This window comes from Rossellomorea sp. GCM10028870, from assembly GCF_042666755.1.
Classification (GTDB): Bacteria; Bacillota; Bacilli; order Bacillales; family Bacillaceae_B; genus Rossellomorea.
Genome location: NZ_JBHTGN010000004.1, coordinates 1 through 115,343 on the forward strand (window position 1 = coordinate 1; position 115,343 = coordinate 115,343).

The following is a 115,343-nucleotide window of genomic DNA, read 5'->3' on the forward strand; positions in this document are numbered from 1 at the left end:
GTCTGGTGACAATGGCGAAGAGGTCACACCCGTTCCCATGCCGAACACGGAAGTTAAGCTCTTCAGCGCCGATGGTAGTTGGGGGATCTCCCCCTGTGAGAGTAGGACGTCGCCAGGCAAATGTGAAGAAAGAGTAGCTCTTATGGGTTACTCTTTTTTTGTTGTGTGTGAATCGATAAGTGATTTGAATTTTCCTCTCCACCTCTGTGTGGGATTGGGAGATGATTGGAAAAAGACGCATAAAATGAAAATTAGACGCAAAAACTGTCGGAAATGACGCATAAATTTAAAAAACGACGCAATAACTATCACTTCAGACGCAATCACTTAAGGTCAGAACCAAAGAACCAATGAAATAAAGGTCTCTGTCCCCAAGTCGGAAGCAAAAATTACTAAATTTTCATAGAGTCTATCCATAATTCACTCATTCTCTACTAAAACGTGTAAAAAAATCAATTCTACCATTCTGTTAACTACCAATATCACATCCTTCTTTCAAAACTTTCCAATTAAACCCCAAATTCAAAACCAACTAAAAAACCTAAGTCATGAACATCCCCCCATCCCAATCGACCAACATACCCAGCCAAGCACATCGCTTTTCTTTCTAATGGATCCCTCTTATACTATATACAAGTTCTAAAGGAGGTAATTCACATGACAACTACTAACATGCGTGAACAATACAATGAATACATCTCAAAATTCAAAGAGAAAACTCCTCAGGAAATCCAGGATAAGATGGGAAAAGCGATTGAAGAGCTGGCGAAGTCTGATGATGGTAAAGGTCTCCGTGCAGGGGAGAAAGCACCAAATTTCACATTACCTGACGCGACAGGCAAAGAGATTCAACTGGAAGATATGCTTAAGAAGGGTCCAGTTATCCTTACATTCTACCGTGGCGGATGGTGCCCATATTGCAATATGGAGCTGCGTGCATACCAACAGCTGATGGAAGACATTAAAGAAGCGGGTGCTGAACTGATTGCTGTTAGTCCACAAACACCGGATGCATCCCTTTCTACAAAAGAAAAGAATGAGCTTGATTACGTTGTTTTAAGCGATGAAGGAAATAAAGTGGCAGATGAATATAAGCTTGTTTATAAGCTTCCTCCTTACTTAGTAGAGATATACAAAGGCAAAGGTCTGGATCTGGAGAAAGCGAATGACAGTGATTCATGGACGCTTCCTGTTTCAGCAACGTATATTATTAAGCAGGACGGAACGATTGCTTACGAATACACAAAAGCCGATTATAAAGATCGTGTGGAACCTTCTGAGGTTGTTGAGAAGTTAAAATCGTTATAATCCAAAGCAAGACGGCTTTATGGCTGCGATGACACGCTGCCATAAAGCCGTTTTTTGTTTTAATCAGGTCAAAATAGGAAAGACACAAAGTAGGAGATCAGATTTTCTAGAAATTGTCATCGGGAAATCATTCGTAATTTTTCTTGAAGTGGTTCATATTATGGAATTTTTCTAGTAAAATAGGAACTTAATTTGAGCATACTACAAATAGTAGTGGAGAGAGGAGCATCTTGGTGTTAGACAATAGTTTTGTGATGGTAGCGATTATTTTGATCATCAATGTTGTATACGTATCCTTTTTTACGATCAGAATGATTTTGACGTTAAAGGGTTATCGATATATTGCTGCTTTTGTTAGTACATTTGAAGTAGTGATTTATGTTGTGGGTCTAGGGCTGGTTCTGGACAATTTGAATGAGATTCAGAATCTGATTGCGTATGCGGTCGGTTATGGCCTCGGGGTGATTGTAGGGATGAAAATCGAAGAGAAGCTTGCGCTTGGCTATATTACGGTCAATGTGATTACGAAAGAATATGATAAGGCCCTTCCGAATGAACTCCGTGCAAGGGGCTACGGGGTCACGAACTGGGAAGCCAATGGACTGGAAGGAAACCGGATGGCCCTGCAGATCCTGACTCCGCGAAAGTATGAGATGAAGCTGTATAATACAATTAAAGAGCTTGACCCAAAGGCATTTATCATTGCGTATGAACCGAAAGCGATTCACGGAGGGTTCTGGGTGAAGACAGTCCGAAATATTCGTAAAGGAAAAATAAAAGAATGAGTAAAAAGAAATTATTATTTGAAGTACAAGAAAACGAGAAGATTGCGGATTGTTTAGACCGTATGAAAGAAATGGGTTATATACCGGTAAGACGGATGGAAAAACCTGTGTTTGAAGAACAAAAAGATGGAAAGAAAACAGAGTATGTCCCTATTAAACAGACAATTGTCTTCGAGGGGAAGAAGATTGAAGAGTAAACGCTTCAAATCCGAACATTAATTTTCAGACTTTTATTATCGTTCGATTATTCGTTGACAGAGCCTCTATATCACGTTATGATGGAGACAAATAAACCGAATACCCTCATATAATAATGGGAATATGGCCCATGAGTTTCTACCTGACTACCTTAAATGGTCGGACTATGAGGGAAAGTAGCTGTCTGGATACGAGCTCGTTTGTGGACCCTATCGGATAAAACGGGACCATTCTCTGTAAAATACCCAGATCAATTGCTTTCTCTCAAAAAGTAGAGAACAATTGATCTGGGTATTTTTTGTTAAGAGGGATTAAACTAGGGGAGGTGCCTGTCACCATTATGATATCAGTAATCATGGGAAGTACATCGGACTGGGAGACAATGAAGCATGCGTGTGAGGTATTGGAAGAGTTAGAGATTCCGTTTGAGAAACGAGTTGTATCGGCTCACAGGACACCCGATTATATGTTTGAGTTTGCGGAAGGTGCAAGAGCTCGCGGAGTGAAGGTCATTATTGCAGGTGCAGGCGGGGCTGCTCATCTGCCGGGAATGGTGGCTGCGAAGACCACATTGCCTGTGATCGGGGTACCGGTTCAGTCTAAGGCCTTGAACGGAATGGATTCACTGTTGTCGATCGTGCAGATGCCGGGCGGCGTTCCGGTGGCGACGGTGGCGATCGGGAAGGCAGGAGCTACCAACGCAGGACTCCTTGCCGCACAGATTCTTTCGATAGAAAATACAGAGTTGGCTGCAACTTTGGAAAATAGAAGAGATGCACTACGGGAAAAAGTGATGGAAAGCAGTGATGACCTTGAATAAAAAAACGATTTTACCAGGACAGATGATCGGGATCATCGGCGGAGGACAGCTTGGACGAATGATGGCCCTTGCTGCGAAACAAAATGGCTTTCGTGTGGCCGTTTTAGATCCGGCACCACAATCACCATGTGCCCAAGTGGCAGATCTTGTGATCACGGCCGGTTTTGACCAATATGATGCCCTTTATAGATTGGCAGAAGAGTGTGACGTAATCACATATGAATTTGAAAACATCGATTATGAAGCACTTAAATGGTTGTCGGAGCGTGCCTTTTTACCTCAAGGGGCAGAGCTCATCCGCATTACACAGGATCGCATCATGGAAAAGGAAGCCCTTACACTTGCAGGGGTGAAAGTAGCTCCTTATGCTGTGATTAAACAACAAGAGGATATCTATGATAATATAGAAAAGCTTGGCTATCCAGTGGTTCTGAAAACATCAAGAGGTGGTTATGACGGGAAAGGACAGTATGTGATCCGTGAAGAGAGCGGGATAGAAGAAGCCGCTGCTTTATTGGAGAACGGTCCATGTGTGTTAGAGAAATGGATACCTTTTGAAAAAGAATTATCCGTCATCGTGACACGAAATCCCGATGGACAACAAACCAACTTCCCGGTAGTGGAAAATATTCATGTGGATAATATCTTACATGAAACGATTGCGCCGGCAAGGGTGAGTGAAGAAGTAGCAGATATTGCGATCGAGATGGCGAAGAGAATCAGTGAGACTCTTGATCTAGTCGGAACTCTGGCCATTGAAATGTTCCTGACGGAGGGTGGAGACATCTATATCAATGAGCTGGCTCCAAGACCTCATAATTCCGGTCACTACTCAATTGAAGCATGCGACTTCTCACAATTCGCCCAACATATCAAAGCTGTTTGTAACTGGCCGCTTGTTCAACCAACCTTATTAAAGGACGCTGTGATGGTTAACCTATTAGGAGAGCATATCGAGCCTATTATGAAGGCTGTTCCAAAGCATCCAGACTGGTTTATTCATCTTTACGGCAAGGATGTACCAAAGCCGAAACGTAAGATGGGGCATGTCACTCTTTTAACAAATGATATTGAAGAGACCTTGATGAACATAAACGAAGCTGGAATTTGGAAGGTTCAAGAGAAGATCGGAGGACGACTGGTATGATAGAACGTTATACACGCCCTGAAATGGGAGCAATTTGGACAGAGGAAAATCGTTTTCAAGCATGGCTTGAAGTAGAAATTTTGGCTTGTGAAGCGTGGGCTGAAATCGGGGACATTCCGAAAGAGGATGTTGCGAAGATTCGTGAGAACGCGGGATTCAATGTAGATCGCATTAAGGAAATAGAAGAAGAAACGCGACACGATGTTGTAGCTTTCACCAGAGCGGTTTCTGAAACCCTCGGAGAAGAAAGAAAATGGGTTCATTACGGATTGACTTCTACTGACGTAGTGGATACGGCACTTTCTTATCAATTAAAGCAGGCCAATGACATCATTCTAAAAGACTTAGAGCGATTCGTAGAAATTTTAAAGAACAAAGCGATCGAGCACAAACATACGGTCATGATGGGCCGTACGCACGGAGTTCATGCTGAGCCGACTACTTTCGGTTTGAAGCTCGCCCTTTGGTATGAAGAAATGAAGCGTAATGTTGAACGTTTCAAAGCAGCGGCAGATGGAGTGGAATTCGGTAAGATTTCCGGTGCAGTTGGAACGTATGCGAATATCGATCCATTTGTAGAATCGTATGTGTGTGAAAAACTTGGCATTAAGCCGGCACCAGTTTCAACACAAACACTTCAGCGTGATCGTCATGCTCATTACATGGGGATACTTGCCCTGATCGCGACTTCGATCGAAAAATTTGCCGTTGAGGTCCGTGGTCTTCAAAAGAGTGAAACCCGTGAGGTGGAAGAGTTCTTCGCAAAAGGTCAAAAAGGATCATCGGCCATGCCTCATAAACGTAACCCGATCGGTTCAGAGAATATGACGGGAATGGCTCGTGTAATCAGAGGCTACATGCTGACAGCTTATGAAAACGTGCCTCTATGGCATGAGCGTGATATCTCTCACTCATCAGCGGAGCGTGTAATCCTGCCGGATGCGACGATTGCTCTTAATTACATGCTGAACCGTTTTGGGAATATCATCAAGAACTTGACGGTCTTCCCGGAGAATATGCAGCGCAATATGGATCGTACGCTTGGCTTGATCTACTCTCAACGTGTTCTTTTGGCCCTTATCGATAAAGGGATGACACGTGAAGAAGCGTATGATACGGTTCAGCCGAAAGCGATGGAGGCATGGGAGAAGCAAGTGGCATTCCGTTCCTTGATTGAAGAAGACGACACGATTACGTCAAAGCTTTCTCCAGCGGACATTGATGATTGTTTCGATTACAATTATCATTTGAAGCATGTGGATACGATTTTTGAACGTTGCGGCTTGGTAGAATAAGTCCTTCTGATAATTGAATAGGGCAGGGGTTTTAGCAGAATCCCTCCCTTTTTTTATGGAAATATAGACTGAAGATTGGAAATATTACGTTAACGGGGGGATTTCATATGGAAAAAGGGACACTTTTATATGAAGGCAAAGCGAAACAAATCTTTGCAACACAGGATGAAGATGTTGTTTGGATTCAATATAAGAATTCCGCCACTGCTTTTAATGGGGAGAAAAAAGCGGACATCGACGGCAAAGGGGTTTTAAATAATAAGATTTCGAGCTTGCTATTTTCAAAGCTTGCTGAAAAAGGGATACAGAGTCACTTTATTAAACAGTTATCGGATTATGAGCAGCTGGTCAAACGTGTACGTATCATCCCGCTTGAAGTCGTGGTTCGCAATGTGATTGCGGGAAGCCTTTCGAAGCGACTCGGTAAAGAAGAGGGAACCCCACTTCAGAAGCCGATCATCGAATTTTACTATAAGGATGATGATCTGGGTGACCCACTCATAACGGATGATCACATTGATTTCCTGGAGATTGTTTCACGGGAAGAACGCGCTGAGATAAGAGAAATGGCTCTTGGAGTAAATGAGGTCCTTCAAGGGATTTTCAAAGAAGTGGGAGTCACACTTGTCGATTTCAAATTAGAGTTTGGGAAAGATCGTAACGGTTCAATTTTATTAGGGGATGAAATATCGCCTGACACATGCCGTTTATGGGATGCAGAGACCAACCAAAAGCTGGATAAAGATGTTTTCAGAAGAGATTTAGGCAGTTTAACAGAAGTATATTCAATTATTTTAGAACGCTTAGGAGGAAACAAGCTATGTACAAAGTAAAAGTTTATATCACATTAAGAGAAAGTGTATTGGACCCTCAAGGAAGTGCTGTTAAACATGCGTTACATTCAATGGAATTCAAGGCTGTTGAAGATGTGCGCGTCGGTAAGTATATGGAGCTTACTCTTCCATCTTCTGTGGAAAACGTGGAGGCTGCGGTTGAAGAAATGTGTCACCGACTACTCGCAAACCCTGTCATTGAGGATTATCGATATGAAATCGAGGAGAGTGTGGCTCAATGAAGTTTGCAGTGATTGTATTCCCAGGTTCTAACTGTGACATCGATATGTACCATGCGATTAAAGACGAAATCGGCGAAGAAGTCGAATACGTTTGGCACGATGCTGATAATCTGGAAAACTATGATGCTATTCTATTACCAGGCGGATTCTCTTACGGGGATTACCTTCGTTCAGGTGCGATTGCCCGCTTCTCAAACGTCATGAAAGAGGTCGTGAAAGCGGCGGAGCAAGGAAAGCCGGTTTTAGGTGTATGTAACGGATTTCAGATTTTACTAGAAACAGGCTTACTTCCGGGAGCTATGCGCAGAAATGATAGCTTGAAGTTCATTTGTAAAACCGTTCCGTTAACGGTAGAGAACAATGAAACGATGTTTACGAATGGTTATGAAAAGAATGAAGTAATCCAAATTCCGATAGCACACGGAGAAGGAAATTACTTCTGTGATGAAGATACGATGAACACTCTTAAGGAAAACAACCAAATTGTTTTCACGTATAGTGATGAAAATCCCAACGGTAGTGTGGAGAACATTGCGGGGATTACAAATGAGGCTGGAAATGTCCTCGGTATGATGCCTCATCCGGAACGGGCCATGGACACTTTATTAGGTAGTGAAGACGGGAAGAAACTATTTCAATCGATTGTGAAACACTGGAGGGAAAAACATGTCGTTAATGCTTGAACCAACTTCAACAAAAGTGAAAGAAGAACAGCTTTATCGTGAGATGGGTTTAACAGACGAAGAATTTTCAATGGTGGAAAACATCCTGGGAAGAACACCGAACTACACAGAGACCGGGCTTTTCTCTGTTATGTGGTCAGAGCATTGCAGCTATAAAAATTCGAAACCTGTACTTATGAAATTTCCAACGACAGGTGAAAGGGTTCTTCAAGGACCTGGAGAAGGAGCTGGAATTGTTGATATTGGCGATGATCAAGCAGTGGTGTTCAAAATCGAGAGTCACAATCATCCGTCAGCCATCGAGCCTTTCCAAGGAGCGGCAACGGGTGTCGGGGGTATTATACGAGACGTATTCTCGATGGGGGCAAGACCTATCGCACTCCTCAACTCTTTACGCTTTGGAGAGCTGGATTCTCCTCGTGTTCAGTATCTATTTAAAGAAGTCGTAGCAGGTATTGCCGGGTATGGAAACTGTATCGGGATCCCAACGGTAGGAGGGGAAGTTCAATTTGATGCCTCTTACGAAGGAAATCCACTTGTAAACGCCATGTGTGTCGGTTTGATTGATCATAAAGATATTAAAAAAGGTCAGGCCCATGGTGTTGGTAACACGGTGATGTATGTCGGGGCGAAAACAGGGCGTGATGGAATTCACGGAGCCACCTTCGCATCCGAGGAATTAAATGAAGGGTCAGAAGAGAAGCGCCCGGCGGTTCAAGTGGGAGATCCATTCATGGAAAAATTACTTCTTGAAGCGTGTCTTGAACTCGTTCAGAACGATGCCCTTGTTGGTATACAAGATATGGGAGCGGCTGGTCTTACAAGTTCATCAGCTGAAATGGCAAGTAAAGCGGGATCCGGGATCGAAATGAATCTTGACCTTGTCCCGCAGCGCGAAAGAGGCATGACGGCATATGAAATGATGCTTTCAGAATCCCAGGAGCGTATGCTGATCGTCGTTGAAAAAGGACGTGAGCAAGAAATCGTTGATCTTTTTTCAAAATATGACTTAGAGGCAGTTTCGATCGGTAAAGTAACGGATGATAAGCGTCTACGTCTTCTTCATAAAGGGGAAGTCGTGGCGGATGTGCCGGTAGATGCACTTGCTGAGGAAGCACCGGTTTATCATAAGCCATCTCAAGAAGCGGCTTACTACAAAGAGTTTCAAGCAATGGAAACAGTATCTCCAAAAGTAGACGATTATAAAGAAACCCTTAAGGCGCTCTTGCAGCAGCCGACGATTGCGAGTAAAGAATGGGTTTACGATCAATATGATCATCAAGTAAGAACAAGTACGGTTGTAAGTCCGGGTTCTGATGCAGCGGTCGTACGGGTACGCGGCACTAGAAAAGCCCTTGCTATGACAACGGATTGTAATTCCCGTTACCTTTACCTGGATCCGGAGGTCGGAGGAAAGATTGCGGTAGCTGAAGCGGCACGTAATATCGTTTGTTCAGGAGCGATTCCACTGGCGATTACGGACTGCTTAAACTTCGGGAATCCAGAGAAACCGGAAATCTTCTGGCAGATTGAAAAATCAGTTGACGGAATGAGTGAGGCGTGCCGTGAGCTATCGACTCCTGTCATCGGTGGAAATGTATCCCTTTATAACGAATCAATGGGTACTGCCGTTTATCCAACTCCGGTAGTTGGAATGGTTGGATTGATTGAAGACGTCGACCATATTACTACACAAAGCTTTAAGGAAGCTGGAGATTATATCTTTGTCATTGGTGAAACCCATGAAGAGTTTGGCGGAAGTGAGCTTCAAAAGCTGACTGAAGGAAAAATCTTCGGTAAGGCACCGAAAATTGACTTGAAAACGGAGCTTCGTCGTCAAATGCAGCTTTTAGAAGCGATTCAAAAAGGTCTTGTGGCATCGGCCCATGATATCGCTGAAGGTGGTTTCGCCGTCGCTCTTGCAGAATCCACGTTTGGAACAAATGGATTAGGAGCAAAAGTAGAGCTTTCGGGAGAAAACAATATAGCGGACCTTTTCAGTGAAACACAATCACGTTTCATCGTTTCAGTTAAACCTGAAAACAAAGACGAGTTCGAGAAGCTTGTTCCGGATGCCAAGGCAGTAGGAAACGTAGCAGATCATGAATCAATTACGGTGTCATCAGGAAATGGAGAAATCATCTTACAAGCTTCAGTTGAGGAATTAGAGTCAGCTTGGAAAGGAGCCATCCCATGCCTGCTGAAATCAAAGGCTTAAACGAAGAATGTGGAGTGTTTGGCATTTGGGGACATCCTAATGCCGCACAAATTACGTATTATGGACTTCATAGTTTACAGCATAGGGGACAAGAGGGAACAGGGATCGTCGTTTCTGACGGTGACAAGTTACGTTGCTTAAAAGGGGAAGGCCTCGTAACGGAAGTGTTCCAGGAGGGTACCATCGAGAAGCTTGATGGGGATGCAGCCATCGGTCATGTACGATATGCGACTGCTGGGGGCGGAGGCTATGAAAATGTTCAGCCTCTTCTTTTCAACTCCCAGAATGGCAGCCTTGCTCTTGCCCATAATGGAAATCTAGTCAATGCGAACGCCTTGAAGCATCAGCTTGAAGGACAGGGGAGTATTTTTCAAACAAGCTCGGATACAGAAGTGTTAGCTCACTTGATTAAAAGAAGCGGCTATTTCAACTTGAAGGACCGCGTGAAAAATGCGCTGACCATGTTGAAGGGCGCCTATGCATTTGTGGTGATGACGGAAACAGAAATGATGGTGGCCCTGGATCCGCACGGTCTACGCCCACTATCACTTGGTAAGCTTGGGGATGCTTACTGTGTTGCGTCAGAAACATGTGCCTTTGATATCGTGGGGGCTGAATTTGTACGGGATATCGAGCCCGGGGAACTTGTGATCATCAATGATGAGGGAATGACCTCAGAACGGTTCAGTTTTTCAGGTGGGAATGCGATGTGTACGATGGAATACGTATACTTCTCAAGACCTGACAGCAACATTCAAGGAATCAATGTCCATTCCGCCAGAAAAAGAATGGGAATGGAACTAGCGAAAGAAGCGCCGATTGAAGCGGATGTTGTAACGGGTGTACCTGACTCCAGCATCTCCAGTGCGATCGGCTATGCAGAAGCATCAGGAATTCCGTACGAATTAGGCCTTATTAAGAACCGTTATGTAGGTCGCACGTTTATCCAGCCTTCTCAATCTCTTCGTGAGCAGGGAGTGAAGATGAAGCTTTCGCCAGTCAGAGGAGTGGTAGAAGGGAAACGTGTGGTAATGGTAGATGATTCGATCGTACGCGGAACAACAAGTAGACGAATCGTCAGCATGCTGAAAGAAGCCGGAGCCAAGGAAGTTCATGTGTGCATCAGTTCGCCGCCCATCAAGAACCCTTGCTTCTACGGGATTGATACGTCGACTCATGAAGAGCTGATCGCTTCTTCCAATTCAGTGGAGGAAATGCGCCAGATCATCGGAGCCGACTCCCTGACCTTCTTGAGTACAGATGGTGTGTTAAAAGCGATTGACCGAAATGATTCGTCAGAGAATCGCGGTCAATGCTTGGCTTGCTTTACAGGGAAGTATCCAACCGAAATCTACCCGGATACACTTCATCCACATGAAAAAGAGTTAGTGAAATAGGGGGAATCATGATGGCAAACGCGTATCGTCAAGCAGGAGTAGATATAGAAGCGGGATACGAATCAGTCGACCGCATCAAAAAGCATGTGAAAAGAACAGCTCGAGAAGGGGTTCTTGGTCAATTAGGCAGCTTTGGCGGAATGTTCGATTTATCTCCTTTGAATTTAAAAGAGCCTGTTCTTGTATCAGGTACGGATGGAGTCGGAACGAAGCTGAAGCTTGCGTTCATGGCAGATAAGCACGATACGATCGGGATTGATTGTGTGGCCATGTGTGTGAATGACATTGTCGTTCAGGGGGCGGAACCCCTGTATTTCTTAGATTATATAGCTACTGGAAAAGCAATTCCAGAGAAGATAGAAGGTATTGTAAAGGGTATTGCGGACGGATGTGAAATGGCTGGCTGTGCGCTGATCGGTGGCGAAACTGCCGAGATGCCTGGTATGTATTCTGATGAAGAATATGATATCGCCGGCTTTGCGGTAGGGGCTTGTGAAAAAAAAGAGATTATCACAGGTGAAAAAATTTCTGATGGAAATGTGTTAGTCGGACTGGGTTCCAGTGGTATACACAGTAATGGGTACTCTTTAGTACGAAAAGTATTCTTCGAAGATCAGTCGTTCTCTTTGGAAGAAACATTACCAGAGCTTGGAACCACACTAAAAGAAGCGTTACTGACACCAACCAAGATTTACGTGAAACCAGTGTTAGCTGCACTGAAGCAATTCTCCATCAAGGGGATGTCCCATATTACAGGCGGAGGCTTCATTGAAAATATCCCACGGATGCTGCCGGATCATTTGCAAGCAGACATTACAGAAGGAAGCTGGGATATCCCAAGTATTTTCACGGCCATTGAGCACTATGGGGAAATTCCCCGCAGCGAAATGTACAACATATTTAATATGGGAATTGGATTTGTGTTAGCGGTTGAAGAAAAGGAAGCAGAAGACATTCTTCAATTCTTCAACGAACAGGGTGAAGAAGCCTTTATCATCGGACGTGTGACCAGTGGAACCGGGGTACGTTTCGTTCGTTGAAATGAAGGGTGAGAAAGTCAATATCGGGGGCGAGTCATGAGACAGATTGCCATTTTTGCATCAGGAAGCGGAAGTAATTTTCAAGCATTGGTAGATGCTGTTCAAGGTGGAACACTGAAAGCGAATATTAAACTTCTTGTATGTGATCAGCCGGGAGCGTTCGTTATTCAACGCGCCCAATCAGCAGGTATCCCTGTTTTCATTTTTCGGGCGAAAGATTATGAAAACAAGCAGGCGTTTGAACAGGAAATCCTAAATGAGCTGGCTCATTTGGGTGTTGATTTTATTGTATTAGCAGGGTATATGAGATTGATTGGCCCTACCTTATTGGAAAGCTTCGGAGGACGGATCGTGAATATCCACCCTTCCCTTCTTCCATCCTTTCCGGGAAAAGATGCCATCGGTCAAGCCATCGATGGGGGAGTGAAGATCACCGGCGTCACCATTCACTATGTAGACGCTGGAATGGATACAGGCGAAATCATCGCACAGGAAATCGTCCGGGTGACAACAGGCGAAACCAAACAATCACTCCAGGACAAAATCCAGCACGTCGAGCACCACCTATACCCAGCTACCCTCAACCACCTCTTCCTCACCACAGGCCACTAAAGGTGTAGAGTGAAAAGGGATTGCTTTATTGTGGTAGTGTGGAAAAGTATTGAGGGACGGACCTTGGGTTTGATTTCATTATAAGGAATGGGTGGAGCAGTGATAGCGTGGGCATACGGTCAGGGTTGGGTGCGTTATTTGCAATTTGGCACAACAAAAGCTGAAAGTGGCACAACAAACGCCAAAAGTGGCACAACATTCCCCAATCCGGGTGGAATGGAGTAAACAAAACAGCCCAGATAAACCGTTTCATAAACCCCGCCCTGCCTTTCCACCCTTTTATTTTATGAAAGCCCTCTAATCAATCTCCAATTTAAGAAAATAATGAAATAAAATCAGCATTACAGCAGGCAGAGGAGGATCAGACATTGAAAAAGAGAGCATTGATCAGTGTTTCAGATAAAAGCGGAGTCATCGAATTTGCTAAAGAATTAAAGTCACTCGGGTACGAGATCATTTCTACAGGTGGAACAAAAAAGCTTCTTCTGGAAAGTGACGTTGACGTTATGGGAGTTGAAGAAGTAACAGGTTTTCCTGAAATTTTAGAAGGCCGTGTGAAGACCCTTCATCCTAATATCCACGGTGGGCTACTTGCGAAACGCGGGGAAGAAAGCCATCGCCAGCAGCTTCAGGAGCAAGGAATCGAAGGAATCGACCTGGTATGTGTCAACCTTTATCCGTTTCAACAAACCATCGCTAAACCGAATGTCGGCGTAGAAGAAGCAATTGAGAATATCGATATCGGCGGTCCAACGATGCTGCGAGCGGCAGCAAAAAATCATCAATACGTAACGGTGGTAGTCGATGCGCTGGACTACGATGAAGTCATCAATGACTTGAAGCTGCAAGGGGAATTATCATTAGAAAAACGCCGCAAGCTGGCGGCTAAGGTGTTCCGTCATACGGCAGCTTATGATGCATTTATCGCTGAGTACATGACTGACATTTCAGGTGAAGAAAACCCGGAGCGCTTTACAAGAACGTACGAGTTAAAACAGACGTTGCGCTATGGGGAAAACCCTCATCAGCAGGCCTCTTTCTACCGTGCACCACTTGGCTCTGAATTCTCTGTAGCCATGGCAAGACAGCTTCACGGAAAAGAGCTCTCTTATAATAATATCAATGACGCGAATGCGGCTCTTCAAATTGTGAAAGAGTTTACGGAACCAGCGGCAGTCGCTGTAAAGCATATGAATCCATGTGGTGTTGGAGTAGGTACGACGATTTATGAAGCCTTCTCTAAAGCCTATGAAGCCGATTCTACTTCTATTTTTGGTGGAATCGTGGCACTGAACCGTATCGTGGATGAAGAAACGGCCAAGCAGCTTCATGAAATTTTCTTGGAGATTGTCATTGCTCCTGCTTTTAGCGATGAAGCATTTGAGATTCTTTCAAGCAAGAAGAATATCCGTTTATTAACGGTTCCATTTGAATCCACAAACAAAATGGAACGTAAATTGACAACCGTTGAAGGTGGATTGCTTGTTCAGGCGGATGACACATTTACCCTTGATGATGCTGATCTGAGAGTGGTAACAAAACGTCAGCCAACAGAAGCAGAGTGGGCAAGCATGAAATTAGGTTGGAAAGTTGTTAAGCACGTGAAATCCAACGCAATCGTTGTAACGGATGCTCACATGACAGTGGGAGTCGGGGCAGGTCAAATGAACCGCGTAGGAGCTGCAAATATTGCCTTGGAGCAAGCAGGCGAAAAAGCAAAAGGAGCAGCGATGGCATCTGACGCCTTCTTCCCAATGGACGACACCGTAGAAGCAGCAGCCAAAGCAGGCATAACAGCCATCATCCAGCCAGGAGGCTCCATCCGGGACGAAGACTCCATCAAAAAAGCCGACCAATACGGCATCACCATGGTCTTCACCGGAATCCGCCACTTCAAACATTAATTTGAGGGACGGACCTCCCTTATAGAAAGAAGCTTTTGTGAAATTACCGTATAAACCATGTGGGGGAACGATTTGTTGGGAACTGGGTGATTAGTCAGAGAGTGGGCAGAGGGACGGACCTCGGCCAAGCTCATACCCATTACCATATCTCTACCCCCGCCTAACCATAGATCCATTCCACATACAACCTCTCCTCATCTTCAACTCTGGTAGGAGAGGTTTTCTTAAAAAGGGGGCTTTTCAAGATGAAAGTACTTGTTATCGGTCGCGGTGGTCGTGAGCATGCCATATGTAAGAAGTTAGCGGAAAGTGAAAGTGTGACAGAGGTGTTTTGCGCACCTGGGAACGCAGGGATTGCCGGTGTTGCTACAAATCTTCCTTATAGTGAATCCAATGTGAGTGAATTAATCGCTTTTGCAAAAAGCGAGAACGTTGCTTATACCTTTGTTGGACCTGAAAATCCATTATTGGATGGAATCGTTAACAGCTTCCAAGCTGAAGGTCTGCAAATTTTTGGCCCGACCAAAGAAGCCGCCATCATAGAAGGAAGCAAATCTTTTTCTAAGGATTTAATGAAAAAATATAGCATTCCTACGGCAAAATATGAGGTATTCACAAGTGTTGAGAAAGCAATCGAATATGTAAAAGAAGTTGGCGCACCTATAGTCGTGAAGGCGGATGGGTTGGCAGCAGGCAAGGGTGTAGTAGTTGCTGAAACGGAAGAAGAAGCGATTGGTGCATTGGAAGAAATGCTTCTTGATGAAAAATTTGGAGATGCTTCTTCTAAAGTGGTAGTGGAAGAGTGTCTGTTTGGGGAAGAGTTTTCTTTAATGGCCTTTGTAAATGGTGAATCCGTTTATCCGATGGTGATTGCACAAGACCATAAGCGAGCCTTTGATGGTGATCAAGGACCGAATACAGGCGGAATGGGTGCGTATTCCCCGGTTCCTCATATTTCGGACGAAGTCGTGCAAGAAGCGATTTCAACTGTTCTTTATCCTACGGCTCAAGCGATGGTAAAGGAGAAACGTCCGTTTACCGGCATTCTGTATGCAGGTCTAATGTTCACAAATGAGGGCCCAAAGGTCATCGAATTCAATGCCCGATTTGGCGATCCGGAAACACAGGTGGTACTGCCGCGTTTAACTTCTGATTTCGGTCTCGTTGTAAAGAACATGATCGAAGGAAAGCCTGTGCAATTAGAATGGTCAGATGAAGCAGTTCTTGGAGTCGTTTTGGCGGCAGATGGTTATCCCGGTAAATATGAAAAAGGGATTGCCATCCCAAATCTTAATCAGTCATTAAAAGAAGGAACCCTTGTGTACCACGCTGGAACTGAGTTAGATGATAAAGGTGCCCTCGTTTCAAATGGTGGAAGAGTGTTACTTGTAGCTTCCTCTGCCGCTTCCGTTGAAGAAGCGCAGGCTAAAGTGTATAAAGAATTAAATAAGGTAGAATTCAATGGATTGTTCTATAGAAGTGACATCGGGAAGAAAGCTATCGAACACGTCTCTTCCTAGTTCTGCGAACATAAACAAAAGCAATGGCAATAATGCCGCCAATCAGGGAAAACAACACATACGACATATCCGTTAAATACTCCCAAAACATAAATAACAACTCCTTATTAATAAAAATATATTAAATCAAGAGTGCCAGGTCCTACCCCATTTAAGGGACGGACCTCGGCACTCTTGCCATTATTGGAATTCAAAGGCGGAATTCAGTTCAGGTAAACATGCCTTTGAATTGGGAAAGGGAGGGAGAGGTCCGTCCCTCAGCGGAGGTCCTTCCCTTCCATATTATCGCCATTTAGTGCTGCTTGGACTTCTTTGTTGGTGAGCTCTTCGGGATTGAAGTTGGATTCTTTTTTTGTATTGTCGAGCGGGTCTTGTTTGTGTTCGTTTGCTTGATGGTGATCTTGGTGACCTGTTGATTTGTCGGATTTCAGCATGTCTTTAAAGTTCATCATATCCTTGGCTTTGAATCCGGCAAATCCTCCGCTTCCGCCATTTCCCTCTGCGCCTTTTTCAAATAAGGCTGTAACAGGGCAGTAGCGCAGAATTCCTTCTCCTACTTTCATGGCGCCAATCACAGCCATCACGAGATAAGAGTCTCTCCAAGGACGTCTCGCAAGCTTTGATGTGCTCCAAGCCAGAATCGTGAAACCAACGGTGATGCGGATCAGGGCATTGATAATGCCGATGTTTGATGATACTTTCATTTATAAACTCCTCCTTAATAGAAAATTCACATAATTGTTGTAAACCGTTAATGCGTTAAATAGTAAAATATGTTAACATAAAATGAAACTTAAACTAATACCATTCCACTAGAGGAGTGTTCACATTGGAACAGCGCTACAGATGGAAGAACAAACAACTACGAGAACATGTACAAGTACTGAACGGAGAAATATCTCCGAGCCTTCTTTTAAAGAATGCAACGTACCTTCACTCGACTCTAAAGAAATGGGTGCAGGGACACATTTGGGTTTACCGTGATCGAATTGTCTATACAGGCGATCTGCTCCCGGAAAACCTTGAGAATTGCGAAATAGTGGACTGTGACTCACAGTACCTCGTTCCCGGATATATCGAACCGCATGTACATCCGTTTCAGCTTTATAATCCCCAATCTTTTTCCAAGTATGCATCCCAAACTGGTACAACGACATTCGTAAATGATAACCTGATGATGTTTTTACAATTGGAAAAAAAGAAAGCGTTTTCTTTATTGGGGGAATTCAATAAGCTACCTGTCACCATGTATTGGTGGACAAGGTTCGATTCTCAAACGGAGATGGCGAATGAAGAGGTAACCTTTTCAAATGGTGAAGTGAAATCATGGCTGGAACATGATTCCGTACTTCAAGGAGGAGAATTGACTGCTTGGCCGAGACTGCTTCAGGGAGATGACCTGATTCTCCACTGGATGCAGGAAGCGAAAAGAATGGGCAAGATCGTTGAAGGGCATCTGCCGGGGGCATCTGACAAAACCATTGCCAAGCTTGGCTTACTGGGGATTGATGGTGATCATGAAGCCATGACGGGTGAGGATGTATACAAGCGGCTTATTCAAGGGCTGACCGTCACATTGCGTCATTCCTCCATCAGGCCGGATTTGCCGGTCCTATTAGACGGCTTAAAAGAAAAGGGCATCGATTCGTATGATTCCTTATTGTTTACAACGGACGGATCGACACCAGGCTTTTATGAACAAGGTGTATTGGATTTCATGATAAAAATGGCGATTGATAAGGGCGTACCACCAATCGAAGCATATAATATGGCTAGCTACAACGTCGCCAATTACTATCACATCACTCATTTGCATGGGATGATCGCTACAGGCAGAGTGGCGAATATTAACTTCCTTTCGGCAATTGATGACCCGACTCCGATTTCTGTTCTCTCAAAGGGGATTTGGGTACGTAGAGATGGCGAGGAAATGGAGGATTCGACAGAAATAAACTGGGCATCAAACGGATTCAAGCCATTGTCCCTGAACTGGGAAGTGGGATATGATGACCTCCAGTTTTCCATGCCCTTTGGAATTGAAATGGTGAACGATGTCATCACCAAGCCTTACTCCATATCCATCAATCCATCTACTGATGAGCTGGATCTTGATCATGATCAATCGTTCCTCATGCTTCTTGATCGAAAGGGAGAATGGAGAATCAGTACAATGATCAAGGGATTCTCAACGGGTGTCATGGGATTTGCTTCTTCCTATTCGAATACAGGGGACATCATTTTAATTGGAAAAAACAAATCAGATATGATTGCTGCCTTTAAAAGAATGAAGGAAATCGGAGGCGGAATTGTTTTGACGGAGAAGGGGGAAGTCCTTCACGAAATTCCACTTCCATTAAGCGGCATGCTCTCTCATAAAGAGATGCCGGAGCTTATTGAGGAAGAAAAAGCACTTAAAGGTTTGTTAAAAGAAAGGGGCTATCGCTTTTCGGATCCCATTTATACATTGCTATTCCTTCAGTCTACTCATCTGCCTTATATACGGATGACACAAAAGGGAATCTATGATGTAATGAAGAAAACGGTACTCTTTCCAACGATAATGCGTTAAAATAGTAAAGTATAGGGAAAAGGATTTCTATAAAATAGGGGTGTCTAAAAACATGCTGAAAAGAGCTTTGATCATTGCTTTAAGCTCGTTTACACTTGTCGCATGTAGTTCAGATAAAGAGATAAAGAAAGAATCTGATAAAGAAGCTGCAACTCCGGTTGTGAAAGAGGAGACAGGAGTAGAAACGGAAGAGAAAAACCAATCACCTTTAACTGGTGAGGTACAAGAGAGAGAATCCACGGCGCGAGCGATTGCGGTCATGGTGAATAATCACCCAAAGGCCCGTCCACAATCAGGACTTTCAAAAGCAGACATTGTATATGAAGTCTTAGCAGAAGGTGATGTCACTCGGTTCCTGGCTATATATCAAAGCCAAAAGCCTAAAGAAATCGGTCCTGTACGAAGTGCCAGAGATTACTATGTGGAGCTTGCTAAAGGATATGATAGTCTATATGTAGCTCATGGATATAGTCCCGAAGCACAAGAAATGCTGACTAGCGGCTTCATCGACAATTTAAACGGCATGAAATATGATGGAACGCTGTTTAAGCGTGCAAGCTTCCGCAAAGCTCCTCATAATTCCTATATCTCCTTTGAGCATATCAAAGAGGGAGCGGAGCAGAACGGCTTTGATATGAAACGTCCACCGGAAGCATTGAACTTTAGTGACAAAGGGCCTGTAAGCGGAGAAGCATCCCAATCGGTCATGATTTCATATAACGATAATCCGCTGTTTAACGTAGTGTATGATTTCAACGAAGAAGAGGGCAAATACGAACGCTACTCAAATGGTGAACAGACCATCGATTACGATTCCAATGACCCTGTTTTAGTAGAAAATCTCTTTATAGTGGAAGCGTCGCATAAAATAGTCGACGATGCTGGCAGGAGAAACATTGATTTTGATTCCGGCGGGAATGCGTACTTGATTCAAGAAGGAAAACTCCGGGAAGTTCAGTGGCAGAACGTAGAAGGTAGAATTCTACCTTTTGAAAATAATAAACCTATCAGTTTGCGAAAAGGATCTACGTGGATCAATATCATTCCAAGTTCAAAAGGCTTGGCGGGGTCGGTATCATATCAAGAATAGATGGAAAAAGGAGTCTTTTTAATGCAAATAAATAAACTAAGAGGCAAGGAGTTGGATCAGTTATTCAATGCTGTTCTATCTCTACAAGATCTTGAAGAATGTTATCGTTTCTTCGATGACCTTTGCACAATCAATGAAATTCAATCTCTTGCTCAGCGCCTTGAAGTAGCTCGTATGCTGCAGGATGGGAAAACATATCATAAGATTGAAACAGAAACAGGTGCAAGTACTGCAACCATTTCCCGTGTGAAGCGTTGTTTAAACTACGGAAATGATGCCTATCAGCTGGTATTGGATCGTGTACATCAGGAAGAGAAATAATAGAAGAAGGACCGCTGTCGTCATGATGAGCGGTCTTTGTTTTTTTGTGTGATTTCATCGATTTCCCCCTTAGAATCATACAAAGTTTAACAATAGACGAGGTGATGCGGCCCCTTCCTACAAATGATATAATACGTTAGATGGATGTAAGAATGGAGGAACAAAGCATGTATGATGTCCAAAAATGGAGCCATGTATTTAAACTAGATCCGAATAAGACAATCGATGATGGAGATTTAGAAGCTGTATGTGAATCAGGGACAGACGCCATTATTGTAGGGGGAACGGACGGTGTAACCCTTGAAAAGGTTCTTGATTTGATGGCACGGGTGAGACGATATACTGTTCCTTGTATTCTGGAGGTATCAAATTTGGAGTCGATTACTCCGGGCTTTGATTTATATTTCATTCCGATGGTGATGAACAGCAGGGATATGAACTGGGTGACAGGATTGCATCACCGTGCTGTAAAGGAATATGGGGAGATCATGAATTGGGATGAAATCCTTGTAGAAGGATATTGTATATTAAACAAAGACTGTAAGGCGGCACAGGTTACGGAGGCCGATACAGATATTTCAAGTGAAGACGCGGCTGCATATGCCATGATGGCAGAAAGAATGTTCAATCTGCCGATCTTTTACCTGGAGTACAGTGGTACATATGGGGATGTTGAAACGGTGAAAGAGGTAAGAGATTCACTGGAAAACACAACATTATTCTACGGTGGTGGCATCAAAACCGTCGAGCAGGCGAATGAAATGGCTGCAGTATCAGATGTTGTCGTAGTAGGAAATGCTGTCTATGACAATTTGAAAGAAGCGTTAAAAACAGTAAAAGCAGTAAAAGGGTAAGGATTGAACTGGAGATCCGTCCCTAAATAGGATATAATGGAAACATAAATATAGAACGTACGTTCGTTATGGTGGTGTGAGAGTATGCAATTTTTGACTGATCGATTGTTGAATGGAATGAATCCCGAGCAGGCGGAAGCTGTGAAGGCGACAGAAGGGCCGTTACTGATCATGGCAGGGGCAGGCTCCGGGAAGACGAGAGTATTGACGCATCGAATTGCGTATTTAATGGTGGAAAAAGGGGTCAATCCTTATAATATTTTAGCGATTACCTTTACAAATAAAGCAGCGAGAGAAATGAAGGATCGTATTCATAACATACTGGGCGGGGCTTCTGAGAACATTTGGATCTCAACCTTCCACAGCATGTGTGTGCGAATCCTGCGACGGGATATTGATCGCATCGGGATGAACCGTAATTTTACGATCCTTGATTCTACCGATCAGCAGTCGGTTATCAAAGCGATTTTAAAAGAAAAAAATATAGACCCGAAAAAATTTGATCCCCGTTCGCTTTTGGGATCCATCAGCTCTGCAAAAAATGAGCTGACGACTCCTGAAGAATTGTCCAAGCAAGTAGGGGGTTATTACGATCAAGTGGTATCTGATGTGTATACAGAATATCAGAAGCGTTTACGGAAGAATCAGGCCCTCGATTTTGATGATTTGATCATGACGACGATCCAGTTGTTTCAGCGTGTACCGGAAGTATTGGAATTCTATCAAAGAAAGTTCCAATACATCCATGTCGATGAGTATCAAGATACGAACAGGGCTCAATATATGCTCGTTAAACTGCTGGCTTCCCGTTTTCAGAACTTGTGTGTCGTCGGGGATTCCGATCAATCGATATATCGCTGGCGAGGTGCGGACATTGCCAATATCCTTTCCTTTGAAAAGGATTATCCAAGAGCAACCGTTATTTTCCTTGAACAAAATTATCGTTCAACGAAGAGGATCCTGCAGGCAGCAAACGAAGTGATCCAGAAGAACTCGAATCGTAAACCGAAGAATCTATGGACGGAAAATCATGACGGTGAAAAGATCTCGTATTTCAGAGCGGATACCGAGCAGACCGAGGCTCAATTTGTTACCGGTAAAATCAAAGAGATGATGGAAAGCGGTAAGAGGAAGTACTCTGATTTCGCCATCCTTTATCGTACAAACGCTCAGTCCCGTGTGATGGAGGAAGTTTTACTCAAATCGAATATCGAGTACTCCATCGTCGGCGGCATCAAGTTCTATGACCGCAAAGAGATCAAGGACATATTGGCTTACCTGAGACTCATCTCGAATCCGGATGATGACATCAGCCTAATACGTGTCATTAATGTTCCGAAGCGGGGCGTAGGGGCAACCTCTGTGGATAAAATTGCCCGTTATGCACAGGATCATGATATTTCCATGTTCAGAGCGTTGGAAGAAGCGGACTTTATCGGGCTCAGTCCGAAAATAACGAAAGCTGTCATTGAATTCAAGGAAATGGTGAAAGGCTATACGGCCATGCAGGAATATCTGTCCGTAACCGAGCTTGTAGAAGAAATACTGGAGAAATCCGGCTACATCGAGATGTTAAAAGCAGAAAAGTCGATCGAGTCTCAAAGTCGCTTGGAGAACTTGGACGAGTTCCTGTCTGTGACGAAAAGCTTTGAGCAATCCAACGATGACAAGAGTCTGGTTGCATTTTTAACGGACCTGGCATTAGTGGCGGATATCGATAAGCTTGATGAAGACGATCAGCCAAAAGACTCGGTTATTTTGATGACCCTTCATGCTGCAAAAGGTCTTGAGTTCCCTGTCGTATTCTTAATGGGGATGGAGGAAGGGGTTTTCCCTCACAGCCGTTCCCTGATGGAAGAAGATGAGATGGAAGAAGAGCGCAGACTGGCTTATGTAGGAATTACCCGTGCTGAGGAACAGCTCTATTTAACAAATGCACAAATGAGAACTCTCTTCGGGCAAACGAAGATGAACCCTGTGTCCCGGTTCATTCAGGAGATCCCAGCTGAACTGTTGGATGATGTGATGGCAGAAAAGAAGAGTGCCTTCACACCTTTCGGGAAATCAGCAGCGAAAGCACCAGCGCGTCCTGCCCCGCGTAAGCCCGTTTCACGACCGGTTCAAACGACAACCGGTGGAGAATCTGTTGCATGGCAAGTAGGGGACAAAGCACAGCATAAGAAATGGGGGACAGGGACGGTCGTCAGTGTGAAAGGCTCTGGAGACAGTGTAGAGCTTGACATTGCGTTCCCGAGCCCAATGGGAATCAAGCGTCTTCTTGCCAAATTTGCTCCTATTGAAAAAGCGTAGCTTGTCGAGAGGGAATTCCCTCTCGGCTATCTTTAAATATCTGAACACTTTAGCAAGAAAGGGTTGTGGAAATGGATCGACAATCAGCCGAAAACCGTTTAAATGAATTACATGAACTGTTAAATCAATACAATTATGAGTACCATGTGCTCGACAAACCTTCTGTGCCAGATTCTGAATATGATCAACTACTGAGGGAACTTATCGAACTCGAAGATCAATTCCCTGATCTGAAAACATCCGATTCACCTTCTCAACGCGTTGGAGGAGCGATACTGGATGCCTTTGAAAAAGTGGAACACCGTACGCCCATGCTCAGCTTAGGGAATGCCTTCAATGAAGAGGATCTTCGTGACTTTGATCGTCGTGTCCGTCAAGCAGTCGGGGAGGACTTCTCCTATGTTTGTGAGCTCAAGATCGATGGGTTGGCAGTGTCCCTTCGTTACGAGGATGGTGTGTTTATCCAAGGAGCAACAAGGGGAGATGGCTCAATAGGTGAAGATATTACATCGAATCTGAAGACAATCCGTTCCATTCCATTGAAGATTTCTGAAAAGATTTCCTTTGAAGTTCGCGGTGAAGCATTTATGCCAAAAAGATCCTTCGAGGCGTTAAATAAAATCAAAGACGAAAAAGGAGAAGAGCCTTTTGCCAACCCCCGCAATGCAGCGGCAGGTTCACTTCGTCAATTGGACCCTAAAATTGCAGCTTCACGAAATCTCGATATCTTCTTATATGCGTTAGCGGATATTGGGGATACGGGAATTCATTCGCATAGTGAAGGATTAGATAAATTAGAAGGTTTGGGATTTAAAACAAATCCTGAACGAAAACAATGTGCCACGATTGAAGAAGTGATTGAATTTGTTGGAAAGTGGACCGATCAACGTCCTAATCTTTCCTATGATATTGACGGGATTGTGATTAAGGTCAATTCCTTAGAGCATCAGAAGCAGCTCGGAACGACAGCAAAAAGTCCACGATGGGCGATTGCCTTCAAGTTCCCTGCTGAAGAAGTGGTAACCGTGTTAAAAGAGATTGAATTAAGCGTAGGCCGTACCGGGGTGGTGACACCTACAGCGATTTTGGAACCGGTCCGTGTTGCGGGTACAACGGTTCAACGTGCGTCTCTTCATAATGAAGATCTTATTCGAGAAAAAGATATCAAAATCGGTGATCATGTCGTGATTAAAAAAGCCGGGGATATCATCCCTGAAGTGGTCAACGTATTAGAAGAAAAGAGAACAGGTGATGAACAGGAATTCCATATGCCTACTCATTGTCCTGAATGCGAAAGTGAGCTGGTCAGACTGGAAGGGGAAGTCGCCCTTCGCTGCATCAATCCCAAATGTCCTGCTCAGATTCGGGAAGGTCTGATTCACTTTGTGTCCCGAAACGCCATGAACATCGATGGTCTTGGAGAAAAAGTGATCAGCCAGTTATTCAGGGAGAAATTGATTGAAGATGTGGCTGATCTGTACCGTTTAGAGCGGGAGCAGCTTCTTCAACTGGAGCGCATGGGTGAAAAATCCGCAGATAACCTATTGGATGCCATTCAAGCATCAAAAGCCAATTCCCTGGAAAAATTGCTCTTTGGACTTGGAATCCGTCATGTTGGAGCAAAAGCGGCGAAAACATTGGCTCAAGAGTTCGGATCAATGGATAAGTTAATGACCTTGGGCAAAGAAGAGCTGACCAATGTAAACGAAATCGGTGATAAAATGGCAGATGCCATTGTGGCCTACTTTGAAAATGATGAAGCGAAAGAACTGATCCAGGAATTGAAGGATGCCGGTGTCAATCTTGAATACAAAGGACCAAAGCCGGTAGCTGCAAGTGAAGTCGACTCTTATTTTGCAGGAAAAACCATTGTGTTAACCGGAAAGATTGAACGATTAAGCAGAAATGAAGCAAAAGAAAAGATCGAAATGCTCGGTGGAAAAGTCACTGGCAGTGTCAGTAAGAAAACCGATCTTGTCATCGCAGGGGAAGAAGCAGGATCAAAGCTTACGAAAGCCAATGAACTGAACATTGAAGTATGGGATGAGGACAAGCTGATGGAAGAACTTAACCGATAAGAGGTGTAACGAGTAATGAAAAAAGGGATCTCGGTCGCTCTCTCCGCACTATTGTTATTAGGAGGCTGTGCTCCGACATTTGAAAAGCAGGATCAGGTCGTTCAGGAAAATCAAGATAGCGAAGCAAAAAAAGCGATCATTCCAAGCTTCCAGATATCCAAGGAATACTACAAGACGATGCTTCCATATGAAACGAGTAAAACCCGTGGAGTGGTCGTTAATGATTTAGGATCAAGATACGATATCAATGAAATCGAAACGGGCTTATTGAGGGTAGCCCAAAATCGTTTCTCAACGGATGAATACTTTTTCAAAGAAGGCCAATTCCTCACGAAGAAAACAGTTGATAGCTGGCTTCAACGAAAATATACAAGTGAACAGTTGAAAGAAAAGGGAATTCAAGAGTCTGAGAATGTAGGGCTTAACCCTGTCCAGGCAAACGGTGAGAGCGCACCCATCTACTTAGCACATGTGATTGAACATAATTACTTGATGAAAAAAGAAGACAACAAGGTCCACCTGGGTGGAGTGGCAATCGCTCTTTCGTTGAATTCTGTTCAGTACGAAACCAATCTCTCATCTGGAACAAGGACAGTAAAGAACATTAGCAATGATGTCTTAAAGGAACAAGGAGCGAGAATTGCCGACGAAGTCCTCAATCGTCTTCGTCAGAAAAAAGAACTTCAAAACGTTCCGATCATGATCTCACTTTATAAACAGGCTCCGAAAGAACAGGTCGTCCCGGGTCATTTCTTTGCCTACACAACCGTTGAAGCGAACGAAAGCAGTATCCAAAACTGGGAAGGAATCAATGAAGAATTTTACTTATTCCCTTCACCGGAAGCACAAGAAAATCATCCAAACGATTACAAAGTATTTAACGAGCTGAAAACGGATATCGAAAAATACTTTCCTGTTTACACGGGTCTGACGGGACAAGCACTTTACCAGAACCAAAAGCTGTCCAATATGAAATTCGAGGTTGCCCTGTCCTTCCAAGGAAAAGCTGAAACCATCGGATTTGCCCAGCATCTTTCCAGCATGATCAGCAAGCAGACGCCAGATACCTGGGATGTGGAACTCCTCGTGTCATCGTCCTATGGACCGGAAGCTCTGATCGTGAAGAAGCCTGGAAGTAAAGAAACGTATTTGCACATTTATGAATAAAAGAGGAAAAGGACTAATCTTATAGGTTAGTTCTTTTTTTTGTTGAGGGATAGAACTGTAGAAGTGTCACAGAAATTAGGCGGATCCTTTCGATAAATAAAAAAGGTTGGTATATTGAAAATACGGCCGATAAATCATTTTAAAGGTTGATGAAATTGAGTAAGGGTTGATAAATCTCAACAAGGGTCGATAAACCTGATCCTACCATTGTCATGTACTTCACGATATTTACAAAAAACGAAACCAAATGTGACGGATATACGTAATACATATATAGATTGAAGACAGGAAAGGGGAAAAGGCTGATGGAAATAATCGCATTTGTTTTAGCCGGAGGGGCTTTCTCGATTGTCATGATCCTTCTTGAACAAAACAAGAAATTAGAAAAGAGAGTGAAGAAATTGGAGGACAAAATGTAATCGGTAAAAAGCTTGGGGAATCTCAGGCTTTTTTGTTTGGCTTTTACAGAGAAATGACCTATCTGCATCAGCGACAATTAACCAGTTTCAAAAAGCCATCCAGGAAATTTCCTATTCCCCACCGTCTCACCATGTATATGGATGTATCATTTGTTGCAAAATAAAGATGCTAACGTTAGTGAAAAACTGTAATCGTAACAGAATGGTGAACAAAAAGTAACTTAATTTTATAAATTTTTATGAATAGATATAGCTAAAAAAGCGCTTTCATAAAAATATATGCATTTTACTTGAATAATTATTCATACGAATGAATGTATTTAGAAAATTCCGTCTGTTAATGTGGTAAATGTATGTTAGTATTAATAACGTTGTGAACTTGTTACGGAACGTCGCTTCGCAGAAAAAACTTTTTCAAACATTATTGAGTGAATAAGTTTACAACCCGTATGCATGGGGTAAAGAACTGTTGGATTTACAATTCGAGAGGTCTTTTAGCATGGTTCGAAAGTTAGATTAAGCACCTAACGAAAAGCAGTACAAATTTCTTGAAAGGAGAATGCTAACTACACAATGGATATAGCTACTTTAGTCACCTTTATCGTATATTTAGTTGGAATGCTCGCAATCGGTATTATCTCTTACAAATTAACAAGCAATTTATCGGATTACGTTCTTGGAGGACGTAGTTTAGGACCGGGGGTAGCAGCATTAAGTGCTGGTGCTTCAGATATGAGTTCATGGTTATTACTGGGACTGCCTGGCCTTGCTTATGCAATTGGTTTAGGTTCGATCTGGTTAAGTATTGGGTTAGTAATTGGTGCTTATTTAAACTGGAGATTCGTAGCTTCAAGACTACGTGCTTACACGGAGGTTGCAAACGATTCTATTACGGTTCCGGACTTCTTTGAAAATCGTTTTAGAGATGGTTCCCGTCTCCTTCGTGTTATTTCAGCAGTTATTATCTTGGTATTCTTTACCTTCTACACATCTTCAGGTCTTGTAGGCGGAGCGTTATTATTCCAGGAAACGTTCGGAATGTCTTACAATCAATCACTTTGGATTGGTGCTGCAGTAATCATTTCTTACACATTCCTTGGAGGATTCTTAGCAGTAAGCTGGACTGACTTCGTACAAGGTATTCTAATGTTCCTTGCGTTAATCATTACACCAATCGTTGCTATTACAGAGCTGGGTGGATGGAATGCTACAGTTGATGCTGTTCGTTCTGTTGACGCGGCAAATCTTGATACAATGAACACGATGACGGTTATGGGAGTCATTTCACTCCTCGCCTGGGGACTTGGTTACTTCGGTCAGCCGCATATCATCACCCGTTTTATGGCACTTAAATCCACCAAAGATGTACCAAAGGCACGCTGGATTGGTATGAGCTGGATGACATTATCAATGATTGGTGCTGTACTGGTTGGTTTCTCCGGTATCGCCTATTTTGCTGATATGCCATTGATTACAGGTGATGTTGATAATTCTGAGAAAGTATTTATCTTTTTTACAGATGTCTTATTTAACCCATGGGTATCTGGTATTCTGTTAGCAGCGATTCTATCTGCTATCATGAGTACAATCGATTCCCAATTACTTGTTTCTTCCAGTGCGTTAGCAGAGGATTTCTATAAAGCGATCATCCGTAAGAATGCTTCTGACAACGAACTTGTATGGGTGGGTCGTATCGGAGTGCTTCTAATTGCATTTATCGCGATTATGCTTGCTATTCAAGGTAACCCTGCGAATGGCGGCGGTACGAAGATCCTCGATCTGGTAAGTTACGCTTGGGGTGGATTTGGTGCCGCGTTCGGACCAATCGTCCTGTTGTCTCTATACTGGAAAGGTATGACACGAAACGGGGCATTGGCAGGTATGATCACTGGTGCTGTAACAGTCGTCGTTTGGAAACAGCTGACTGCAGCTGGAGTTATTCCATTCGAACTGTATGAAATTGTTCCAGGATTCTTCCTTGCTATTCTGGCAATCGTGATCTTCAGTAAGGTTGGACCACAGCCAAGTGCTGAAATCCAAGCTGAATTCGATGAAGCAGTTGCCAAAGACATCGTTAAATAATTAGAGTATCGATAAGAGGTCCGTCCTTCGTCACTAAAGAGTGGCTGAGGGACGGACCTCTTTTTTGTTGGCTAGTCTTGATATTTATGTTTCAGGGGAGAATTTGTGATACATGTCCTCCTTTGTAGGTGTTGCGAAATTTGTCGAAAGAAAATTACCAAAAAGTTGTTCCAAAACCAAATATACTGTTATATAATACAAACATGTTAAATAATCTGTATTATAACAATAAAGACTTGTTTAATACTGCTAAGGAGTGATGGTGTTCAATGTCTACAAAAATGGTTGGTATCAAGGTAACTGGGGAGCTTCAGCCAGGCTTTGATAAAATTTTATCTAAACAAGCATTGCAGTTTTTGGAACAACTGGAGCGCCGATTCGGAGCAAAACGGAGAGAACTGTTACACAACAGAGAGAAACAGCAGGAACGAATCAATGGAGGAGAGCTTCCTCACTTTTTGTCTGAAACAGAATCGATTCGACAAAGTGAATGGAAAGTAAGTCCGATTCCTCAAGCTTTACAAGATCGAAGGGTAGAGATCACTGGACCGGTTGATCGGAAAATGGTCATCAACGCATTGAACTCAGGCGCAAAATGTTTTATGGCATGTTTTGAAGATGCCACTTCACCTACATGGACGAACCTCATAGAAGGACAAATCAACCTCAAAGATGCAGTACATCAAACAATAGACTTCACGAATCCAAATGGTAAGCGTTATGAATTAAACAAAGAACATGCTGTATTAATTGTTCGACCCAGAGGATTACATCTGGAAGAGAAACATATCGAACTGGATGGGAAATCAATATCGGCAAGCCTTGTCGACTTTGGATTATTCTTTTTTCATAATGCGACTCATTTAACCTCAACGAACAAAGGCCCTTATTTTTACTTACCTAAATTAGAAAGTCACCTGGAAGCGCGCTTCTGGAATGACGTGTTTATATTTGCCCAGGAATATATCGGGATTCCTCAAGGAACGATTAAAGCAACTGTACTGATTGAAACCATCACGGCCGCGTTTGAAATGGATGAAATCCTTTATGAACTAAAGGAGCATTCAGCGGGTTTGAACTGTGGAAGATGGGATTATATTTTCAGTTATATTAAAAAACTTCGGGACCAAGAGGATGTTATCTTACCGGACCGTTCAACGGTCACAATGACAGCTCCTTTTATGAGATCGTATTCTTTGCTCACGATTAAAACTTGTCACAGAAGAGGAGCTCCTGCAATCGGAGGGATGGCGGCACAAATTCCTGTAAAGAACGATCCTGTGAAAAACGAAGAGGCGTTTAACAAGGTGAGAGCAGATAAAGAAAGAGAAGCGCAGGATGGTCATGATGGCACCTGGGTAGCTCATCCTGGGCTTGTGCCGGTTGCCATGGACGTTTTCAATCAGGAAATGAAAAATGATAATCAAATTGCAGAGAAAACTTTAGATGATCTCGAAGTGTCAGAGCAGGATCTTCTTGAAGTTCCTCAAGGGGAGATAACAGAAGAAGGTGTCCGCTTAAATATAAACGTCGGAATTCAATATATCTCTTCTTGGCTGAGCGGCCAAGGTGCAGCACCGATCCACAACTTAATGGAAGACGTGGCGACGGCTGAAATTTCCCGGGCTCAGCTATGGCAATGGATCCGCCATCCTAAAGGAGTTCTTGACGACGGCCGAAACATCACCATCGATCTCTACGAACGACTAAAGCAAGAAGAACTAACCAAACTCAAAAGCCAAATGGGAGAACAACTGTACAAAGAGCGCCGGTTCACAGAAGCCGTCCAACTATTCGACCAACTCATCCAGAACGACCAATTCACAGACTTCCTCACCATCCCGGGCTACCGTATCCTTTAAAGGGACGGACCTGCAAAAAGCATCATCAAAGCTAAAAAGGTTGAATACACAAGCCTAATTACTTTAATAAATTACCGCTGCAGTGAATGGAGGGACGGACCTCTCAAACTAACTGCACACCGGTTAAATAGAATTCAACAAAGAACTTCGCTTAATTCTTATAGAAATACAAAACCAATAAGCAAACAAAAGGGAGAGATTATCAATGGTAAAAGCAAATAACGAACGCGTAAAAGCACTACAAGAAAACTGGGAATTGGATCAAAGATGGAAGGGTGTATCCCGACCGTATTCGGCTGAAGATGTCATTCGTTTAAGAGGATCAATTGATATCGAGCATACTCTTGCTCGACGCGGATCTGAAAAGCTGTGGGATCTGCTTCACAAAGAGGACTATATCAATGCACTTGGTGCCTTGACCGGAAACCAGGCTGTCCAACAAGTCAGAGCCGGCCTGAAAGCGATTTACTTAAGTGGATGGCAGGTAGCGGCCGATGCCAACCTTGCCGGGCAAATGTATCCCGACCAAAGCTTATATCCTGCGAACTCAGTACCATCCGTGGTAAAGAGAATCAATCAAGCCCTGCAGCGTGCAGACCAGGTTCATTATGTAGAAGGGGATGAATCGATTGATTGGTTTGTGCCGATTGTAGCCGATGCAGAAGCGGGCTTCGGAGGACAGCTTAATGTATTCGAACTCATGAAGGGTATGATCGAATCAGGGGCTTCAGCCGTCCACTTTGAAGATCAGCTTTCTTCTGAAAAGAAATGCGGACACTTGGGAGGCAAAGTATTACTGCCGACACAAACGTCCGTGAAGAATTTAATTTCAGCACGTCTGGCAGCTGATGTAATGGGTGTACCAACATTAATCGTAGCCCGTACAGATGCGAATGCCGCAGATTTAATCACGAGTGATGTGGATCCGTACGATGCGCAGTTCATTACAGGGGAACGCACTCCTGAAGGGTTCTTCCGTACAAGAGCGGGACTTGATCAGGCGATTGCAAGAGGCTTGGCTTATGCTCCTTATGCAGATCTTGTGTGGTGTGAAACATCAGAACCGAGCCTTGAAGAAGCTCGCCAATTTGCTGAGGCGATTCACGCTGAGCATCCAGGGAAATTATTGGCGTATAACTGCTCACCATCCTTTAACTGGAAAAAGAAACTGGACGATGAAACGATCGCTAAGTTCCAAAAGGAGCTTGGGAAAATGGGCTATAAGTTCCAGTTCGTAACGCTTGCAGGATTCCATGCACTGAACCATAGCATGTTCGAGCTTGCGAGAGGATACAAAGAGCGCGGAATGGCTGCATATTCTCAGCTTCAAGAAGCGGAATTTGCCAGCGAGAAATATGGCTATTCAGCTACGAGACATCAGCGCGAAGTAGGAACAGGCTACTTTGATGAAGTATCGATGGTGATCTCAGGTGGAACATCCTCTACAACAGCCCTTAAAGGTTCAACAGAGGCTGCTCAATTCTAAAGAATTCAATTGCATAAAAATATAAATGAAGGTCCGTCCCTCGGGGGTTGCTATACCCTGAGGGACGGACCTTTCTTTTGGGCGCTTCTCCGGGTAGTACTATCGATGCAAATTTGTGAATAAATTAACTTTATAGAAAATATTTATAAATATACTATTGATTTTATTAATATACATACATATAATTAGAGCTAATTTAAATTTAATCTGCGTGGTGAATAGATATGGATGTTGGTATTGTTGGTAGTACGGGTTACGGTGGAGTGGAGCTTCATCGATTGTTGGTAAATCATCCGAATGTGGATAATTGTATTTTGTATTCATCTTCTTTGGAGGGGGCACTATATGCAGATCAATATCCACACCTCTTTAACCTGTCACATGAAGTAGTGAATCCTATTAAAATCGAGGAAATGAAGCAGCTTGATTTCGTCTTTTTGGCCGTTCCTTCCGGTGTATCGAAGGAATTATCTCAGAATCTACTCGGTGAAAAGGCGAAAGTGATCGATCTTTCAGGGGACTTGCGTTTGAAGAATCCTCAAGAATACGAAGAGTGGTACAAAGGAGAATCAGCATCTTCAGATGTTTTACAGAAAGCGGTGTATGGTCTCACAGAATGCAATCGACAATCCATTCAAGAGGCGGAACTGATCGCGAACCCAGGCTGCTTTCCGACAGCCACCCTTCTAGGATTGGCTCCGCTTTTTCACCATGAGCTTGTTGAGCCCCACTCCATCATTATCGATGCCAAAACGGGATTATCGGGAGCAGGGAGAAAAGCGACTCAATCCAGTCATTTTTCAGAGACTCAAGAAAATCTACGAATCTATAAGGTTCATCAACACCAGCACACTCCTGAAATTGAACAACAATTGAAGGAGTGGCACAGCGAAGCGGGACCCATTACCTTTACGACACACCTTATTCCCATGACCCGTGGGATTATGGCTACGATGTACACGGAATTAAAAAGCACATACACCACTGAGCAGTTACACAACATTTACCAAGCCTATTACGAGATTCACCCATTCATCAGGATTCGTCCTAAGGGCCAGTTCCCAAGTACAAAAGAAGTATTCGGCACGAATTTCTGCGATATTGCGATAAAAGTAGATTCACGGACGAATCGCGTGACGATTGTGTCTGTGATCGATAACTTACTTAAAGGAGCTGCCGGCCAGGCGGTTCAAAACATGAATGTAATGCTGGGGTTAGACGAAACGACAGGACTTCATCACTATCCAATTTATCCATAAGAGGGGGAGAATCAATGAAACTAGTAAAAGAAAAGGCTGTTCAGCACATTCCTGGAGGAACGATTCTTTCGCCTTTTGGATACAAGGCAGGGGGGATGCATACCGGTCTTCGATACGCAAAGAAAGACTTTGGAGTCATCTACAGTGAGAAACCTGCACGAGTCGGAGCTGTTTATACGCAAAGTCATTTTCAAGCTGCTCCCCTTAAAGTCACACAAGAAAGTATCTTGAAATCACGCACTCTACAAGCAATTGTTGTCAACAGTGCGATCGCAAATGCCTGTACGGGTAAACAAGGATTAAAAGATGCCTATCAAACGAGGGAGTGGGCGGCCAAGCGATTTCAAATTCCGGAAGAGTACGTAGCCGTCGCTTCGACAGGAGTCATTGGTGAGTGGCTTCCTATGGAGAAGATTGAAAAGGGCTGCAACGAAATCGAGGTTGATTCGACGGAACAGAGTGCAGAGTCTTTTCAACAGGCCATCCTAACGACGGATCTTATCGAAAAGACTTCATGCTATGGAGTAAAAATAGATGGGGAAACGGTCACAATCGGAGGATGTGCAAAGGGATCAGGTATGATTCATCCCAATATGGCGACGATGCTTGGCTTCATCACAACGGATGCTTCGATTTCATCCACCGACCTTCAAAAAGCTCTTAAAACAGCAATCGATCAATCTTTTAATCAGATCACTGTAGATGGAGAAACGTCTACGAATGATATGGTCATTGCGATGGCAAACGGGATGGTAGAGCACGACACTTTACATGAAAGCCATCCTGATTGGCATCACTTTCAAGAGGGGTTAATTCACGTATGTCAAGATCTGGCCAAACAAATTGCCCGGGATGGTGAAGGAGCGACCAAACTTGTGGAAGTGAACGTCACAGGAGCTCACTCCCATCAAGACGCAAACATTTTAGCAAAAAAAATCGTCGGTTCCAATTTAGTCAAAACGGCACTCTTTGGCGGTGACCCAAACTGGGGAAGGATTGTTGGTGCCATGGGACACAGTGAGGTGACGATCGAGCCCCATCAATGTGACATTTATATTGGAGAAACACTCGTGTTTTCAAATGGTACTCCTCAGCCATTCAATGAAGAGAGTGTAAGTCAGTATATGCAAGCTGAACATGTGAACATATCCATCGCGTTGCATGGTGGAGAAGGAAAAGGAAAAGCCTGGGGGTGTGATCTTACGTATGATTACGTCAAAATCAATGCAAGTTATCGAACCTAAGCCAGTGATTGCAATCAAACTGGGAGGAAGTGTCCTTTCTAAGCTCTCATCCCTTTTTTATGAAAGTATAAAAGACCTTCAGCAACACTACCATGTAGTACTTGTTCACGGGGGAGGTCCTGAGATCACGGCCATGCTGAATAAACTGGCCATCGAATCCACCTTCATTAATGGCCAGCGAAAAACCACAAAGAAGGTTTTTGGAGTCGTCGAACAGGTGTTAAAGGGCAAAGTGAATAGCGAGTTAACACATCAACTCAATCTGGCAGGGATAAAAGCAATCGGATTAAGCGGGTACGATGCCCATTTGTTAAAGGCCAGCATCATGGATGAAGGGTCACTAGGTTATGTTGGCAAAATTGAAAAGGTTAATCTTACCTTATTAAACAATCTGCTTTCGCTTAACTACGTGCCTGTTATCACTCCCCTTGCCACTACAAACAATGGGGAAAAGCTAAATGTGAATGCAGATCTGGCTGCATCTGCCATAGCAGAAGCCCTGGAGGTAGAGAAGCTGGTCTTTGTCACAGACGTTCCCGGAATTTTAAAAGAAGGGGAAATTGTTTCACGTGTAACAAAGGAAGAGATCCTTCAATATATAGAAACCGGAATCATCCACGGCGGAATGATTCCGAAGGTGCAGGCAGCCCTGTCGGTTCTTGGGTTTAACATTAAAGAAGTCATGATCGTCGGGTGTCAGGACACGATCTTTCAAGATGGCGAAATGCTAGGTACACGTATAACAGACGGAGGAGGAGTCGGGGCGGTATGAGTCACTTATTTCCTACTTATAATCGGTTGGATATTGAATTGGTTTCAGGAAACGGCACGGTTGTTCAAGATCAAAACGGGAAATCCTATTTGGATTTCATTTCAGGTATTGCGGTTTGTAATTTAGGTCACTCTCCTTATGTTGTTAAAGAGGCTCTTGAACAACAATTGGATAAACTTTGGCATGTATCCAACCTGTTTCCGATTACGCTGCAGGAAGATGCAGCTTCACTCCTTGCTTCCGCCAGCGGCTTAGATGCTGTTTTCTTCTGTAATAGTGGAGCTGAAGCGAACGAAGCAGCGATTAAGTTAGCCAAAAAGCATACGGGTAAAACGAAGATCCTGACTTTCAAGCAATCGTTTCATGGCCGGACCTTTGCGACCATGAGTGCAACGGGGCAGGAGAAGATTCATAGCGGATTCGGTCCATTGGTTCCAACCTTTGACTATCTTCCTTATAACGATGAACAGGCTCTTTCGAAAGTGGAAGGAAATGACGTTGCGGCCATCATGGTGGAAGTGATTCAAGGGGAAGGCGGGGTGAATCCTGGTATTCTTTCTTTTTTACAGGCAGTAGAAATGAAGTGCAAGGAGATGGATGCTTTATTCATTGTTGATGAAGTCCAAACAGGGATCGGTCGTACGGGAGTTCCATTTGCTTACCAGCATTATTCCCTGCAACCGGATATCGTCACGACGGCTAAAGGACTGGGAAGTGGTTTTCCAGTAGGTGCGATGATGGGTGAAAAAGATCTTGTTTCCTCCTTTTCGCCAGGAACTCACGGGTCGACATTCGGAGGTAATCCATTAGCGATGGCAGCAGTGAAAGCGACTCTTGAAACGATTTTTGATGAAGTGTTTCTAAAAGAAGTACAAAGTAAATCTGAGTACTTTATGCAAAAGCTGAAGAATCAACTACAAGAATTTCGTTGCGTAAAAGAGGTAAAAGGGATAGGCTTTATGATCGGCATCCAATTCGATATGGAAGTAAAAGAAATCATCGATGAGCTGCGGGAAAATGGATTATTGACGCTGCCGGCAGGTACGCATGTGATCCGTCTATTACCACCTTTAACGGTCAACTATGACGAGCTCGATCAGGCACTTCACATACTGGTCGATACGCTGAAACAGCATCAATCAGCTGGTGTATACTAATCTATTTTTTTTAGCAGCAAATGTATAAAAATTCTTTAATATAAATAAAAATTCAATTTAAGGGGCGATCTCATGACAGGTTACTTATGTTTAGAAAACGGAAAGACCTTTATAGGTGAAGTCACAATGGATGAAGAAGATCCCGTTCAGGGTGAGATTGTATTTTTTACGGGAATGACGGGGTATCAGGAAGTACTGACCGATCCTTCCTACAAAGATCAAATCGTTGTTTTCACGTATCCGCTCATCGGTCAATATGGCGTAAACGAAGATGACTTCGAGAGCTCACAGCCGCAGGTGAAGGGAGTCATCATGCTCCAATCACCTGCGCTGTACTCCCATTATCATGCGACTTCTTCCCTTAAAGACTATCTCAAAAAGTGGAAGATCCCATTCATGACAGGTGTGGATACGAGGCAGGTAGTGAAGGCGATCAGAGATGTTGGAACTCAAAACGCGTGTATATCTTATACAGAAGTACTTCCAGGAAAAGAGAAACTCACAGGCCAAGTTGAAAAGGTAGCCCTTACTCAGATCCGCAAGATGGGTAGTGGAAACAAGCATATAGCCGTCGTCGATTTCGGTGTGAAGAAATCGATTGTATCCAGTTTGATAAAGATGGATTGTCTTGTTACCGTCATTCCCTATCATCAGCTTGAGCTTCTGGATCAGATGAATGTTGACGGACTGGTTCTGTCGAACGGTCCTGGAGATCCGAAAGAAATGATGAGTCTTTTACCTAAGCTGAAGGAGAAAATCATGGAGCTTCCGACCCTCGGAATTTGTTTAGGACATCAATTAATCGCACTGGCACTCGGAGGGAATACCGAACGATTATTATACGGTCATAGAGGGGCGAATCATCCTGTCATTGATAACCAAACCGGAGAGGTGTTTATCACATCACAAAATCATAATTACGTCGTGAACGGGGCCAGTTTAACAGGAACCGGGTTAGAACCGCGTTTTATGAACGTCAATGACGGTTCCCTTGAAGGGCTTCAACATAATAGCAAGCCTATTCTTTCGGTTCAATTTCATCCTGAAGCGCGTCCGGGTCCTGAAGATGCTTCGTGGATATTCCAACAATTCTATCAAACGATTAAACAACCAGGGAGAGAGAAGATGTATGCCTAAAGATTCCAGTATTCAAAAAATCCTCATAATCGGATCAGGCCCTATCATCATCGGGCAAGCAGCAGAGTTTGATTACTCAGGTACACAAGGCTGCCTTGCCCTGAAGGATGAAGGGTATGAAGTGATTCTCGTGAATCATAATCCGGCGACGATCATGACAGATACGACCTACGCTGACAAAGTGTACTGCGAGCCCTTAACGGTCAAAACATTAACTGCGATTATCGCTGCTGAACGCCCAGACGGAATCGTCGCAAATCTTGGAGGTCAAACCGCTCTGAATCTCGCAGTGGAGCTGGATGAAAGAGGAGTTCTCGCGGAATATGGAGTGACACTGCTTGGGACCTCTGTGGATTCGATTCAAAAAGGGGAAGACAGAGAGAAATTTCGAACCTTGATGAACACATTGGGACATCCAACGGCAGAAAGTGCTATCGTACACGACCTTCAAGGGGCTATCCTTTTTTCTGAAAAGATTTCCTTCCCGATCATTGTGCGCCCGGCTTATACATTGGGGGGAAGAGGAGGCGGCATCGCTTCTACCAGGGAGGAATATAGTAAACTCGTTCAAACCGGATTAAAGGCTAGCCCGATTCATCAAGTACTGGTGGAAAAAAGCATTGCCGGGTTCAAAGAGATTGAGTATGAAGTCATGAGAGATTCGAAAGGAAATTGTATATCCGTCTGTAATATGGAAAATTTCGACCCTGTTGGTGTCCATACGGGTGATTCCATCGTCGTCGCTCCTTCTCAAACTCTGACAGATCAAGAGTTTCATATGCTTCGTACAGCAGCGTTTAATATTATCAGTGCGCTAGAAGTGGTGGGAGGATGCAATATACAATTTGCTTTAGACCCTAACAGTAACCAATACTATGTGATTGAAGTGAACCCAAGGGTGAGCAGGTCTTCTGCTTTGGCATCGAAGGCAACGGGCTATCCCATTGCCAAAATTGCGGTGAAGCTTGCTGTTGGCTATACATTGAACGAAATTATCAACCCACTGACGAGAACCACTTTTGCAAGCTTTGAACCTGCTCTTGATTACGTGGTCGTCAAGTTTCCAAGATGGCCATTCGATAAATTTCCTGAGGCGAATCGGGTGCTCGGAACGAAGATGAAAGCAACGGGAGAAGTGATGTCGATCGAGCGTTCGTTAGAGGCTGCCTTTCATAAAGCTCTTCAGTCGTTGGATCTGTCCTTAGAAAACATTTATAGCGAACTGGCCGGCTTATCTCAGGAAGAGCTTGAAGAGAGGATTGGAATACCAACGGATCTCCGCTTTTTTGAACTGTTGGAATTGTTGAGACGAGACCATTCGATTCACACTCTTCATGAAAAGACAGGAATCGATAAGCTGTTCTTGTCTATCTTGAGTAACTTAGTATTCATGGAAAATAAGCTGAGAACATCCGACTTCACTTCTGTTCTTTTGAAAGAAGCAAAGCAATTCCGGTTTGAGGATAAAACCATTGCCGGATTAATGGGGAAACCGGAAGCGTCCATTGAAAAAATGAGAGTGGACGAAGGAATCGTGCCCGCCTTTAAAATGGTGGATACATGTGCAGGTGAATTCGAAGCGATCACCAATTATGCCTACTCTACTTATTATGGAGACAATGAGATTCAACCGTTACAAGGAGGGAAAAAGGTCCTGATTGTTGGAGCGGGTCCGATTCGAATCGGTCAGGGTGTCGAGTTTGACTATAGTGCCGTTAAAGCGATTCACCGATTGAAAGAGCATGGATATACGACCATCATGGTGAACAATAACCCGGAAACCGTGAGTACGGATTATGAGACGGCAGATCGATTGTACTTTGAACCTATTACGAAAGAATCGGTCCTTTCCATTATCCAGCACGAGAAAGTCGATACCGTACTCGTTCAATTCGGCGGACAAACGGCCTTAAACCTGGCTTCTATTTTAGAGAAGAAGGGCATCCAATTATTTGGGACATCTTCAGACATCATTGACCGTGTAGAAGATCGCGAACGCTTTTATCAACTGCTGGACGAACTGGGGATTCCTCGTGTGAAGGGAGATATCTGCCACAGTAAAGAGGAAGCATTAAAAGTAGCACAGTATTTAACCTTTCCTCTTCTTTGCCGTCCATCCTATGTGATTGGAGGGAAAGGGATGGTGAAAGTAACGACACAAGCCGAAATCGAGAAGTTCATACAGGAAGCGGATGAAGAGTACTTCCCTATTTTAATTGATGAATTCAAAGAGGGTCAGGAAATCGAAGTTGACTTGGTGGGGGACGGAGACGGAGTGTATGTTCCCGGAGTCATGGAGCATATTGAACGGGCAGGCGTCCATTCAGGGGACAGCATGTCTATTTTTCCTTCTGAATCCCTGTCAATTGAAATCAAGAGAACGATTGAAGGCTATGCTCAAAAGATTGTGTCTTCCCTTCATTACAAAGGGATCATGAATATTCAATTTTTGCTGCAGGGTGAAGAGGTATTCGTGTTGGAAGTGAACCCGAGAGCAAGCCGGACGGTTCCGGTGGTCAGCAAGGTTCTTGGTTACTCATTAATCGATATGGCGACAGACCTTATGTGCGATGAGTCGTTGAAGATAGACGCCTTTAGCCCTCCTGCAGAAATAGACGTTGTAGGAGTGAAATATCCTGTATTTTCATCACATGCCCTGCCGGAGATCGATCAAACACTCGGGGCCAATATGAAGTCAACGGGAGAAGGATTATGTCTTGGTAAGACGGTTGAAGAAGCCCTGTATAAAGTATTTGAAGGGCTGCATGAAGCTATAGAAACTGGTGGGACGGTTTATATCGATAGTGACCAGAAAGAATTAAAACAGTATCAGACTTCTACGGAAACTTCGTTTAGTGACTGGGTTGAAACAAGCAATGCTTCTGTGTATTTCAGTCATGAAGAAACTGTTGAAATGAAGAAGAGAAGAATTGCAGCGTTAGAAGCAGGGGTCACCGTTTTAACGGAAGCAGAGACCTTATTGGCCTTTTTTCGAAGTATGAAAGTGAATAAAGTGAACCCCATTTCATTGGCACCATCAAAATCCGTACAGGGAGTGAGCAGAGTATGATGAATCCAAATGTTGCGACGTCGCCGGTTTCCTTGAAAGGGAGAGATCTTGTCACGTGGTTGGATTACTCAACGGAAGAGGTAGATGAGCTCTTAGCACTGGCTCAGTACTTGAAGAAAAATCCTTATTCAAAGGTGTTGGAAGGAAAGACACTTGGGATGATTTTTGAAAAGTCGTCCACAAGAACCCGTGTCTCTTTTGAAGCGGGAATGCTCCAGATGGGAGGTCATGCCATCTACCTCAATGCCCGTGATATACAACTGGGTAGAGGAGAGTCGATTGCAGATACGGCACGTGTCCTTTCCTCTTATGTGGATGGAATCATGATCCGTACGTTTGAAACTGAGAAGGTTATGGAACTTGCCCAGTACGCGAAGGTCCCAGTCATCAACGGACTTTGCGATACGTACCATCCTTGTCAGGCATTGGCGGATGTTCTCACGATTTTGGAGCTTAAGGGAACGCTAAAAGGATTGAAGGTTGTGTATATTGGGGACGGGAATAATGTGGCACACTCCTTTATGATTCTATGTGCGAAGCTTGGAATGGATGTCGTCATTTCTTGTCCTGAAGGATATGAACCCGTTAAAGAAATTATCGGTAAGACGGTTGAGCTTGCCGGAATGAACGGAGGAAGCTTTACTCTTTCTTACGATCCGGTAGAAGCAGTTAAGAATGCGGATATCGTATACACTGATGTATGGGCAAGCATGGGTCAGGAGGAAGAAGCGATTAAGCGTCTTAAAGACTTCAAACCTTATCAAGTGAATGAACAGCTGCTACAGCATGCTGCACCCCAAGTGAAATTTCTTCATTGTCTCCCGGCACACCGTGAAGAAGAGGTGACAGCGGCTGTCATTGACGGACCATGTTCTGCCGTATTTCAGCAAGCGGAAAATCGACTACATGTACAGAAGGCTATATTGCAATCACTGTTTGTATAAGATCATTATTTTTCTGAAAGATTGTCGTTTATATAAATGATTTTGTGAAAGTCGACCTAAGATAAGTTGATTGGACCGGAAAGTGTTCGACTCCTGAGGGAATAGAAGGACAGGTGAGGCACCGCAGGAGCGCAGCGTCGAGGAGGCCCGCCGCCCGCCCCGCGGAAAGTGAACCCCTGTAGAGGAAATCAACCACTACTCGCTATTGGTTATCTAGTTACATCCATATAAATCAAAAAGGTCCGCTTCTGGATGGAAGCGGACCTTTTAGTTGCCTGAAAGCATTTCCATAAGAGAAAATAAGACTGAACCAAACAAACACATGTAAACATATAGTGTAGGAGAAACTGTAATTAGACCGTTTTGGAGGTGCTTGTGGTTTTGAGTAAACCAACGATTGATGATTACCTGGATAATGGAATATATGGCCAGAAGCAAACAAAGCCTGATGAAAGAAGAAAGTTTCTCGGAAGCCTGCGGGAACGAATCGTCGTTGCCCTGACTCAGAGTCAGGTAAGGGAAAAGGGAGTATACAAGGAAGTTCAGGAGAGTCTGAAGAAGCATCCTGAGGCGAAGCTTTTATTAAATGGTAATATGAGCTACTCTTTCTTATCTAAATACATCAAGCTCGCTGATACGTATCATGTCTCTTTTTCAATGGTGACCAATAAGGAGATCGAAACCGATATAGGCCTCGTCCTCGCTTATGATCATGCCATTGATAAAGAGGAAATCTATGTGAAGAAAAAAAATGAAAAAGCCGCTGAAGAAAAACCAAAGGCAAAGCAGAAGCAAAAGAAAAGCCTATTTTCATCCATTAAAAACAAGCTTTTCTAATTTTGTCTGCCCTTTTGGAAAATAGAGAGTCTAAACAGTCCTTTCAAAGTCGCGGGGATGATGAAAAGAATGAACAGGATCCGAAATAAATGGTACCCGGTAATGATGGAAAGATCTGCGTTGACGGCTTGCCCTACCAGCGCCATCTCGGCCATGCCTCCGGGAGCCAGGCTGATAAAGGCAGTCAGGAATGAAATGTCATGCCAGCGACTTAATAAAAAGCTAAGGCCAGCACAGTATAGGAGCAGGCAGAGTGACGTGAATAAAGACCACATGATAAACTTGCCCATCGTTTTGGACGACGAGAAATTCATCATGAAGCTAAAGTAAATGCCGAGTGATAATTGAGCCAGGATGATGAACAGTCCGGGCATATGCGGGACCGGTGATTCAGCCACCATGAAGCCGCCGATGACCAGGATCGGGCCAAGCAAGGTCGCGGTGGGCAGGTGGATTTTTTTAGCCAGGAACCCTGCTGCGACGGCAATTGTGAAAAAGAGGACAAACTCCCAGTGTAAGGCAGGCATCTCAAACGAACGCGCGGCCGTCCCCGCGCCGCCTCCTTCTCCACTCAAAAGGGGACTGAAGACGAGGAACGGTACGACAAAGATGACAGACAGCAGCCGGATGACCTGAAGGATCGTCACGACCGTTAAGTCGATACTCTTCATCTCCTCCCCAAGTGCCACCATTTGCGAAAGTCCACCAGGGATACTCCCGGTTATCGTCGAAGGCAGGCCGATTCCCGTCATCTTAGACGTGATATAGGCAAGGACCATACTGAACACAATAATCGCAATCGTCATCGTCAGCATAGAAGGGAGCTGAGTGAAAATTTCGATCATGGTTTTCTGACTGAAAGATTGCCCGATGGTATAGCCTACGATAATCAATCCAAGATCTCTGAAATAGGATGGCCAGGCGAGCTCAAGGGTCGTGCATTTGTTGATGAGAAAGACAGAAACCATGGAACCGAGCAGCCAGGACAGGGGAAGATCAAGGAGCGTGAACACCAACCCGCCTATAGCTCCGGCTATAAAGGCTAATAGAATGGGGTGCATATTGAAAATCCTCTCCATTTCATTACTCTATTTAAAGGTAATCAAATGGAAGAGAGGAAGCAAATGGAATGCTTTAGTTGGTAGGGAGATATCGCTCGGGGTCGAGTCTGCTTCCTTCTGCAACAATTGCAGTCATTCCGCCATCAGATCCGGATTCATGCATTTCCCCTTCCTCCCAAAAGACGGCCATTCCTGGTTCCACTACGATCTTTTCTTCCCCTTCGACTCTCACCCATCCACTTCCCGATGTGATTATCAGAAGCTGATCGCACATGGCGGGATGCATTCCCAGTACGCTGTTTGCTTCTAAATAAAAGTAACCGATCTGAAATGGCTCATTAGGCTTTAATAATGGATGGATGCTCACGTTTCGGCTGTTGAATTTTTGAATGGATTTACCGGTATTTTGTTTGAAGCTATAAATTTTCATGGAATCACCTCTTTTATAGGTTCGGTTTTGGGGATGAGATATCCTTTAACGGGGAGGAGAGAATGAAGTTTTGGCCATTATATGGGAAATGACGCAATTATAAGGATATTGACGCAATTAAGTGTGAAATTGACGCAATTATCCGGAAAAAGACGCAATCGAAGCCTGAAATGACGCAATTATCCGGAAAAAGACGCAATCAAAGCCTGAAACGACGCGATTATCCGGAAAAAGACGCAATCCCCCGCGCACTGGTCCACGTTGACGGTCCTTCGTCCATCAGACCATACACAAATGGACCAGTTTTCCCCTTTGAAAATCCTCCCAAAATCGTGTCCAACTCATCGATTGCTACCATCTTCAATCCTCGATTCTTCTTGGGGACCATACAGAGAACCCCCACCCAAGGTCCGTCCCTCACAAAATGGCACATCCCCTTCCTGATTCGTGGTAGAATGAATGGAGGTATGGACAAGAATCAGCCATGCTCCTAACAATCGTTATCTCTTATCATAGTTGCTTTAATGAAGCGAATTTTGGTATTATCAATAGTATTGTGAGTGTTCGAACATATACGGAGGTGAAGAAGATGTCTAGAATTTCTGAAGAGCAGGTGAAGCACGTAGCGCACCTTGCGCGACTAGCCATCACAGAGGACGAAGCGAAAAAGTTTACAACTCAATTAGATGCGATCATCGGGTTTGCCGAGCAGCTGAATGAATTGGATACTTCAAATGTGGAAGCGACGAGTCATGTGTTGGATATGAAGAACGTTATGCGTGAAGATAAGCCTGTTGAAGGACTGCCACGTGAAGAAGTATTAAAGAACGCACCAGACAAACAAGATGGACAAGTACGCGTTCCATCGATCTTGGACTAAGGAGGGGACCTCATGTCATTATTTGACCATAAATTATCAGAGCTTCATGAGCTTTTACATAAGAAAGAAGTATCTGTTACAGATCTAGTAGACGAATCATACAAACGTATTGATGCCGTTGAAGATAAAGTAAAAGCATTTTTAACATTAGATGAAGAAAATGCCCGCAATAAAGCGAAAGAAATGGATGCAAAGCTTGGTACAGACGAAAGCAAAGGTCTTCTTTTCGGAATGCCGATCGGAATTAAGGATAATATCGTCACAAAAGGGCTCCGTACAACATGTGCCAGTAAAATCCTTGAAAACTTCAATCCTATTTATGATGCTACGGTTATCAATAAATTACATAGTGCCGATACGATTACGATCGGAAAACTGAATATGGATGAATTCGCGATGGGTTCATCTACTGAGAACTCCGGTTTCCAAAAGACGAGCAATCCATGGAATCTGGAAACGGTTCCCGGGGGATCTTCAGGTGGGTCAGCAGCATCCGTTGCAGCTGGAGAAGTACCTTTCTCACTTGGTTCAGATACAGGCGGATCGATTCGCCAGCCAGCAGCATTTACAGGTACTGTCGGTTTAAAACCTACGTACGGAAGGGTATCCCGTTTCGGTCTAGTGGCATTCGCTTCTTCACTGGATCAAATCGGACCGATCACTCGTAACGTAGAAGATAATGCATACCTACTGCAAGCGATCGCTGGTCTTGATCCGAATGATTCTACTTCAGCCAATGTTGAGGTTCCGAACTACGCGGCAGCTCTGACAGGTGATGTGAAAGGCTTAAAGATTGCTGTTCCAAAAGAATATTTAGGTGAAGGTGTCGGTGAGGAAGCCCGTCAAGCAGTGCTTGCTTCATTAAAAGTGTTGGAAGGCATGGGAGCTACATGGGAAGAAGTTTCTCTTCCTCATTCTAAATTTGGTGTGTCAACATACTACCTGTTAGCATCGTCTGAAGCATCTGCCAACCTTGCACGTTTCGATGGTGTCCGTTACGGTTACCGCACTGCGAACGCAGAGAATCTTCTTGATCTCTACAAGAAAACCCGTGCAGAAGGATTTGGGGACGAAGTGAAGCGTCGTATTATGCTTGGAACGTTTGCATTAAGTTCTGGATACTATGATGCCTACTACAAAAAAGCACAGCAGGCACGTACACTGATCAAGAAAGACTTTGAAGACGTATTTGCGAAATATGATGTCATCATCGGACCAACAACACCGACTCCGGCGTTTAAAATCGGGGAAAAAATCGATGATCCATTAACGATGTATGCCAATGATATTTTAACGATTCCAGTAAACCTTGCAGGAGTACCGGGAATTTCTGTTCCTTGTGGATTCTCTTCAACTGGACTGCCACTTGGACTGCAAATTATCGGGAAGCATTTTGACGAAAGCACGATTTATCGCGTAGCCCATGCATTCGAGCAAGCTACAGATTTCCATACAAAAAGACCACAACTGTAAGGGGTGAAATCAATGAACTTTGAACCAGTAATCGGACTAGAAGTCCACGTAGAATTAAAAACGGACAGTAAGATGTTCTCTCCGGCACCGAACCATTTCGGAGCAGAGCCAAACACTAACACAAACGTAATCGACCTTGGATATCCCGGTGTTCTTCCGGTCGTTAACAAACGTGCCATTGAGTTCGGGATGAAAGCAGCGATCGCATTGAACTGTGAAATCGCAACGGATACGAAGTTTGACCGTAAAAACTATTTCTATCCGGATAACCCGAAAGCCTACCAAATTTCTCAATTTGACAAGCCGATCGGTGAAAACGGCTGGATCGAAATTGAAGTGAACGGTGAGAAGAAACGCATCGGAATCACTCGTCTTCACCTGGAAGAGGATGCTGGAAAGCTGACACACTCAGGCGACGGTTATTCCCTTGTCGACTATAACCGCCAAGGTACTCCTCTTATTGAGATTGTATCTGAGCCAGACATCCGCACACCGGAAGAAGCGTATGCGTATCTTGAGAAACTTAAATCCATCATTCAATATACAGGGGTTTCCGACTGTAAGATGGAAGAAGGATCGCTTCGCTGTGACGCCAACATTTCCCTTCGTCCAATCGGACAAGAGAAATTCGGTACGAAGGCCGAGCTTAAAAACCTGAACTCCTTTAACTTTGTTAAAAAAGGATTGGAGTATGAAATCGTCCGTCAGGAAAAGGTTCTTTTATCCGGAGGAATGATTCAACAGGAAACGCTTCGTTTCGATGAATCAACAGGTAAAACGATCCTTATGCGTGTAAAAGAAGGATCGGATGATTACCGTTACTTCCCTGAACCTGATTTATTACACCTTCACATCGATCAAGAGTGGATGGACCGCATCCGTGCAGAGATCCCTGAGCTTCCGGATGAGCGTAAAAAGCGCTATGTAGAAGATTTAGGCTTACCTGCGTATGATGCCATGGTTCTGACATTAACGAAAGAAATGTCCGATTTCTTCCAGGAAACCGTTGAAGCGGGTGCAGACGCGAAGCTTGCGTCCAACTGGCTGATGGGTGAGGTTTCAGCTTACTTAAATGCACAGCAAAAAGAACTTGAAGATGTTAAGCTGACTCCTCAAGGACTGGCAGGCATGATCGAATTAATCGAAAAAGGAACGATTTCTTCCAAAATTGCGAAGAAAGTGTTCAAGGAACTAGTGGAAAACGGTGGAGATCCAGAACAAATCGTCAAAGATAAGGGTCTCGTTCAAATCTCTGACGAAGGTGCCTTGCTCAAGATCGTGACGGAGACGCTTGATGCCAATCCACAATCCATCGAAGATTATAAGAACGGGAAAGATCGCGCCATCGGCTTCTTGGTTGGTCAAATCATGAAAGCAACAAAAGGACAGGCCAACCCGCCGCTTGTTAACAAGCTGCTGCTTCAAGAAATTCAAAAACGCTAAAAATATAATCGCAGCCCGTGGAAACCTAATATTTCCAGGGGTGATTTTTTTGTGAAAGAGGGACGGACCTTGATTTAAATCAAGGTCCGTCCCTCTTTTTTAGTTCAAGTTTTCCTGAAAAACATGATTTTTCTGCGTTTTATGCAGGTATTTTAACCCGATGTTGAAAAAGGAAATATGTAGGTCTTTTTGCTCGTTCGAGGTGGATAGTGCTTGTACTATAGTATATTTAATGTTTTAAATAGTTAGAAAATTCTTATAAAGAGGTGTTGTAATTGAAGAAAAAAGTCGTAGCATTAGGTTTAACAGCAGGATTAATGATGAGCCCGGTATTTTCTCCGGAAGCATTGGGTGCATCAAATGTGAGTGAAAAGGTGAACTTCAATGCGAAGTTGGGGACTCCCCAATTTATATCCGGTAAATTAACAAAGGCATCTACCAATGCCCCGGAATCGATCGTATTTGATTATTTAATGGAAAAACAGCAGGCGTTCAAGTTCAAAGGAGATGCAAAGCTATCTTTTCAAGTGAAAGAAAAGCGTAAAGATGACTTAGGGTATACATATCTACGCATTCAACAAGTATATAAAGGAACGCCTGTATACGGCGCCGTCCTGACTGCTCATGTGAATAAAGATGGTGTCCTGACTGCATTATCCGGGGCTCCGATAGCTAATTTAGATGAAAAACAAAACTTAAAGCAAACCAAAAAATTATCTAAAAAAGAAGCCCTTTCTAAAGGGGAAACTGATTTAGTGAAACACGTAGGCAGCCAGCCAGACTATGAATATGCACCTAAATCTGAATCCGTGATTTATGTAAAAGATGGAGAAGCCCATTATGCGTATCTCGTAAACTATAATTTCCTTGCTCCGGAACCAGGGAACTGGAATTATTTCGTTGATGCTGTAACCGGCGACATTCTAGGCAAAGTAAATAATATCCATGAAGCGAACAACGGAGCTGGTAAACCAGGCGGCGGAGGTGGAGCCGTTGGAGGAACGGATACTGTCGGCTCAGGAAAGGGAGTATTGGGCGATACGAAATCGTTGAACACGTATCTTTCTTCTTCAACTTATTATTTACAGGACCGCACGAGAGGTAACGGAGTGTTCACGTATGACGCTTCGAACAGGACACGTCTGCCGGGATCACTGTGGGCGGATAGCGACAATCTTTTCAACGCAAGCTATGATGGAGCTGCTGTTGATGCTCATTATTATGCGGGGCAGACATACGATTACTATTTGAACACACATAATCGTAATAGCTATGATGGCAATGGGGCAGCACTGAAGTCGACTGTTCACTATGGAAGAAACTATAATAATGCATTCTGGAATGGGCAGCAAATGGTATATGGTGATGGGGATGGAACGACATTCGTTCCATTATCAGGAGGACTGGATGTCATTGCCCATGAGCTGACACATGCCGTAACGGATACAACAGCGGATCTAATTTATCAAAATGAGTCCGGGGCTATCAATGAATCTATGTCCGATATTTTTGGAACATTGGTAGAATACGATACGAATAATAATCCGGATTGGGAAATCGGGGAAGACATTTACACACCTAATAAGAGTGGCGATGCACTTCGCTCCATGTCAGATCCGGCAAAATACGGTGATCCTGACCACTATTCTGTAAGATACACAGGGACGCAGGACAACGGTGGGGTTCATATCAATAGTGGAATAGGAAATAAAGCAGCCTACTTGCTAAGTCAAGGTGGCACTCACTATGGTGTGAAGGTGACGGGAATCGGAACCGATAAAACAGGGGCAATCTATTACCGTGCGTTAACTCAATACTTAACACCATCTTCAAACTTCAGCCAGCTTCGTTCAGCAGCGGTTCAAGCTGCTACAGATTTATATGGTGCAGGAAGTGCTGAGGTGGCGAGTGTGAATGCCGCGTATAATGCGGTTGGCGTCAACTAAATATGCTGAATGAGGAGAAGGGCTGTAATGGCTCTTCTTTTCTTTGTTCTTCCTGGTACTATATGGTGCGGGTTTTATTTGAATCCTACATGTGGTCATGGTTATATTTGTTTCTTCTTTGCTTTTTCCAGAATCTTCTTGGCTAATCGATAATACGTATCCGCTTCGACTTTTGATTCAGCTCTCTTTAGCTGCATCATATAGTTTTGGAATCGAAGTTTGTCGACGGACGAGACTTTCATCACAATTTTTCTCATTTCGGCACTCCTTTAGTGGACAAAATTGCGTCCAATTATCTATTCTGAATTTTCTGTAAATAATGTATAATAATAGTAAATGATTCCAGAGGGTGGATAGAATGTCCTTATTCGAAGTGATCTTGTTGCCAATGTTAATGGGTGGTATTGGAGGCTTAGGACATATTCTGGTTTTCAAAAATGGTCATTTCACTTTTCCGCGAAAATTTATCGATGACCAAGGTGAGAGGCACTATCTTTTTGGTTCAACAAAGGATATTATCATAGGCATTCTAGCAGGGTATCTGTCAGTATTACCGGTTGTTGAAACGGTCCCGATCTGGTATGTCATCTATATTAGTTTATTATCAGGTATCGGGGGAAGTTCCGTCATCACACGAAAAATCGAACAAAATTTAGCAAGCACCAAAGCGTCTTATATTCAAGAGCTATCTCATTATCAGCTCGAACCGACCTCTAAGGGAGGGACTCCAAACCATAATGAGGTGAAACCTGTTGGCGAAGTGGAAGAAAAAGAGAATCAAGGTTGAGCTGCCACCAGAAGATTATGAAAAAGCAAATCATTATCTAAAAAGACTGAAGGAGGCAGATAGCCTAGTCGAGCTGAACTACTACTATAATAAAGTGGCAAAAATTATAGAAAAATCACAAAATGTTTAAGATGGTTCAATTCAAGAGTAGTCCTATACCTATCTACTTTAACCAAAAAATGTGAGGGTGAAACTGACAATTGAGTCAGCTTTTTTTCTGTTAAGAAAAGATGTATGAAAGATAGTTCTCTTCACATACTTACTTATTCCATCCCCCTCTGGAAAAAAATAGTCTGGGAGTAGCACTATGCTATTCCTTTTTTTAGATTGAAGGATTATAAGAAATAGAGTTCATAAGAACCTGTAAACCTGCCCGTTACGGTGCTTTTCTTATATTATATTCCTACAGGCATAATCGTACAATTGAAATTTTGAATAGAATGAAAATTATATTTTCCTTGTGAAATACGAGAAACATGAATATGCTATAAGGAGAATTTAAGAGAGAAAAGATGTTGGTGCTTCACTGGAATGAGTGTGGGGCTGGAGGAGGAAGAAACATGAACTTAGAGCAATGGTTCACTAAAGGGATGACACCTGAAGATTACTTGGAATATATGAGTGTACATAAAGAAAATACCGAAGCGATCAGGAAGAACTTTACGATTCCACAAGAAGACATAGAAGTTTTGGCTAAACTCGGAGAACACTCCTTACGGGTGATTGCCATCACGGAAGATTGGTGTGGAGATGCCATGCTGAATATCCCGATTCTGTTGAAACTGGCAAAATCCGCTGACATGGACGTACGGATGATTTTACGGGATGAAAACCTTGAACTGATGGATCAATACTTAACGAATGGCATCTCGAGAGCGATCCCCATTTTCATTTTCATCGATCGTGATGGAAATGAAAAGCTGGTATGGGGACCCAGAGCCCCTATGGTAAAGAAGATCGTGGATGATGAACGGGCGAAGCTGCCACCGAAGGATCATGAGCTTTTCCCAAAAAAGCAGAGGGAAATGATTCAACGCTTAACTTCTCAATATTCGAAAGATGAAGAAGTATGGCAGGAAGTGTATGAAAGCTTGAAAACAAGTCTTGTCCAGAATGTGCTGATGTAAAAAGGATCCGAATATAAGAAGACATCCGGTCGTTTCTGGAGTCTTCTTTTTTAAAAGGCATGATGTCTTCATACTCACTCAAAATAGAATGGTAAAAAGTACCCGTCGACATGGGATTTTTTGCCGGTTCACGAATGACGGAATTCGCGTTAATATGGTATAGGATGAGGAGTTGAAGCATCATGATTCACCAAAAGACAAATACAATTGTTATAGAAGCGCTAAATAAATTTCCCCATAAAATTCACATTAAATTGGGAGAAATCCTGCGTGAACGAGGATTGACACAAGGCGATCTTCATCGCTTAACAGGGCTAAGAGTGGCTACGATCAATGAGCTAGTGAATTTCAAGAAGAAATCCTTAACGGTGGCTCATCTTGTTTCCATTATGATCGCCCTTAGAATTACAGACATTCGTGATCTCATCGAAATAGAATTTGATCAAGAAGTTCGGAACTACTTCAATGAAGAAAATCAACGAATGAAAAACGGATTTACTCCTGACCTGACAAAAACCGCTGAACAAAATGTAAAGCGAATCGCAGCTGGAGCAAACAACTAAACATCATTGCATCTCAAACGGTCATTTCTGATGGCCGTTTTTTTTAGGTTGGGGACGGACCTCTATTTCTTATTCATATCCCCATGTCAAATGATAGAAATATAATATATTTCAAGGTTTACAACTAGTCAAAACAGGATAATTCCTTAAGGTAAGTAATAATTTAGCAGTTTTTTAACTATAACGATATAAAGACCATGGAGGTCCGTCCCTCTAACATTCAGACAGCAGGAGTTTTGGGACAGGATACAGAATGTAGTATGTATGGAATAGCCAGGTTTTTGTGTTGGAGTTGAAATGAAATCGTAACGTTCATTTTAGTGAAAATCAATTATGATAGGGGAAGAGAGTAAATGGAAGTTAATTTTGGTCATGTGACCTCTCGTTATGCTGCGTCTTGTGATGATATACCGCATCAATTTTTTGATACGTTAAAGGTCAGGGGAATTGTGTGGGAAGGCAGAAAAGTGGCTGAAATTGGTTCTGGTACCGGTGCTATGACTCGAAAGCTTCACAAGCGTGGAGCCGAAGTGATAGGGGTCGAGCCGTCTATTGAACTTAGGAAAGCTGCCAAGGCATTAGAGAGTAAGAAATACTTGGAAATCCCATATCTTACAGGTACAGCTGAATCTACGAATCTGCCGGATCAATACTATGATATTACCATGATCCACAGAAGCTGGCATTTATTCGACCGCCCGAAAGCGATTAGCGAAATGAAGCGGATACTTAAGGAAAAAGGAATGTTCATTGTGAGTGATTCAAGCTTCCTTCCACATCACGAAGTGGTAAAGGATACGATGACGTTTTTACATGAACATATAGAGATAACCCCACCAGGATCAAAAGTCGATTCAGTGAAACGGTTGAATGGATTTCCAGTGGAATGGCTGTTAGAATGGCAGGAAGCTGACTTTAACTTGAAAGATTTTTACACATTTTATTACCCAGTCGACTTTACGTTACAGTCTTGGTGTGAGCGAGTAGGCTCCTTATCCTGGCTCACTCATTTAGAGGATAGTGAGAGAGAGGGATTACTGCAATCATTACATACGTTCCTGTCCGAACGTTACGATGCTCTTCATGAGTTTACTCTTCAGCACCAGTTTACAGTCTGCCTGATGAAAAAGTAGAAAGAGTGATCGGATTGGAAGCAGTAAAAAAATATGTAAACTATTTAAATATGGATATAGAGCCCCCAACGTTAAACTATTTGCAACGACTAATCCAGCAGCACTTAGTCAGGATTCCATATGAAACCTTCAGTAAATTTTATTATTTCTCTCAAGGTGAATCCTTTGTGCCTTCTTTACACACCTTCGCAGAAAATCTCCACTCCAAAGGGTGGGGAGGCACCTGTTTTACATTAAATATTAATTTTGGGAGACTATTGAAGAAATTAGGATTTGATTGTCAATTTGTCAGAGTGCAGCCGGGTCACCTTGGATTGATGATTACCATTGATAACCGTAAGCTCTACGTGGATGTGGGATATGGGTCACCGATCATGAAGCCTGTCGAGCTTGAAGCGAGACAAAGACATCTTCTTCACGGCTTCGGGGAAGAAATTATTTTCACCCAGAAAGACATTCGTGAATTTGAAGTGGATCGCCGTTCAAATGGCAAATCCTTTGTGAAAAAAACCATTGAGTGGATCCCATTAGAGGAAGAAGAATTAGAAGCCGACATAGAAGCATCCTACTTGGATTCCGATGATAACATTACAATGAGAAGAATCACCGCCGTTCGCTTCCAGGGCAATCAGTGCTACTTCCTGCGTAATGAGACATTGAAAGTGATGACCTACCGGAACATCCGTGAATATCAGATGAAGGATCTTGATAAGTGGAAAGATATCGTCGGGGAAGTCTACCACTTTGATTCTTCGTCCCTACAGGAATCCATCCAGTTTTTACATCAGCGGAATATCAAACTGTTCCCATAAGCCGTCTGGAATATCGAACTGATATTCTGGATGGTTTTTTTGTTTATACTTAAGGTTTCATAATCATAAGAATGAATAGTAGAACCCCGAGAGTGGATGCCATATAAAAGTAACGGTCAACTTTCACTAAGTGACGCTGGATTTCTTCGGGTGGCGCCCCTGTAAGGTGCTCATTCTCCGGCAAGGATATCCATTCGCTTATTTTTTTGGAGAGGGGTGTGATGAAACCAATGACGATGATTTGAATGAGAATATAAAGTATAACAGACCCCAGAATCCACAACTGTGCAAAACTCCCATAATCCCCTTTATAAAAAAGGATAAATCCTGTTAACACGGCAATGCTTCCACCAATTTTAGGGAAATATTCTAATCGTCTATTCAATTCTGTCGTCACCTTCAATTGTTCAACGCTTTTGTCAGGACGGGTCAATACATGTGCGAAAAACGTTGGCCCAACCCCGATAATGGCAGACAGTACATGTAAAAGAATCAACCATTCCATCTGAGCACCTCCATGATGAGTAATCTATAAACATTACGAAAGAGAGTGCCGATTTATGTATTTTTTATAACAATGAGCGGGGGAGGCTGCTATACGACATAACAATTTTCATTTTTCATTAGATTTTTCCAGCGAAAAGAGTTATGATATTGACCGGTAGACGCTTTATAATAGATAGCCTATTGAATTAAAATTGCATGAAAAAAAATAATTAGTATATGATGTTAAAAGATGGAATATAACAGGACGAGTTTTTGGAATTAATACAGATTAGGATGATGGGGTATGAAACGAGCAAGAATTATTTATAATCCTACTTCTGGCCGAGAGCTATTTAAAAAGCACCTTGCAGAAGTATTAATTAAATTAGAACAAGCTGGATATGAAACCTCTGTTCACGCAACCATTTGCGAAGGAGATGCGACAGAAGCTGCGCGCATTGCTGTAGAACGCAAGTACGATATTGTTGTCGCTGCAGGAGGAGATGGCACTCTAAATGAAGTAGTCAACGGTTTAGCCGAACAGGATTACCGACCGAAACTTGGAATTGTTCCAATGGGGACAACGAATGACTTCGCACGGGCTCTTCACATTCCAAAGGATATTGGATCAGCCATTGATGTCATCACTAAGGGTGAATCCATTCCTGTCGATATCGGGCGCATGAATGAACGCTACTTCATTAACATAGCCGGTGGAGGAAGAATCACAGAATTGACCTATGAAGTGCCAAGTAAGCTTAAAACGATGATGGGGCAGCTGGCCTACTATTTAAAAGGAATTGAAATGCTTCCATCCATCAAGCCGACTGATGTTTCCATTGAGTATGATGGAAAGCTATTTGAAGGAGAAGCGATGCTATTCCTCATTGGTTTAACGAACTCTGTCGGGGGCTTTGAAAAGTTGGCACCGGATGCCTCGATCAATGATGGCTTATTTTCTCTCTTAATTTTAAAGAAAACAAATCTGGCTGAGTTTATCCGCATTGCGACATTAGCCGTTCGTGGCGAGCACGTAAATGATCCTAACGTGATTTACACCCAAGCCAATCGAATTAAAATCAAAGCAAAAGAAAAAGTACAGCTGAATGTAGATGGTGAGCTGGGAGGTGTCCTTCCAGCAGAATTCGAAAACCTTTACCGCCATTTGCAAGTATTTGTCCCTCTTGATAAGATTCGCCCTGAAGATAAAGCTGAATAATGATAAAAGGAATGCCATGGGGGTTATGGCATTCCTTTTTTGTATATTTGATTCTCTAGTTAACGAACAAAAACACACTAAAAGACAATGGGAAACCAATTAGAAAACCCCATCCAATCTGTTGTTTATGACGGAAAGGAACTTTTCTCACAATCCAAGACAGAATGTGGGCCACAATCACAAATGTAAAGACCCAAATGAGTTGTCCCACCACAAACACAAATAAATAAGCAAGGATGGATTCTTTATTTAGTAAGAGGGAAATCCCAAAACCAAAGGTCAAGGTTAAAAAAGTGACTGCAATCAGGGTGTAGGGTAGCCACCATCTTCTTGACTTGAGAGCGAATAATACTCCAAGAAAAACATTTCCTACGAGGATAAGGTTTACTAAGAAGTCTGGGTTCATATTTATCTACCTTCTCTTTCTAGAATTGTTGCACATACCATTTTACCCTTTGTTCATCGGATAAAACGAGGTAAGTTTTAACATCAAATCTAGTAAAATGAAGAATTACATGAACCTGTTAAAAGAATAGGTCTTATAGAATACTCTGGATGATGCCGCCTTCGACACGTTGAGCTGCACCGTTGATGGCGGAAGCTTTCTCGGAAGCCAGGAAAACAATTGTATCAGCCACTTCCTCCACTGTTGCATAGCGTTGTAAAAGGGAAGTTGGTTGATCGTTTTTAAAATATTCACTGATAAATATGTCCAGATCCTGACCGTTTTCATGATCGCTAAGTCTGTGATGAATGTGCCGAATCCTTCTGTCCATGTTGGTCCCGGCAGAACAGAGTTGACAGTTACATTTGTTCCTTTTGCCACCTCAGCAAGACCTCTGGATAACGTGATAAGAGCAGTCTTAGAAACACCATACGGAATAAGCTCAGGATACGGTTTAATTCCTGCTTCACTTGCAATCGTAATGATACGGCCTGCATTGCGGTCCATCATTTTTCCAAGGAATGCCCGTGAGAGGCGAACGGCACTCATGACGTTGATCTGATAATATTCAAGCCATTCTTCATCCGTGACTTCTTCAAAAGGTTTTACTGTGAAGACGCCGGTGTTGTTTACAAGTACATCCAGATCTCCTAGTTCGTTTACTCTCGAAATTAATTCGTCTGACTCATCTTTCTTCGAAACATCTGCACGGATGCCATAAACGGTCCCAAAGTAGGACAACTCTTTTACGGTAGCATCGACTGTAGAGTCCGAGCGCCCATTGATAATGACTTTAGCTCCTTCTTTTAAGAAACTGATGGCGGTTGCTTTTCCTATTCCTGATGTAGAACCTGTAACAAGCACTAATTTATCTTTTAAACTTAATTCATTTCAAACATCTCACTTTCAAAGCATTTTATTATTTGAGCTCTTTCCCGCTAGCAACATAAGTATGCAACACGCTGCCAGACTTGAAAAGTACGCACTTTCCAGTGATATTGATACTTACCGGTGATATAGGTACTAAGCGGTAACTTTTAATAAAATCCTTTATTTCATATTGAAAATTCATCTTAGGAGGTCCAAATGAAGAAGTATCATTTACCGATAGAAGCGACTTTGGATATTATTGGTGGAAAATGGAAGGTGGTCATTATGTACCACTTGATTCTTGGAACGAGAAGAACAAGCGAACTTAAGAAATTAATGAGTGGAATCTCACAGAAGATGCTTATACAGCAATTGAAGGAATTAGATGAAGATGGATTGATCCAGAGAAAGGTCTATCACCAGGTTCCACCGAAAGTGGAGTATTCCCTGACAGAGTACGGTTGGACTTTGAAGGATGCTTTGGACGCACTCTGTGTATGGGGAGAGAAGCATATCGAAAAAAATTATGAAAATAAATATGACGTCTTAGAAGAAAGTATTCTCAATCGATAACTCCTGTTAAATTTTGTATTCCCCACCACTCCACGACTATGTTACAGTGGATAAAAAGCATGTCGGACAACAGTGCCACTGGAAGGGTGAATTCAATGTATATTGTACATTCAACATTTGTAGTTCCTGATGAGAAGGCTGATGAGGTGATTTCAATCTACCATTCCCGTTCAGGAATAGTCGACAAGGCGGAAGGGTTTCAACGATTCCTGCTCTTGCAAAATGAGAAAAAACCGGGAGAAATCACGGTTCATATGGAATGGGATACGAAGGAACATTTTATGACGTGGGTGCAAAGTGAAGACTATAAACGGATTCACGAATTGGAGAAAAAGTACCCTGATCAGGAGCTTGCTTCGATTATCCCTTCCATTCATCGCTTTAAGGTGGTGGCGTACTAATGGAAAGTAAGTATAAGAGTGTCATAGAAGAAGCGGTGGCAAAGCTGTACGAACGATATCCTGAATTAGATGAAAAGTACGGCGAAGTCGGACGAAAGAAATGCTATGAAGATAATATTCACCATTTCAACTATCTGGAATCGGCATCTGATGTTGGTGAATCAAAGGTTTTTTCTGACTATGCCCTTTGGCTCAACAGCGTGCTGGTGATCAGAGGCATGAAATCTGATCATCTCATTGATAACTTCAATTGTATCAACGAATCGCTTAAAGAGTGCGATATTGAAAAAGGCGAAGAATTCAAGCTTTATCTGAACGAAGCAATAGAGTCCATTCAAGAGGCAGATCGCAGAAACATGCCATCATCCTAAACGATAAAAGCATCGAACCACCGCGTTCGTTGCTTTTTTACATAGAGAGGGACGGACCTTCATCCATTTCATTCTCCACCTCCATTTATGGTACAATCAGTAGAGTCTTAAAAAGGAATTCGTAAAGGAAGATATTCGTGAGTAAAAAAGCGCCAGTTCAAAAAAATGATTATATAGATGAAGCAGTATTTGAAGATCTGACCCATGACGGGAATGGGGTGACGAAGGTGGACGGATACCCATTATTCGTTCCCAATGCACTACCAGGTGAGGAAGGCAAGGTTAAAGTGGTGAAAACGAGTAAAGGCTATGGATTTGGGCGGCTGACAGAGCGCACCAAGGAAAGTCCGTTTCGCCAGGAGCCTCCATGTCCGATCTACAAAGAATGCGGCGGCTGCCAGATTCAGCACATGACCTATGAAGGACAGCTGCAAGCAAAAGAAAAAAATGTTCGTGATGTCATGCAGCGTATCGGAAAGCTTGGAGACATTCATGTCCATCCGGTAATGGGGATGGAAGAACCGTGGCGTTATCGTAACAAAGCCCAAGTGCCTGTAGGGGAAAAGGAAGGGCGCTTTGTAGCGGGCTTCTATCAAAAACGAAGCCATGAAATCATCGATATGGACAAATGTATCATCCAGTATGAAAAAAATGATGAAGTGATTCAGCATGTGAAGAATATATGCGAGAAACTGGAGGTCCGTCCCTATGATGAGAAGAATCATAAGGGGATATTGCGTCACATTATGACCCGGACGGCGTATACGACTGGAGAGGTGATGGTCGTATTGGTAACAAGGACGCCTGAGCTCCCTCATAAGAATCGGATTGTAGAGGAGCTTGTTGAGAATATTGAAGGATTGAAATCGGTTGTTCATAATGTGAATCCTAAGAAAACGAACGTGATTATGGGGGATACCACTCGGGTTCTATGGGGGGAAGAAGTGATCTATGATTACATCGGAGACGTGAAATTTGCGATTTCCGCCAGATCCTTCTATCAGGTGAACCCTGAGCAAACGAAGGTTCTCTATGATAAAGCATTGGAATACGCTGATTTACAAGGAGAAGAAACCGTCATCGATGCGTATTGCGGAATTGGAACGATCTCTCTATTCCTTGCCCAAAAAGCGAAGAAAGTGTACGGGGTTGAAATTGTCCCGCAGGCGATAGAAGATGCGAAGCAAAATGCCGAGTTAAATGAAATGACCAATGTAGAGTTTAAAGCAGGACCTGCCGAGGTGGTCATTCCTGATTGGTATAAAGAAGGGATCAGAGCTGACGTCCTTGTCGTGGACCCTCCACGTAAGGGGTGTGATGAAGCACTTCTAAATACGATCCTGGCCATGAAGCCGAAGAAGGTCGTCTATGTATCCTGTAACCCCGGTACACTTGCACGAGACCTTAGAATATTAGAAGATGGCGGGTATAAAACAAAAGAGGTCCAGCCTGTTGATATGTTTCCGCAAACGATGCACTGTGAAGCCGTTGCGAAGATTGAGTTAGTAGAATAAGCGAGGAAGAAAGCCGATGTATCTCACAATTAAAGAAACAGCCGAATATCTGTCACTGCCGGAAACGTATATTGAGAGCCTCATTCAGCAAAATAAAATTCGGGCGGTCCACGACGGAAATCAATATTTATTATACCGGGACCAATTCAATCAGCATCTGGAGCAGATGGAAAAAATGAAGCGTCAGCTTGCTGAATATCTAAGTGAACCGATTCCGGAAGATATCGATGTGAAGGATGAAGACTAGCCTTTTGGAAATTACCTAATGAAACGGGGAAATACAATGAGCGGACAACAGCGTTCCAATATCAAACAAGGTCTTGAAGTGGATATCGTCCTGAAAAAAGACCAAAGAACAAACAAACTGACACGTGGGGTTGTAAAAGATATTTTAACCAACTCACCGAATCATCCCCACGGTATTAAAGTCCGTTTAGAAGATGGACAAGTCGGGCGAGTGAAGAATATTATTCAGTAGTGTGAGCTGCTTTCTGTCAAGTAAACAGTGAATTAACAAATAATAAAATGAAGCGGTTTTAGCCCTGTATTACTAAGGTCTAAGGCCGCTTTTTAATTATCTAGGATCAGGCGCACTTCAGAGAGATATTTTTTTCATGAACACAACACAAAAGCGCCTATATCTAGGGTGTTTCAACAAGAGTTTAGCGTATGACACATCTCATCTTATTCTAAATATAATACTTGATGTTTTTTGAATAATGGAATTTATAGTGGGATGGAAAAGGTCATTTAATGGGATAACGGGAGGAATTAATACCATTAGAATACTGAATATTTTATATTTTTAAAAATATAAGAGTGGTGTAACACTTGAAACAATAAGAGATAGAGGGAGTTATACATAAATAAAGATAGTTGGCACGAAACTTGCAAATTAATGGAAGAAACAATTTTTATTAAGATGAGGGGGAAAAAGTATGAAAAGAAAACCAAATTTCTTACAAGCTGTTATTCCTATTATAGCGATGCTTCTATTATTAGGAATCGGGTATGGGGTGTTTCATTTAAAAGCTGAACCGCTTCTTATTATCGCTGCAATCATTGCGGCATTAATTGGGAAAAAATTAGGGGTAAGCTGGGATGAGATGCTGGATGGTATTGTTGAAAAGACAACAAAAGCGATGCCGGCCATTCTAATCTTAATTACAGTCGGGATTTTAATTGGAACATGGATGTCGGCAGGTACAATTCCTATGATGATCTACTATGGAATTAAACTAATCGATCCTAGTTACTTGATTATTACAGCGTTCATTGTTACAGCTATTATCTCAACGTTTACAGGTACATCTTGGGGTTCAGCCGGTACGATTGGTGTAGCAGTTATGGGTATTGCAATCGCCCAAGGGGTTTCACTACCTATAACAGCAGGGGCAGTCGTCGCAGGTGCTTATTTTGGAGATAAGTTATCACCACTATCAGATACAACAAATTTAGCCCCCGCAGCAGCGGGAAGTAATCTATATGAACATATTAGACATATGCTTTATACGTCCGTACCAGCTGCAGTGGTTGGGATCATTGTATACTTCTTTGCAGGAAACATGGCACAAGAAGGAACAGTTTCTAACCCTGAAAAGTTAGAGGTAATGATGTCGACATTAACGACTATGTTTGATTGGCATGTGTTACTCCTTATTCCGGTCGTCATTGTACTGGCTGGCTCTGTTTTAAAATATCCGACCATTCCGGTCATGCTACTTTCGTGTATAACGGCTATTTCACTAGCAGTATTTTTTCAAGGGATCTCTCTAGAGAACGCTTTTATCTCAACAGTCCAAGGATTTAATGTAACCATGGCAGCAGGAACAGGAATTGATCCAGGAACGATATCAGAAGATGTACAGCGATTATTAAATCGTGGGGGTATGAATGCGATGATGGGAACAACACTCATTGCCTTTTGTGCCTTTGCATTCGCTGGGATCATCAGTAAAATTGGATGCTTAGAGGTTGTACTAGAAAAAATTAATGAGAAAGCCAAAACAACTGGAAGTCTTGTTTTAGCAACAGTTTTATCTTGTATCACAATGGCGGTTACAACGGGAAGTTCATACTTATCCATTTTAATCCCAGGAGAACTCTTCAAAAAGGTTTATGAAGAGAGAGGGCTTCATGCGAAGAACTTATCAAGAACATTAGAGGATTCCGGTACAGTTGTTGTTCCAATTGTTCCTTGGTCCATGGCAGGGGTATATATGTCCAGTACACTTGGCGTACCTGTTCTTGAGTACTTACCGTGGGCAGTGATGTGTTACGTCGGTTTTATTTTTGCCATCATCTTTGGTTATACAGGTTTTTCAATTGAAAAAATCCATGGTTCATTAAGTAAAGTGAATAAAAAGGAAGAAATAGACGTCAAGTCTTAAAGAATAGGAGAATCATCATGTTTACACTTATAAAACAGACAGAACTATATACACCAACATACCTGGGAAAAAAAGATGTACTATTATCAGGAAATCGACTTGTGAAAATAGACGATGAAATAACAATAACAGGAATCGAAGTTCCAGTAATTGATGGAAGCGATACCTATTGCGTGCCGGGCCTTATTGATCGCCATGTTCATATTACAGGCGGTGGTGGAGAGGGTGGTTTTTCAACAAGTACGCCTGAAGTACAATTGAGTAGCCTTGTTCAGAATGGTATTACGACCGTTGTGGGGCTACTAGGAACAAACGACCTTGCAAGGAATTCGAAAAGTTTGTTAGCTAAAGCAAAATCTTTAAAAGAAGAAGGAATGAATGCATATATTTTAACGGGAGGGTATGGCTATCCTCCAACCACAATCACAGGCGAAGTAAGAGATGATATTTTATTTATTGACGAAGTATTAGGGTTGAAATTAGCCATTGAAGACCACCGATCTTCCTATGTAACAACTGAAGAGTTAAAAAGAATGGCGGCACATGTACGGGTAGCATCGATGCTTGCTAAAAAGCCAGGGTTTGTTCACTTGCATATGGGGGATGGAAAAGGATTGTACGAGTCAATCTATCAGATACTAAAAGAAACCGATTTACCAATTAGTTTGTTTAGTCCGACTCACATTAACCGAAACGAAAGGTTGTTAGATGCCTCTGATGAGTTTGCCAGGAGAGGAGGATTAATTGATGTTACATCCAATATCAATCTTGTGAAAGGAGATAAAGTGTATACACCTGCAAAAACAATCTCTTACTTGCGTGAGCATGGCGTGGACCTGAACCAGATTACAGTAAGTTCTGACGCAAATGGCAGTCTCCCTGTCTTTAATGAAGAGGGGCAACTAACGGGTCTAGGTGTAGCGGGCTTCGAGCCAAATCTGGAAACGTTAAAAGAACTTGTTCTTCACGAAGGAATATCTTTAGAAAAAGCGCTTTTACCTTTTACAGTTAACCCTGCCAAAGGACTGGGTTTGTATCCGGACAGAGGTCAGCTTGGCGAAAATGCCTATGCTGATGTTGTTCTTCTGGATAAACAATTGACAGTTCGCGATGTATTTATTAATGGAACCGCGTTTATGAGAAATGGTCAGCTACTTCGTAAAGGTACATTTGAACATTCAATAGGTATTCAATCTCGCATCTAGTAGAGTCATTGACACTTTTTTATGACCTCTCTCATAATAAGGAGATAAAATCGAATTTTCTGGAAGATGAAAGAGGGGATAAAGGTGAGAGAGTTAATCGTCATATCGCTAGGAGAGAATACGCTCCGAAGTGTGCTCGAACAAGTGAAGCGATACATTGGAAATCACGTACAAATTAAAGGCTATTCAATCGAAAAGGGATTAAATCAACAATTTGATAATCAAGTCGTTTTAATTACAGGTGATATTGTCTTTCAGTATAGTTCAAAATACGTTCAAGGTGCTAAAAAAGTGATCATTGCGAGAAGAGCGTTGAGCTATGAGAAAATTAATCAAGTCTTCTCTTTAAAGGAGCAAACAAATGTATTGCTAGTAAATGATACGGAAGAGAGTTGTTTTGAAGCGATTGAACAACTCAAAAGTCACGGCTTTCAATCGTTAAACTTTTTTCCTTACTATCCCGGCATCAATTCCTTCAAAGAATGTAATGTGGCAGTGACACCGGGGGAAGTACACTTAGTTCCAAATGGCATCAATCATATTATTGATATTGGAAATCGGCAAGTAGATATTACAACGATAACAGAGATTATGTTTGAGTTTGGTATACTGCGAGATTCGGGTGTTCTTGCGTCTTCTGAGTTTGTTAGGGATGTTATAGAGTTAACCAGACATTTGTGGCACTTAAATCAAAAGTTGGATGATTCGAATTTGTTACTTTCTACGATTTTTGATAAATTTCCAAAAGCGCTTTTATTTTGTGATAAAGATGGAAGTGTTACCTATACAAATGAAAAAATGAAATGGATTTTTGAAGGGCAGTCATTACTGGGAACTAATGTATTGAAATTACTGGGATCTGAGTTTGATTTACGTTTTGCACAAGAACATGAAGATACGGTATGTGTCTTAAATGATCATACATATATTGTCTCAGTGGATCCAGTGAAGAAAACAGGAGATGTTCTTTGCTATTTAATGGAGTTTGAAAATTACGACACATTGAAGAAGCTAGATAAAGTGGTTCGGACGAAGGTGAATCATAAAAAATTTGTAGCCCGCTATAGCTTTTCACACCTGTATTCACGTAATCATCAAATGATGCAACTGGTGGTGCTTGCTCAAAGGATGGCAAAACGTGACTCGACTATTCTTATCCAAGGTGAGAGTGGGACAGGTAAGGAACTATTGGCACAGGCAATACACAACGATTCGTTGCGTTACGACTTACCATTTGTTGCGGTTAACTTCGCAGCTTTATCTTCTTCTATTCTAGAAAGTGAATTATTCGGCTACGAAGAAGGAGCGTTTACTGGGGCAAAAAAAGGCGGAAAACGGGGCTTGTTTGAAGAAGCGCATCGAGGCACCATTTTTATGGATGAAATTGGCGATGCTCCATTAGATTTACAAGTTAAACTACTCAGAGTGCTGCAAGAAGGAGTAATTCGTCGTGTGGGTGGAAATGAACAAGTGCCAATCGATGTGCGAATCATTGCTGCAACAAACTTAAATTTGGAAGAAAAAGTGAAGGAAGGTATGTTTCGTGAAGATTTATACTATCGACTGAACGTTCTTCCACTAGATACTATACCACTTAGAAAGCGTCCAGAAGATATATTGCCACTTATGCAACATTATTTAACCCATCTTTCAGGGGAAGAGATTTATCACGTGCATGAGTATATGGAGGCTGAGGTGATTAATTTTTTCCTTTCTCATCCATGGCCGGGGAATGTTAGAGAATTAGTAAACATTGTCGAATACATGGTGAATGTGAAGTCATCCCGAAAAAAGATTTCACTGGATGACTTACCCTTCTATATTTTAAAGGAAGGAAATCTAATAGAAAAAGAATGCGTCAATCCAATTTTCACTAAAGAAGAAGAGGTCCTGCTTATCATTGACGAAACATCAGGAATTGGACGACGGAAAATTGTACAAGAGCTTTTAAATAGAGGGCTGAAAATCGGAGAGAGTAAAGTCAAGCGAATACTTGAACAGTTAAAGGAAAAACAATTGATAGAAGTAAATAGAGGAGTACGAGGATGCGTGATAACTGAAAAAGGAAAAGATGAATTAAAAAAGTTTTTCGTAACATAATTCGATATATTGCGGAAGGTGAGCAATCATGTATGAACTAATTAAAGATATGACGATGAACGATCAAATTGAAGCAGTTACGCGTAAATTGATCGAAATCAGCAGCATTAATGGAACAGAAGGGGAAGTTCACGTTGCTGATTTTATTAAACAGGTACTCCTTACATTTCCTTATTTTCAAAAGAATCCTTCACATGTGTGGGAACAGCCCATTCCAAATGATTCGGCTGGTAGAAAGAATGTGTTTGCGTTTGTTAAAGGCTATTCTACCTCTAACAAAACCGTTGTGTATCACGCTCATATGGATACAGTGGGAATTGAGGATTTTGGGAGCTTAAAGCCTTATGCATTTCATTCAGATGAGTTAGAAAAATACTTTAAGCAATATGAATTCGATCAAGATGTAAAAAAAGATGCACAATCCGGTGATTGGCTATTTGGCCGGGGGTCGGTCGATATGCAAAGCGGAATTGCTGTTCACTTAATGAACATTCTCCATTTTTCTCAAAATCCAGGCAAGCTTCCTGGCAACCTTTTATTCATGGCAAATCCCGATGAAGAAAGTCAACATAAAGGTGTGATTGCGTCACTTACGGAATTGAAGAGATTACAAGTGGAAAAACAACTGGATTATATTGTAGCCATAAATACAGATTTTATTACACCGCTCTATGACGGCGATACGAATCGGTATATTTATACAGGGGCAGCAGGTAAGTTGATGCCAAGCTTTTATATTTTTGGACGAGAAACGCATGTCGGGGATACGCTGTCGGGAATTGATCCGACGTACATTTCATCAGAAATTAATCGGAGGATAAATAACAACATCGAATTAGCAGAAAATATCCCCGGCGAGTTAATTTTGCCCCCATCTTGTCTTCATCAGAAAGATGAGAAAGACGTTTATAATGTACAAACAGCTAAAAGAAGCTTTTTATACTTTAACTATTTTATTTATGAGGCAACGGCCAAAGAAGTGATGGATAAACTAAGGACGGTTGCAGGAGAAGCATGTCGAGAAGTTGAAGCTAATTTATACTACAACTACCAAGAGTTTATAAAACGAACAGGTTTGCCTCCAAAGTACCATTCCTGGAAAGTGGAAGTGACCAGTTTAGCAGAGTTTATTGAAGAGTTGATGTTAAAAGGAATTGATGTAGACGAGGTGATGAAAGAAGCTCTTTTAGAAAATGAAGGGCTGGATGTAAGGCAACTATCATTTAAAATGGTAGAGGCACTTCAACAGCTAGATCCCGATAAAAAGCCAAGAGTCATTATTTTTTATGCACCTCCATATTTGCCGCACAATTATTTAGATGAGGAAAATGAACGTGATTGGAACTTAGCGAGAATTGTAAAAGAATCTATGGAAACCGTGTCCCGCCAAACAGGTGAGGAATTTGAGTTAAAACAATTCTTTCCATACTTAGCAGACGGAAGTTTCTTATCCATTCATGAAACGGATGAAGAAATTGCATCACTTGTAGAGAACTTTCCAGAAATGAGTAAGACATTCCCATTGCCAATCCAAGAAATAAGGGATTTAAACATTCCTTCCATAAATATGGGAGTATACGGAAAAGACGGACACAAATGGACAGAGCGCGTTTATAAACCATATACGTTTAACGTTCTCCCTCGCCTGATTCGTCACACATCCATTGCAATGTTAGTTGATATTGAAGGGCATACGATTGAGACGGGATGAGAGTAAAAGAGAAGAGTGCGAGTGGAAAGTTGTGACCCTCGACCTTTCTGTCATATTTATGAGTAAATCAATTTTGAAGAGTAGAGGGACGGTTTGTTTCTTGTATCATCTTTTTCGGTATGTATGTATTTGGGTTCCAAGTACCAAACTAGACTACTACATCATATCCCTAAACAAGACGGACCTCGATCCATTATGGAATTGAGGTCCGTCTTCTACATTTAACTAAACAATTGAGGAATGCCCTTGATTAACGAGTATACACCCATGTAAGACATGGCCACGACAATGAGGGCCCCGAAAATGGTCATCCAGATCGGGTGCTTGTAATCACCGACTATTTTGGTTTTATGAGCGGCGATAAGCATAACACCTAATGCTATGGGCAAAATCAATCCGTTAAGTGCACCAACAAGGATTAAAATCGCGACAGGCTTACCTACAAGGACGAATACTAGTGTTGAAACGGTAATGAATCCAACGATTAGCCACTTATGATATTTCTCGAGAAGCGGGCTGAACGTCCGAATGAAGGACACTGATGTATAGGCAGCGCCCACAACGGATGAAACAGCAGCGGACCACATGACGATCCCGAACATCTTGTAACCTATATCTCCTGCAGCCAGTTGGAATACGGAGGCTGGCGGGTTGGAAGGGTCCAATTGCAGACCTTGTGACACAATCCCTAAAGCAGCAAGGAAAAGGAAGATTCGCATGATGGACGCGATACCGATGGCAGATACTGAGCTTTTCGTGATCTCAGGAATTGCCTGTTTCCCTGTTATTCCGGCTTCTAATAACCGGTGACCACCGGCGAATGTGATATATCCACCAACGGTTCCGCCTACCAGCGTAATGATGGCCAGGAAATCAATGGTGTCTGGGGCGAATGTTTTCGTAACGGCTTCTCCTACAGGAGGATTTGCTGTAAACATCACGTATACCGTAAGGATAATCATGAGTAACCCGAGGATCTGGGCGAACTTGTCCATTAATCTACCGGCTTCTTTCACCAGGAAGATTCCTACAGCGACAATTCCACTGAATAATGCGCCCATTTCAGGGGAAATACCAAACAGGACATTCGTACCCAATCCAGCTCCCGCAATATTTCCAATGTTAAAGGCCAATCCGCCCAGCACAATTAGGATGGCAAGAAAGTAGCCTAATCCCGGCAAGACATCGTTGGCAATATCCTGAGCCCTTTTTTCAGAAATGGCTATGATGCGCCATATATTAAGCTGGGCACCAATATCAATGAGAATTGAAACAAGGATGACGAAACCAAAGCTTGCCGCCAAGGTTTGAGTAAATACGGTTGTTTGAGTCAGGAAGCCTGGTCCGATGGCGGATGTGGCCATTAAGAACGCAGCCCCTAACAATACGCTGAAATTTGATTTTTTCTTCAATAAGTTCGCTCCTTTGCTGTCATGTGAATAGCTGCTTAGTTGAATTTCAAGGAAATTCCTTGTTTTAAATGCCTAAGTTGTCGTTCGCGATCTATGTAGAGTTCCTGTGCTTTTTCATGAGAAATCATCGTAAAGGTCAACTCTTCTCCAGGCTTTGCCTGTGCAATCAGTGGAAGATCCACTGATGCGATTTGACCGATTCTTGGATAGCCTCCCGTCGTTTGCCGGTCCGCTAACAGAACAATAGGCTTCCCATTCGAAGGAACCTGAATGGTTCCAAAGGCAACCGCTTCTGAAATCATATCAAAATCCTTCTCGAGATGGAGGGACGGACCTTCCAGACGGTAGCCCATGCGATCTGATTGAGCAGACACTTTAAAGGGTTCATTGAAAAAGTGTTCCCGGCTTTCTGCTGAAAATAAATCGTACTCGGCCCCGGTCATCACTCGAATGATTTTCTTCTGTTGATAAGCCGAGATGAATTCAGAAGAAATCGACCAATCAATTTCCGTGAAATCATTGTCCTCTAAATAGGGAAGTAAATAGTCGATCATATTTTCAGATTCCTTCGAAAGCGTCCCGGCTTTCAGGTTGTCACCTTCTTTTAAGGAACGACCATTCAATCCTCCAATCCCGGCTCTTACGTAAGTTGATTTGCTGTTCATGACGGTTGCTACATTGAATCCACCTGCAATCGCAAGGTAACTGCGGCAGCCGCTTTTGCATGCCCCGAATTTAAGAACGCTTCCAGCTTTGATCAATAGTGATCTCCTTAAAGGAACCGGCTTCCCGTCTATGGTTGGAGATAAGTCTCCTCCACAAATCGAAATGAGGGAGGTTTCCTGGAACTCAAGCATTGGACCCATAAGTGTCATTTCAAGAGTGGCCTCGTTCTCATCATTCCCTACCAGCAGGTTAGAGATTTTATGGGCAAGTGGATCCATACTTCCACTCACGATGACGCCATATTTTTGATAGCCATACCTTCCAAGGTCCTGAATCGTTGAAAGGAGGCCCGATTTCATTACATTAATCATTGTTCCTCCTCCAATGCTTTATATTCTTCAAATGAAATGGGGGTGAAACGAATTCGATCACCTGCTTTTAGTAAGCTTGGTGAGTCGCCGTTATTTGGTTTGAATAATTTTAAGGGGGTTCGGCCAATCAGCTGCCACCCTCCAGGTGTTTCAATTGGGTAAACGCCTGTTTGTTTTCCGGCAATCCCAACTGAGCCAGCCGGGATCTTGAGGCGGGGGGATTCTCTTCTCGGTGTCGCAATATCCGGGGACATGCCTCCGATATAAGGGAATCCCGGGGCGAATCCAATCATGTATACGAGGTAGTCACCATTGGAATGTTTCGCGATGACTTCTTCGGTAGACATGTGATTGTGGTTCGCGACTTCTTCAAGGTCCGGTCCGAATTCTCTACCGTAGCAGACGGGAATGTCGATGATTCGGGAATCTGATTGTTCACTGATTGTAAGTTGGGAAAGCATATGTTCAATTTCTGAACAGACAATTGTGTACGGTAATGTACTCTGAAAAGGTTTTTGAGATTCTATGATTTTGATTGGGTCGTAATAAAGTGTGACGGTTGTAAATGCGGGTATGTATTCAACTAGCCAGTCGATTTTCCGGGTTTCAAAAAAGGCGGTGACGACTTTAACCTTTTCGTGTGTTTCTTGCTGAATTGAATCTCCTAATTGTATAACGACGGCATGATCGCCCAATGGTCGTAACGTAAAATTCAAAGAACTACCTCCATTCGTGATTGTATGATTATAAAAAATATAAAATAATTATGTATGAGTAGGCGTACAAATATGATTATTCAGAAATTTAAGCCATGTTGTTATTATAGTATAATTCTTTGTGTTTTCAATAAAAGGTTGGGAATTAGTTGGTTCTTCCAAGAATCATGGTATGTGGAGGGAGGGGTATTCTGCATTTGTTTTTTTGGCTCATTCGAGTGAAACGAACGTTTCACTCGCCTTTCAGCGTGCGCTGAAAGGCCGGGTAGAGAAGAAGAGCCGAGAGGAGCAAATGAATTTGCTCTATCGGCTCTTCTTCTCTACCCGGAATGAGCCAAAAAAACAGTTAGTACTACTATCCCTTTAAATACTTGAATTCAATCATAAAATCCTTCAATTTCCACTTCGCAATATTTGTAAAAAACTAGCATGTTTTCATCGATTATAAACGTATCGCAATTGTGTTTTATGTGCTATTATTTAGTAATCCGAAATATTATCCTCCTGAATGTATTGTGAGGATTATTGATAGATGGTGGAAGGAGGTTTTCTTATGGATAAGGTAAAGGATCCTTTATGGACGAGGTCTTTTATTATGTTAATGGTAGGAAACTTGTTTGTGTTTATGTCATTTCAGATGCTGATTCCGACACTTCCTCCTTATATAAAGTCGATAGGGGCTTCAGGTTTGGAAATTGGATTAGTAACGACGTTATTTTCCATAGGTGCTGTTTTAAGTCGGCCTTTTATTGGATTTATGTTGGAATATAGAGACAGGAAACCTCTCGTTTTAATAGGAGGGATCTCGTTATTATTGATAACGGTTATTTATCCATTGTCCAGTGTGGTCTTCATCTTTCTTTTATTCAGGTTTGTACACGGATTGGCGTGGGGATGGTCTACAACGGTTAATGGGACGGCAGCAGTGGATGTGGTACCGAAATCCCGTCTGGGTGAAGGGATGGGGTATTACGGATTGTCGATTACGATTGGAATGATCATAGCTCCGAGTCTCGGAATTTATTTATTCCAGGTAACGACGTTTACGAATCTGATCATAACTTCCAGTGCTCTGGGTGTCATCGCGATTATTTTGTTAGGAATCGTTCATTACCGAACACCTCAAGTCGTCAAAGAAACGAAAAAGGAAGACCTGAAGTTCTCATATCTTGGCTCTTTAGTTGAAAAATCCAGCTGGTTCCCTGCGTTTATTACAATTATGGTGACCTTTGGATACGGATCGATCGTAACGTTTATCGTCATCTTTGGAGAAGAGCGTGGAATACAGCATATCTTTTTATTCTATTTATGTAATGCGATCATGGCTTCCCTATCAAGACCGATCGCCGGGAAATGGTTCGATGAACGTGGACCTAAAGGTCTTGTGCTCTTTTGTATCGTGATTACCTTTATCGGCATGTGGGTATTATCCTATGCTCATTCAGATTTCCTAATCGTCGTATCAGGTATTTTGTTTGGAGTTGGGTTTGGTTCACTTATTCCAACACTCCAATCCTGGACACTGTCGTTAACCCCGGACAATAGAAGGGGAGTGGCAAATGGTATGTTTTTCTCCTCCATTGATCTTGGGATCGGCTTAAGCGGATTAGTATTCGGAGTGCTGGCTCAATATGTTGAGACGGGTGTCTTATTCCAGATATCAAGCCTATTCTTGCTCATTGCTTTAGTCGTAGCGATACTGGAAGGGCGCAAACAAAAAAAGTTTGTTCACCAGACATCAGCGTAGTTTGATGACTGAATATTGGTGGTAAGTAGAAAGGACTATCTGTTTTTGAAGGTGTTTGCCGCCTTTAGTAACGGATAGTCCTTTCTTCTGTAATGGATGTGATTCCTATGAATCACGGCAGAAAGTATCAATCGGAAATTGAAAAGGAAATGAAATTTTATCCCAATGAAATTCTGTTAGAATGATAGAAATAGACTAGTCTGTGAGGTTTCTTTAATAAGGAGATCCACATATAACGGAGGACATTATGACAGAAGAAAAATTACTAATGGAAAAGTCATTCTATGGAACTTTTTTAGTAGACTATGACACGAACCGTCATCCAATTGAAGTTCTTGGTCAAGCTTTTGTAGAAGAGCAGCAAAATGAACCGTATGATTTAACGTTCATTCGCTATGCTCAGGGTGAGGTCTATTTTCATAGCAAGGACTATGAAGCGGCTATATTCAAATGGGAAAGCATACAGAACGAATTAGAACCTTGGGCAAAGAAGAATATCGCGGATTCTTACTATGAGCTGGGGATGTTATCTTCAGCGGAGGATGTATATACAGCTATCCAATCGGAAAGCACGATTTTAACGTTGGAAGTTTCCCTTCAGCTATTCTCCCTTTATATCGAACGGAACAAGATCAAGTCAGCCTATCGTACGATTGAGAAAGCATTGACGATTGATCCGGACTATCCTAACGTAACTGAACTCGCCCGGACTTTTTATGAAGAACAAGAGGACTGGAATAAAGCCGTGGAACTGGCGGTTCAGGAATCGATCCGGACCCAGGATCCCGCTTGGTTCATGATTCTGAGGGAATATGGTGATCAAGGCTACACGACCTCCTTTGCGCCTACCTATTTCTACGATTTATTGATTGCGGTTTATGAAAAGGATCGTAAACAATTCAAAGGTCTCGTGACTTCTCTATGGACAAGCTACAGAAGCAATCCGGTCGCCCATATTGAATGGATGCTGACGGTAAATACAATCTTTGAATATGTGGAAATACTCCCCAACGAATCATGGGAGGACATCCTATCCCAATTCCAGGAAGCATACGTAGGATTCCTTGAAGGCAACTACTTAGTGAAAGACCTGGAAAATTTTATGCCAAGCATGCTGAGCAATTGGCTCAAAGTGAGCAGGGATCATCAACCACTTTTCCCGGCAGCTGCCGTTTTAGCCTGGAACGATGTATTCTCGTACAGCATTGAACCGATGGTGACGGAAGAGGCGGAAACGATCCTGCTGGAAGGGGACTCCTATCAAGCACGCTTTGAAGACATTATCCTTTTCTTAAATAAAATTATTGATTGGTCAGAACGAAATGAAGCTCCTGTAGGGTACAAAACTAAATGGATTGCGGAGCAGTTAATGGATCTGAGTGAACACCACTTATTAATCGCAGGGAGTGGCTCAAGCGGAAAGTCTTCCTTCGTTCAATCCGTTTTAGGTGAGAGCGTCGGTGAGGCTGAAGACTCCACCATCATTTATAGTTATCATGATCAGCAGGTAGAAGTAAAGGAGATTCACGATCATGGAGTTCACAAAGTAGAGAGCATCGCTGATTTTGAAGAACTGATGCAAAGAGAAGCATTTGTAGAATATAGGCTTCCGTCTGAGTTTCTTAAGAAAAATAGAAGTGCCATCATTGACGTTCAAACAGGCAAAAGGCATCTTGATGATCTGACAGCCTTTTATCCTGTAGCTGATGGATTACTGTATGTATTGAATGCTGATGCCCCGTTTAATGCAGAGGACAGACAAACCTTAAGAAAATTAACGGAAATCGGCCAGCCTGTGAACGTTCATTTCTTATTAAATAAGATGGACAAAGTATCTCATTCTGACCGTACAGAAGAGATCATCGAATCAGCCCGAAACAAAGCCCGGGAATGGTTCCCGGACGCAGAGGTATTACCGTATTCATCCCTGGAAGCCGTTCATCTGCAACGACAGGATGTTCAGGCATTTCTAAAGGAACAGTATAGGGTGAATGGAAATGCGCTCAAAGCGGAACGTGGGGCCAAACTATTTTATCTAGTCAGAAAAACATTAAGAGATCTTTACTCAAAGCGTAAGAATCGTGAAAATGAGTTGAAAGATACAATCGAGAAGAATGAAGATATCCTGTCGCGTTTGAATGGCTTTGAAAACTACCTGGGTGACATGCAAGGCGATAAAGTCTCCGTCATTAAGGATTCCTTCTATCAAAAGAAAGAAGCCATGAAAAAGGAAATCTCTGAGAAGATCCCTGGTATCCTTAGTGGCTGCTCTGATCTGATCAGTGAAGAAAGTGATTTCAGACAGATTCATACGGAATTGAATGAAGCCATGAATACCCGTATTCAAGCCTATATACAAGAAGATCTCATGCCTCGTTATGTCAAATCCCTTGAGGAGTGGCTTGCCTTCTCGAAAGAGGAGCTTCAAGACAGCCAGAATTATTTGAATGAAATGAGTGAAACCTTCAACGAGCTATTCGGTAAGGATAAAGTCGTTTTACAATGTGATTTTCAAGTAATAGACGACTGGCGTCGGGATGTAAGCCGAATGGGAACGAGAGCGCAGATTGATAAAGAGAATATCTTATTGCGATTTAAACCGGCACAGTTCTTATTAAAGAGTGCAGGGAAGCTGTTAGGTGTTTTACCTCAGAATAAGTCCTTACTCTACAACCAATATAAACGCTATTTAGAGAACGAAGATTATCAGGATATCACGGCATCTGTTGTTAATAAATTCTTCCTTCAGTTTGATTTGTTCGAAAAATCACTGCAGCAGGATGTTCACTCTTTCTTCGCTGAGCCATTTAATCAACTGGAAATCACGATTAAAGATACAGAAACAGATATTGCATCAGACGAAGAAACACTAAAGAAAATGAAAGCCGATCCGGAACGATATTTCGATCCGATCACTCTATTCGAAGTGAAACTGCTTCAGCAAGAGTACATGGTGAAAGCCAGCTATAAAGCTTCTCATCATTATTCATAAGAAAAAAGACTGATTCGAAGGGCATTCCCCTTTTAGAATCAGTCTTTTTATTTGGCTCTTTTCCCAAAAATTGTTTCTTTTTACCATGCGTTCTGCAAGGCTCTGTCAATTAGTGTGTGCTGGATGGTGAGGGGGAACTGCTCCGCTTGCAGCTAACGTTCGGCCAAGCCTCCTCAGCTTAGCCGAACGGGGTCTCTGCACGCCCAAAATCCGCCGGAGTCTGCGCAGTTCCCCTCACCATCTTTAACAGAATATTTGTGACAGAGCTTCAACTTGCGCAAGAAGACCATGTAACTAGAAAAAACAATTCTTCTTTCAGAAAAGGGAAAACAATCTCTACCCTTAAATAAGGTTGTTTTCTAAAGTTCTTACTTATATTGATTTTCATTAAGGATACATGCTCAGAAAGTTGATTGGAGCGGAAGGATGATCGACTCCTGCGGGAATAGCTGGACAGTCCGAAATGCGGAGGCGGCTTGCTCAGCCCCGACAAGCATAAGATGAATGGACCGGGAAGGCGTTCTTTGCCTTCTTGGACCATTTAGCTTATGACCTCGAGGGGCTAGCCGCTGGAGCTGGACAGGTGAGGACCCGGAGGCGCAGCCGAGGAGGCTCACCGCCAGCCCCCGCGGAAAGCGAGCATCCTGGAGCGGAAATCAACTATTACTTTCTTCTCTACAATAGCCACAAACTTTAAAGAAAGAGCGTTTTATTTATTACCTTTCTAAATTTGCAAGAATTCGCTATTTTCCTGAATCACTTCGGCAATAATCCGTTCAAGAGAATTTTTAGTGTGAATGGTAGAGAAATCTAATCCAAGATGAATGGCTGTCTGAGCTACCTCGGGACGGATGCCGGTGATGACGGATTTTACTCCAAGTAGATTTAAGGCGTCGATAAGGTGGAAGATTTGCTGAGCGACCATGGTATCAACCAATACCACACCTGATAAGTCAATGATCAACATGGATAAATGGGCATCGGCACTTTGTTGAAGGGTTGATTCTAATATCGTAAGGGCGCGCGTCGTATCAATATCTCCGATGATAGGCAGAAGTCCTACCTCTGAAGTTAAAGAAATGACCGGAGTACTTAATTCCTTAATCAGGGTAGACTGTGCTTGTAGTCGATCCATTAATATATTCAGGAACGTGGAAGTAAATGTTTCCAGCACATAATCCAATGCGAAGTTGATCTTTCGTTCCCACTCAAATACTTCTTTCAACTGGATGTTTACGTTCGATTCTTCTACAAACTTTTCGACATACGTCCAATACACTCTTCTGAACACACCTGAGTTACGAACAACCTCATCGAGAGTCGTACTGGATTTACTTCGATCTGCAGCTGTTTGTGAAGTCCAGTTAGAAATCAATTCCTTTGACTCTGTTTGAGAAAGTAACAGACACTTGGCGATGATCTTCACATAATTAGAGTTTTGTTCTTTTATTTTGTTGAGTACCTCTGGCGAAGAATCAGGCGAATAGTGAGATCCGGATTTAATATTCTGGAACTTCAACCAGTCTTCAGTGAAATCTAAAGCATGATCAACTAAGTATTCATATAAATCGGACGAATGTGTATCCATAAACTCTCCCTTTAAACTTGGCTTATACTCTTATTCTGAAACCTATAGAGGAGACTGTCAATGTTAAAGGTAAAACAAATAAATAAAATACTTCTTTAATTATGCAAATAAATATAAAAGAGGAGAAGGCACTTCTTTTGATATGCGAAAAAATATGCAAAAAAATCCATAATAGTAGATACGAATTAGTCTGAATACTAGTAATCTTATAATATTTATTGGATTTCTAGTAAAATATATGTATAATTATAATTATTAGAAAATACAAACTATTTCAGGGGGACTACGATGAAGAAGAAAGTAAGAGGATTATTTCTAGTATTGATGATAGGGATGGCAGGGATAATGACTGCCTGCGGAAGCGAAGAAGCGAGCTCAGGCGAAGATAAAAAAGAGAAGCTTGTAGTGGGTACCGATGCGGCCTTTGCTCCATTTGAGTATATGGATAAAGGGGAAATTGTCGGATTTGATATCGATTTTTTAGAGGCTGTCATGAAAGAAGCCGGATATGAGTATGAAGTGAAGAACATTGGATGGGATCCACTGTTTGCAGCAGTACAAGGCGGCAAGGAAGTAGATATGGGCATCTCCGGAATCACGATTAATGATGATCGTAAAGAAACGTTTGATTTTTCCAATCCTTACTTCGAATCCACACACATGATCATGTTTGGTGAAGGTGTGGATATCAAGAGTGCAGATGACCTAAAAGGGCTAAAGATCGGGGTTCAGAATGGAACGACCGGTCAGGCGGCAGCAGAGAAGATTGTTGGGCAAAACAGCTCTGATATTTCTAAATACGAAAACAATGTAGTAGCCATTACGGCATTAAAGCAAGGTCAAGTAGATGCTGTTGTAACCGATAATACGGTTGTAAATGAATATGTGAAAAACAATCCAGATGACAATTTCAACACAGTAGAAGATCCGGAAAACTTCGAATCTGAATTTTATGGCTTAATGTTTCCGAAAGACAGTGAGTTGAAATCTGAATTTGATAAAGCGGTAAAAGAAGTGATTGAAAATGGAACATATGCTGAGATTTATAAAGAATGGTTTGGTACAGAGCCGAACACTGACGCTTTATTAGAACAAGCAGAATAAGGGAACAAGGGGCGTAGTGAAAGGTATGGAAGATCTTCTTTATAGATTTTAAAGAAGATTTTTCCTTCTTCACCTGCCCCTTTTATATGAGTCTATTTACTACTATTGAAAAGGAAAGTGGCTAAAGCTGCTACCGAGACAAAAGGAGTTATTATATGCTGGATTTCAGATGGGACATAATTGGGGAATACCTGCCTTTTTTTCTAAAGGGAGCATTATTAACAATCGGTTTATCCGTGGGAGCTATCTTTTTAGGTTTAATCTTCGGACTGCTGATGGGGATATTCAGGATTTCTCCCTACCTGCTCGTTCGAACGCCTTTCATTTGGTACATAAACTTTTTTAGAGGTACTCCATTATTTGTACAGATTCTTCTCATTCATTTTGGTGTGATGCCAATGATCATGACGGAGATTAATCCGGCCGTGTCTGCGTTAGTGGCACTATCGTTGAATGCCACGGCATATATCGCCGAAATATTCCGCGGGGGTATTCAGTCCATTGACCGGGGGCAGATGGAAGCTGCCAGGTCATTGGGGATGACCAATATCCAGGCGATGAGGCATATCATTATCCCTCAAGCATTTAAGCGGATGATTCCTCCACTTGGAAATGAGTTTATCGTGTTACTGAAAGACTCTTCCCTGGCAGCGGTTATCGCAGCTCCTGAGCTTATGTACTGGGGGCGTGCCATGCAGGGGCAGTATTATCGTGTATGGGAACCGTATTTAGCAGTCGCTATTATCTATTTAATCCTTACTCTATCTCTTACGTATCTACTAAACTATATTGAGCGGAGGATGGCAACCGAATGATTAAAGCAGTGAACCTTAAGAAATCCTTTGGAGAATTGGAAGTATTGAAAGATATTAACGTCAATATCAAACCGCAAGAAGTGGTTGTAGTAATAGGGCCTTCAGGTTCAGGAAAATCAACGTTTCTGCGTTGTTTGAACCTTTTAGAATCGATTACCGATGGTCATGTTTATATTAAAGACCGGGATATAACGGCCAAACAAACAGATATCAATAAAGTACGTACGGATGTGGGAATGGTTTTTCAGCAATTTAATCTTTTCCCTCATAAAACCGTGATCCAGAACATTATGCTCTCACCGATGAAGGTAAGAAAGTGGCAAAAGGATAGGGCGGAGAAGAAGGCATTAGAGTTACTTGATAAGGTGGGACTCAGGGAAAAAGCGTATGTGTACCCGGACTCCTTATCAGGCGGGCAGAAGCAACGGGTGGCCATTGCACGGGCCTTGGCCATGGAGCCTGAGATCATGCTGTTCGATGAGCCTACTTCAGCTCTTGATCCAGAAATGGTAGGAGAGGTGCTGGAGGTAATGAAACAGCTTGCGAAAGAGGGCATGACCATGGTCGTGGTCACCCATGAAATGGGGTTTGCGAGAGAAGTCGGGGACCGTGTCATCTTTATGGACGGAGGGTACATCGTGGAAGAAAACAGACCGTCTGAACTCTTCGGGAACCCCAAACATGAAAGAACTCAAGCGTTTTTAAGTAAAGTGTTATAATTTGAGTCAAATGAAGGGGAAGCGTTCTAAATTTAGAGGTCATGTCCAAAGTTGAAAAACATTTATTTTCAACTTTAGATGATTTGTTTTCAAAATACTGGATTTATTTTCAATTTCAGTGTATTTGTTTTCAACTTTCAACATTTATTTTCAAATCCTGAATTCCACAACAAAAGGAGCCTTCTCAACAAGGCTCCTTTTTCTATGCGGTATGTTCTACATAAATGATCGAGTGCAGCTGCTTTCTTGCCCGGTGAAAACGGGTTTTGACGGTGGAAGGAGTGAGGTTCAGCTTTAAAGCAATCTCCCCATCACTAAGATCCTGTGTCACTTTCAATGACATGACTTCCTGCTGAGAAAGTGGCAGCCTCTTAATGTTTTCCTGGATGCTGTACTTAAGAAACTGTGCTTCAATTTCCATTTCCAGAGGGTTATAATCCTGTATTGATTGAACCTCTTCATCATTTTCCATATAGACTTCATTGCGTTTCGATTCTTTTCGGATGAAATCGATTGCTGTACACCTTGCGATAGAAGTGAGCCAGGACTTCGTTTTGGTCGAATCCAGTAAAGTATCGATTTTGATGTACGCTTTAAGAAATGTTTCCTGGACGATGTCCTGTGATAAGTAAGTGTTTTTCGTTAAGTTATAAGCAATATGATAAATCAGCTTGTGAAATTGTTCATACATCTCCTCAAATGAGGGGGGAGATGAGGGTAGCTGAAGTGTGTCCATAGGATTTAACCTCGACTTTCTATTCTAAATCATTCATTTCCTTTATTAAAAAAGGAGGAGCATCCTTTTCTTCCAATCCACGTATCTCCACATATCCATGGTTTTTATACTTAATGATGACCATATATTCGTTTGTTATGGAATGGTAGACGAACTCATTCATGATTCCTTCGATGTGTTTGGAATCCGTAATTTCAATCCCTTTACCTTCCTTCTTTAACTCAAGTGCCGCTTGTTGTTGGTCCATGACGTTATATAGACGATTTCTGTAATTCTTTTGATCGATCACATACATCCACTCAATATCCGATGAAGTGACTTTAATATCATCTAGATACCCGTTGTTCTGCAACCAAGTTTCAAAATTCTTATAGTTATTTTTCACTCCAACATTGATCCATCGATTCTCTGATAGGAGAAATTCGACGTTGTAGAGGTTTACTTTGTCCCGGTCTTCAAATGTACCATTATATGTTTCTTCTTTTAATAGATTGATGGCTTCCTTGATCTGTTTCGTATCGATAATAGATATCTGCTTTCGCCCGCCCATGTCAGCATAAATCGACAGCTTGTCTACACTGTTTGGATCTACGGAGAAGATTTCTTCTGTTGTTTCTTTAAAACTCTTCATTTTATATAAAGCAGTATAATGTGATTTAATCTCTTCTATATTTATCCGATAGTTTCTCACTAGCTTGCTTCCATCATGCATTTTGTAATAGAGGAAGACCTGTTCGCTATCCTCGTCTGTAACGGTACGATCCTGATTGTTGACGATTTCCTTATGAAGGTTCAGGACGGCTTTAATGGTTTGAGGGTCGTTTATAAAGTGATCCTTGATAAGGCTATCTGGATTGTCCCTCAGGGAATAATAGCTGTTGCTGATATGGACCTTTTCTATGCCCTTTAAATCAGGAATCTTCTTTTCATATTGAAATAAATCGAACTGAATGAATAAACCGATAAGAGAGATGGACACGGCAAACCCGGCAAAGCCCTTCCAATGACGGAACACTCTCCAATGTTTTTGTAAAACCATTTCTGCAAGATAATAGCCTATGAATGAACCGATGAAATAGCCGAATAAGGTCCATCCCGTCTCTTGATAGATTCCATTGAAGTACATACCGCCGACCAGCATGAAACAGAATGCGACTCCATATTTGAATAGGGGTCGGAGGACAGGGAATACAATAGCAAGTGACGCTGCTTCTACTTTTCTCGTTTTATACAATACATACGATAAAACATAGAGTAGGAGAGTGATAGCTATGAACAGTGTTACATCTAATCCGGAAAAGATTTTATTCTCAAGATATACGGCCTTGATGACAGGGGAATATTGTTCGATTTTGATATTGAAAAAATAATCCTCTGGAAATCCATATAAAAGATTTTTCAAGCTAAAGCATACGAGCATAAACATTCCAGCCGGTAATAGGAGCAGGATGTAAGTCATTACTCCCTGTACAGCTGTTAGTCCCGTTATCATGCCCACAAAGGTAGCGGCTGTGAACAGAAGGATGTTCATTAGGATCGTGATGCCGCACCAGACTAAAATGTCTTGAACATCAATGAATTGCTGAAGATCCGTAAATGAATAAAAGGAAAGTAAAATCGCTGTATTCAGTACAATTGGCATGATGAGGATGACGATTCCTGTAACGGTAAAATGATAAAATAATTTGCTGCGTGTCAGCGGAAGGCTATGCATGAAGTCTGCAGCCTGCTTTACATGTAAATAACGGAAAAGGAAAAGGGATAAGATGACCGGAACGAACAGCATCAAACCCATTTGAATCGGGTATTGCATTTTAAACAGGTTCTCGTAAATGGCAATCGGATAGGGTTGATTGTCGTTGGAAAGTTTACCGATAATGTCAACCGGCAACGAAAAGAGAAGTCCGATAAAATAAACGATCCCTACCCATCCAACATTCCTAAGGCTTTGAAGGATGACTTCCTTATTGATCCATGATGTTTTGGATGGCATATCCGACGTCCTCCATTTCATAAACAAAAATTTCTTCAAGGGTCAACGGTAACATATCGAAAATAACTGGATGATAAGGTTGGATCTTGCTTCTTACCTGTTGTTCATCCCCTCGAACGATGCAGAGGGATACGCTTCCCCTGGTCTCTTCGTGCAGAAGGTCAAGTTCGGTAAAGAGCTTCTGCGGCATTTCGCCTTTAAAGGCCAACTGAACTTTATGAATCCCGGATTTCAAATCATCAAGCTCTTTCTCCAATAGAAATCTTCCTTGATGCAAAATTCCGATATGATCACAAACATCCTCCACTTCACGAAGGTTGTGAGAGGAAATAAGGATCGTCATCTCCCGATTGGCAACTTCTGTGATCAGCACGCTTTTTACTTTCTTACGAACGACAGGATCCAATCCATCAAGGGGCTCATCCAGAATGAGCACATCCGGCTGAGTGGATAATCCTAGAATGAAGGCTGCTTGACGCTGGACGCCTTTCGAAAATTTATGAAGCTTTTTATGAGGGTTTACCTCAAATAGGCCGGTTAGAGATTGATACTGATGTTCATCCCAGCGACTATAGGTGTTTTGATAAAATTTTGCCATTTGATTCAAGGTATAGTGAGCGAAGAAAAAGGGTTGATCAGGAATGAAAAACAAGGTTTCTTTCGTTTTGATATTCTCAAAGATCGCTTGGTCTCTTAAGAGAACGTTCCCGCTATCCGGCTTTAACACTCCCGCAATGGTTTTGAGTAGTGTCGTTTTTCCCGCCCCATTCGATCCGAGCAGTCCATAAATCGATCCTTTTTGAACAGAGAACGAAACGTCATGAATAATTGTAGTACCTTCAAAGGATTTACTTAATGATTTAATCTCTATCATCAGATTGATTCCCTCCTGCCGATGCCTCGATGTCAGCAATCATCTGCTTTAAGTCTTCAGGCGTAATCCCTAAATAAAGAGCTTCAGACAAAAGTTTAGACAACTCTTCCTTTACTTTCATAATTTTCTCCGCATTTTGAATGTGACTTGAAGGATTAACAAAGCTACCCCGTCCTTTCACCGAATAAATAAACCTTTGAGTTTCTAGTTCCCTATAAGCTTTTTGGATTGTGTTTGGATTTATGGTCAGCTGTTGGGCCAATGCACGAACGGAAGGCAATTGTTCGTCAGGCTTCAACACCTCATTAATGATCAACTCTTTTAATTTCTCGACTAATTGTTCATATATGGGCTTTCGACTTCTTAAATCAAGCTCAAACATATCCACCCTCCCAACCGTATAAAGTGTACTATGTGTCTTAATACAGTTAAAGTATATAACAAGTTCTACCAGTTTGGGAAGAGGGGAAATGAAAATATTCTTGAAAAGCTGGTAAGTGTGGTATTCACTTTGACTTTTGTGAATAAGGACTCCAGGTTTGGGAGTAAAAAGAATGATACAAACACAAACTGAGATGAATAACATATATATAGAAAAGTGATAAAGCATGGTAAAGATGACATTTCCTTTGACAAAGAAAGTTTCCTTGATGCAAAATGGTGGTATTAAAATTTTTGATCGGAGGAGAGGGTCGGTTATGTTCTTAGATTGGTTAAGTGGATTCAACCCAGCCGTCCAGGCACTTTTTGGCGGTACATTGACATGGGGATTAACCGCACTGGGGGCCGCGACGGTTTTTTTCTTTACCAAAATAGAAAAGCATACTCTGAACATGATGCTTGGGTTTGCTGCAGGTGTCATGATAGCAGCATCGTTTTGGTCACTTCTTGCTCCATCAATAGAGTTCAGTGAACAAAACGGTCAGATTCCGTGGCTCGCTCCTGCAATCGGTTTTTTGCTTGGCGGCCTTTTCATTCGACTATTAGATTTTGTCGTACCTCATTTACACTTAGGGAACTCAGCAGAAAAAGCGGAGGGACCTCCGACTAAATTTAAAAAATCAACCTTACTATTTCTTGCGATTACCCTTCATAACATTCCCGAAGGTTTAGCCATCGGTGTGGCTTTTGGGGCAGCGTCAATGGGACTTGGTGACGCAACATTGGTAGGGGCGATCGGGCTCGCGATCGGAATTGGTATTCAGAATATGCCTGAAGGGGCGGCCCTTTCTATTCCATTGCGCGGAGAAGGGATGTCACGTCTGAGGTCCTTCAACTATGGTCAGCTTTCAGCTATCGTTGAGCCCATTGCTGCCGTAGTTGGTGCAGCTGCTGTCCTATTAGTGCAGCCATTGCTTCCTTACGCACTTGCTTTTGCTGCAGGGGCAATGATTTTCGTAGTAGTGGAAGAGCTGATCCCAGAGTCTCAATCCTCTGGAAGTACAGACTTGGCCACATTGGGACTCATGTTGGGATTTGTTGTAATGATGATTCTGGACGTATCGTTGGGTTAATAAAAGTATAATGGTAGTGAAGGGGGTGAAAATGTGAAGATTGGTCTCGTAAGGCATTTTAAAGTAAAAAGAGGATACCCTGAAAGATTTGTAACATCCGAAGAACTAATGAAGTGGGTAGAAGAGTACGATGAGTCTGATGTAGAAGAGAATGAGGTTGATCTTCATGATATTGAATGGAAGAAGTGCTACGCAAGTGACTTAACCAGGGCAGAAGTAACTGCTCGAAAAGTCTATGCCGGGGATATCGTATCGTTGAAGGAACTACGTGAAATCAGACTATCTCCCTTATTCAATTACAAGAGAAAGCTTCCTCTGTTTTTACATTTGTTTATGATCCGGGTAGCCTGGTGGTTTAATCATCGTTCTCAGCCTGAAAGTAAGAATGAAATCCTTAAAAGAATCAACAGGATTGTCGAAGCGATCATACATGAGGGTGAGGACGTTCTCATTGTTGGGCATGGCGGGATTATGATGTTTATGAGAAAAGAGCTGATTAAACGAGGGTTTAATGGCCCTAAGTTTAGAAGACCAGCAAACGGGAAGCTATATGTTTTTCAAGACAAAAAAGGATGATTCCGGGGAATCATCCTAAGTCATTGTTCAATAAGGTCAGTTCTTAACAATCAATAATATCTTTCCTTCATCGAGCTTTCCTTCGTACTGATCCGCTTCTGCGTGGGAAAATCCAACTTCCATCAGCTTGTTTCGGAGTTCGTCGCCTTTATTCAGAATCATGTTCCCTACTGCAGTCCCGATGCCTGTTTCCTTAACACCGATCTCATTGGCGTCAGCCCGATCAGCGACTCTGTCCGTCCGGTCATCATCATGGGATAATACATAAAGATTGTGTTTGTCGATACCTTGAGAAGAAAGCTTTTCAACTTCTGTAATTAATTCCTTATCGTCATAAAATTCCTTAACAGTCGGTTTCAATTCAATCTCCTCCATTTTTCAAATTATTTTGTCGTCGTTTATCTTTTCCCGCGGGTTCCTATTAGTAAACCTTTGAATATGTGGGTATACATATTACTAGTGTGTGTAATGAAAGAAGGGAGACGGTTAGATATGGAAGAAGTTCATTCTTTAGAAACTATCAATGCTACTCTGGCAGGAGAAAAGATGGTGTTACTATACATATCCAGACCCAATTGCTCTGTTTGTCACGCTCTACTGCCCCAAGTGAAAGGGGTGCTGGAAGAGTTTCAAGATGTAAAGTCCATTCATGCCGATGCAGGGGAAATACCGGAAATAGCTGGTGGGTTCTCTATCTTTACTGTGCCGGTGGTCATCGTATTTGTAGATGGAAAAGAAATGTTCAGGAAGGCCCGATTCGTTCCAATCGATGAGTTACATACCCAAATGTCCCGTCTGGTGAAGATGTTAGACAACTAAACAAACGTTTGATTAAGCGTGAAAGTTGTTGGTTTGTCAAAGTTTACAGTATTAAACGGTTGTTTAATACTGTGAAAATTAAAAATCGAGAGCTGTTTTAAGTTGGGGATTATAGACAATGAAAAAGAGCTGCTAAAAAAGTAGCTCTTTTGTCATGGTTCGGTGAATAGGTATATAATAGAGAGTATACGAGTATAGTAGTCATGAAGAAATAAAAGGGGGCTTGATGAATGATCAGATTGTCCAGGACAAAGAAAGTCATGTTACTTGGTTTAGCAATCATCCTCATAATAGTAGCCAACCGGATTTCCAGTGTACAACACTTGACAGCAAGAATTGCCACTAACCTGTATATCAGCCTGAAGTATCAAGATCTGGACCTCGAATACCAGAACGTCGAATTCTCACCCCAGTTTGGAGATTATTCTGTAGCGTATAAGGACAAGGACGGAAAAGTCTATGGATTCATGGTTACCCCTAAGTCAATGCCCGTCATCATACTTCACGATCCTCTTAATGAGTCACCTTAATCAATAGCGAAGTTAAAGAGTGAACCTATCTATCTTTTATCATTTCATTCTTCATGTATAATAAAACCAAACAACTTTATAAACGTTACCACAAGGGGAGCGAAAGCTGAGAGTGAACAATCTGTTCTGACCCTCTGAACCTGTTAGTTAGTACTAGCGTAGGGATGTGGATAGTAAGCAGCATGGCTTATTTTTCCTTTTACATTCAGCCCCCTTATGGTTTCGTTTCATCTTACAAGGGGGATTCTTTTATGAAAAACATGCGTCTTGTCGTTTTACTTGAAGCCTCATTGATGGCGGCATTCGCCGTTATCCTTGATATGCTTCCTTCTATTAAGCTATCACCCAGTATCTCCATTTCGATAGCAATGGTTCCTATTTTTCTATTGTCATATCGAAGAGGATGGAAGGCTGGTATACTGGCTGGATTTGTATGGGGCCTATTGCAGATTGCCTTGGGTGACGCTTGGATTGCGACTCCAGTGCAAATGGTAATTGAATATTTCATCGCCTTTGCCTTTATCGGTCTTGCCGGATTCTTTTCCGGTAAGATCCAATCCTCAGTAAGAAGTAACCGTCGAACTAGAGCGGTCATGTGGGTAGTGGCTGCTACGTTTTTAGGTAGTCTGGGTCGATATTTTTGGCACTTCATCGCAGGATATGTCTTCTTTGCAGAATATGCGCCAAAAGGCATGTCGCCGCTACTTTTTTCATTAGCAGCAAACGGAATCACCATGTTGGGCTCAGCTCTTCTTTGTTCAATCGCTCTGCTGATCGTACTCAACACAGTGCCAAGATTGATCAAAGTAAGGGTATCTCCTCAAGAAAGCAACCGAAAGGCATCCTAAGTTATTTGGACCGGTCACTATAAAGAGGCTGGTCTTTTTTCTATGAAAATACATCCCAGGTCTTAGAAGTATTTACTTCTACGGCTTCTGTTTGCATGTTGGTGATTTTTTTATACTTAAGTTATTCGTTCATATAGGAGTGACCTCGATGGAAGAAATCATGGCAAATTATTCGGCAGAGTGGGGGATATGGGGTGTATTGCTTTCTCTATTTATTGAAGGAAGTGCTTTCCCTTTTGTGGGCACTTTTTTCATCGTAACAATGGGATTTATTTTAGAATTAACGTGGATGGAGATAGGAGTGCTTTCTCTAATAGGAAGCTTTCTTTATACAGCGGGTAGCTATATTCCTTATTTTATCAGTTCAAAATTAGGTGCGAAGCTTGAGGCAAGGTTGAAACCTGAAAAACGGAAGAAGCTCAAAGAAGCTCAGGAAAAGTTCAACCGTTACGGAATCTGGAGCGTAGCAATTGCAAGTCCCCTTCATTTAGGAAATATCATCCCCTTCATGGCAGGCATGGCAAAAATGGATTTGAAAGTGTATTCTCTCCTTACTATGCTTGGGATAGCTCCGTCTACCTTTTTTTTCTTAAGTATAGGCAAGTTCTATGATGGTGATAGAGAAGTGATCTTGGGGTTGGTAGAAGAATATCAACTGTTGGTTCTAACAGGATTTGTGCTGGTAACTGTTTTGTACATTCTCTTTAAAAGGAAGAGAAAAGGGAATAGAAGGATGATTAGTAAAGATTCGGAGACTGAAAAATTTTCGTCAAGTTACAAAAAAACTCAATCCTAAAACCCTCTACGCAGATTAAATCTTCGTAAAATCATCCCCTTCCTCATTGCTTACACCCATTCTTTCCTATAAACTAGACCTATTCAAAAAATAGCACGTGTGGAGAGATCTATATTGGAAGCAAAAATGATAAGAAGATATGACATTATGGAGGTAAGTTTGCTGGCGGGTAAGATCATGCTGCAAAGTGGTGCAGAAACGTATCGCGTAGAGGATACGATGATGCGGATCGCCGCTTCTTATGGGATTTCAGAATCTCACAGCTATGTTACACCAACAGGGATCATCTTCTCGATTGAAACGTCTGAACCAACGAAAACGAAGCTTATTCGAATAAACGAACGGTCTACCGATCTTGAAAAAGTAACCCTAGTGAATAGTATTTCAAGGCAAATCAGTAAGGGTCATCTCACCCTTGAAGAAGCATACAATGCTTTGGAAAAGCTTGATCAATCTGATCTTTCTTATTCCTTTGTGATTCAGGTATTGGCCGCTTCGATTGCAAGCGGATGTTTTCTCATCATGTTCCAGGGAATGTGGAATGACTTCATTCCTGCGCTTTTCGCTGGTGGAGTCGGGTTTACGAGCCTGATCTATTTTCATCGACTCGTGCCCATTAAATTCTTCGCCGAGTTTCTCGCTTCCTTTATTATCGGAATGCTTTCCTATGGGTTCGTCCAGCTTGGAGTCGGACAGGAGCTGGATAAGATTATTATTGGATCAGTGATGCCTCTGGTTCCCGGGCTCCTCATTACCAATGCCGTCCGGGACTTAATGGCAGGGCATTTGGTGTCGGGTTTATCGAAGGGAGCAGAAGCTTTTTTAACGGCGTTTGCCATCGGGACGGGTATTGCCGTAGTTTTCACTCTGACGTAGGGTGACTTTGTTTAGTATTAGGAAAAAAGAATGAGGTGAAAAGGGAATGCTCATCATAGAACAATTAGTGACCAGCTTCATCTCCGCTGCTGCATTCGGGATTATCTTCAATGCTCCAAAGCAGTCCCTTTTCAAATGCGGAATTGTTGGAATGTTAGGCTGGATCATCTACATAGTAATGAGTTTAAACGACGCCGATGCGGTACTTGCGACGTTACTTGCATCCTTTGTCGTGGCCGTGATCAGTCAGGTGTTTGCGAAAATGTATAAAACCCCGGTCATCATCTTCTCTGTAGCCGGCATTATACCTCTTGTACCTGGAGGACTGGCGTACGATGCCATGAGAAATTTTGTTCAAAACGATTACAATGCCGCCATCAACCTGGCAGCTAAAGCTTTTATGATTTCAGGCTCCATCGCCATCGGACTCATCTTCTCAGAAGTCATCAACCAAGTCATCCGAAACGCTCGGCTGAACGTAAGTGCAAGGCGAATGAGATAGAGGGACGGACCTTACTTTTGTGGGGTCTTTTTTTATTGGCTTCAGCAGAGAACAGGAACAAAGTCGGGCGTAATGAATCCCCTGCAAACTCACACCCCATGTAACATTTTCTCTCTCCTGACGTCTAATCAACAAATAGAACATATAGGAGGGTCATAGCATGAGTAAGAAATCGTATCTGCTCATCATTGCTGGTATTATGTTGCTGGTAGCACTTGGAACGTTTGTGTATAGTCAAAGACCTGTCGTGAAGGCCGAGGGGAAGATGGAGGGCGACCTTCTCGTGATGGAGAATAACTCATGGAATCTGCAATTTTCAACGGCCCTGAATAAGGAAACGGTGACGCCCCAGAACATTTATGTAGAAGACTCCAATGGAGAGAGGATCAATGTCTCCTTGAAGGTGGATGAAAATCGAAAGACACTGCAAATTCAAGCACCGCCAGAAGGATATCCTTCTGATCCACACCAGTATACACTTCATATTTCTCCTAAAGTGAAAACCAAATGGGGTTTTTCTTATGATGGAGATACAGAAATACCCTTTTCTGTCACCTCTAAACTACCCAGTATTCAATCCAAGGAAGAACTAACGAACTATTTTAAACGAATGTTAAAGAAAAATAAGGAAGATACGGAGTTTTCTCTGTTCGGAAGAGAAGGGAATATGGAGTCCAAATCATCGGAAGATAGTGCAGCTGGGGAGTCGTCTCAATCGGAATCCAATTTTTCTGAAACGAATAATCAGGTTAAAGGAGTTGACGAAGGGGATATCGTGAAGACCGATGGAAGCTATATTTACCAATTAACCGACCGCAGGCTGCTGATTACAAAGGCAAATCCTGTGAAAGAAATGAAAGTGGTATCCTCTACCAGCTATAAAGAAAATATGCAGCCGCATCATCTGTTTCTACAGAAGGATAAGCTGCTCGTCATCGGGAATAGCTGGTCGCCTGTCCATTTTCAAGAGGGTAAACAAGAGTCAATTGCTTCCACTATGCCTGTAGACGGAACGACCGTTGCGCTTCTTTATGATATCTCGGACAAAGCCAAACCATCCCTTCTCAGGCATGTTGAGCTTGAAGGTCAATATGTAACGTCCAGGAAGATTGATTCCACTGTATATTTGATTTCGAATCTGTATCCAAACTACTGGATGCTTGAACAGGGGGGGAATCCTGATCTGAGACCCCGTGTGAAAGATAGTTTATCAGGTGGTGAAACGACACCCCTTCCAATAGAAGATATTAAGTACTTTCCACAGTCTCAGTCCCCAAACTATACCTTATTGACGGGAATGAATATGGAAGATCCAAAGGCTTCTCTAAACGTTCAATCCTATCTTGGAAGCGGCGATAAAGTGTATATGTCTAAAAATAATCTTTATGTGGCTGTAGAAAAATACAATGAAGATGCTATGAAAAAATGGACCTCTTCAAACACGGAGATTTATAAATTTTCCGTAAGTGATGGAAAGATTGAATATGCTTCATCAGGTCAGGTAGAAGGAAGGGTGTTAAATCAATTTTCCATGGATGAACATAAAGGTTACTTTCGGATTGCAACGACAAAAGGGGAGGTGTGGAACAGTGACTCCCCTTCATCCAACGCTCTCTATATTTTGGATGAAAACATGAAGAATGTTGGGGAAGTAACGGATTTAGCCAGGGGAGAACAAATCTATTCTGTCAGGTTTATGGGAGATAAGGCATATATGGTGACCTTTAAACAAGTCGATCCCCTTTTTGTCATCGATACGGCAGATCCGAAAGCTCCAAAGGTTCTGGGGGAGCTGAAGATTCCGGGTTTTAGCACCTATCTTCACCCCATTGACGAACATCACCTCATCGGGTTTGGGTTTGATACGAAAGTGGTGCACGATGACAAAGCAACCAATGAGGAACCCAGAATCGTTCGACAAGGAATGAAGATCTCATTATTCGATATTACAGACTTTCAGCAGCCAAAGGAGACGGATACTGAAATAATAGGGGGACAGGGTACTCACTCATATTTGTTGGACGATCACAAAGCACTGCTTCATGAACCTTCACGAAATCTATATGGCTTTCCCATTTCTGTTTATCATGAAAAAGAAGGAAGCCGGCATGAACTGGATTTTGACTATCAAGGCGCAATCCTGTATGAAATCACACCTGAAAAAGGAATCGTCTTAAAGTCTCAGCTCACAGAAGAAGAAAACAAACACAAAGAATATTACGAACAGTGGGAAGACCAGATTCAAAGACTCCTATATATTGATGATCAGCTGTATACAGTATCACATAAGAGAGTGACTGCTTACTCTTTAGATGATTTCATTAAAGAAAACGCGATTGACCTCCCGTGATGAAAACCCTTAAGGCGCTTTGCCTTAAGGGTTTTCTATTACTTAAGACTCCTTGGTGAATCAAATAGACTATCTTTTTTTGTCAGGTTTTGAAAAAAAATCTTTGGGTAGATAACTATTAGCATTATACAATTTCCATAATTGAAGGGAGAACATCGAATGAACAATGATATAACGCAAGAATGGTACGGGTACTTAGGGAAGCTTCCTGATCTGTTATTAGCTCTATTAGTGTTATTGATCGGATGGATCATTGCTAAGGCTGTTGAAAAAGCCGTTTACGGAATATTAAAACGGGTGAAGATCGATGATAACCTTTATTTTGGCAGCAGGAACGGAGAACGGAAATGGACATCGGAGAAAGTCATTAGTAAAATTGTGTACTTTATTCTGCTTGTGTTTGTGTTTATTGCCTTCTTCAATATGCTTGACTTGAACTTCATTGCTTCACCTTTAGTCGGTATGTTGAGTACGATGGCGGCAGCGATTCCGAATGTATTAAAAGCAGCACTCATTCTATTATTTGCATGGATTGTTGCATCTGTACTGAAGGTATTGATTGAGAAACTGGGTACGAGACCTGCAGTTAAAAGCACGCTGGTAAGATCTAAATTAGCAAAAGATGAAAATGATGTCCATCGATACGTCTATACGGCTGCTAGAATTGTATTCTATCTCGTGCTTCTCATATTCTTACCGGGAGTGTTAGCAGCTCTTAATATCACAGGGGTTTCAGGGCCTTTCACGGAAATGCTCCAAAACTTCCTAGGGTTTATTCCTAAACTGTTTGCCGCAGCTATCATTCTCCTTGTTGGCTGGTTTGTAGCCAAAATCGTCCGGGATATCGTCACGAACTTTTTACAGGCGATTGGAACAGAGAGAGTCGCTGAACGATTCGGCATTGGCAAGCTCTTTCAAGGAACAACGGTTTCATCGGTCATTGGTACGATCATATTCGTGCTCATTATGATTCCGGTTACCATTTCTGCATTGGATCAGCTGGACATTCGCGGGATTTCAGAACCGGCGATTAACATGCTGAATCAGGTCCTTGTGATGCTTCCGAATATTGCGATTGCAATTCTACTCATTCTTGCAGGAATCTGGGTTGGTAAATGGGTTGGAGCCATGGTTGCCCGTTTATTGAACCGGGTAGGATTCAATTCTCTATTACGTAATATGGGTATTGGACGTATGAACGTCAATAAGAATCCGTATGAACCAACGGGCTCATCCTATATGAATCTATCAGGGCTTGTAGGTAGAGTGGTTCAAATTATCATTGTTTTCCTATTTGTTGTAGAAGCCCTGGAAATTGTGCGATTGGAATTCCTGGTCGCTCTGGCAACGGGTGTCCTTGCGTATTTACCACATGTATTGGCAGCCATCGTCATTCTTGGGGCAGGCTTATACTTAGGTAACTTGGTCAAGAGCATCATATCCAATGTATTGAGTGATAACTTCCAAGTACTATCGACCATCACGAAATATGCAATCATTGCCTTGAGCTTCTTTATGGCCTTGGATCAATTAAAAGTAGCTGATTCCATCGTCAATATTGCATTCATGCTGATTCTGGGTGGACTGGCACTAGCCTTCGGTTTGGCCTTTGGTCTGGGTGGAAAGGACTTTGCACAAAAATATCTATCTAAACTCGATCGGAAAATTGAAGAAGAAAAGAACAGACCTAATAATGGTGGTACAGATACACCACCTTTTAATCAATAAGTGTAAAAACCACACGATTCTTTTAGATCGTGTGGTTTTTGTTAGGGGATAATGGTGGATTCGATAAATCCCACGGAAATGACCTTCAGCTTCTGCATGAACACTTCCAACTACCACCCGGTATAAAAAAACGATATGATGATACATATATATACATAATGGAAGTTTAATGTAAGAGGGGTGTTCATTTGAAGGTCATACGTTTTTTAAAGCCTTACCGTGTTGCCATGGCGGTTGCCTGGAGTTTAATGCTGGTAGAGCTTGCTGTTGAATTATTAAATCCGCTGTTTATGGCACGGATTATTGATGAAGGCATTATGAATGGAGACTTGGACGTGGTGATGAAATGGGGCTTCATCATGGTGGGGATGTCTCTCCTCGCGTTTATTTCAGGCGTGACGAATTCATTTTTCGCCGCTCATACGAGTCAGGGATTTGGCTATGATGTACGGGAAAGCTTATATAAAAAGGTTCAGTCATTTTCCTTTGCAAGCTTTCATAAGCTTCCGACGTCATCCTTGATCACCAGGATGACCAATGACGTAAGGCAGCTGCAGAATACCATCTTCATGAGCTTACGTATTATGCTAAGAGCCCCGCTGCTTGTTGTCGGATCAGCGATCATGGCACTTATCGTCAATGTCCGTCTGGCCCTTATTTTATTAATCGTGATTCCGGTTTTATGGATGTTCCTGATATGGGTCCTGAAACGTGGATGGAGCCTTTTTGAAAGAGTTCAATCCCGTCTCGACAAAGTAAACGAGGTCATGAAGGAAAACCTCTCCGGGATGAGGTTAATTAAAGCTTATACACGAAGCAAATATGAAGAAGGCCGATTTCATGGTGCAAATGAAGATTTGAAGGATCGGACTGTCCGGGCTCTTCGTTTCATGGAAATTATCATGCCTCTTCTGATGCTCGTGATGAATCTTGCCCTCTTATCCGTTTTGTGGTTCGGAAGTATAGATGTTGCCTCAGGTGGGGCGAATGTTGGAGAAGTCGTAGCGATCGTCACCTATGTTACGAGAATCTCTTCTGTTTTTTCAATTTTCTCATTTATCATTACAAGTTTTTCAAGAGCAAGGGCTTCTGCCGGGCGGGTAGAAGAAGTTCTCCAAACAGAGGTAGATCTAAAAGACGGAGAAGGTGCCAGACTGGAAAACACTGTGGTGAACGGAGAGATTACATTCAAAGATGTGTCGTTTCAATACCCTTCAACCCGCGGCAAGGTGCTTGAGGGTGTATCGTTTAAAGTGGAGGCTGGCGAAACGGTTTCGATCCTCGGAGCAACGGGATCCGGCAAAACATCACTGTTCCAACTCATTCCCCGCCTGTACGATGCGACGGAAGGGTCTGTTGAACTGGATGGTCAATGCATACGGTCCATCCCTTTGGCTCATGTAAGGAAAAATATTGGGTACGTGCCCCAGGAAGCGGTATTGTTTTCTGGATCCGTATCCGAAAACCTCCTCTGGGGAAAAGAAGATGCAACCAGGGAAGAAATGATCCAAGCCGCAAAGGATGCCCAGATCCATGAGACCATCCTGAATCTTCCTCATGGATATGACACAGTTCTCGGTCAAAAAGGGGTCAATCTTTCAGGAGGACAGAAACAGCGTCTGTCGATTGCGAGAGCACTCATTCGAAAACCAAAGATTTTATTACTGGACGATAGCACGAGTGCTTTGGATTTGAAAACAGAATCGAAATTACTCCAAGCTCTGAAGCAATACGAATGTACGACGATGATCATTACACAGAAAATAAGTACGGCCATGGAATCTGATACGATTCTGCTCCTTGAAGATGGAGTGTTAATCGGAGAAGGGACCCATACATCCCTATTAGAAGATTCCTCCCTCTATCAGGCGATTTTTCAATCTCAATTCGGAGAGGAGGAAATACATCATGTCTAGGCATATGCGAAAGAAACTGGGGGAAAACGATAAAGCGAAAGATGCAAGAGGGACGCTGCGTCGTCTTTGGGACTACCTTTCCGAAATGAAAGTGATCCTGTACCTCGTGATTTTAATGGTGTTCATTAGTTCAGCAGCAGCTCTTCTGGGACCTTTCCTTGTAGGGAAAGCGATTGATGAATACATTGTAACGAAAGAGACTTCCGGATTGATTGAGCTTGTTTTAGGTTTAATAGCCGTGTACATCTTCCATTCCCTTTCCGTATGGTTCCAGAATTATTGGATGATCGGTGTGGCTCAGGATACGGTCTACCGCTTGCGGAAGGACCTTTTTCATCAATTGCATCAACTATCGATCCCATTCTTTGATAAACGGAAACATGGGGAGTTAATGAGCAGAGTGACAAATGATATTGATAATGTGAGTGCCACATTGAATAGCTCGTTCATTCAAATCATTTCCAGTGTCCTGACGTTGGTGGGGACTGTCTCGATCATGCTCTTGCTAAGTCCGTTGCTAACGTTGATCACGTTGACCATCGTACCTCTGATGGTTCTCGGTATGAAGTGGATTACGAAAAGGACAGGACGTTTGTTTAAACAATATCAACAAAATATCGGTGAGTTAAACGGATATATAGAAGAGACGATTTCAGGTCATAGTATTATTAAAACCTTTTCCCGTGAGGACACTGCCATAAAGGACTTTGGAGAAAAAAATCAGCGGTTGAGAACGGCCGCGTATTGGGCCGATACCTATTCCGGGTTTATTCCGAAGCTTATGAATGTGTTGAACAATTTAAGTTTTGCCGTCATTGCCGGAGTCGGAGGGGTCTTCGCATTAAATGGCATGATAACCATTGGAGTGATTGTGATCTTTGCTGAATATGCCCGTCAATTCACCCGTCCGTTGAATGAGCTAGCGAACCAATATAACACGTTATTATCTGCCATTGCCGGTGCAGAGAGAGTGTTTCAAATTTTAGACGAAGAGGAAGAGGCCAAGGATGAAGGTGATGCCGTGGAGATCGATTCCGTTGAAGGGAAAGTGGAATTTCAGCATGTATCCTTCTCGTATGAAAAAGGGGATCAAACGCTTCAGGATGTATCCTTCACCATAACACCGGGTGAAACCGTTGCATTGGTCGGACCGACAGGAGCAGGTAAAACGACGATTACCAATCTACTGTCCCGTTTCTATGAACTGAATGATGGCACCATTGAGATAGATGACCAGAACATCCAAAGCATTAAACGAAAGAGTCTTCGTCAGCAGATGGGATTTGTCCTGCAGGATAGCTTCTTGTTTCAAGGAACGATTGCAGACAATATCCGCTACGGCAGACTCGATGCGGGGGATGAAGAAATAAGGGAAGCGGCTAAATTGGCCAATGCCCATTCCTTCATTGAAAAAATGCCAGAGGGCTACGATACTTTATTAAGACATGATGGCAGTGGAATCAGCCAGGGGCAAAAACAATTATTATCGATTGCAAGAGCGATCCTTTCAAATCCTTCCATTCTTATACTTGATGAAGCCACGAGCAGCATCGATACGATTACAGAGCTGAAGATTCAGGAAGCTCTTAAACGATTAATGATGGGAAGAACGAGCGTAGTGGTGGCCCACCGTCTCAATACCATCCGACAGGCTGATCAAATCCTGGTCCTTGATCAAGGAAGAATCATTGAACGGGGCTCTCATGATGAGCTTCTCAAGCAGAAAGGGTTCTATCATGGTTTGTTTCATAGTCAGCTGAAGGAGAGCAGTTGATGGATTGTGTGAATTTGCGAGGGAATACCGGTTTTGAAAATAAATTCTTAGATTTGAAAGTAAAATCGGTGGAATTGAAAATATAATGCGAAATTTGAAAATAAAAGTAGAGATTTTGAAAATAAAATGGAAATCGACTGCGAAACAGAGAGAGATACGAACTGCATTCACCCAGAACATAAAAAAACACCTCAAAAGTCAGCACTTTTGAGGTGTTATTACCTTGTAGAGGGGCTAATCATCCCGTTAGCGATCCCTCTGATATTGCCTTAATCGGATAAAGGCAACTCTGTAACTTGCAACATCACAAGTAATATATTTATATCTTGAACGTTGTTTGCAGATAATAAACAGCCGCGGGCAATTCCTTGAGTCGTTTGATATACCTAAACGACGTAAGCCCTACCTCTCTTACATCCTAACGGCTCCGAAGCCGATCCAGTGTGAATAAGTTGTTAAATCAAAACAGAATAGAATTACGAATTATCTTCTCTATCGTTTCAATGTATGTTACAAGGTTACAATAAATAAATATAACATCAATATTAAAACGTGTCAAGGGAATTTCGATTATAATTCAAGCGACTGCGGCGAATCCTCATCGTCATTCATTAAGCGGATGGCGGTGGGTTGAATTTTTAAGACGATGTAATTCGGGTCGTCCGGACCTTCAAACCATCTTTTCATATGGTCATTCCAAAGTTTTTCCTTATAATGAGTGGACTCTTCAATGGAGGCACGACCTTCGATTTCCACGAAAGTATCCCCATACCCCTCTCCTTCGTAACCAAGAAGGATATGTACATTAGGATTGTCCTCAATTTCATCTGTCTTATGTGTTTCCTTGCTTGTTGGCGTATACAGAGTCAGGTCATCATGAGAAAACGTCATATAACGGGAATGAGGCTTATTATTTTTAACCGTTGCCAGTGTCCCTACTTTGCTTTCATCGAGCACTTTTAAGATTTGTTGTTTCAGTTCAGCTTGTGACACTCAATCCATCTCCTTTAATGGTTCATTTATATCCATACTATTCCTTTTCTTAAGGTGAAATAAACATGGGAATGTGTAATTGGGGTGCTGTCCGGGAATAACGGAAATAACAATGAAACTAAGGATGATGAGCGTGATACCGGAAGAATTAGTCGATATCTGTAAGAAAAGGATGGAGCCCTATCCCTGTGAGGGGTTTGTATACGGACGCGGCCCAGTGAAGCCGACGATCATGATTGTCGGGGAAGCCCCGGGTGAAACCGAGATTCATAATGGAATGCCATTTAGCGGACGGGCAGGAAAAGTCCTGGATGAGTTCTTTCGTTATATAGAGGTTCCACGGGAAGATATATATTTTACCTCGTCGGTCAGAAGCAGACCTTATAAAGTTGTCCCTAAGAAAGTAGGGGATGAGATCATAGAGAAGAAGTACAATAGGGCCCCGAATCTGAAGGAACAGCTGGCACATGCACCCATTCTGGATTATGAGCTGCAGCATATTAAGCCAAAACAGCTTGTGACATTGGGGAATATCGGGTTACAGAGGCTGCTGGGGAAACGCTATACCATTTCTCAAGCGCACGGCCAGTTAATTGAATCGAAAGTCAGAAGGTTGAAAGATCTTCAGTCAAATGAGTGGATCATGAGTGAAGAAAGCTACTCAATCTTTCCAACCTTTCATCCTGCATCGATTTTCTACAATCGCTCTTTAGAAAAAGAAATATACAAAGACCTGGATAAGTTGAAAGAAATACTGGGAAGAAGTCATAATAAAGGAGGCTGACATCTATGGAGTGTCAGCCTCCTTTACGCTAATTCTTGTTTAAATTCTCCTGAGCCATTCTCACAAGTTCCTTCACCATGTTACCGCCAATCCTTCCGCCAACTTTTCCTGCTTGCTCCGATGTTAATTTTCCGTTATATCCTCTTTGAAGAGGAATGCCTTGCTCTCTGGCAATTTCATATTTCGCTTCTTTGGGATCTTGCGTACCGGAAACTTTGGCTTTTAATTGATCCATTGCAGCTCGGGATTCAGGTACAAGAAGTTTTCGTTTCGACATATTATCACCCCTTTTTTAGATTGCCCAAATATTTTTTTATGAGTATAGAGTCTTGACATATAAGGGTTTTTCCACGTTTAAGAAAATTTCGTCACAAAAAAAGATTGTCTAATTTGTGTCAAATAAAATATAATTCTTAATAGTTAGATTATTTTTAAAAAGAAAAGGGGGAAATGCCGTGGAAGAATTAGTTGGCAAGTTGGTAGGAATACTTTGGTCTCCGGTCATGATTTACTTCTGTTTGGGTGTAGGATTATTATTTTCTATTTTAACGAAGTTTTTACAAGTCCGGTTGATTAAAGATATGGTGGTTCAAATGTTTAAGGGTGGTAGCTCCAAAGCAGGTGTGTCTTCATTCCAGGCCTTGGCGCTGTCGTTATCAGGACGTGTCGGGACAGGGAACATCGCCGGTACTGCAACGGCCATCGCTTTCGGTGGTCCAGGGGCGGTATTCTGGATGTGGACGATTGCATTCATCGGCGCAAGCAGTGCCTTCATTGAGTCCACACTTGCTCAAATTTACAAAGTGAAGCAGGATGGGGAATACCGTGGAGGGCCAGCCTATTACATTGAAAAAGGGATCGGCTGGAAATGGTATGCCGTGCTATTCTCACTTGCTACATTGCTTGCAATGAGTATTTTAATGCCTGGAATTCAATCAAACTCCATCGCATTAGGTCTTGAAAATGCATTCGGTCTTAGCACAACGGTAACGGGTATTGGTCTTGTCGTGTTAATCGGGGTCATCATTTTCGGTGGGGTCAAACGGATCGCTGGAGTAGCTTCTTACGTAGTCCCATTTATGGCGATTGCCTATATTCTTCTATCTCTTATCATTGTAGGAATGAATATCACTGAAATCCCGGCAGTTTTTGCTCTTATCTTCAAGAGTGCATTCGGCTTTGATTCAGCATTCGGTGGAATCATCGGGATGGCTGTGTCTTGGGGAGTGAAACGTGGAATCTATTCCAACGAAGCAGGTCAAGGTACAGGACCGCATGCTGCAGCGGCAGCTGAAGTGTCCCACCCTGCTAAACAAGGTCTGGTTCAAGCGTTCTCCGTTTACATCGATACTCTTCTGGTTTGTTCGGCAACAGCATTCATGATCTTGTTTACTGGATCCTTCAACACAGAAGCACCTGATGGAACCATGCTTGCGAACAATTTAGAAGGCATCGAAGCGGGGCCTGGTTATACACAGGCAGCGATTGAATCAGTCATCCCTGGATTCGGAGCATCATTCGTCGCGATTGCATTATTCTTCTTTGCTTTTACAACTATTATGGCTTACTACTACATGGCGGAAACGAATGTTGCCTACCTATTGAGAGGTAAGAATTCAAAAGTCGCGATGACCATCTTAAAGTTTGTTCTGCTTGCTGCTACATTCTACGGAGCAGTGAGAGAAGCCGCTTTAGCATGGGCGTTGGGTGATATTGGTCTTGGAATCATGGTATGGCTGAACTTAATCGCCATCCTTATCCTGGCCAAACCTGCTTTAAAAGCACTCAAGGATTATGAAGAACAGAAGAAGCAAGGTCTTGACCCAGTCTTCAACTCTACAAAGCTCGGTATCAAGAATGCAGAGTTCTGGGAGCAAGAGTATAAAGTAGAAGATAAAGAAAATGCATCTTAACCTACCAAAAAAACCTGATGCCTGTATGGGCAACAGGTTTTTTTTATTGTTCTTTTCGCGAAAACGAGCACCTGTAGCGAAAATCAACCAGCACTTACCTTTTACAGCAACAACGTTTACGGAAACAGCCTTTCATAAAACAGTCACATTATTTTGAAACAGGACTCTCAATCTTAGAATAAAGCCGTTCTCCGACATATTTCTGAAATACATACATAAGCAATGCTTTAATGGAAAACAGGACAGTTAACTGGTATTGCTTTAAACGGATCAGGTTCCATACACCAAGATTTTTGAATAAGGAGTAAAATGGGTATGTAAAGAACATATCGACCAGAAAATTAACAAGCACATAAAGATAAAAATTATTATAGGTGAATTTGAGGATCCAAACAGAACCGCTCAAAAATACCCCAATCACAAAAGGCATAATACCATTCACTTTCGGGAAAAGCCTGGTGTGGTGGTGATGGTCCACCATTTCACCCTTTCTGCAAAAACATTTTCTGAATAAACGAGTAATGACATAAATATAGAGGCAGGTAAATATTTTTTTAAGCTCTCTTTTCCTGCTAGTAAGAGGAATACCCAAGAAACGAGCATCAGAAAAAAGTATGTACAGTTCATTTCTTTTATGAACCACGGTGACTCCTCCTAAAGGATGACGAGATACCTTACTCATAGATTGGTTTAATGAAAATAGAATTATACGGATAACAGTAAAATGTATTCCCATCAGATTAGTAGACAATATCTTTGAGTTAGACGTCTAAATTGATTATGATAATTAGAAGAAGTAAACGCGTGACTTTTATCAGGAGGTGCTATTTCATTGGACTTATATGAACCGTATATACAGAATGACCGTCAAAGAAAGCTGGTTGATTTAGCTGGTGGGCTGGCTGATGCGTTTGATGAACGAGGGGAAGCGTATGACCGTGAAGATGCCTTTCCTTATGAAAATTTCAATGACCTGAAGAAAAAGGGATATGGAACTTTATCTCTTCCTAAAGAGTACGGCGGAGAAGAAATCAGCTTATATGAGCTGGTGATGATTCAAGAAAGGCTTGCTACAGGGGACGCAGCAACGGCTTTGTCCATTGGCTGGCATCTCGGAGGATTGATGGAACTGACGGAAACCCGGACGTGGGATGAAGGGGTGTTTAAGGAGCTTTGTGAGGAGATTATAGTGAACAATGCTCTTATTAACCGGGCAGCATCTGAACCGGCAACGGGGAGCCCCACTCGTGGAGGACTTCCCGAAACCAAAGCAGTGAAAACGGAAGAAGGATGGAAAGTAAGCGGCAGGAAATCTTTTACTTCTATGGCGAGAATTCTGGATTATTCTTTAGTATCGGCAACAATCGGTGACACCCAAGAAAAAGGATTCTTCTTGGTGAATCATGATCTGGAAGGAGTAAGTTTGGAAGAAACATGGGACACGATTTCCATGAAGGGAACGGGCAGTGATGATCTCGTCCTAACAGATGTCCTTCTTCCATCTTCTGCCCTGGTAGAACGTGATCGTGCAAATCCAAGAGGGAAGAATGATCTTCCTAAAGCATGGCTCCTGCACATTCCGGCTTGCTATATAGGAGTTGCGATTGCAGCACGCAACTATGCCATCCAATTTGCGAAGGACTATTCACCAAACAGTTTACCGGGACCGATCAAGGATGTACCTGAAGTTCAACGGAAAATTGGTGAAATAGAATTAGAACTATTTAAGGCCAGGCAAATTCTCTATTCAGTAGCTGACAAGTGGGTGATGGAGCCTCAAAAACGGAAAGATATGGCTTTAGAGCTTGCTTCTGTAAAACATGTTGTGACGAACAGCGCCTTTCACATTGTGGACATCGCCATGAGGATCGTTGGAGCAAAAAGTCTGTTCCTCTCGAACCCGATGCAGCGTTATTATCGTGATGTGAGGGCAGGCCTTCACAATCCGCCCATGGATGATATGGTGATTGGAATGTTAGCGAATAACGCATTAAAATAAGATTTCAATAGAAAAGGTATAGACAGTATTTGTCTATACCTTTATGAGTGTCTATGGGTGTAACGTTTTCTCCAGTACAGTTTGATGCTGAGCTTCTAACACATGTATTTCACTAAGCTCCTCTATCAGGTCATGAATGGATAGTAGTTCGTATAGCATGACCGTTTCACAGGAAAAATGATGCTTCATGGACTGAAAAGGTTTCGTATGAAGCCCCTCTTGATCTTCCCAGAATTCCTCCAGGAGATCTTTCATGAGAGTGAAATGTTGTTCAGGTATGTGAAACGACGGATGATGCATGATGCTTTTTAACGATTGGGTGGCATGTAAGATGCGATCTTTCTCTTCCTCACTGAATGAATACTGAACCGGTAAGTAAATTAAGTTCCCAATATGAAAAAGGATCTGCCTTAAAAGGTTAAGTTTTTTGTACTCATAATGGAAATAACGCAATTCCTCACGACTGGAGCGGTGAAGCTTCCATTCTTCCTTTTGATATTCGCAAAGGGTGTCCGTCGATTCTATGTCTCTTAAAATATCGTTGAAGATCATTTTTGTATCCCGGTGAAGAGAGTGATTCTGTAGAACTTCAGATCCTCTTTTTTCTAATAAATTGCCCGTTTTGAAATAGAGATTATGAATCTTGGTCGTGATCGTTTTCGAGTATTTTGGTGGAAGGATCCACAAGTTCACTAATGTAGACACAATCAGCCCGATCGTGGTCGTGCCCAGTCGAATGAAAAAGGTAGCTACATAGTGATCGTGTATGGTGGGGATCATGGCAATCCCTGTTAATGTTGCGACCAGAATGCCTGCCCCTAAATGAAGTTTGTGGCAGGTGATGATTGTGAGCAGTGCCACCAGTGCATATGTAATGGGGTGATCCCCGAATGTGGAAGCAATGATCACCGCAAATAGTGCTCCTATAGCTGAAGCGGGAAAACGAATGAATGCTTTCTTGATTGAATTGGCGGCTGTGGGCTCGATGGTGACTATGGCTGTAATGACGGCAAAAGTCGCTGGCCAATCTAAAAGCTCACACACAAGAGCCGTTAAAAAAACGGCAATACCGGTCTTGGCAATTCTACCTCCGACAAATTGAATTTTTTTGAGAAACTCCATAATTTAACCCTCTTTTATAAATGGCTGTCGCCTTCATTATAAAGTAAGAAAAACCCAATTGAAATAAATGGACAAAAAAAGAACTGTTCCCGGAACAGTCCTTTTTTATATGATAACTCATCTTAGAGGTAAAGGTCGTAAAATAATCTTGATTGATTTAGGCATCTTGTGTTCACTCTGAGCCTCTTTTAAATACTTGAACATTTGTTTGCCTGCTACAGAGTTGGCGGAATGAATCGTGATCCGTTCTGCAAATAGCTGCTTTTCAACCATATAGTGTACGAGCATTAATCCATTACGGGTCTTGCTTTCTAAGTCATGATCCAATGAAAGATGAGCGATAGAAAAATTCAGGAGCAGGTCAATACATTCATCGATGTCTTTCGCGAGAATGTACCCTTGAGGACAGTGGCGATAATCGTCTAAAAATACATTTACTGTCATATTAATTCTTCTTTCGTCATTTGACTTAATTTAAGCCTAACAGAGTTTGACTTTTTTCTATATAGGTAAATAGTATGATTATTACAAATATAATTGTAATTATTTTGTTGATTTATGGGGGTTAATCTTTATGCGCTTTCTGAATGATAGAGGGAAATGACTATTTTTTACAGGGGATTTTCACCTCCTATTTAGTACTTCCATTAATAAATCAGGGCGATCTGTGATTATACCGTCTGCTCCCCTTATTACGAGCATTTCCATGGTTTCTTTGTCATTAATCGTCCAATAATGAATGTGAATGCCTTTACGATGGGCTCCCTCGATCAATGTGGGCCGGGTTAAGTCAATATTCCTTTCTTGAAGGGGAAGCTGGAAGGCATCGACAGTGGGGTTGTAAAGGTTTCTCAGAAAAAAAGTATGAAGGAGGACGAATTTTTTCGCTTCTTGTTTCCCTCCTTGAGTGGCCACTCTACCTTTTGAGTATGATTCAAATAGATTAATAATGTTCTGATCGAATGAAGCGATGAGAACATTTTCTTCCATATCATATTCCTGGATGAGCTTCAATAATTTCTGTACGATTTCCTCCATCCTTTTATCAGGATTGTCGTCTTTAATTTCAATGTTAACCCTCATGTTTGGGAACCGTTGAAACACTTCCTCAAGAGTAGGAACGTATACATTCTTTCCGCGGAATGAGTATTCACCATTCAGATCTTGAAAGGTGTAAGCAGCATCAAGTCGCTGAAGCTCCTTCAGCGTGTAATCTTTAACAAATCCACTGCCGTCCGTTGTGGCATCAACGGTTGGATCATGAATCGTTACCAAATGGCCGTCTTTCGTAATATGTATATCCGTTTCGATGACGTCCACTCCTAAATCAACGGCAGTCTGAAATGCTTCGATTGTGTTACCGGGTGCAAGAAGTTTTCCGCCTTGGTGAGCGATGACAAGGGGCTCCCCATTTTCTTTTTGCAGGAATGGTGGTGGATTCACTTTATTAACGGGGAGCCAGTAGACGAAAGTAGAAAATATCATAAGGAAAGCAGCGACCATCGTTATGACGATTTGACGCTGTTTTTTAGAAGGTTTTAAGACTTCGGGATTCGTATTTTTCATAAACTGTCATCCTTTTTTCGGGAAGATTCTTATTTTCTATTATAAGTACGACCGGGTTTATTTAGGACAATAAATTAGGGTAATTTGTTCGAGCGTCCTGTAGCGGAAATAAACGACTGCTTTTTCTGTGAAAATAGCTGCAATGTGTACGAAAGCAGCCTTCTAAAAAAGCCTTATGAAATATAATTTACCTTTAAGAGTAAAAAAATTACGTTTGAATGATAAATAACTATTGCTTTTAGAAGTAAAATAGATTACTCTTTAAAGTAAGGAGGGGATATTTACCATGAAAGAGAATTTAAGGTTGAATGTATCGTTGCTTAGGAGCCGTGTACCCAATTTAACGTCAGCTGCCAAAACGGTAGGGCTAAGGGCTGCGACGGTATCGAACTTGTGTACCGGAAAAATTTCTGTAGGTCGCGCCGAGGTGAAAACGATGGTAACGTTAGCGAATTTAGCCAACTGCACGCTGGACGAATTAATTATTCAAGGAGGGAAATTAAGTATGATTGAAACGGGGATTAAACCACTTGATTTGTTTGCTCCCATTGTTCAAGGTGGTACGAATGGATTTGTGGCCAGATCACAAGTTGGTCAATTTGTTGTACTGGCAGAATTAACGAAAGTACTGAAAGACAAAGGCTACCAATCGATTTTATTGACATCAAGTAAATCGTTTCCCGGGTTGAGTGATCTTGAAGGATTCGTCGATTCGAAATGCCACACGATAGACGATGTCTTTGCAGAAGTAGCCCTTGTTGAGGACAAAGAGAGCATCCTTCTATATATTGATCGTTCTTTTATCGTGTCAGGGGACTTATATGAATTAAGAGAACGATTCGAAGCAGAGAACTACCCTGAAATCACCACGATTTTGTTTGACCCAAGTGGAGAAGCGGTCGATGAAGATGATCCGTTCGGTCCACTCGACACCTTATGTTACTTCGACATAGATCTGGCTACCAGGGGCATTTATCCAGCCATACATCCCGTACAATCTACATCGATTTTAATAGAAGACGATGCCCTGGACGCAAGCCACACGGCTATTCACAAGAAAGCAAAGAAACTTCTAAGGCGTTACAAAGAAATACGCGTCCTCATGAATACGATTGGTAAAGATAAAATACCTGAAGCAGATCTCGAACTCTTTCATATAGGAGAGCGATTGGAAGCCTACTTGAGTCAGCCATTCTACGTAGCAGAAGAATTCACCAAGACAAAAGGCCAAACCGTCCATATCCAAGACACCATCCAAGACATCCAAAAAATACTCCAAGGCAACTACAACCACATCAAACCAACTGACCTAACTTACAAAGGGAAACTGAACTGAGGGACGGACCTCCAGATCCCATTCGTGTAAATGAAAATCGCATAGGGGCGGGCCTCGACAGAAATGTCTTAGGTCCGTCCCTTTGCCATTACTTTTTTCTTAATTTTGTGTAGGAGGAAAGAGGATTTCCGAGAAATTTGTCGTATGTGTAAAGTAATGACTTTATTTAGTGGGAGACAATTCGATGATTATCGAGAAATTATTATTACATGTGTTGATTATATTGGCTCCCGTTCTTATTCAAACCTCACTCCTTGAAAATCATAGGCTAGGGAAATCTCCTGTTTTTATCGGCGTATTACACGGGATCGCCGCGTTTATGTGCTTGATCTTTGCTTATGAAAGCTTCGGGTTGTATTGGGATTTCCGTTACATTCCACTGGTCCTTTCGATGTTATATGGAGGGAGAAAAGCCGGGGTCATTGTACTCATCTTTATTTTAACCGCTCGGGTGATTAACGGCGGAGACGCCATCGTTTTCGGTTTTATCAGTGCGTTTTTAGCAGGAACCCTGCCTTTTCTTATTTCAAACCGCTTCTGGACGTTTCCTCCAAAGAAACGGGTGACTTTTGCCGTGTTACTTGGATTCTGGCCTGCCCTGGTGATGTTAGGGATTCTTCTTTCCTTCGCTCTCATTTCGGGTGTTCCTGTTTCAGGTAATAAAGAAATGGGCATCTATGTTCTTATATTCGGTGGGATTCAGGTGTTAGGGGTTGGAGTTGCAGCACAGCTCAATGAGTGGATGATCGAGAAAAGATTGCTGCGAGAAGAAATTTTGAAATCTGAAAAGCTCAACACATTGGGAGAGCTGGCTGCTTCGATTGCTCATGAAGTTCGGAACCCTCTAACCGTCGTCAAGGGATTTCTTCAATTAATGAAGAAACAGGCGACAGGGGATCATGATGAGTATTTGAAGATTGTATTAAGTGAGTTAGGAAGGGCGGAAGAGATCATCAATGATTACTTGAATTTTGCCAAGCCGGAATTCGAAAAGTTAGAGAAAGTAAATGTGAAAGATGTTCTCTCAGATGTTACGGTTCTCCTAAACGCATATGCCCTGAAAGATGGTGTATACCTTGATGCTGCCCTGAAAGAGGATGGTTTTCTATTAACGGATCGGAATAAATTAAAGCAGGCTTTCGTCAACATCATTAAGAATGCCATTGAGGCCACTCCCCCTCAAGGAAACGTAGCCGTAAATTTAGAAGTCACCCATACCCAAGCAGTCATTACGGTAGAAGACACAGGAAAAGGGATGACAAAAGAACAAATCGCCAGACTTGGAACACTATTCTTTACAACAAAAGACCACGGTACTGGCTTAGGAACCTCAGTGTCCCTGAGGATTATTGAAGCCATGGGTGGCCATATTCATTATTCTAGCATTGTTAATAAGGGAACGGTCGTTACAATCAATCTTCCTTTGAACAGAGACAAGGTTGCAAAATTTGATTCGCATCTTGCAAACACGCATATGAACAATCAAAACGCTTAGGAAATCATCTAAGTGTTTTTTTGATTTAATTAAGAAATAAGGGAAAATAAAATCTTTCATCTCCATTTCCCGTACATACGTTCCATGATAGGATAGAAGATATGAATGATAAAACCTAATGTACAGGCGACAATCACTGTTCCAATGCCAACAGCGCCATGAAACACCATGGCAAGCGTAATGGCAATTGCTTCGTTTAATAAACGTGAATTGCGTAAATTCAAACCGAACCTGCGATGAATGGCCACCATGAAGGTATCCATCGGACTTGAAGGAAGCTTGGCTTGAAGGTAAATGGAGATTCCGATACCCAATAGCAAAATGCCAGTCAGTACGAGAGACAACTGTTGAATAAACCCTACCGGTTCAAGTGTTTTAAGGCCAACCGAAATCCAATAATCAACCATCATTCCAATCACAAAGATCGAGAGCGCAGCTAACCATTGAATGGGTTCTTTTAATAACAATGCGTTTATACAGATGAGAATACATCCATTGATGAAGATGCATGTCCCGATCGAAAGGTGGAACAAGGTAGACTCCCCTACGGCAAGTGCATCCCACGGAGCCGCTCCCAAATCTCCTTTAATAATCAGGGACACACCTAATGATAGCGATAGTAATCCTATACAGTAAAAGATGAATCTTGCCTTCATTCCAGAATCCTCCGTTCCAAAAAAAGCTTGTCTAATATATATGTTCACTGAAAAAAAGTTAGAATGATAATTTATGTGAGAAAGCCCGAGGTGAAACGTCACATGATGAAAAGCGTCAAGATCTCAATCAGGGAATTAGTTGAGTTTGTGTATAAAGAAGGGAGCATAGATGTCAGGTTTCAAGCCCGCTCCTCCATGACCATCGGAACAAAGCTACATCAAAAACTGCAAAAAGAATACAAAGAAGGTGATGAGAAAGAAGTCTTTCTGAAGGGAGAAAGAGTGGCTGAGGATATTCTCTATCAACTTGAAGGCCGGTGTGATGGAATCCACTATAAAAATAAAGAAGTCATTGTCGAAGAAATTAAGTCAACGGCAAGAACCCTGTCCCAGATTGAAGAAGGATCCCGTGTCCACTGGGCACAAGGAGAATGCTACGCTTACTTATTGGCGAAAGAAAAGCAGCTCACCCATATTAGCGTACAGCTCACGTATATAGAGGTTGAATCGGAAAAAACGAAGTCATTCATCCGCACGTACACCCTTGAAGAGCTGGAGCATATCGTTGACGAGACCCTGGCTGCCTATAGTCCATTTGCTTCCATGTTACTGACAAACCAGGATAGTCGATTAAAGAGCATTGCAGACCTAAGCTTTCCGTATCCTGTGTATCGAAAAGGCCAGAAAAAGCTCGCTGGTGCTGTCTATAAAACGGTCGCTGAATCCAAATCCCTGTATGCGAATGCACCGACGGGGACAGGAAAAACCATTTCAACCTTATTCCCGACCATTAAAGCAATGAGCGGGAAATGGTTTTATGTCACGGCAAAAACGATTACCCGTACGGTGGCAGAAGAAGCGCTACTCCTATTAGAAAGGGAAGGTTTGTCACAGCGTACCGTTACGATTACGGCAAAAGACAAAATCTGCTTTAAAGAAGAAACGATTTGTCAGAAAGAGTATTGTGAATTTGCCAATGGCTATTATGATCGAATTAATGGGGCGCTCATTGATATATTGACCTGTGAAACCACCATCACACGTCCAATTGTTGAATCGTATGCCAGGAAGCACAAGGTGTGCCCATTCGAATATTCAATCGACCTTTCCTATTTGGCAGACGGTGTCATCTGTGATTATAACTACATTTTCGACCCTAAAGTTTCTTTAAAAAGAATAAGCGAAGAAAGTAAGAAAAAGACCACTCTTCTCATTGATGAAGCACATAATCTTGTTGGCCGGGGACGGGAAATGTATTCAGCAACCCTGAAAAAATCCGCTTTTTTAGAAATTAAAAGAATGTATCCTGAGCAAGTTGCGTTAAAGCAGAGCTTGACAACGGTCAACAAACAATTTCTCCGTTTGAAAAATGAACAAGAAGGAGACATGCGGATTGAACTGGATGCACAATTAGTCGATGCGGTGGAAAGTTTTGTTGAGGCATCAGAAAAATGCTTGGGAGAAGCAGATGGAGATTGGTCTGAAGGCTTTCTTCAGTTATACTTTGATGCGTTAAGCTTTGTGAGGATTGCCAACCTCTTTTCTGACGAGCACCGCTTTGTGATTACTAAAAGCTCTAATGAAATAGAGGTGAAGCTCTTTTGCATAGACCCTTCAAAGCTTATTAAACATATAACCAAGTCTTTTCACTCATCGATCTTTTTCTCAGCTACCCTTCACCCTTTTTCATATTATTTTCAGCAATTAGGTGGAAGTGAAGACGATTATCGGTTTCTGATTCCTTCCCCATTTGAAAGAGAACAATGGCAGGTGGGGATCCATCCGATTTCAACTCGATTTAAGGATAGAGATCGTACCCTTTCCTCGATTACACGTTCCATTACAGAAGCGTTCAATGAGAAAAAAGGAAACTATCTAGTCTTTTTTTCATCTTACGCCTATATGCAGGAAGCCTTCGAGGAAATGAATCAGGATGCAATGAATGCAGATTTCATCATTCAGGAGCCTAATATGAAAGAAGTGGACAGAGAGGAATTTCTAAATGAGTATCGAAGCGGCAGAGACCGCCCGGTTATTGGATTTGCCGTATTGGGAGGGATTTTCTCAGAGGGTATCGATCTGAGAGGAGATCGATTAAAGGGTGTAATTGTTGTAGGAGTAGGTCTGCCTCAGCCAAGCAGGGATCATGAAATCATTAAGGACTATTTTAATGAACGGGGGTTGAATGGATTCGACTATGCCTATGTATACCCGGGGTTAAATAAAGTATTTCAATCCGGAGGGAGACTCATCCGTTCAGAGGTGGATACGGGAGTCCTCAGATTGATTGACGACCGCTATCTGTCACAGAAATATCAGTCATTACTGCTTGAAGAATGGAAGGATTATCAAATCATCACATGAAAAAAGACCGCTCATATAGCGGCCTTTTTTCGTATATCAGTTAAAAGAAGGATCTTTTAGTAAGCGATCGAATTCTTCAAGATGATGGGTTTCATCTGCAATCATATCGTCAAGCTTGATGCTGAGCTCGACGAGACCCAATTCTTCTGCTTGTTCTTTACGCTTCTTATAACGCTCGATTGTATCAGCCTCGGCTTTACGGCCTTCCTCTAACATTTCCTTCACATTATCTGTTTGCTTAACAGAAGCCGGAGTTGTTGTAGGATCTCCGCCTAATGTTTTAATTTTTTCAGCTAAGTATAAAGCATGTCCCTGCTCATCAGGAATTTCCTCTTCGAAGAACGGTTTTAGTATTTGACGATATAAACCGCTCACAACAGCAGCGTAGTTTGTATAAAGAATAACTGCAGCATACTCATTAGCTAAATCTTCATTTAGTCCATCAATTAACTCTTTTAATTTTGCTTCATCCATTAAAATACCACCCTTTTGTGTGTTGTTATATAGGCTATTTACCCAGGCAAGAGAAAAAATAAACATTCACAAATGAATCGAATGCTCCTCAAATATTTTGCCTGGAAATGGGGATTCTAATTCTATAAAAGTCAGAGGAGGGATGAGAATGTCTAAACAAGGAAAGAAGAGTATGGACCAAACATCTGAACAGTTGGCTAAGCAAAAAGCCAAGAATGACGTGGAATTCGGATCTGATATCCAGGTAGGGAATTCAAAAAGTCAAAGTCAGAAAAAAAGTGGCAAACAAGTAAATAAAAAATAAATGACGAATATCTTTTTCCCTGAAAGAAAAACCTATATGTAGAACCAGGAGGTGTAAAGGCATGACAAGAAGAATTGGTGTTGAACAATCCCTGCAGAACGTTGTACAAGCCTTACGTGAAAAGGGGCATGACGTTGTTGAACTTAAGCAGGAATCAGATGCAAATGGCTGTGACTGCTGCGTAGTGACAGGAATGGATTCCAATGTAATGGGTATTCAAAACGTGGCTACCCAAGGATCTGTTATTGAAGCAAGCGGATTAAGTGCTGATGAAGTGTGTCAGCAAGTTGAGAGCAGACTACAATAGTAGAAAAGCTGTGTAGTACAATAAGAACAGTCAGTAATGGCTGTTCTTTTTCAGTATAGTAATAAGAAGAGTGAGTGCACGATTTTTGGCTCATTCGAGTGAAACGTACGTTTCACTCGCCTTTCAGCAAAGCTGAAAGGTCGCCTGAATGAAAAGAACCCCCAGCATAAATGCATTTATGCTGGGGGTTCTTTTCATTCAGGCAGAAATGAGCCAAAAATCAACCAGTCTAAAGTCCATCACCCAATCTGAGCTAACGGCTGATTTCTTAAATGCTCTCTCAGTAAGTCAGGTGCTGTTAAAAACAATAGACCATTTCCTTCCAATGTTTTTGGGAATCCGAGTGGAACGGTGCGTTTAATGAGTTGTGCATACACTTCGGTTTCTGAAAGTTTACGGTCAAAAGATATTTGCTCCAATTCTTTGACGAGGGCTAATGCGCCGGACACGTGTGGAGCCGACATGGAGGTACCGCTGAGCTTAGCATACTTTTCACCAGGAATGGTAGACAAAATTTGTTCACCAGGTGCCACTAAGTCAACTTCATTATTAGAATTCGTAAAGTAAGAAGATTTTCTTTGAAGGTCGATGGCTCCTACAGAAATCACTTCATTGTAACAAGCAGGAAAAGAAAACTCATCGGTACTGCTATTTGAGTCACCTTCGTTACCTGCTGCACAAACAACTGATATATTTGCATCCACCGCTTTTTGGATCGCTTCGTGCAGAGGCTTGTGGTCAGTGGGGCCTCCCAATGACATGGAGATGATGTCCACCTTTTGTTCGATTGCATACAGAATGCCGTTCACGATCCAATCGTATTTTCCACTTCCACGGCTGCCTGCAAGTACTTTAATGACCAATAAATCGGCCAGTGGCGCAACACCGATAACCCCATTACCATTTTCACTTGCAGCAATCGTACCCGCCACATGGGTACCGTGTCCGCTATAATCGGTAACGTTATCTTCAGCACCGTTATCATCGTCGGTGAAATTGCGGAATCCCTTCACTTTCCCTGCCAGATCAGGATGGTTCATATCGCAGCCTGTATCCAGGACAGCGATTGTCGTTCCTTTTCCTTTGTACCCATTCTTCCACATACTAGGAGCTTGGATTAAATCAACGCCTTTAGGAATTTCATTTGCATCAACAATCATTTCGTCCATGAAATATGGAATTAACCTAATTTCACCTTGCATATCAATCCCTCCTAAAATGGTACTGCGTAGTAAAAATCTGAAGTTTCTGAAAATATAACATTTTTTGGACAAAATGAAAAGGGATAATAGTAGTAGGAAAATAAAACCAATCATATTTTTCTCTCTTTAAGCATACGGGTGGGGATTTTTTTAGTTTTTAAAGGTAGGATCCAATAGAAGAATGGGTGAGGACTTACGGGTTAGCCGTCAATGTATCAATCCCATTAGCCGAAATTTAAACAAACGTTTGATTGAGAGGATGAACCATTGCGTAGACAAGGTTTTTAGAGGTTAAACAAACGTTTGGTTAAAAAGAGAAGTTCTGGTATTTTCATCATGTCACCCACACTTTCAACATAAAATGTCTTGAAGGAAGGTGAACCAATGATGAATTATTATCAGTATGGCTATCCTGGCTATTCATATTATCGAAACGCACCTGACATGGCCTTCGCTCAAATACAGGGAGGTCCATTAGCACCAGGATTGCAAGGGTATGTTTTTTTTCGGGAAGTGCAAAATGGGGTGGAAGTATATGCAGAGATAACAGGTTTACCATCATATAGGGAAGGAAAAGGTGATCAAAATCCGATCGGGCCTCATGGGTTTCACTTACATGAAAAGGGAGTCTGTGAAATAGGGGACCCAAAGGAACCCTTTTCTTCTGCCGGGGGACATTGGAATCCGACGAACCAGCCTCATGGTAATCATGCGGGTGATTTTCCTGTACTGTTCTCAAATGACGGATACGCTAAAATGTCCTTTTTTACAAATAAATTCAAAGTGAAAGACGTCATAGGCAAAGGGGTCATCATCCATCAAAGCCCGGATGACTACAGATCCCAGCCCTCGGGAGATGCGGGGAAACGGCTCGCATGCGGAGTCATTATGGGGTATGGGGTCTAACGAAAAAGGGTTGACCTTATTGACAGGTCAACCCTTTTTTATCATTTATTAGAATAGGCCCAATACATCAAGCATGACAATAACGATTAGCAACGGAGCCACAAAACGTATCAGGAAGAACCAGGCTTCGAATAATCCCCGCTTCAATCCACTTCCTTGCTTCAACTCTTCGTAAAGTGCTGTTTTCTTCATTTTCATAGGTACGAACAGTGCAATAAGCAGTGATCCAATCGGAAGCAGCACATTGCTGACAGCGAAATCAGCCAAGTCAAAAATGGTCTTATCGAATAGCGTGATATTCCCAAGAATCCCAAACGATAATGCCGACGGAATACCGAAAACAAAGATGGCAAGTCCGAT

106 protein-coding genes, 1 rRNA gene, 1 pseudogene and 2 riboswitches (1 of these 110 running past the window's edge) are annotated in these 115,343 nt (G+C 42.3%); of the genes and pseudogenes, 81 read left to right on the forward strand and 27 right to left on the reverse strand.

Annotated elements, in window-relative coordinates; genetic code table 11:
• Position 1 precedes the first annotated feature (1 nt).
• The 16 genes from rrf to purD all read left to right on the forward strand — a co-directional run bounded on the left by rrf (position 2) and on the right by purD (position 16,002).
• Positions 2-118: ribosomal RNA gene (gene rrf, locus ACFQWC_RS16330) — 5S ribosomal RNA — on the forward strand.
• A gap of 539 nt (positions 119-657) precedes the next feature.
• A complete protein-coding gene (locus ACFQWC_RS16335; RefSeq protein WP_299741304.1) occupies positions 658-1,308 on the forward strand; it encodes a peroxiredoxin-like family protein in 651 nt (216 codons plus the stop codon).
• Positions 1,309-1,541: 233 nt separating this feature from the next.
• Entirely contained in the window at positions 1,542-2,093 is a 552-nt protein-coding gene (locus ACFQWC_RS16340; RefSeq protein ID WP_299741305.1) for a DUF2179 domain-containing protein, read from the forward strand.
• Entirely contained in the window at positions 2,090-2,290 is a 201-nt protein-coding gene (locus ACFQWC_RS16345; RefSeq protein WP_299741306.1) for an NETI motif-containing protein, read from the forward strand. Before ACFQWC_RS16340 ends, ACFQWC_RS16345 begins: the two co-directional genes overlap by 4 nt.
• A gap of 86 nt (positions 2,291-2,376) precedes the next feature.
• A riboswitch (purine riboswitch) is annotated at positions 2,377-2,478 on the forward strand.
• 153 nt (positions 2,479-2,631) lie between these two features.
• Positions 2,632-3,111, forward strand: a complete 480-nt coding sequence (gene purE, locus ACFQWC_RS16350; protein ID WP_299741307.1) for a 5-(carboxyamino)imidazole ribonucleotide mutase — start codon at positions 2,632-2,634, stop codon at positions 3,109-3,111.
• The gene (purK, locus tag ACFQWC_RS16355; RefSeq protein ID WP_377108532.1) at positions 3,098-4,258 is read left to right on the forward strand and encodes a 5-(carboxyamino)imidazole ribonucleotide synthase; all 1,161 of its coding nucleotides are present in this window, start codon (positions 3,098-3,100) and stop codon (positions 4,256-4,258) included. Before purE ends, purK begins: the two co-directional genes overlap by 14 nt.
• Entirely contained in the window at positions 4,255-5,553 is a 1,299-nt protein-coding gene (gene purB, locus ACFQWC_RS16360; RefSeq protein ID WP_299741309.1) for an adenylosuccinate lyase, read from the forward strand. The genes purK and purB overlap by 4 nt, the downstream gene beginning before the upstream one ends.
• A gap of 107 nt (positions 5,554-5,660) precedes the next feature.
• Positions 5,661-6,386 carry a phosphoribosylaminoimidazolesuccinocarboxamide synthase gene (purC, locus tag ACFQWC_RS16365; RefSeq protein ID WP_377108535.1) on the forward strand — a complete coding sequence of 242 codons (726 nt, stop codon included), beginning with the start codon at positions 5,661-5,663 and terminating at the stop codon, positions 6,384-6,386.
• The gene (gene purS, locus ACFQWC_RS16370) at positions 6,374-6,628 is read left to right on the forward strand and encodes a phosphoribosylformylglycinamidine synthase subunit PurS (RefSeq protein ID WP_299741311.1); all 255 of its coding nucleotides are present in this window, start codon (positions 6,374-6,376) and stop codon (positions 6,626-6,628) included. Before purC ends, purS begins: the two co-directional genes overlap by 13 nt.
• Positions 6,625-7,311: a phosphoribosylformylglycinamidine synthase subunit PurQ gene (gene purQ, locus ACFQWC_RS16375; RefSeq protein WP_299741312.1), complete on the forward strand. Its 687-nt coding sequence runs from the start codon at positions 6,625-6,627 to the stop codon at positions 7,309-7,311. Before purS ends, purQ begins: the two co-directional genes overlap by 4 nt.
• On the forward strand, positions 7,295-9,529 hold the full coding sequence (gene purL / locus ACFQWC_RS16380) for a phosphoribosylformylglycinamidine synthase subunit PurL (RefSeq protein WP_299741313.1): 2,235 nt from the start codon (positions 7,295-7,297) through the stop codon (positions 9,527-9,529). The genes purQ and purL overlap by 17 nt, the downstream gene beginning before the upstream one ends.
• Complete coding sequence (purF, locus tag ACFQWC_RS16385) at positions 9,505-10,926, forward strand: amidophosphoribosyltransferase (RefSeq protein ID WP_299741314.1); 1,422 nt, start codon at positions 9,505-9,507, stop codon at positions 10,924-10,926. Before purL ends, purF begins: the two co-directional genes overlap by 25 nt.
• An 11-nt stretch (positions 10,927-10,937) precedes the next feature.
• A complete protein-coding gene (gene purM, locus ACFQWC_RS16390) occupies positions 10,938-11,966 on the forward strand; it encodes a phosphoribosylformylglycinamidine cyclo-ligase (RefSeq protein ID WP_377108539.1) in 1,029 nt (342 codons plus the stop codon).
• Between the two features lie 36 nt (positions 11,967-12,002).
• Positions 12,003-12,578, forward strand: coding sequence for a phosphoribosylglycinamide formyltransferase (gene purN / locus ACFQWC_RS16395; RefSeq protein ID WP_377108541.1), 576 nt, complete (start codon positions 12,003-12,005; stop codon positions 12,576-12,578).
• A 368-nt stretch (positions 12,579-12,946) separates the two neighbouring features.
• On the forward strand, positions 12,947-14,482 hold the full coding sequence (purH, locus tag ACFQWC_RS16400; protein WP_299741316.1) for a bifunctional phosphoribosylaminoimidazolecarboxamide formyltransferase/IMP cyclohydrolase: 1,536 nt from the start codon (positions 12,947-12,949) through the stop codon (positions 14,480-14,482).
• Positions 14,483-14,727: 245 nt separating this feature from the next.
• Positions 14,728-16,002: a phosphoribosylamine--glycine ligase gene (purD, locus tag ACFQWC_RS16405; RefSeq protein WP_299741317.1), complete on the forward strand. Its 1,275-nt coding sequence runs from the start codon at positions 14,728-14,730 to the stop codon at positions 16,000-16,002.
• On the opposite strand, the gene ACFQWC_RS16410 is transcribed toward purD, so the two are convergent.
• Positions 15,980-16,093, reverse strand: a complete 114-nt coding sequence (locus ACFQWC_RS16410; RefSeq protein WP_324746437.1) for an EYxxD motif small membrane protein — start codon at positions 16,091-16,093, stop codon at positions 15,980-15,982. The genes purD and ACFQWC_RS16410 overlap by 23 nt on opposite strands.
• Before the next feature lie 166 nt (positions 16,094-16,259).
• On the reverse strand, positions 16,260-16,706 hold the full coding sequence (locus ACFQWC_RS16415) for a YgaP family membrane protein (protein ID WP_366141290.1): 447 nt from the start codon (positions 16,704-16,706) through the stop codon (positions 16,260-16,262).
• Positions 16,707-16,831: 125 nt separating this feature from the next.
• On the opposite strand from ACFQWC_RS16415, the gene ACFQWC_RS16420 reads away from it, so the two are divergent.
• The 18 genes from ACFQWC_RS16420 to ACFQWC_RS16505 all read left to right on the forward strand — a co-directional run bounded on the left by ACFQWC_RS16420 (position 16,832) and on the right by ACFQWC_RS16505 (position 42,660).
• Entirely contained in the window at positions 16,832-18,571 is a 1,740-nt protein-coding gene (locus tag ACFQWC_RS16420; RefSeq protein ID WP_299741318.1) for an adenine deaminase C-terminal domain-containing protein, read from the forward strand.
• A 52-nt stretch (positions 18,572-18,623) separates the two neighbouring features.
• Positions 18,624-19,661, forward strand: a complete 1,038-nt coding sequence (locus ACFQWC_RS16425) for a DUF3048 domain-containing protein (protein WP_377108545.1) — start codon at positions 18,624-18,626, stop codon at positions 19,659-19,661.
• A gap of 21 nt (positions 19,662-19,682) precedes the next feature.
• Positions 19,683-19,982, forward strand: a complete 300-nt coding sequence (locus ACFQWC_RS16430; protein ID WP_034760840.1) for a YerC/YecD family TrpR-related protein — start codon at positions 19,683-19,685, stop codon at positions 19,980-19,982.
• Positions 19,983-20,149: 167 nt separating this feature from the next.
• Entirely contained in the window at positions 20,150-20,836 is a 687-nt protein-coding gene (pcrB, locus tag ACFQWC_RS16435) for a heptaprenylglyceryl phosphate synthase (protein ID WP_299741320.1), read from the forward strand.
• Between the two features lie 84 nt (positions 20,837-20,920).
• Positions 20,921-23,146: a DNA helicase PcrA gene (gene pcrA, locus ACFQWC_RS16440; RefSeq protein ID WP_299741321.1), complete on the forward strand. Its 2,226-nt coding sequence runs from the start codon at positions 20,921-20,923 to the stop codon at positions 23,144-23,146.
• Between the two features lie 71 nt (positions 23,147-23,217).
• The gene (ligA, locus tag ACFQWC_RS16445) at positions 23,218-25,224 is read left to right on the forward strand and encodes an NAD-dependent DNA ligase LigA (RefSeq protein WP_299741322.1); all 2,007 of its coding nucleotides are present in this window, start codon (positions 23,218-23,220) and stop codon (positions 25,222-25,224) included.
• A gap of 15 nt (positions 25,225-25,239) precedes the next feature.
• Positions 25,240-26,391: a CamS family sex pheromone protein gene (locus tag ACFQWC_RS16450; RefSeq protein WP_299741323.1), complete on the forward strand. Its 1,152-nt coding sequence runs from the start codon at positions 25,240-25,242 to the stop codon at positions 26,389-26,391.
• Positions 26,392-27,383: 992 nt separating this feature from the next.
• Positions 27,384-28,892, forward strand: a complete 1,509-nt coding sequence (putP, locus tag ACFQWC_RS16455; protein WP_299741324.1) for a sodium/proline symporter PutP — start codon at positions 27,384-27,386, stop codon at positions 28,890-28,892.
• A 269-nt stretch (positions 28,893-29,161) separates the two neighbouring features.
• On the forward strand, positions 29,162-30,754 hold the full coding sequence (aceB, locus tag ACFQWC_RS16460; RefSeq protein ID WP_341357276.1) for a malate synthase A: 1,593 nt from the start codon (positions 29,162-29,164) through the stop codon (positions 30,752-30,754).
• Between the two features lie 205 nt (positions 30,755-30,959).
• Positions 30,960-32,240, forward strand: coding sequence for an isocitrate lyase (gene aceA / locus ACFQWC_RS16465; protein WP_299741326.1), 1,281 nt, complete (start codon positions 30,960-30,962; stop codon positions 32,238-32,240).
• Between the two features lie 224 nt (positions 32,241-32,464).
• A complete protein-coding gene (gene argC / locus ACFQWC_RS16470; protein ID WP_377108550.1) occupies positions 32,465-33,499 on the forward strand; it encodes an N-acetyl-gamma-glutamyl-phosphate reductase in 1,035 nt (344 codons plus the stop codon).
• 14 nt (positions 33,500-33,513) lie between these two features.
• Complete coding sequence (gene argJ, locus ACFQWC_RS16475) at positions 33,514-34,743, forward strand: bifunctional ornithine acetyltransferase/N-acetylglutamate synthase (protein WP_299741328.1); 1,230 nt, start codon at positions 33,514-33,516, stop codon at positions 34,741-34,743.
• The gene (gene argB / locus ACFQWC_RS16480; protein ID WP_299741329.1) at positions 34,706-35,515 is read left to right on the forward strand and encodes an acetylglutamate kinase; all 810 of its coding nucleotides are present in this window, start codon (positions 34,706-34,708) and stop codon (positions 35,513-35,515) included. Before argJ ends, argB begins: the two co-directional genes overlap by 38 nt.
• Positions 35,512-36,672: an acetylornithine transaminase gene (locus ACFQWC_RS16485; protein ID WP_299741330.1), complete on the forward strand. Its 1,161-nt coding sequence runs from the start codon at positions 35,512-35,514 to the stop codon at positions 36,670-36,672. Before argB ends, ACFQWC_RS16485 begins: the two co-directional genes overlap by 4 nt.
• A gap of 72 nt (positions 36,673-36,744) precedes the next feature.
• Positions 36,745-37,809: a carbamoyl phosphate synthase small subunit gene (locus ACFQWC_RS16490; RefSeq protein WP_377108552.1), complete on the forward strand. Its 1,065-nt coding sequence runs from the start codon at positions 36,745-36,747 to the stop codon at positions 37,807-37,809.
• Positions 37,802-40,879, forward strand: a complete 3,078-nt coding sequence (locus ACFQWC_RS16495) for a carbamoyl-phosphate synthase (glutamine-hydrolyzing) large subunit (protein WP_377108554.1) — start codon at positions 37,802-37,804, stop codon at positions 40,877-40,879. The genes ACFQWC_RS16490 and ACFQWC_RS16495 overlap by 8 nt, the downstream gene beginning before the upstream one ends.
• Entirely contained in the window at positions 40,876-41,823 is a 948-nt protein-coding gene (gene argF / locus ACFQWC_RS16500) for an ornithine carbamoyltransferase (RefSeq protein WP_299741333.1), read from the forward strand. The genes ACFQWC_RS16495 and argF overlap by 4 nt, the downstream gene beginning before the upstream one ends.
• Positions 41,824-42,204: 381 nt before the next feature.
• On the forward strand, positions 42,205-42,660 hold the full coding sequence (locus ACFQWC_RS16505) for a YueI family protein (RefSeq protein ID WP_299741334.1): 456 nt from the start codon (positions 42,205-42,207) through the stop codon (positions 42,658-42,660).
• Here ACFQWC_RS16505 and ACFQWC_RS16510 read toward each other — a convergent pair.
• The 3 genes from ACFQWC_RS16510 to ACFQWC_RS16520 all read right to left on the reverse strand — a co-directional run bounded on the left by ACFQWC_RS16510 (position 42,657) and on the right by ACFQWC_RS16520 (position 44,539).
• Positions 42,657-43,721: an AbrB family transcriptional regulator gene (locus ACFQWC_RS16510; protein WP_377108557.1), complete on the reverse strand. Its 1,065-nt coding sequence runs from the start codon at positions 43,719-43,721 to the stop codon at positions 42,657-42,659. The two genes, ACFQWC_RS16505 and ACFQWC_RS16510, sit on opposite strands and share 4 nt — an antisense overlap.
• A 73-nt stretch (positions 43,722-43,794) precedes the next feature.
• A complete protein-coding gene (locus tag ACFQWC_RS16515) occupies positions 43,795-44,151 on the reverse strand; it encodes a cupin domain-containing protein (protein ID WP_377108559.1) in 357 nt (118 codons plus the stop codon).
• A 220-nt stretch (positions 44,152-44,371) separates the two neighbouring features.
• On the reverse strand, positions 44,372-44,539 hold the full coding sequence (locus ACFQWC_RS16520) for a hypothetical protein (RefSeq protein WP_377108561.1): 168 nt from the start codon (positions 44,537-44,539) through the stop codon (positions 44,372-44,374).
• A 201-nt stretch (positions 44,540-44,740) separates the two neighbouring features.
• Between ACFQWC_RS16520 and gatC the strand changes: the two genes are divergently transcribed.
• From gatC to ACFQWC_RS16540, 4 genes are all read left to right on the forward strand, one after another.
• A complete protein-coding gene (gatC, locus tag ACFQWC_RS16525) occupies positions 44,741-45,031 on the forward strand; it encodes an Asp-tRNA(Asn)/Glu-tRNA(Gln) amidotransferase subunit GatC (protein WP_034760864.1) in 291 nt (96 codons plus the stop codon).
• Positions 45,032-45,043: 12 nt separating this feature from the next.
• Positions 45,044-46,504 carry an Asp-tRNA(Asn)/Glu-tRNA(Gln) amidotransferase subunit GatA gene (gene gatA, locus ACFQWC_RS16530; RefSeq protein WP_377108563.1) on the forward strand — a complete coding sequence of 487 codons (1,461 nt, stop codon included), beginning with the start codon at positions 45,044-45,046 and terminating at the stop codon, positions 46,502-46,504.
• A gap of 12 nt (positions 46,505-46,516) precedes the next feature.
• Complete coding sequence (gatB, locus tag ACFQWC_RS16535; RefSeq protein WP_299741339.1) at positions 46,517-47,947, forward strand: Asp-tRNA(Asn)/Glu-tRNA(Gln) amidotransferase subunit GatB; 1,431 nt, start codon at positions 46,517-46,519, stop codon at positions 47,945-47,947.
• A 275-nt stretch (positions 47,948-48,222) separates the two neighbouring features.
• Entirely contained in the window at positions 48,223-49,893 is a 1,671-nt protein-coding gene (locus ACFQWC_RS16540; protein WP_299741340.1) for a M4 family metallopeptidase, read from the forward strand.
• 101 nt (positions 49,894-49,994) lie between these two features.
• On the opposite strand, the gene ACFQWC_RS16545 is transcribed toward ACFQWC_RS16540, so the two are convergent.
• Positions 49,995-50,150, reverse strand: coding sequence for a hypothetical protein (locus ACFQWC_RS16545; protein WP_299741341.1), 156 nt, complete (start codon positions 50,148-50,150; stop codon positions 49,995-49,997).
• 101 nt (positions 50,151-50,251) lie between these two features.
• On the opposite strand from ACFQWC_RS16545, the gene ACFQWC_RS16550 reads away from it, so the two are divergent.
• The 6 genes from ACFQWC_RS16550 to ACFQWC_RS16575 all read left to right on the forward strand — a co-directional run bounded on the left by ACFQWC_RS16550 (position 50,252) and on the right by ACFQWC_RS16575 (position 54,315).
• Positions 50,252-50,680: a DUF4257 domain-containing protein gene (locus tag ACFQWC_RS16550; RefSeq protein WP_299741342.1), complete on the forward strand. Its 429-nt coding sequence runs from the start codon at positions 50,252-50,254 to the stop codon at positions 50,678-50,680.
• On the forward strand, positions 50,646-50,810 hold the full coding sequence (locus tag ACFQWC_RS16555) for a hypothetical protein (RefSeq protein ID WP_156142419.1): 165 nt from the start codon (positions 50,646-50,648) through the stop codon (positions 50,808-50,810). The genes ACFQWC_RS16550 and ACFQWC_RS16555 overlap by 35 nt, the downstream gene beginning before the upstream one ends.
• 430 nt (positions 50,811-51,240) lie before the next feature.
• The gene (locus ACFQWC_RS16560; RefSeq protein ID WP_299741343.1) at positions 51,241-51,807 is read left to right on the forward strand and encodes a thioredoxin family protein; all 567 of its coding nucleotides are present in this window, start codon (positions 51,241-51,243) and stop codon (positions 51,805-51,807) included.
• Between the two features lie 182 nt (positions 51,808-51,989).
• Positions 51,990-52,370: a helix-turn-helix domain-containing protein gene (locus tag ACFQWC_RS16565; RefSeq protein ID WP_377108567.1), complete on the forward strand. Its 381-nt coding sequence runs from the start codon at positions 51,990-51,992 to the stop codon at positions 52,368-52,370.
• 353 nt (positions 52,371-52,723) lie between these two features.
• Positions 52,724-53,503 (forward strand): class I SAM-dependent methyltransferase, encoded by a 780-nt coding sequence (locus ACFQWC_RS16570; RefSeq protein ID WP_299741345.1) that lies wholly within the window; start codon positions 52,724-52,726, stop codon positions 53,501-53,503.
• A gap of 14 nt (positions 53,504-53,517) precedes the next feature.
• Positions 53,518-54,315, forward strand: coding sequence for an arylamine N-acetyltransferase (locus ACFQWC_RS16575; RefSeq protein WP_377108570.1), 798 nt, complete (start codon positions 53,518-53,520; stop codon positions 54,313-54,315).
• A gap of 49 nt (positions 54,316-54,364) precedes the next feature.
• On the opposite strand, the gene ACFQWC_RS16580 is transcribed toward ACFQWC_RS16575, so the two are convergent.
• Positions 54,365-54,820, reverse strand: coding sequence for a DUF2269 family protein (locus tag ACFQWC_RS16580; protein WP_299741347.1), 456 nt, complete (start codon positions 54,818-54,820; stop codon positions 54,365-54,367).
• A 285-nt stretch (positions 54,821-55,105) separates the two neighbouring features.
• Here ACFQWC_RS16580 and ACFQWC_RS16585 point away from each other — a divergent pair, with 285 nt between their 5' ends.
• Positions 55,106-56,020, forward strand: coding sequence for a diacylglycerol kinase (locus tag ACFQWC_RS16585; protein ID WP_299741348.1), 915 nt, complete (start codon positions 55,106-55,108; stop codon positions 56,018-56,020).
• 55 nt (positions 56,021-56,075) lie between these two features.
• Here the strand turns inward: ACFQWC_RS16585 and ACFQWC_RS16590 are convergent, their stop codons facing one another.
• On the reverse strand, positions 56,076-56,426 hold the full coding sequence (locus tag ACFQWC_RS16590; RefSeq protein ID WP_299741349.1) for a hypothetical protein: 351 nt from the start codon (positions 56,424-56,426) through the stop codon (positions 56,076-56,078).
• Positions 56,427-56,559: 133 nt separating this feature from the next.
• A pseudogene (locus ACFQWC_RS16595) lies at positions 56,560-57,329 on the reverse strand (SDR family NAD(P)-dependent oxidoreductase).
• Between the two features lie 222 nt (positions 57,330-57,551).
• On the opposite strand from ACFQWC_RS16595, the gene ACFQWC_RS16600 reads away from it, so the two are divergent.
• The 10 genes from ACFQWC_RS16600 to ACFQWC_RS16645 all read left to right on the forward strand — a co-directional run bounded on the left by ACFQWC_RS16600 (position 57,552) and on the right by ACFQWC_RS16645 (position 67,600).
• Positions 57,552-57,908, forward strand: coding sequence for a winged helix-turn-helix transcriptional regulator (locus ACFQWC_RS16600; RefSeq protein ID WP_377108572.1), 357 nt, complete (start codon positions 57,552-57,554; stop codon positions 57,906-57,908).
• A 95-nt stretch (positions 57,909-58,003) separates the two neighbouring features.
• Positions 58,004-58,309 (forward strand): antibiotic biosynthesis monooxygenase family protein, encoded by a 306-nt coding sequence (locus ACFQWC_RS16605; protein WP_299741352.1) that lies wholly within the window; start codon positions 58,004-58,006, stop codon positions 58,307-58,309.
• Positions 58,309-58,680, forward strand: coding sequence for a hypothetical protein (locus tag ACFQWC_RS16610; RefSeq protein ID WP_377108575.1), 372 nt, complete (start codon positions 58,309-58,311; stop codon positions 58,678-58,680). Before ACFQWC_RS16605 ends, ACFQWC_RS16610 begins: the two co-directional genes overlap by 1 nt.
• Positions 58,681-58,817: 137 nt before the next feature.
• Positions 58,818-60,194, forward strand: a complete 1,377-nt coding sequence (gene rlmD, locus ACFQWC_RS16615; RefSeq protein WP_299741354.1) for a 23S rRNA (uracil(1939)-C(5))-methyltransferase RlmD — start codon at positions 58,818-58,820, stop codon at positions 60,192-60,194.
• Between the two features lie 16 nt (positions 60,195-60,210).
• Positions 60,211-60,441, forward strand: coding sequence for an excisionase family DNA-binding protein (locus ACFQWC_RS16620; RefSeq protein WP_299741355.1), 231 nt, complete (start codon positions 60,211-60,213; stop codon positions 60,439-60,441).
• Between the two features lie 36 nt (positions 60,442-60,477).
• Positions 60,478-60,672 (forward strand): YwbE family protein, encoded by a 195-nt coding sequence (locus tag ACFQWC_RS16625; RefSeq protein ID WP_299741356.1) that lies wholly within the window; start codon positions 60,478-60,480, stop codon positions 60,670-60,672.
• A gap of 460 nt (positions 60,673-61,132) precedes the next feature.
• Positions 61,133-62,584 (forward strand): Na+/H+ antiporter NhaC, encoded by a 1,452-nt coding sequence (gene nhaC / locus ACFQWC_RS16630; RefSeq protein WP_341357286.1) that lies wholly within the window; start codon positions 61,133-61,135, stop codon positions 62,582-62,584.
• Between the two features lie 17 nt (positions 62,585-62,601).
• On the forward strand, positions 62,602-63,789 hold the full coding sequence (iadA, locus tag ACFQWC_RS16635; protein ID WP_377108578.1) for a beta-aspartyl-peptidase: 1,188 nt from the start codon (positions 62,602-62,604) through the stop codon (positions 63,787-63,789).
• A gap of 84 nt (positions 63,790-63,873) precedes the next feature.
• Positions 63,874-65,889, forward strand: a complete 2,016-nt coding sequence (locus ACFQWC_RS16640; RefSeq protein ID WP_377108580.1) for a sigma 54-interacting transcriptional regulator — start codon at positions 63,874-63,876, stop codon at positions 65,887-65,889.
• A 28-nt stretch (positions 65,890-65,917) separates the two neighbouring features.
• A complete protein-coding gene (locus ACFQWC_RS16645) occupies positions 65,918-67,600 on the forward strand; it encodes a M20/M25/M40 family metallo-hydrolase (RefSeq protein ID WP_341357289.1) in 1,683 nt (560 codons plus the stop codon).
• A gap of 221 nt (positions 67,601-67,821) precedes the next feature.
• Here the strand turns inward: ACFQWC_RS16645 and ACFQWC_RS16650 are convergent, their stop codons facing one another.
• Genes ACFQWC_RS16650 through pxpB form a run of 3 tightly spaced genes read right to left on the reverse strand, consistent with a single transcriptional unit; the run spans position 67,822 to position 70,765 of the window.
• Complete coding sequence (locus ACFQWC_RS16650) at positions 67,822-69,012, reverse strand: NRAMP family divalent metal transporter (protein ID WP_377108583.1); 1,191 nt, start codon at positions 69,010-69,012, stop codon at positions 67,822-67,824.
• Between the two features lie 35 nt (positions 69,013-69,047).
• Positions 69,048-70,049 (reverse strand): 5-oxoprolinase subunit C family protein, encoded by a 1,002-nt coding sequence (locus ACFQWC_RS16655; protein WP_299741357.1) that lies wholly within the window; start codon positions 70,047-70,049, stop codon positions 69,048-69,050.
• Positions 70,046-70,765 carry a 5-oxoprolinase subunit PxpB gene (gene pxpB / locus ACFQWC_RS16660; protein WP_299741358.1) on the reverse strand — a complete coding sequence of 240 codons (720 nt, stop codon included), beginning with the start codon at positions 70,763-70,765 and terminating at the stop codon, positions 70,046-70,048. The genes ACFQWC_RS16655 and pxpB overlap by 4 nt, the downstream gene beginning before the upstream one ends.
• A 553-nt stretch (positions 70,766-71,318) precedes the next feature.
• Here pxpB and ACFQWC_RS16665 point away from each other — a divergent pair.
• Positions 71,319-72,512 carry an MFS transporter gene (locus ACFQWC_RS16665; RefSeq protein WP_299741359.1) on the forward strand — a complete coding sequence of 398 codons (1,194 nt, stop codon included), beginning with the start codon at positions 71,319-71,321 and terminating at the stop codon, positions 72,510-72,512.
• A 247-nt stretch (positions 72,513-72,759) separates the two neighbouring features.
• A complete protein-coding gene (locus ACFQWC_RS16670) occupies positions 72,760-75,504 on the forward strand; it encodes a GTP-binding protein (protein WP_299741360.1) in 2,745 nt (914 codons plus the stop codon).
• Between the two features lie 724 nt (positions 75,505-76,228).
• Here ACFQWC_RS16670 and ACFQWC_RS16675 read toward each other — a convergent pair.
• Complete coding sequence (locus ACFQWC_RS16675; RefSeq protein WP_377108586.1) at positions 76,229-77,092, reverse strand: STAS domain-containing protein; 864 nt, start codon at positions 77,090-77,092, stop codon at positions 76,229-76,231.
• A 288-nt stretch (positions 77,093-77,380) separates the two neighbouring features.
• On the opposite strand from ACFQWC_RS16675, the gene ACFQWC_RS16680 reads away from it, so the two are divergent.
• The 3 genes from ACFQWC_RS16680 to ACFQWC_RS16690 all read left to right on the forward strand — a co-directional run bounded on the left by ACFQWC_RS16680 (position 77,381) and on the right by ACFQWC_RS16690 (position 79,730).
• A complete protein-coding gene (locus ACFQWC_RS16680) occupies positions 77,381-78,196 on the forward strand; it encodes a basic amino acid ABC transporter substrate-binding protein (RefSeq protein WP_377108588.1) in 816 nt (271 codons plus the stop codon).
• Positions 78,197-78,354: 158 nt separating this feature from the next.
• Positions 78,355-79,011: an amino acid ABC transporter permease gene (locus tag ACFQWC_RS16685; protein ID WP_044339227.1), complete on the forward strand. Its 657-nt coding sequence runs from the start codon at positions 78,355-78,357 to the stop codon at positions 79,009-79,011.
• Positions 79,008-79,730, forward strand: a complete 723-nt coding sequence (locus ACFQWC_RS16690) for an amino acid ABC transporter ATP-binding protein (RefSeq protein ID WP_299741362.1) — start codon at positions 79,008-79,010, stop codon at positions 79,728-79,730. The genes ACFQWC_RS16685 and ACFQWC_RS16690 overlap by 4 nt, the downstream gene beginning before the upstream one ends.
• Before the next feature lie 202 nt (positions 79,731-79,932).
• Here the strand turns inward: ACFQWC_RS16690 and ACFQWC_RS16695 are convergent, their stop codons facing one another.
• The 4 genes from ACFQWC_RS16695 to ACFQWC_RS16710 form a co-directional block, all read right to left on the reverse strand.
• The gene (locus tag ACFQWC_RS16695; RefSeq protein ID WP_299741363.1) at positions 79,933-80,421 is read right to left on the reverse strand and encodes an RNA polymerase sigma factor; all 489 of its coding nucleotides are present in this window, start codon (positions 80,419-80,421) and stop codon (positions 79,933-79,935) included.
• A 64-nt stretch (positions 80,422-80,485) separates the two neighbouring features.
• Positions 80,486-82,459, reverse strand: coding sequence for a DUF6449 domain-containing protein (locus ACFQWC_RS16700; RefSeq protein WP_377108591.1), 1,974 nt, complete (start codon positions 82,457-82,459; stop codon positions 80,486-80,488).
• Positions 82,431-83,333, reverse strand: a complete 903-nt coding sequence (locus ACFQWC_RS16705) for an ABC transporter ATP-binding protein (RefSeq protein WP_377108593.1) — start codon at positions 83,331-83,333, stop codon at positions 82,431-82,433. The genes ACFQWC_RS16700 and ACFQWC_RS16705 overlap by 29 nt, the downstream gene beginning before the upstream one ends.
• Entirely contained in the window at positions 83,320-83,715 is a 396-nt protein-coding gene (locus ACFQWC_RS16710) for a GntR family transcriptional regulator (RefSeq protein WP_299741366.1), read from the reverse strand. The genes ACFQWC_RS16705 and ACFQWC_RS16710 overlap by 14 nt, the downstream gene beginning before the upstream one ends.
• Before the next feature lie 316 nt (positions 83,716-84,031).
• Between ACFQWC_RS16710 and ACFQWC_RS16715 the strand changes: the two genes are divergently transcribed.
• Together ACFQWC_RS16715 and ACFQWC_RS16720 are read left to right on the forward strand one after the other, a co-directional pair.
• Positions 84,032-84,847 (forward strand): ZIP family metal transporter, encoded by an 816-nt coding sequence (locus ACFQWC_RS16715; RefSeq protein ID WP_299741367.1) that lies wholly within the window; start codon positions 84,032-84,034, stop codon positions 84,845-84,847.
• A 33-nt stretch (positions 84,848-84,880) separates the two neighbouring features.
• Positions 84,881-85,423: a histidine phosphatase family protein gene (locus ACFQWC_RS16720; RefSeq protein WP_299741368.1), complete on the forward strand. Its 543-nt coding sequence runs from the start codon at positions 84,881-84,883 to the stop codon at positions 85,421-85,423.
• A gap of 36 nt (positions 85,424-85,459) precedes the next feature.
• On the opposite strand, the gene ACFQWC_RS16725 is transcribed toward ACFQWC_RS16720, so the two are convergent.
• A complete protein-coding gene (locus ACFQWC_RS16725; protein ID WP_299741369.1) occupies positions 85,460-85,783 on the reverse strand; it encodes a YflT domain-containing protein in 324 nt (107 codons plus the stop codon).
• Between the two features lie 132 nt (positions 85,784-85,915).
• Between ACFQWC_RS16725 and ACFQWC_RS16730 the strand changes: the two genes are divergently transcribed.
• The 10 genes from ACFQWC_RS16730 to ACFQWC_RS16775 all read left to right on the forward strand — a co-directional run bounded on the left by ACFQWC_RS16730 (position 85,916) and on the right by ACFQWC_RS16775 (position 97,562).
• Positions 85,916-86,242 (forward strand): thioredoxin family protein, encoded by a 327-nt coding sequence (locus ACFQWC_RS16730; protein ID WP_299741370.1) that lies wholly within the window; start codon positions 85,916-85,918, stop codon positions 86,240-86,242.
• A gap of 230 nt (positions 86,243-86,472) precedes the next feature.
• Positions 86,473-86,772, forward strand: coding sequence for a hypothetical protein (locus ACFQWC_RS16735; RefSeq protein ID WP_299741371.1), 300 nt, complete (start codon positions 86,473-86,475; stop codon positions 86,770-86,772).
• An 83-nt stretch (positions 86,773-86,855) separates the two neighbouring features.
• A riboswitch (TPP riboswitch) is annotated at positions 86,856-86,954 on the forward strand.
• A 69-nt stretch (positions 86,955-87,023) separates the two neighbouring features.
• Positions 87,024-87,620 (forward strand): energy-coupled thiamine transporter ThiT, encoded by a 597-nt coding sequence (gene thiT / locus ACFQWC_RS16740; protein WP_299741372.1) that lies wholly within the window; start codon positions 87,024-87,026, stop codon positions 87,618-87,620.
• A 148-nt stretch (positions 87,621-87,768) separates the two neighbouring features.
• Positions 87,769-88,416: a DedA family protein gene (locus tag ACFQWC_RS16745; protein WP_299741373.1), complete on the forward strand. Its 648-nt coding sequence runs from the start codon at positions 87,769-87,771 to the stop codon at positions 88,414-88,416.
• Between the two features lie 126 nt (positions 88,417-88,542).
• Positions 88,543-89,292 (forward strand): threonine/serine exporter family protein, encoded by a 750-nt coding sequence (locus ACFQWC_RS16750; protein WP_044339230.1) that lies wholly within the window; start codon positions 88,543-88,545, stop codon positions 89,290-89,292.
• A gap of 46 nt (positions 89,293-89,338) precedes the next feature.
• Positions 89,339-89,794 (forward strand): threonine/serine exporter family protein, encoded by a 456-nt coding sequence (locus ACFQWC_RS16755; protein ID WP_299741374.1) that lies wholly within the window; start codon positions 89,339-89,341, stop codon positions 89,792-89,794.
• A gap of 160 nt (positions 89,795-89,954) precedes the next feature.
• Positions 89,955-92,144, forward strand: coding sequence for a beta-propeller domain-containing protein (locus ACFQWC_RS16760; protein WP_377108598.1), 2,190 nt, complete (start codon positions 89,955-89,957; stop codon positions 92,142-92,144).
• Between the two features lie 159 nt (positions 92,145-92,303).
• Positions 92,304-93,872: a mechanosensitive ion channel gene (locus tag ACFQWC_RS16765; RefSeq protein WP_299741376.1), complete on the forward strand. Its 1,569-nt coding sequence runs from the start codon at positions 92,304-92,306 to the stop codon at positions 93,870-93,872.
• A 227-nt stretch (positions 93,873-94,099) separates the two neighbouring features.
• Positions 94,100-95,788, forward strand: coding sequence for an ABC transporter ATP-binding protein (locus ACFQWC_RS16770; RefSeq protein ID WP_341357961.1), 1,689 nt, complete (start codon positions 94,100-94,102; stop codon positions 95,786-95,788).
• Positions 95,781-97,562: an ABC transporter ATP-binding protein gene (locus tag ACFQWC_RS16775; protein WP_377108600.1), complete on the forward strand. Its 1,782-nt coding sequence runs from the start codon at positions 95,781-95,783 to the stop codon at positions 97,560-97,562. The genes ACFQWC_RS16770 and ACFQWC_RS16775 overlap by 8 nt, the downstream gene beginning before the upstream one ends.
• 570 nt (positions 97,563-98,132) lie before the next feature.
• On the opposite strand, the gene ACFQWC_RS16780 is transcribed toward ACFQWC_RS16775, so the two are convergent.
• Positions 98,133-98,555 carry a pyridoxamine 5'-phosphate oxidase family protein gene (locus ACFQWC_RS16780; protein WP_341357293.1) on the reverse strand — a complete coding sequence of 141 codons (423 nt, stop codon included), beginning with the start codon at positions 98,553-98,555 and terminating at the stop codon, positions 98,133-98,135.
• A gap of 172 nt (positions 98,556-98,727) precedes the next feature.
• Between ACFQWC_RS16780 and ACFQWC_RS16785 the strand changes: the two genes are divergently transcribed.
• Entirely contained in the window at positions 98,728-99,339 is a 612-nt protein-coding gene (locus ACFQWC_RS16785; protein ID WP_377108797.1) for a uracil-DNA glycosylase, read from the forward strand.
• A gap of 28 nt (positions 99,340-99,367) precedes the next feature.
• Here the strand turns inward: ACFQWC_RS16785 and ACFQWC_RS16790 are convergent, their stop codons facing one another.
• Positions 99,368-99,616, reverse strand: coding sequence for an alpha/beta-type small acid-soluble spore protein (locus tag ACFQWC_RS16790; RefSeq protein WP_299741379.1), 249 nt, complete (start codon positions 99,614-99,616; stop codon positions 99,368-99,370).
• A 226-nt stretch (positions 99,617-99,842) separates the two neighbouring features.
• Here ACFQWC_RS16790 and ACFQWC_RS16795 point away from each other — a divergent pair, with 226 nt between their 5' ends.
• Together ACFQWC_RS16795 and ACFQWC_RS16800 are read left to right on the forward strand one after the other, a co-directional pair.
• On the forward strand, positions 99,843-101,252 hold the full coding sequence (locus ACFQWC_RS16795; RefSeq protein ID WP_299742618.1) for an alanine/glycine:cation symporter family protein: 1,410 nt from the start codon (positions 99,843-99,845) through the stop codon (positions 101,250-101,252).
• Between the two features lie 832 nt (positions 101,253-102,084).
• Positions 102,085-103,251: an acyl-CoA dehydrogenase family protein gene (locus tag ACFQWC_RS16800; protein WP_341357294.1), complete on the forward strand. Its 1,167-nt coding sequence runs from the start codon at positions 102,085-102,087 to the stop codon at positions 103,249-103,251.
• 51 nt (positions 103,252-103,302) lie between these two features.
• Here the strand turns inward: ACFQWC_RS16800 and ACFQWC_RS16805 are convergent, their stop codons facing one another.
• From ACFQWC_RS16805 to ACFQWC_RS16815, 3 genes are all read right to left on the reverse strand, one after another.
• Entirely contained in the window at positions 103,303-104,373 is a 1,071-nt protein-coding gene (locus tag ACFQWC_RS16805; protein WP_341357295.1) for an aromatic acid exporter family protein, read from the reverse strand.
• A 117-nt stretch (positions 104,374-104,490) separates the two neighbouring features.
• Complete coding sequence (locus ACFQWC_RS16810; RefSeq protein ID WP_341357296.1) at positions 104,491-104,817, reverse strand: cyclic-phosphate processing receiver domain-containing protein; 327 nt, start codon at positions 104,815-104,817, stop codon at positions 104,491-104,493.
• Between the two features lie 180 nt (positions 104,818-104,997).
• A complete protein-coding gene (locus ACFQWC_RS16815; RefSeq protein WP_299741382.1) occupies positions 104,998-105,939 on the reverse strand; it encodes a glycerophosphodiester phosphodiesterase family protein in 942 nt (313 codons plus the stop codon).
• A gap of 286 nt (positions 105,940-106,225) precedes the next feature.
• Between ACFQWC_RS16815 and ACFQWC_RS16820 the strand changes: the two genes are divergently transcribed.
• Together ACFQWC_RS16820 and ACFQWC_RS16825 are read left to right on the forward strand one after the other, a co-directional pair.
• Positions 106,226-107,275, forward strand: coding sequence for an ATP synthase beta subunit C-terminal domain-containing protein (locus tag ACFQWC_RS16820; RefSeq protein WP_341357297.1), 1,050 nt, complete (start codon positions 106,226-106,228; stop codon positions 107,273-107,275).
• Between the two features lie 184 nt (positions 107,276-107,459).
• Positions 107,460-108,770 (forward strand): ATP-binding protein, encoded by a 1,311-nt coding sequence (locus ACFQWC_RS16825; protein WP_299741384.1) that lies wholly within the window; start codon positions 107,460-107,462, stop codon positions 108,768-108,770.
• A 56-nt stretch (positions 108,771-108,826) separates the two neighbouring features.
• Here the strand turns inward: ACFQWC_RS16825 and ACFQWC_RS16830 are convergent, their stop codons facing one another.
• Positions 108,827-109,426 carry a YczE/YyaS/YitT family protein gene (locus ACFQWC_RS16830; RefSeq protein WP_299741385.1) on the reverse strand — a complete coding sequence of 200 codons (600 nt, stop codon included), beginning with the start codon at positions 109,424-109,426 and terminating at the stop codon, positions 108,827-108,829.
• Positions 109,427-109,528: 102 nt separating this feature from the next.
• Here ACFQWC_RS16830 and ACFQWC_RS16835 point away from each other — a divergent pair, with 102 nt between their 5' ends.
• Positions 109,529-111,790, forward strand: coding sequence for an ATP-dependent DNA helicase (locus ACFQWC_RS16835; RefSeq protein WP_299741386.1), 2,262 nt, complete (start codon positions 109,529-109,531; stop codon positions 111,788-111,790).
• 36 nt (positions 111,791-111,826) lie between these two features.
• On the opposite strand, the gene ACFQWC_RS16840 is transcribed toward ACFQWC_RS16835, so the two are convergent.
• On the reverse strand, positions 111,827-112,264 hold the full coding sequence (locus ACFQWC_RS16840) for a ferritin-like domain-containing protein (RefSeq protein WP_299741387.1): 438 nt from the start codon (positions 112,262-112,264) through the stop codon (positions 111,827-111,829).
• A gap of 148 nt (positions 112,265-112,412) precedes the next feature.
• On the opposite strand from ACFQWC_RS16840, the gene ACFQWC_RS16845 reads away from it, so the two are divergent.
• Positions 112,413-112,568, forward strand: coding sequence for a hypothetical protein (locus tag ACFQWC_RS16845; protein WP_172655736.1), 156 nt, complete (start codon positions 112,413-112,415; stop codon positions 112,566-112,568).
• 61 nt (positions 112,569-112,629) lie between these two features.
• Positions 112,630-112,875: a YkuS family protein gene (locus ACFQWC_RS16850; protein WP_044339096.1), complete on the forward strand. Its 246-nt coding sequence runs from the start codon at positions 112,630-112,632 to the stop codon at positions 112,873-112,875.
• A 239-nt stretch (positions 112,876-113,114) separates the two neighbouring features.
• On the opposite strand, the gene ACFQWC_RS16855 is transcribed toward ACFQWC_RS16850, so the two are convergent.
• Entirely contained in the window at positions 113,115-114,077 is a 963-nt protein-coding gene (locus tag ACFQWC_RS16855; protein WP_377108607.1) for a S8 family peptidase, read from the reverse strand.
• Positions 114,078-114,464: 387 nt separating this feature from the next.
• Here ACFQWC_RS16855 and ACFQWC_RS16860 point away from each other — a divergent pair, with 387 nt between their 5' ends.
• The gene (locus ACFQWC_RS16860) at positions 114,465-114,983 is read left to right on the forward strand and encodes a superoxide dismutase family protein (RefSeq protein WP_377108798.1); all 519 of its coding nucleotides are present in this window, start codon (positions 114,465-114,467) and stop codon (positions 114,981-114,983) included.
• Positions 114,984-115,031: 48 nt separating this feature from the next.
• On the opposite strand, the gene ACFQWC_RS16865 is transcribed toward ACFQWC_RS16860, so the two are convergent.
• Positions 115,032-115,343: the end of a sodium-dependent transporter gene (locus ACFQWC_RS16865; protein WP_299741389.1), read on the reverse strand. 1,032 nt of this gene lie beyond the right edge of the window; the window shows 312 of its 1,344 coding nt (coding positions 1,033-1,344); its start codon lies beyond the right edge, outside the window; the stop codon is at positions 115,032-115,034.

Coding starts and splice junctions, on each gene's coding strand:
- ACFQWC_RS16335 (WP_299741304.1), top strand. CDS start 658: ATGACAACTACTAACATGCGTGAACAATACAATGAATACATCTCAAAA.
- ACFQWC_RS16345 (WP_299741306.1), top strand. CDS start 2,090: ATGAGTAAAAAGAAATTATTATTTGAAGTACAAGAAAACGAGAAGATT.
- purE (WP_299741307.1), top strand. CDS start 2,632: ATGATATCAGTAATCATGGGAAGTACATCGGACTGGGAGACAATGAAG.
- purK (WP_377108532.1), top strand. CDS start 3,098: ATGACCTTGAATAAAAAAACGATTTTACCAGGACAGATGATCGGGATC.
- purB (WP_299741309.1), top strand. CDS start 4,255: ATGATAGAACGTTATACACGCCCTGAAATGGGAGCAATTTGGACAGAG.
- purC (WP_377108535.1), top strand. CDS start 5,661: ATGGAAAAAGGGACACTTTTATATGAAGGCAAAGCGAAACAAATCTTT.
- purS (WP_299741311.1), top strand. CDS start 6,374: ATGTACAAAGTAAAAGTTTATATCACATTAAGAGAAAGTGTATTGGAC.
- purQ (WP_299741312.1), top strand. CDS start 6,625: ATGAAGTTTGCAGTGATTGTATTCCCAGGTTCTAACTGTGACATCGAT.
- purL (WP_299741313.1), top strand. CDS start 7,295: ATGTCGTTAATGCTTGAACCAACTTCAACAAAAGTGAAAGAAGAACAG.
- purF (WP_299741314.1), top strand. CDS start 9,505: ATGCCTGCTGAAATCAAAGGCTTAAACGAAGAATGTGGAGTGTTTGGC.
- purM (WP_377108539.1), top strand. CDS start 10,938: ATGGCAAACGCGTATCGTCAAGCAGGAGTAGATATAGAAGCGGGATAC.
- purN (WP_377108541.1), top strand. CDS start 12,003: ATGAGACAGATTGCCATTTTTGCATCAGGAAGCGGAAGTAATTTTCAA.
- purD (WP_299741317.1), top strand. CDS start 14,728: ATGAAAGTACTTGTTATCGGTCGCGGTGGTCGTGAGCATGCCATATGT.
- ACFQWC_RS16410 (WP_324746437.1), bottom strand. CDS start 16,093: ATGTTTTGGGAGTATTTAACGGATATGTCGTATGTGTTGTTTTCCCTG.
- ACFQWC_RS16415 (WP_366141290.1), bottom strand. CDS start 16,706: ATGAAAGTATCATCAAACATCGGCATTATCAATGCCCTGATCCGCATC.
- ACFQWC_RS16425 (WP_377108545.1), top strand. CDS start 18,624: ATGCTGAAAAGAGCTTTGATCATTGCTTTAAGCTCGTTTACACTTGTC.
- ACFQWC_RS16430 (WP_034760840.1), top strand. CDS start 19,683: ATGCAAATAAATAAACTAAGAGGCAAGGAGTTGGATCAGTTATTCAAT.
- pcrB (WP_299741320.1), top strand. CDS start 20,150: ATGTATGATGTCCAAAAATGGAGCCATGTATTTAAACTAGATCCGAAT.
- pcrA (WP_299741321.1), top strand. CDS start 20,921: ATGCAATTTTTGACTGATCGATTGTTGAATGGAATGAATCCCGAGCAG.
- ligA (WP_299741322.1), top strand. CDS start 23,218: ATGGATCGACAATCAGCCGAAAACCGTTTAAATGAATTACATGAACTG.
- ACFQWC_RS16450 (WP_299741323.1), top strand. CDS start 25,240: ATGAAAAAAGGGATCTCGGTCGCTCTCTCCGCACTATTGTTATTAGGA.
- putP (WP_299741324.1), top strand. CDS start 27,384: ATGGATATAGCTACTTTAGTCACCTTTATCGTATATTTAGTTGGAATG.
- aceB (WP_341357276.1), top strand. CDS start 29,162: ATGTCTACAAAAATGGTTGGTATCAAGGTAACTGGGGAGCTTCAGCCA.
- aceA (WP_299741326.1), top strand. CDS start 30,960: ATGGTAAAAGCAAATAACGAACGCGTAAAAGCACTACAAGAAAACTGG.
- argC (WP_377108550.1), top strand. CDS start 32,465: ATGGATGTTGGTATTGTTGGTAGTACGGGTTACGGTGGAGTGGAGCTT.
- argJ (WP_299741328.1), top strand. CDS start 33,514: ATGAAACTAGTAAAAGAAAAGGCTGTTCAGCACATTCCTGGAGGAACG.
- argB (WP_299741329.1), top strand. CDS start 34,706: ATGATTACGTCAAAATCAATGCAAGTTATCGAACCTAAGCCAGTGATT.
- ACFQWC_RS16485 (WP_299741330.1), top strand. CDS start 35,512: ATGAGTCACTTATTTCCTACTTATAATCGGTTGGATATTGAATTGGTT.
- ACFQWC_RS16490 (WP_377108552.1), top strand. CDS start 36,745: ATGACAGGTTACTTATGTTTAGAAAACGGAAAGACCTTTATAGGTGAA.
- ACFQWC_RS16495 (WP_377108554.1), top strand. CDS start 37,802: ATGCCTAAAGATTCCAGTATTCAAAAAATCCTCATAATCGGATCAGGC.
- argF (WP_299741333.1), top strand. CDS start 40,876: ATGATGAATCCAAATGTTGCGACGTCGCCGGTTTCCTTGAAAGGGAGA.
- ACFQWC_RS16510 (WP_377108557.1), bottom strand. CDS start 43,721: ATGCACCCCATTCTATTAGCCTTTATAGCCGGAGCTATAGGCGGGTTG.
- ACFQWC_RS16515 (WP_377108559.1), bottom strand. CDS start 44,151: ATGAAAATTTATAGCTTCAAACAAAATACCGGTAAATCCATTCAAAAA.
- ACFQWC_RS16520 (WP_377108561.1), bottom strand. CDS start 44,539: ATGGTCCCCAAGAAGAATCGAGGATTGAAGATGGTAGCAATCGATGAG.
- gatC (WP_034760864.1), top strand. CDS start 44,741: ATGTCTAGAATTTCTGAAGAGCAGGTGAAGCACGTAGCGCACCTTGCG.
- gatA (WP_377108563.1), top strand. CDS start 45,044: ATGTCATTATTTGACCATAAATTATCAGAGCTTCATGAGCTTTTACAT.
- gatB (WP_299741339.1), top strand. CDS start 46,517: ATGAACTTTGAACCAGTAATCGGACTAGAAGTCCACGTAGAATTAAAA.
- ACFQWC_RS16545 (WP_299741341.1), bottom strand. CDS start 50,150: ATGAGAAAAATTGTGATGAAAGTCTCGTCCGTCGACAAACTTCGATTC.
- ACFQWC_RS16550 (WP_299741342.1), top strand. CDS start 50,252: ATGTCCTTATTCGAAGTGATCTTGTTGCCAATGTTAATGGGTGGTATT.
- ACFQWC_RS16560 (WP_299741343.1), top strand. CDS start 51,241: ATGAACTTAGAGCAATGGTTCACTAAAGGGATGACACCTGAAGATTAC.
- ACFQWC_RS16565 (WP_377108567.1), top strand. CDS start 51,990: ATGATTCACCAAAAGACAAATACAATTGTTATAGAAGCGCTAAATAAA.
- ACFQWC_RS16570 (WP_299741345.1), top strand. CDS start 52,724: ATGGAAGTTAATTTTGGTCATGTGACCTCTCGTTATGCTGCGTCTTGT.
- ACFQWC_RS16580 (WP_299741347.1), bottom strand. CDS start 54,820: ATGGAATGGTTGATTCTTTTACATGTACTGTCTGCCATTATCGGGGTT.
- ACFQWC_RS16585 (WP_299741348.1), top strand. CDS start 55,106: ATGAAACGAGCAAGAATTATTTATAATCCTACTTCTGGCCGAGAGCTA.
- ACFQWC_RS16590 (WP_299741349.1), bottom strand. CDS start 56,426: ATGAACCCAGACTTCTTAGTAAACCTTATCCTCGTAGGAAATGTTTTT.
- ACFQWC_RS16600 (WP_377108572.1), top strand. CDS start 57,552: ATGAAGAAGTATCATTTACCGATAGAAGCGACTTTGGATATTATTGGT.
- ACFQWC_RS16605 (WP_299741352.1), top strand. CDS start 58,004: ATGTATATTGTACATTCAACATTTGTAGTTCCTGATGAGAAGGCTGAT.
- ACFQWC_RS16610 (WP_377108575.1), top strand. CDS start 58,309: ATGGAAAGTAAGTATAAGAGTGTCATAGAAGAAGCGGTGGCAAAGCTG.
- ACFQWC_RS16620 (WP_299741355.1), top strand. CDS start 60,211: ATGTATCTCACAATTAAAGAAACAGCCGAATATCTGTCACTGCCGGAA.
- ACFQWC_RS16625 (WP_299741356.1), top strand. CDS start 60,478: ATGAGCGGACAACAGCGTTCCAATATCAAACAAGGTCTTGAAGTGGAT.
- nhaC (WP_341357286.1), top strand. CDS start 61,133: ATGAAAAGAAAACCAAATTTCTTACAAGCTGTTATTCCTATTATAGCG.
- iadA (WP_377108578.1), top strand. CDS start 62,602: ATGTTTACACTTATAAAACAGACAGAACTATATACACCAACATACCTG.
- ACFQWC_RS16645 (WP_341357289.1), top strand. CDS start 65,918: ATGTATGAACTAATTAAAGATATGACGATGAACGATCAAATTGAAGCA.
- ACFQWC_RS16655 (WP_299741357.1), bottom strand. CDS start 70,049: ATGATTAATGTAATGAAATCGGGCCTCCTTTCAACGATTCAGGACCTT.
- ACFQWC_RS16665 (WP_299741359.1), top strand. CDS start 71,319: ATGGATAAGGTAAAGGATCCTTTATGGACGAGGTCTTTTATTATGTTA.
- ACFQWC_RS16670 (WP_299741360.1), top strand. CDS start 72,760: ATGACAGAAGAAAAATTACTAATGGAAAAGTCATTCTATGGAACTTTT.
- ACFQWC_RS16675 (WP_377108586.1), bottom strand. CDS start 77,092: ATGGATACACATTCGTCCGATTTATATGAATACTTAGTTGATCATGCT.
- ACFQWC_RS16680 (WP_377108588.1), top strand. CDS start 77,381: ATGAAGAAGAAAGTAAGAGGATTATTTCTAGTATTGATGATAGGGATG.
- ACFQWC_RS16690 (WP_299741362.1), top strand. CDS start 79,008: ATGATTAAAGCAGTGAACCTTAAGAAATCCTTTGGAGAATTGGAAGTA.
- ACFQWC_RS16695 (WP_299741363.1), bottom strand. CDS start 80,421: ATGTATGAACAATTTCACAAGCTGATTTATCATATTGCTTATAACTTA.
- ACFQWC_RS16700 (WP_377108591.1), bottom strand. CDS start 82,459: ATGCCATCCAAAACATCATGGATCAATAAGGAAGTCATCCTTCAAAGC.
- ACFQWC_RS16705 (WP_377108593.1), bottom strand. CDS start 83,333: ATGATAGAGATTAAATCATTAAGTAAATCCTTTGAAGGTACTACAATT.
- ACFQWC_RS16710 (WP_299741366.1), bottom strand. CDS start 83,715: ATGTTTGAGCTTGATTTAAGAAGTCGAAAGCCCATATATGAACAATTA.
- ACFQWC_RS16715 (WP_299741367.1), top strand. CDS start 84,032: ATGTTCTTAGATTGGTTAAGTGGATTCAACCCAGCCGTCCAGGCACTT.
- ACFQWC_RS16730 (WP_299741370.1), top strand. CDS start 85,916: ATGGAAGAAGTTCATTCTTTAGAAACTATCAATGCTACTCTGGCAGGA.
- ACFQWC_RS16735 (WP_299741371.1), top strand. CDS start 86,473: ATGATCAGATTGTCCAGGACAAAGAAAGTCATGTTACTTGGTTTAGCA.
- thiT (WP_299741372.1), top strand. CDS start 87,024: ATGAAAAACATGCGTCTTGTCGTTTTACTTGAAGCCTCATTGATGGCG.
- ACFQWC_RS16745 (WP_299741373.1), top strand. CDS start 87,769: ATGGAAGAAATCATGGCAAATTATTCGGCAGAGTGGGGGATATGGGGT.
- ACFQWC_RS16750 (WP_044339230.1), top strand. CDS start 88,543: ATGATAAGAAGATATGACATTATGGAGGTAAGTTTGCTGGCGGGTAAG.
- ACFQWC_RS16755 (WP_299741374.1), top strand. CDS start 89,339: ATGCTCATCATAGAACAATTAGTGACCAGCTTCATCTCCGCTGCTGCA.
- ACFQWC_RS16760 (WP_377108598.1), top strand. CDS start 89,955: ATGAGTAAGAAATCGTATCTGCTCATCATTGCTGGTATTATGTTGCTG.
- ACFQWC_RS16765 (WP_299741376.1), top strand. CDS start 92,304: ATGAACAATGATATAACGCAAGAATGGTACGGGTACTTAGGGAAGCTT.
- ACFQWC_RS16770 (WP_341357961.1), top strand. CDS start 94,100: ATGGCGGTTGCCTGGAGTTTAATGCTGGTAGAGCTTGCTGTTGAATTA.
- ACFQWC_RS16775 (WP_377108600.1), top strand. CDS start 95,781: ATGTCTAGGCATATGCGAAAGAAACTGGGGGAAAACGATAAAGCGAAA.
- ACFQWC_RS16785 (WP_377108797.1), top strand. CDS start 98,728: ATGGAGCCCTATCCCTGTGAGGGGTTTGTATACGGACGCGGCCCAGTG.
- ACFQWC_RS16790 (WP_299741379.1), bottom strand. CDS start 99,616: ATGTCGAAACGAAAACTTCTTGTACCTGAATCCCGAGCTGCAATGGAT.
- ACFQWC_RS16795 (WP_299742618.1), top strand. CDS start 99,843: ATGATTTACTTCTGTTTGGGTGTAGGATTATTATTTTCTATTTTAACG.
- ACFQWC_RS16805 (WP_341357295.1), bottom strand. CDS start 104,373: ATGGAGTTTCTCAAAAAAATTCAATTTGTCGGAGGTAGAATTGCCAAG.
- ACFQWC_RS16810 (WP_341357296.1), bottom strand. CDS start 104,817: ATGACAGTAAATGTATTTTTAGACGATTATCGCCACTGTCCTCAAGGG.
- ACFQWC_RS16815 (WP_299741382.1), bottom strand. CDS start 105,939: ATGAAAAATACGAATCCCGAAGTCTTAAAACCTTCTAAAAAACAGCGT.
- ACFQWC_RS16820 (WP_341357297.1), top strand. CDS start 106,226: ATGAAAGAGAATTTAAGGTTGAATGTATCGTTGCTTAGGAGCCGTGTA.
- ACFQWC_RS16825 (WP_299741384.1), top strand. CDS start 107,460: ATGATTATCGAGAAATTATTATTACATGTGTTGATTATATTGGCTCCC.
- ACFQWC_RS16830 (WP_299741385.1), bottom strand. CDS start 109,426: ATGAAGGCAAGATTCATCTTTTACTGTATAGGATTACTATCGCTATCA.
- ACFQWC_RS16835 (WP_299741386.1), top strand. CDS start 109,529: ATGATGAAAAGCGTCAAGATCTCAATCAGGGAATTAGTTGAGTTTGTG.
- ACFQWC_RS16840 (WP_299741387.1), bottom strand. CDS start 112,264: ATGGATGAAGCAAAATTAAAAGAGTTAATTGATGGACTAAATGAAGAT.
- ACFQWC_RS16845 (WP_172655736.1), top strand. CDS start 112,413: ATGTCTAAACAAGGAAAGAAGAGTATGGACCAAACATCTGAACAGTTG.
- ACFQWC_RS16850 (WP_044339096.1), top strand. CDS start 112,630: ATGACAAGAAGAATTGGTGTTGAACAATCCCTGCAGAACGTTGTACAA.
- ACFQWC_RS16855 (WP_377108607.1), bottom strand. CDS start 114,077: ATGCAAGGTGAAATTAGGTTAATTCCATATTTCATGGACGAAATGATT.
- ACFQWC_RS16860 (WP_377108798.1), top strand. CDS start 114,465: ATGAATTATTATCAGTATGGCTATCCTGGCTATTCATATTATCGAAAC.